98 protein-coding genes and 2 pseudogenes (2 of these 100 cut by a window edge) are annotated in these 114,985 nt (G+C 69.9%); 77 read left to right on the plus strand and 23 right to left on the minus strand.

The window, feature by feature from the left end; genetic code table 11:
- Together ACLQ2O_RS09890 and ACLQ2O_RS09895 are read left to right on the plus strand one after the other, a co-directional pair.
- A protein-coding gene (locus ACLQ2O_RS09890; protein WP_425829546.1) for a response regulator transcription factor crosses the window boundary here: on the plus strand, positions 1–398 show its 3' portion. 301 nt of this gene lie to the left of the window's left edge; the window shows 398 of its 699 coding nt (coding positions 302–699); its start codon lies off the left edge, out of view; it ends in the stop codon at positions 396–398.
- On the plus strand, positions 395–1,558 hold the full coding sequence (locus ACLQ2O_RS09895) for a sensor histidine kinase (protein ID WP_425829548.1): 1,164 nt from the start codon (positions 395–397) through the stop codon (positions 1,556–1,558). The genes ACLQ2O_RS09890 and ACLQ2O_RS09895 overlap by 4 nt, the downstream gene beginning before the upstream one ends.
- Here ACLQ2O_RS09895 and ACLQ2O_RS09900 read toward each other — a convergent pair.
- Complete coding sequence (locus ACLQ2O_RS09900; protein ID WP_425829550.1) at positions 1,548–2,567, minus strand: NAD-dependent epimerase/dehydratase family protein; 1,020 nt, start codon at positions 2,565–2,567, stop codon at positions 1,548–1,550. The two genes, ACLQ2O_RS09895 and ACLQ2O_RS09900, sit on opposite strands and share 11 nt — an antisense overlap.
- Positions 2,564–3,367 (minus strand): S-methyl-5'-thioadenosine phosphorylase, encoded by an 804-nt coding sequence (locus tag ACLQ2O_RS09905; protein ID WP_425829552.1) that lies wholly within the window; start codon positions 3,365–3,367, stop codon positions 2,564–2,566. Before ACLQ2O_RS09905 ends, ACLQ2O_RS09900 begins: the two co-directional genes overlap by 4 nt.
- Positions 3,368–3,443: 76 nt before the next feature.
- Between ACLQ2O_RS09905 and ACLQ2O_RS09910 the strand changes: the two genes are divergently transcribed.
- Both ACLQ2O_RS09910 and ACLQ2O_RS09915 read left to right on the plus strand, forming a co-directional pair.
- Positions 3,444–3,932 (plus strand): hypothetical protein, encoded by a 489-nt coding sequence (locus tag ACLQ2O_RS09910; protein WP_425829554.1) that lies wholly within the window; start codon positions 3,444–3,446, stop codon positions 3,930–3,932.
- A complete protein-coding gene (locus ACLQ2O_RS09915; protein ID WP_425829556.1) occupies positions 3,929–4,894 on the plus strand; it encodes an RNA polymerase subunit sigma-70 in 966 nt (321 codons plus the stop codon). Before ACLQ2O_RS09910 ends, ACLQ2O_RS09915 begins: the two co-directional genes overlap by 4 nt.
- Here ACLQ2O_RS09915 and ACLQ2O_RS09920 read toward each other — a convergent pair.
- Positions 4,876–6,534 (minus strand): bifunctional 3'-5' exonuclease/DNA polymerase, encoded by a 1,659-nt coding sequence (locus tag ACLQ2O_RS09920; protein WP_425829558.1) that lies wholly within the window; start codon positions 6,532–6,534, stop codon positions 4,876–4,878. The genes ACLQ2O_RS09915 and ACLQ2O_RS09920 overlap by 19 nt on opposite strands.
- A 74-nt stretch (positions 6,535–6,608) precedes the next feature.
- Between ACLQ2O_RS09920 and ACLQ2O_RS09925 the strand changes: the two genes are divergently transcribed.
- The gene (locus ACLQ2O_RS09925) at positions 6,609–7,964 is read left to right on the plus strand and encodes a PLP-dependent aminotransferase family protein (RefSeq protein ID WP_425829560.1); all 1,356 of its coding nucleotides are present in this window, start codon (positions 6,609–6,611) and stop codon (positions 7,962–7,964) included.
- A 78-nt stretch (positions 7,965–8,042) separates the two neighbouring features.
- Positions 8,043–8,942 carry a pyridoxal 5'-phosphate synthase lyase subunit PdxS gene (gene pdxS / locus ACLQ2O_RS09930; protein ID WP_425829562.1) on the plus strand — a complete coding sequence of 300 codons (900 nt, stop codon included), beginning with the start codon at positions 8,043–8,045 and terminating at the stop codon, positions 8,940–8,942.
- A 619-nt stretch (positions 8,943–9,561) separates the two neighbouring features.
- Here pdxS and ACLQ2O_RS09935 read toward each other — a convergent pair.
- A complete protein-coding gene (locus ACLQ2O_RS09935; protein WP_425829564.1) occupies positions 9,562–9,723 on the minus strand; it encodes a hypothetical protein in 162 nt (53 codons plus the stop codon).
- Positions 9,724–9,830: 107 nt separating this feature from the next.
- Between ACLQ2O_RS09935 and ACLQ2O_RS09940 the strand changes: the two genes are divergently transcribed.
- Both ACLQ2O_RS09940 and ACLQ2O_RS09945 read left to right on the plus strand, forming a co-directional pair.
- Positions 9,831–10,118: a hypothetical protein gene (locus ACLQ2O_RS09940; protein WP_425829566.1), complete on the plus strand. Its 288-nt coding sequence runs from the start codon at positions 9,831–9,833 to the stop codon at positions 10,116–10,118.
- An 83-nt stretch (positions 10,119–10,201) separates the two neighbouring features.
- A complete protein-coding gene (locus ACLQ2O_RS09945) occupies positions 10,202–10,786 on the plus strand; it encodes a hypothetical protein (RefSeq protein WP_425829568.1) in 585 nt (194 codons plus the stop codon).
- Here the strand turns inward: ACLQ2O_RS09945 and ACLQ2O_RS09950 are convergent.
- Together ACLQ2O_RS09950 and ACLQ2O_RS09955 are read right to left on the minus strand one after the other, a co-directional pair.
- Positions 10,749–11,927, minus strand: coding sequence for a hypothetical protein (locus ACLQ2O_RS09950; RefSeq protein WP_425829570.1), 1,179 nt, complete (start codon positions 11,925–11,927; stop codon positions 10,749–10,751). The two genes, ACLQ2O_RS09945 and ACLQ2O_RS09950, sit on opposite strands and share 38 nt — an antisense overlap.
- Positions 11,924–13,075 carry a helix-turn-helix domain-containing protein gene (locus ACLQ2O_RS09955; RefSeq protein ID WP_425829572.1) on the minus strand — a complete coding sequence of 384 codons (1,152 nt, stop codon included), beginning with the start codon at positions 13,073–13,075 and terminating at the stop codon, positions 11,924–11,926. Before ACLQ2O_RS09955 ends, ACLQ2O_RS09950 begins: the two co-directional genes overlap by 4 nt.
- A 270-nt stretch (positions 13,076–13,345) precedes the next feature.
- On the opposite strand from ACLQ2O_RS09955, the gene ACLQ2O_RS09960 reads away from it, so the two are divergent.
- Positions 13,346–14,554 carry an ATP-binding protein gene (locus ACLQ2O_RS09960; protein WP_425829574.1) on the plus strand — a complete coding sequence of 403 codons (1,209 nt, stop codon included), beginning with the start codon at positions 13,346–13,348 and terminating at the stop codon, positions 14,552–14,554.
- A gap of 125 nt (positions 14,555–14,679) precedes the next feature.
- Here the strand turns inward: ACLQ2O_RS09960 and ACLQ2O_RS09965 are convergent, their stop codons facing one another.
- Positions 14,680–15,321 (minus strand): hypothetical protein, encoded by a 642-nt coding sequence (locus ACLQ2O_RS09965; RefSeq protein ID WP_425829576.1) that lies wholly within the window; start codon positions 15,319–15,321, stop codon positions 14,680–14,682.
- 180 nt (positions 15,322–15,501) lie between these two features.
- Positions 15,502–16,149, minus strand: a complete 648-nt coding sequence (locus tag ACLQ2O_RS09970; protein WP_425829578.1) for a TetR/AcrR family transcriptional regulator — start codon at positions 16,147–16,149, stop codon at positions 15,502–15,504.
- Between the two features lie 172 nt (positions 16,150–16,321).
- On the opposite strand from ACLQ2O_RS09970, the gene ACLQ2O_RS09975 reads away from it, so the two are divergent.
- The 5 genes from ACLQ2O_RS09975 (at position 16,322) to ACLQ2O_RS09995 (ending at position 22,374) form a co-directional block, all read left to right on the plus strand.
- Complete coding sequence (locus ACLQ2O_RS09975) at positions 16,322–17,989, plus strand: CocE/NonD family hydrolase (RefSeq protein WP_425829580.1); 1,668 nt, start codon at positions 16,322–16,324, stop codon at positions 17,987–17,989.
- Positions 17,990–18,026: 37 nt separating this feature from the next.
- Positions 18,027–18,842, plus strand: coding sequence for an MBL fold metallo-hydrolase (locus ACLQ2O_RS09980; RefSeq protein WP_425829582.1), 816 nt, complete (start codon positions 18,027–18,029; stop codon positions 18,840–18,842).
- Positions 18,734–20,413, plus strand: a complete 1,680-nt coding sequence (locus ACLQ2O_RS09985; RefSeq protein ID WP_425829584.1) for a CocE/NonD family hydrolase — start codon at positions 18,734–18,736, stop codon at positions 20,411–20,413. Before ACLQ2O_RS09980 ends, ACLQ2O_RS09985 begins: the two co-directional genes overlap by 109 nt.
- A 76-nt stretch (positions 20,414–20,489) precedes the next feature.
- Positions 20,490–21,386, plus strand: a complete 897-nt coding sequence (locus tag ACLQ2O_RS09990; protein WP_425829586.1) for a polysaccharide deacetylase family protein — start codon at positions 20,490–20,492, stop codon at positions 21,384–21,386.
- Positions 21,387–21,417: 31 nt separating this feature from the next.
- Complete coding sequence (locus ACLQ2O_RS09995; protein WP_425829588.1) at positions 21,418–22,374, plus strand: SDR family NAD(P)-dependent oxidoreductase; 957 nt, start codon at positions 21,418–21,420, stop codon at positions 22,372–22,374.
- A 107-nt stretch (positions 22,375–22,481) separates the two neighbouring features.
- On the opposite strand, the gene ACLQ2O_RS10000 is transcribed toward ACLQ2O_RS09995, so the two are convergent.
- Positions 22,482–23,147 (minus strand): TetR/AcrR family transcriptional regulator, encoded by a 666-nt coding sequence (locus ACLQ2O_RS10000; protein ID WP_425829590.1) that lies wholly within the window; start codon positions 23,145–23,147, stop codon positions 22,482–22,484.
- Positions 23,148–23,247: 100 nt separating this feature from the next.
- Here ACLQ2O_RS10000 and ACLQ2O_RS10005 point away from each other — a divergent pair, with 100 nt between their 5' ends.
- Entirely contained in the window at positions 23,248–23,961 is a 714-nt protein-coding gene (locus tag ACLQ2O_RS10005; protein WP_425829592.1) for an SDR family NAD(P)-dependent oxidoreductase, read from the plus strand.
- 158 nt (positions 23,962–24,119) lie between these two features.
- On the opposite strand, the gene ACLQ2O_RS10010 is transcribed toward ACLQ2O_RS10005, so the two are convergent.
- Together ACLQ2O_RS10010 and ACLQ2O_RS10015 are read right to left on the minus strand one after the other, a co-directional pair.
- A complete protein-coding gene (locus ACLQ2O_RS10010; RefSeq protein ID WP_425829594.1) occupies positions 24,120–25,217 on the minus strand; it encodes a hypothetical protein in 1,098 nt (365 codons plus the stop codon).
- A gap of 30 nt (positions 25,218–25,247) precedes the next feature.
- Positions 25,248–25,889, minus strand: a complete 642-nt coding sequence (locus tag ACLQ2O_RS10015; RefSeq protein ID WP_425829596.1) for a YiiX/YebB-like N1pC/P60 family cysteine hydrolase — start codon at positions 25,887–25,889, stop codon at positions 25,248–25,250.
- A gap of 192 nt (positions 25,890–26,081) precedes the next feature.
- Here ACLQ2O_RS10015 and ACLQ2O_RS10020 point away from each other — a divergent pair, with 192 nt between their 5' ends.
- The 16 genes from ACLQ2O_RS10020 (at position 26,082) to ACLQ2O_RS10095 (ending at position 44,886) form a co-directional block, all read left to right on the plus strand.
- Positions 26,082–28,619: a tetratricopeptide repeat protein gene (locus ACLQ2O_RS10020; protein WP_425829598.1), complete on the plus strand. Its 2,538-nt coding sequence runs from the start codon at positions 26,082–26,084 to the stop codon at positions 28,617–28,619.
- Positions 28,620–28,693: 74 nt separating this feature from the next.
- Complete coding sequence (gene hrpB / locus ACLQ2O_RS10025) at positions 28,694–31,246, plus strand: ATP-dependent helicase HrpB (protein ID WP_425829600.1); 2,553 nt, start codon at positions 28,694–28,696, stop codon at positions 31,244–31,246.
- Positions 31,247–31,266: 20 nt separating this feature from the next.
- Positions 31,267–31,830: a DUF6891 domain-containing protein gene (locus tag ACLQ2O_RS10030; RefSeq protein ID WP_425829602.1), complete on the plus strand. Its 564-nt coding sequence runs from the start codon at positions 31,267–31,269 to the stop codon at positions 31,828–31,830.
- Complete coding sequence (pdxT, locus tag ACLQ2O_RS10035; RefSeq protein ID WP_425829604.1) at positions 31,827–32,414, plus strand: pyridoxal 5'-phosphate synthase glutaminase subunit PdxT; 588 nt, start codon at positions 31,827–31,829, stop codon at positions 32,412–32,414. Before ACLQ2O_RS10030 ends, pdxT begins: the two co-directional genes overlap by 4 nt.
- Before the next feature lie 33 nt (positions 32,415–32,447).
- On the plus strand, positions 32,448–33,209 hold the full coding sequence (locus tag ACLQ2O_RS10040) for a YebC/PmpR family DNA-binding transcriptional regulator (protein ID WP_425829606.1): 762 nt from the start codon (positions 32,448–32,450) through the stop codon (positions 33,207–33,209).
- 41 nt (positions 33,210–33,250) lie between these two features.
- On the plus strand, positions 33,251–33,712 hold the full coding sequence (locus ACLQ2O_RS10045; protein WP_425829608.1) for a hotdog fold domain-containing protein: 462 nt from the start codon (positions 33,251–33,253) through the stop codon (positions 33,710–33,712).
- A gap of 30 nt (positions 33,713–33,742) precedes the next feature.
- Positions 33,743–34,537: a CPBP family intramembrane glutamic endopeptidase gene (locus tag ACLQ2O_RS10050; RefSeq protein ID WP_425829610.1), complete on the plus strand. Its 795-nt coding sequence runs from the start codon at positions 33,743–33,745 to the stop codon at positions 34,535–34,537.
- A 23-nt stretch (positions 34,538–34,560) separates the two neighbouring features.
- Complete coding sequence (locus ACLQ2O_RS10055; protein ID WP_425829612.1) at positions 34,561–35,733, plus strand: GNAT family N-acetyltransferase; 1,173 nt, start codon at positions 34,561–34,563, stop codon at positions 35,731–35,733.
- 91 nt (positions 35,734–35,824) lie between these two features.
- On the plus strand, positions 35,825–36,451 hold the full coding sequence (ruvC, locus tag ACLQ2O_RS10060) for a crossover junction endodeoxyribonuclease RuvC (RefSeq protein ID WP_425829614.1): 627 nt from the start codon (positions 35,825–35,827) through the stop codon (positions 36,449–36,451).
- Positions 36,448–37,047 carry a Holliday junction branch migration protein RuvA gene (gene ruvA, locus ACLQ2O_RS10065; protein WP_425829616.1) on the plus strand — a complete coding sequence of 200 codons (600 nt, stop codon included), beginning with the start codon at positions 36,448–36,450 and terminating at the stop codon, positions 37,045–37,047. Before ruvC ends, ruvA begins: the two co-directional genes overlap by 4 nt.
- Before the next feature lie 3 nt (positions 37,048–37,050).
- The gene (gene ruvB, locus ACLQ2O_RS10070) at positions 37,051–38,106 is read left to right on the plus strand and encodes a Holliday junction branch migration DNA helicase RuvB (protein WP_425829618.1); all 1,056 of its coding nucleotides are present in this window, start codon (positions 37,051–37,053) and stop codon (positions 38,104–38,106) included.
- A 253-nt stretch (positions 38,107–38,359) separates the two neighbouring features.
- Entirely contained in the window at positions 38,360–38,821 is a 462-nt protein-coding gene (gene yajC, locus ACLQ2O_RS10075) for a preprotein translocase subunit YajC (RefSeq protein WP_425829620.1), read from the plus strand.
- 85 nt (positions 38,822–38,906) lie between these two features.
- Positions 38,907–40,658, plus strand: coding sequence for a protein translocase subunit SecD (gene secD, locus ACLQ2O_RS10080; protein WP_425829622.1), 1,752 nt, complete (start codon positions 38,907–38,909; stop codon positions 40,656–40,658).
- Positions 40,658–41,833 carry a protein translocase subunit SecF gene (gene secF / locus ACLQ2O_RS10085; RefSeq protein WP_425829624.1) on the plus strand — a complete coding sequence of 392 codons (1,176 nt, stop codon included), beginning with the start codon at positions 40,658–40,660 and terminating at the stop codon, positions 41,831–41,833. Before secD ends, secF begins: the two co-directional genes overlap by 1 nt.
- Positions 41,834–41,855: 22 nt before the next feature.
- Positions 41,856–42,395: an adenine phosphoribosyltransferase gene (locus tag ACLQ2O_RS10090; protein WP_425829626.1), complete on the plus strand. Its 540-nt coding sequence runs from the start codon at positions 41,856–41,858 to the stop codon at positions 42,393–42,395.
- A gap of 118 nt (positions 42,396–42,513) precedes the next feature.
- Positions 42,514–44,886: a RelA/SpoT family protein gene (locus ACLQ2O_RS10095; RefSeq protein WP_425829628.1), complete on the plus strand. Its 2,373-nt coding sequence runs from the start codon at positions 42,514–42,516 to the stop codon at positions 44,884–44,886.
- Between the two features lie 409 nt (positions 44,887–45,295).
- Here the strand turns inward: ACLQ2O_RS10095 and ACLQ2O_RS10100 are convergent, their stop codons facing one another.
- Both ACLQ2O_RS10100 and ACLQ2O_RS10105 read right to left on the minus strand, forming a co-directional pair.
- On the minus strand, positions 45,296–46,144 hold the full coding sequence (locus ACLQ2O_RS10100; RefSeq protein ID WP_425829630.1) for an endonuclease domain-containing protein: 849 nt from the start codon (positions 46,142–46,144) through the stop codon (positions 45,296–45,298).
- A 52-nt stretch (positions 46,145–46,196) separates the two neighbouring features.
- Positions 46,197–47,423: a DUF349 domain-containing protein gene (locus ACLQ2O_RS10105; RefSeq protein WP_425829632.1), complete on the minus strand. Its 1,227-nt coding sequence runs from the start codon at positions 47,421–47,423 to the stop codon at positions 46,197–46,199.
- Between the two features lie 235 nt (positions 47,424–47,658).
- Between ACLQ2O_RS10105 and ACLQ2O_RS10110 the strand changes: the two genes are divergently transcribed.
- The 5 genes from ACLQ2O_RS10110 to ACLQ2O_RS10130 all read left to right on the plus strand — a co-directional run bounded on the left by ACLQ2O_RS10110 (position 47,659) and on the right by ACLQ2O_RS10130 (position 53,661).
- Positions 47,659–48,339: an MBL fold metallo-hydrolase gene (locus ACLQ2O_RS10110; protein ID WP_425829634.1), complete on the plus strand. Its 681-nt coding sequence runs from the start codon at positions 47,659–47,661 to the stop codon at positions 48,337–48,339.
- Between the two features lie 18 nt (positions 48,340–48,357).
- Positions 48,358–49,692, plus strand: coding sequence for a histidine--tRNA ligase (gene hisS / locus ACLQ2O_RS10115; RefSeq protein ID WP_425829636.1), 1,335 nt, complete (start codon positions 48,358–48,360; stop codon positions 49,690–49,692).
- Positions 49,689–51,485: an aspartate--tRNA ligase gene (aspS, locus tag ACLQ2O_RS10120; RefSeq protein ID WP_425829638.1), complete on the plus strand. Its 1,797-nt coding sequence runs from the start codon at positions 49,689–49,691 to the stop codon at positions 51,483–51,485. Before hisS ends, aspS begins: the two co-directional genes overlap by 4 nt.
- A gap of 111 nt (positions 51,486–51,596) precedes the next feature.
- Positions 51,597–52,544 carry a glycoside hydrolase family 19 protein gene (locus tag ACLQ2O_RS10125; RefSeq protein ID WP_425829640.1) on the plus strand — a complete coding sequence of 316 codons (948 nt, stop codon included), beginning with the start codon at positions 51,597–51,599 and terminating at the stop codon, positions 52,542–52,544.
- A gap of 175 nt (positions 52,545–52,719) precedes the next feature.
- Positions 52,720–53,661: a glycoside hydrolase family 19 protein gene (locus tag ACLQ2O_RS10130; RefSeq protein ID WP_425829642.1), complete on the plus strand. Its 942-nt coding sequence runs from the start codon at positions 52,720–52,722 to the stop codon at positions 53,659–53,661.
- Between the two features lie 5 nt (positions 53,662–53,666).
- On the opposite strand, the gene ACLQ2O_RS10135 is transcribed toward ACLQ2O_RS10130, so the two are convergent.
- Positions 53,667–54,347, minus strand: coding sequence for a class I SAM-dependent methyltransferase (locus tag ACLQ2O_RS10135; protein ID WP_425829644.1), 681 nt, complete (start codon positions 54,345–54,347; stop codon positions 53,667–53,669).
- A gap of 156 nt (positions 54,348–54,503) precedes the next feature.
- On the opposite strand from ACLQ2O_RS10135, the gene ACLQ2O_RS10140 reads away from it, so the two are divergent.
- The 4 genes from ACLQ2O_RS10140 (at position 54,504) to ACLQ2O_RS10155 (ending at position 58,735) form a co-directional block, all read left to right on the plus strand.
- Complete coding sequence (locus ACLQ2O_RS10140) at positions 54,504–55,352, plus strand: hypothetical protein (protein ID WP_425829646.1); 849 nt, start codon at positions 54,504–54,506, stop codon at positions 55,350–55,352.
- A complete protein-coding gene (locus tag ACLQ2O_RS10145; protein ID WP_425829648.1) occupies positions 55,352–56,206 on the plus strand; it encodes a hypothetical protein in 855 nt (284 codons plus the stop codon). Before ACLQ2O_RS10140 ends, ACLQ2O_RS10145 begins: the two co-directional genes overlap by 1 nt.
- Positions 56,203–56,559 (plus strand): GntR family transcriptional regulator, encoded by a 357-nt coding sequence (locus ACLQ2O_RS10150; protein ID WP_425829650.1) that lies wholly within the window; start codon positions 56,203–56,205, stop codon positions 56,557–56,559. The genes ACLQ2O_RS10145 and ACLQ2O_RS10150 overlap by 4 nt, the downstream gene beginning before the upstream one ends.
- Before the next feature lie 130 nt (positions 56,560–56,689).
- Positions 56,690–58,735 (plus strand): GxGYxYP domain-containing protein, encoded by a 2,046-nt coding sequence (locus tag ACLQ2O_RS10155; protein WP_425829652.1) that lies wholly within the window; start codon positions 56,690–56,692, stop codon positions 58,733–58,735.
- Positions 58,736–59,050: 315 nt separating this feature from the next.
- On the opposite strand, the gene ACLQ2O_RS10160 is transcribed toward ACLQ2O_RS10155, so the two are convergent.
- Together ACLQ2O_RS10160 and ACLQ2O_RS10165 are read right to left on the minus strand one after the other, a co-directional pair.
- The gene (locus ACLQ2O_RS10160; RefSeq protein ID WP_425829654.1) at positions 59,051–60,199 is read right to left on the minus strand and encodes an MFS transporter; all 1,149 of its coding nucleotides are present in this window, start codon (positions 60,197–60,199) and stop codon (positions 59,051–59,053) included.
- Between the two features lie 25 nt (positions 60,200–60,224).
- Positions 60,225–60,821, minus strand: a complete 597-nt coding sequence (locus tag ACLQ2O_RS10165) for an AMIN-like domain-containing (lipo)protein (RefSeq protein ID WP_425829656.1) — start codon at positions 60,819–60,821, stop codon at positions 60,225–60,227.
- Between the two features lie 95 nt (positions 60,822–60,916).
- Between ACLQ2O_RS10165 and ACLQ2O_RS10170 the strand changes: the two genes are divergently transcribed.
- Positions 60,917–61,711 carry a GNAT family N-acetyltransferase gene (locus ACLQ2O_RS10170; protein WP_425829657.1) on the plus strand — a complete coding sequence of 265 codons (795 nt, stop codon included), beginning with the start codon at positions 60,917–60,919 and terminating at the stop codon, positions 61,709–61,711.
- Positions 61,712–61,789: 78 nt separating this feature from the next.
- Positions 61,790–64,282 carry an accessory Sec system translocase SecA2 gene (gene secA2 / locus ACLQ2O_RS10175; RefSeq protein WP_425829659.1) on the plus strand — a complete coding sequence of 831 codons (2,493 nt, stop codon included), beginning with the start codon at positions 61,790–61,792 and terminating at the stop codon, positions 64,280–64,282.
- 250 nt (positions 64,283–64,532) lie between these two features.
- Here the strand turns inward: secA2 and ACLQ2O_RS10180 are convergent, their stop codons facing one another.
- Positions 64,533–64,664 carry a hypothetical protein gene (locus ACLQ2O_RS10180; protein WP_425829661.1) on the minus strand — a complete coding sequence of 44 codons (132 nt, stop codon included), beginning with the start codon at positions 64,662–64,664 and terminating at the stop codon, positions 64,533–64,535.
- Positions 64,665–66,894: 2,230 nt separating this feature from the next.
- On the opposite strand from ACLQ2O_RS10180, the gene ACLQ2O_RS10185 reads away from it, so the two are divergent.
- From ACLQ2O_RS10185 to ACLQ2O_RS10240, 12 genes and pseudogenes are all read left to right on the plus strand, one after another.
- Positions 66,895–68,574 (plus strand): replication-associated recombination protein A, encoded by a 1,680-nt coding sequence (locus ACLQ2O_RS10185; RefSeq protein WP_425829663.1) that lies wholly within the window; start codon positions 66,895–66,897, stop codon positions 68,572–68,574.
- Positions 68,575–68,584: 10 nt separating this feature from the next.
- Positions 68,585–68,875, plus strand: a pseudogene (locus ACLQ2O_RS10190) (nuclear transport factor 2 family protein); the annotation flags it as partial.
- Between the two features lie 184 nt (positions 68,876–69,059).
- Positions 69,060–69,479: a DUF948 domain-containing protein gene (locus ACLQ2O_RS10195; protein WP_425829665.1), complete on the plus strand. Its 420-nt coding sequence runs from the start codon at positions 69,060–69,062 to the stop codon at positions 69,477–69,479.
- Positions 69,476–69,724: a DUF6167 family protein gene (locus ACLQ2O_RS10200; RefSeq protein ID WP_425829667.1), complete on the plus strand. Its 249-nt coding sequence runs from the start codon at positions 69,476–69,478 to the stop codon at positions 69,722–69,724. The genes ACLQ2O_RS10195 and ACLQ2O_RS10200 overlap by 4 nt, the downstream gene beginning before the upstream one ends.
- A gap of 5 nt (positions 69,725–69,729) precedes the next feature.
- Positions 69,730–72,399: an alanine--tRNA ligase gene (gene alaS / locus ACLQ2O_RS10205; RefSeq protein WP_425829669.1), complete on the plus strand. Its 2,670-nt coding sequence runs from the start codon at positions 69,730–69,732 to the stop codon at positions 72,397–72,399.
- 43 nt (positions 72,400–72,442) lie between these two features.
- Positions 72,443–72,937, plus strand: coding sequence for a Holliday junction resolvase RuvX (gene ruvX, locus ACLQ2O_RS10210; RefSeq protein WP_425829671.1), 495 nt, complete (start codon positions 72,443–72,445; stop codon positions 72,935–72,937).
- A 22-nt stretch (positions 72,938–72,959) separates the two neighbouring features.
- Entirely contained in the window at positions 72,960–74,150 is a 1,191-nt protein-coding gene (gene mltG, locus ACLQ2O_RS10215; protein WP_425829673.1) for an endolytic transglycosylase MltG, read from the plus strand.
- The gene (locus ACLQ2O_RS10220; protein ID WP_425829675.1) at positions 74,120–74,974 is read left to right on the plus strand and encodes a shikimate dehydrogenase; all 855 of its coding nucleotides are present in this window, start codon (positions 74,120–74,122) and stop codon (positions 74,972–74,974) included. The genes mltG and ACLQ2O_RS10220 overlap by 31 nt, the downstream gene beginning before the upstream one ends.
- Positions 74,961–76,424 carry an FAD-binding protein gene (locus ACLQ2O_RS10225; RefSeq protein ID WP_425829676.1) on the plus strand — a complete coding sequence of 488 codons (1,464 nt, stop codon included), beginning with the start codon at positions 74,961–74,963 and terminating at the stop codon, positions 76,422–76,424. The genes ACLQ2O_RS10220 and ACLQ2O_RS10225 overlap by 14 nt, the downstream gene beginning before the upstream one ends.
- A gap of 15 nt (positions 76,425–76,439) precedes the next feature.
- Entirely contained in the window at positions 76,440–77,459 is a 1,020-nt protein-coding gene (locus ACLQ2O_RS10230; RefSeq protein WP_425829678.1) for a DUF2330 domain-containing protein, read from the plus strand.
- A 54-nt stretch (positions 77,460–77,513) separates the two neighbouring features.
- Positions 77,514–78,212: a prepilin peptidase gene (locus ACLQ2O_RS10235; protein ID WP_425829680.1), complete on the plus strand. Its 699-nt coding sequence runs from the start codon at positions 77,514–77,516 to the stop codon at positions 78,210–78,212.
- Positions 78,213–78,313: 101 nt separating this feature from the next.
- Complete coding sequence (locus ACLQ2O_RS10240; RefSeq protein ID WP_425829682.1) at positions 78,314–79,903, plus strand: FAD-binding oxidoreductase; 1,590 nt, start codon at positions 78,314–78,316, stop codon at positions 79,901–79,903.
- Positions 79,904–80,023: 120 nt separating this feature from the next.
- On the opposite strand, the gene ACLQ2O_RS10245 is transcribed toward ACLQ2O_RS10240, so the two are convergent.
- Together ACLQ2O_RS10245 and ACLQ2O_RS10250 are read right to left on the minus strand one after the other, a co-directional pair.
- Positions 80,024–81,058, minus strand: coding sequence for an ADP-ribosylglycohydrolase family protein (locus ACLQ2O_RS10245; protein WP_425829684.1), 1,035 nt, complete (start codon positions 81,056–81,058; stop codon positions 80,024–80,026).
- Positions 80,962–83,574, minus strand: coding sequence for a DUF4135 domain-containing protein (locus ACLQ2O_RS10250; protein ID WP_425829686.1), 2,613 nt, complete (start codon positions 83,572–83,574; stop codon positions 80,962–80,964). Before ACLQ2O_RS10250 ends, ACLQ2O_RS10245 begins: the two co-directional genes overlap by 97 nt.
- Positions 83,575–83,906: 332 nt before the next feature.
- Between ACLQ2O_RS10250 and ACLQ2O_RS10255 the strand changes: the two genes are divergently transcribed.
- The 5 genes from ACLQ2O_RS10255 (at position 83,907) to ACLQ2O_RS10275 (ending at position 88,616) form a co-directional block, all read left to right on the plus strand.
- Positions 83,907–84,029: a hypothetical protein gene (locus ACLQ2O_RS10255; RefSeq protein WP_425829688.1), complete on the plus strand. Its 123-nt coding sequence runs from the start codon at positions 83,907–83,909 to the stop codon at positions 84,027–84,029.
- A gap of 93 nt (positions 84,030–84,122) precedes the next feature.
- A complete protein-coding gene (gene aroC, locus ACLQ2O_RS10260) occupies positions 84,123–85,328 on the plus strand; it encodes a chorismate synthase (protein WP_425829690.1) in 1,206 nt (401 codons plus the stop codon).
- The gene (locus ACLQ2O_RS10265) at positions 85,325–85,870 is read left to right on the plus strand and encodes a shikimate kinase (protein ID WP_425829692.1); all 546 of its coding nucleotides are present in this window, start codon (positions 85,325–85,327) and stop codon (positions 85,868–85,870) included. Before aroC ends, ACLQ2O_RS10265 begins: the two co-directional genes overlap by 4 nt.
- Positions 85,867–86,961 carry a 3-dehydroquinate synthase gene (gene aroB, locus ACLQ2O_RS10270; RefSeq protein WP_425829694.1) on the plus strand — a complete coding sequence of 365 codons (1,095 nt, stop codon included), beginning with the start codon at positions 85,867–85,869 and terminating at the stop codon, positions 86,959–86,961. The genes ACLQ2O_RS10265 and aroB overlap by 4 nt, the downstream gene beginning before the upstream one ends.
- A gap of 482 nt (positions 86,962–87,443) precedes the next feature.
- A complete protein-coding gene (locus ACLQ2O_RS10275) occupies positions 87,444–88,616 on the plus strand; it encodes a helix-turn-helix transcriptional regulator (RefSeq protein WP_425830935.1) in 1,173 nt (390 codons plus the stop codon).
- 275 nt (positions 88,617–88,891) lie between these two features.
- Here the strand turns inward: ACLQ2O_RS10275 and ACLQ2O_RS10280 are convergent, their stop codons facing one another.
- The gene (locus ACLQ2O_RS10280) at positions 88,892–90,964 is read right to left on the minus strand and encodes a HelD family protein (RefSeq protein WP_425829696.1); all 2,073 of its coding nucleotides are present in this window, start codon (positions 90,962–90,964) and stop codon (positions 88,892–88,894) included.
- A gap of 67 nt (positions 90,965–91,031) precedes the next feature.
- Between ACLQ2O_RS10280 and ACLQ2O_RS10285 the strand changes: the two genes are divergently transcribed.
- From ACLQ2O_RS10285 to ACLQ2O_RS10295, 3 genes are all read left to right on the plus strand, one after another.
- A complete protein-coding gene (locus ACLQ2O_RS10285) occupies positions 91,032–91,616 on the plus strand; it encodes a TetR/AcrR family transcriptional regulator (RefSeq protein WP_425829698.1) in 585 nt (194 codons plus the stop codon).
- 158 nt (positions 91,617–91,774) lie between these two features.
- Positions 91,775–92,215, plus strand: coding sequence for a type II 3-dehydroquinate dehydratase (gene aroQ, locus ACLQ2O_RS10290; protein WP_184795656.1), 441 nt, complete (start codon positions 91,775–91,777; stop codon positions 92,213–92,215).
- A 1,303-nt stretch (positions 92,216–93,518) separates the two neighbouring features.
- Complete coding sequence (locus ACLQ2O_RS10295) at positions 93,519–94,187, plus strand: helix-turn-helix domain-containing protein (protein WP_425829700.1); 669 nt, start codon at positions 93,519–93,521, stop codon at positions 94,185–94,187.
- A 1,127-nt stretch (positions 94,188–95,314) separates the two neighbouring features.
- Here the strand turns inward: ACLQ2O_RS10295 and ACLQ2O_RS10300 are convergent.
- On the minus strand, positions 95,315–98,755 hold the full coding sequence (locus tag ACLQ2O_RS10300) for a BTAD domain-containing putative transcriptional regulator (RefSeq protein ID WP_425829702.1): 3,441 nt from the start codon (positions 98,753–98,755) through the stop codon (positions 95,315–95,317).
- 182 nt (positions 98,756–98,937) lie between these two features.
- Between ACLQ2O_RS10300 and fxlM the strand changes: the two genes are divergently transcribed.
- Together fxlM and ACLQ2O_RS10310 are read left to right on the plus strand one after the other, a co-directional pair.
- Complete coding sequence (fxlM, locus tag ACLQ2O_RS10305; protein WP_425829704.1) at positions 98,938–100,143, plus strand: methyltransferase, FxLD system; 1,206 nt, start codon at positions 98,938–98,940, stop codon at positions 100,141–100,143.
- A 9-nt stretch (positions 100,144–100,152) separates the two neighbouring features.
- Complete coding sequence (locus ACLQ2O_RS10310; RefSeq protein ID WP_425829706.1) at positions 100,153–100,587, plus strand: VOC family protein; 435 nt, start codon at positions 100,153–100,155, stop codon at positions 100,585–100,587.
- 130 nt (positions 100,588–100,717) lie between these two features.
- On the opposite strand, the gene ACLQ2O_RS10315 is transcribed toward ACLQ2O_RS10310, so the two are convergent.
- The gene (locus ACLQ2O_RS10315; RefSeq protein ID WP_425829708.1) at positions 100,718–101,548 is read right to left on the minus strand and encodes a hypothetical protein; all 831 of its coding nucleotides are present in this window, start codon (positions 101,546–101,548) and stop codon (positions 100,718–100,720) included.
- A gap of 139 nt (positions 101,549–101,687) precedes the next feature.
- Here ACLQ2O_RS10315 and efp point away from each other — a divergent pair, with 139 nt between their 5' ends.
- Together efp and nusB are read left to right on the plus strand one after the other, a co-directional pair.
- Positions 101,688–102,251, plus strand: coding sequence for an elongation factor P (gene efp, locus ACLQ2O_RS10320; protein WP_425829710.1), 564 nt, complete (start codon positions 101,688–101,690; stop codon positions 102,249–102,251).
- Between the two features lie 33 nt (positions 102,252–102,284).
- Positions 102,285–102,695: a transcription antitermination factor NusB gene (nusB, locus tag ACLQ2O_RS10325; protein ID WP_425829712.1), complete on the plus strand. Its 411-nt coding sequence runs from the start codon at positions 102,285–102,287 to the stop codon at positions 102,693–102,695.
- Positions 102,696–103,126: 431 nt separating this feature from the next.
- On the opposite strand, the gene ACLQ2O_RS10330 is transcribed toward nusB, so the two are convergent.
- Positions 103,127–103,642 (minus strand): transcriptional regulator BldD, encoded by a 516-nt coding sequence (locus tag ACLQ2O_RS10330; RefSeq protein WP_184795648.1) that lies wholly within the window; start codon positions 103,640–103,642, stop codon positions 103,127–103,129.
- A gap of 216 nt (positions 103,643–103,858) precedes the next feature.
- On the opposite strand from ACLQ2O_RS10330, the pseudogene pyrR reads away from it, so the two are divergent.
- The 11 genes and pseudogenes from pyrR to ACLQ2O_RS10385 all read left to right on the plus strand — a co-directional run.
- Positions 103,859–104,422 (plus strand): annotated as a pseudogene (gene pyrR / locus ACLQ2O_RS10335) (bifunctional pyr operon transcriptional regulator/uracil phosphoribosyltransferase PyrR); the annotation flags it as partial.
- 164 nt (positions 104,423–104,586) lie between these two features.
- Positions 104,587–105,534 (plus strand): aspartate carbamoyltransferase catalytic subunit, encoded by a 948-nt coding sequence (locus tag ACLQ2O_RS10340; protein WP_425829714.1) that lies wholly within the window; start codon positions 104,587–104,589, stop codon positions 105,532–105,534.
- Complete coding sequence (locus tag ACLQ2O_RS10345) at positions 105,531–106,841, plus strand: dihydroorotase (RefSeq protein ID WP_425829716.1); 1,311 nt, start codon at positions 105,531–105,533, stop codon at positions 106,839–106,841. Before ACLQ2O_RS10340 ends, ACLQ2O_RS10345 begins: the two co-directional genes overlap by 4 nt.
- Positions 106,838–107,329 carry a hypothetical protein gene (locus ACLQ2O_RS10350; RefSeq protein ID WP_425829718.1) on the plus strand — a complete coding sequence of 164 codons (492 nt, stop codon included), beginning with the start codon at positions 106,838–106,840 and terminating at the stop codon, positions 107,327–107,329. The genes ACLQ2O_RS10345 and ACLQ2O_RS10350 overlap by 4 nt, the downstream gene beginning before the upstream one ends.
- On the plus strand, positions 107,326–108,444 hold the full coding sequence (gene carA, locus ACLQ2O_RS10355) for a glutamine-hydrolyzing carbamoyl-phosphate synthase small subunit (RefSeq protein WP_425829720.1): 1,119 nt from the start codon (positions 107,326–107,328) through the stop codon (positions 108,442–108,444). Before ACLQ2O_RS10350 ends, carA begins: the two co-directional genes overlap by 4 nt.
- Positions 108,444–111,770 (plus strand): carbamoyl-phosphate synthase large subunit, encoded by a 3,327-nt coding sequence (gene carB, locus ACLQ2O_RS10360; RefSeq protein ID WP_425829722.1) that lies wholly within the window; start codon positions 108,444–108,446, stop codon positions 111,768–111,770. The genes carA and carB overlap by 1 nt, the downstream gene beginning before the upstream one ends.
- Before the next feature lie 4 nt (positions 111,771–111,774).
- Positions 111,775–112,959: a quinone-dependent dihydroorotate dehydrogenase gene (locus ACLQ2O_RS10365; RefSeq protein ID WP_425829723.1), complete on the plus strand. Its 1,185-nt coding sequence runs from the start codon at positions 111,775–111,777 to the stop codon at positions 112,957–112,959.
- 17 nt (positions 112,960–112,976) lie between these two features.
- Entirely contained in the window at positions 112,977–113,813 is an 837-nt protein-coding gene (gene pyrF, locus ACLQ2O_RS10370; protein WP_425829724.1) for an orotidine-5'-phosphate decarboxylase, read from the plus strand.
- Positions 113,813–114,250 carry a hypothetical protein gene (locus ACLQ2O_RS10375; protein ID WP_425829725.1) on the plus strand — a complete coding sequence of 146 codons (438 nt, stop codon included), beginning with the start codon at positions 113,813–113,815 and terminating at the stop codon, positions 114,248–114,250. The genes pyrF and ACLQ2O_RS10375 overlap by 1 nt, the downstream gene beginning before the upstream one ends.
- A gap of 1 nt (position 114,251) precedes the next feature.
- Positions 114,252–114,620 carry a hypothetical protein gene (locus ACLQ2O_RS10380; protein WP_425829726.1) on the plus strand — a complete coding sequence of 123 codons (369 nt, stop codon included), beginning with the start codon at positions 114,252–114,254 and terminating at the stop codon, positions 114,618–114,620.
- A 132-nt stretch (positions 114,621–114,752) separates the two neighbouring features.
- Positions 114,753–114,985, plus strand: the 5' portion of a protein-coding gene (locus tag ACLQ2O_RS10385; protein ID WP_425829728.1) for a hypothetical protein. 139 nt of this gene lie beyond the right edge of the window; only the first 233 of its 372 coding nucleotides appear in the window; the start codon lies at positions 114,753–114,755; its stop codon lies off the right edge, out of view.

The following is a 114,985-nucleotide window of genomic DNA, read 5'->3' on the forward strand; positions in this document are numbered from 1 at the left end:
TGGTCAAGCCGTTCAGCCCGCGTGAGCTGACGCTGCGGGTGCAGGCCATGCTGCGGCGGGAGGAGCGGCTGGCCGGACTCGACCTGACACCGACCAAGCTGCACGCGGGTCCGATCGTCGTCGACACAGCGGCGCGGACGGCGACGTTGGACGGCGCGGAGCTGGCGCTGACGCACCGCGAGTTCGACCTGCTGACGTTCCTGGTCGCGCACCCGGGCAAGGCGTACACCAAGGCCGAGCTGCTACGGCGTGTCTGGGGCTGGGACTTCGGCGACTCGTCGACGGTCACCGTGCACATCCGGCGGCTGCGGGAGAAGATCGAGGCCGACCCGTCCGACCCGAAGCTGGTGCTGACGGTGCCGCGGACCGGCTACCGCTTCGCGGGTGAGGCCCAGTGAACCGCGACCAGTTCACGATCCTCGCGCTGACGGCCCTGTGGACGCTGGTGGTCGGTGCGATCGGCGCGCTGGTGCTCTGGCAGTTCCGGCGCCGCTCGCTGCGGGTCACGATCATCGTGGTCGCCCTGGCGCCGCTGGTGGCAGCGCTGGCGGCGATCGGGCAGAGCGTGCGGGCGATGTTCATCTCCACGCACGACTCGCTGGTGGTGCTGTGGACGCTGGCGTTCTCCGGACTGCTCGGACTGGCGATGTCCGTCGTACTCGCGCACTGGATCAGCACGGGCTCGCGGGACGTCGGGCGTCGCCTGCGCGACCTCGGTACGTCGTACGAGGCAGTGGGCGCGGTGAAGAACGGCAACGTGCCCGCCGAGCTGGCTGACCTCACCGACGAGTTGGAGTCGACCAGGGCACGCCTGGCGGCCTCGCGGGACCGGGAGCGCGCCCTGGAGTCCAGCCGGCGCGAGCTGGTCGCCTTCATGTCGCACGACCTCCGTACGCCGCTGGCCGGGCTGCGCGCGCTGTCGGAGGGGCTGGAGGACGGTGTCATCGAGGACGCGCCGGCCGCGCTGCGGCAGATGCGGACCACGGTGGACCGGATGACCGGGTTGGTGGACGACCTGTTCGAGCTGTCTCGCCTGTCAGCCGCTCCGCCACCGCGGCGCCGGTCCGCGGTGAGTCTGCGCGAGCTGGCCGAGGACGTGGCGGGGGAGACCTGCGAGCACGCACGTGCCAACGGGGTGACGGTCGCGGTGACCGCACCGGCTGACGACGACCGCCTGGCGGTTCACGGCGACGCGGACGAGCTCACCCGCGCGGTGACGAACCTGGTGGGCAACGCGATCCGCCACACGGCTCCTGGCGGCACGGTGAAGGTCGCGGTCGACCGGGAGACCGACGGGCGAGTGCGGCTCGCTGTGACCGACGGCTGCGGCGGGATCCCCACCGACGACCTGGAGCGGGTCTTCGACATCGGCTGGCGCGGCGACGAGCAGCGGACGCCGGCCTCGACGTCCGCCGACAGCAGCGGCGGGGGCCTGGGACTGGCGATCGCCCGCGGTGTGGTCGAGTCGCACGAAGGCACGATCGAGGTCAGCAACGTCCCGGGTGGGTGCGCGTTCAGCATCGATCTGCCGCAGGTGAACGCACCCGTCAACGGCTGACGAGGTCGGCGATCCCTGTCGCGAGGTCGTAGGTCGGCTTCCAGCCGAGGGTGTCGCGCAGACGCTGGGAGCTGGCCGTGATGTGCCGGACGTCGCCGAGCCGGTACTGACCGGTGACGACAGGCTTTGGTCCGTTGAGGGCCGTGGCCAGTTCGGTGGCGAGGTCGGCGATGGTGTGGACCGTTCCACTGCCGACGTTGTACGCCGTGAAGGCGGGCGCGTCCTGCACGGTGGTGGCCGCTGTGGTGACCGCCGTGGCGATGTCGTGGACGTGGATGAAGTCGCGGCGCTGGCCGCCGTCCTCGTACACCCGCGGGGCCTCGCCACGGGCGAGTGCCGAGCGGAAGAGCGACGCCACCCCGGCGTACGGGGTGTTGCGGGGCATGCCGGGGCCGTAGACGTTGTGGAAGCGCAGGGCGGCGACGCGGCCGCCGGTCTCGCGGGCCCACGTGGACGCCAGGTGCTCGCCGTTGAGCTTGGTGGCGGCGTAGGTGTTGCGCGGGTCGGCCGGAGCGGTCTCGTCGACCAGTCCGGGGCGCAGCTGCTCGCCGCAGATCGGGCAGGGCGGCTCGAAGCGTCCGGCGTCCAGGTCCTCGGTACGGCGGGGGCCGGGCGCGACCAGGCCGTGCCGGTCGCACTCGTAGCGGCCTTCGCCGTACACGACCATGGAGCTGGCGTACACGAGGCTCCGCACGTCGCTGTGGGCGAGCTGCTTGAGCAGTACGGCGGTGCCGAGGCTGTTGCTGGAGACGTAGTCGTCGATGTCGTCGAGGTCGACGCCGAGGCCGACCTTGGCGGCCAGGTGGATCACGACGTCGACGCCTCGCAGCGCGTCGGCGACGGCGTCGGGGTCGCGGATGTCGCCGACGGTCAGGTCGATCGCGGGCGGCGTGGTGTGGACGTCGGGGCGGAGCGAGTCGAAGACGACCGGGTGGTGGCCCTCGGCAAGCAGCTGGGTGTGGACGTGCTGCCCGATGAAACCGGCGCCGCCGGTGAGCAGGACTCTCATCGGGCCACCTGGGTTGTCCACAGGTGCTCGGCGGCGGTGCCGTCGAGAGAGTGGTGACAGGTGCAGTCGCCGGTCGGGAGCCGGCCGATCACGTCGGTGAGCAGGGCCTTGAGGCGCTCGATGCTGCGGCCGAACACCGCGAAGACCTCGGCCTGCGTGACGCCTTCGCCGGTCGCGATACCGGCGTCGTGGTCGGTGACGACGGCGACCGAGGTGTAGCACATCGCCAGCTCGCGGGCGATGGATGCTTCGGGGGCGCCGGTCATGCCGACCAGGGACCAGCCCTGGGCGGCGTGCCAGTGGGACTCGGCGCGGGTGGAGAAACGTGGGCCGTTGATGACGACCATGGTGCCTCCATCCACAATTTCATTGCTGGAGGCAAGGACCGTTCGGCGGGTGACCGGGCAGTACGGGTCGGCGGGGGAGGTGTGCACGACCGGGCGCGGCTCTCCGTCGTACACAGTGTGCTCGCGGCCCCAGGTGCGGTCGACGTACTGGTCGGGGACGACGATCGTGCCCGGGGTGAGCTCGGGGCGCAGGGAGCCGACGGCGCACGGGCCGAGCACGGTGCGGACGCCGAGGGAGTGCAGGGCCCACAGGTTCGCGCGGTAGTTGACGCGGTGCGGCGGCAGGCGGTGATCGGCGCCGTGGCGCGGGATGAAAGCGACCTCGCGGCCGTTCACCTCGCCGACCACCGGCGGCTCGCTGGGTGGGCCGAACGGCGTCTCGACCGGGACGGGCCGTGCGTCGGCCAGGAACGAGTAGAAGCCGGAACCACCGATCACACCGATCTCTGCCATGTCTTCGAACCTAGGGGGTCCTCGCCGGGCCCTTGGCCGATTCCCGGGGATTGTCAGCAGGCCGTAAGAATGGGGCGTGGAGTTCACTGGCATCCTGCTGCTGGCCGGCGCGGCCGTGCTGCTGGTGGTGATCGTCTACGGCAGCTGGACGGTCGGCCGGCTCGACCGGCTGCACCACCGGGTTGCCACCGCTCGCGCTCGCCTGGAGACGGAGCTGGCGCGCCGGTCCGCGCTGGTCGCCGAGCTGGCCGGCAGCGGCGTACTGGACGCGGCCTCGTCCCTGCTCCTGCTGGACGCCGCCCACCGGGCCAGGACCGCGCCGGATCAGGAGCGAGAGCAGCGGGAGTCCGCACTGACCCGAGCGATCGCCGCGACCGGCACGGACGAGCAGCCGTGGGCAGGAGAGCTGGCGGCCGCCGTACGGCGCGTGCAGTTGGCCCGGCGGTTCCACAACGACATCGTGGTGTCGACACGCGTCCTGCGGACCCGCCGACTGGTGACGTGGTTCCGGCTGGCCGGGCACGCGCCGATGCCGGGCACGATCGAGTTGGAGGACGGCAGTTGAGCTTCGCCGAGGAGACCGAGCGGTACCGGCACGAGCTACGCGTGCACTGCTACCGCATGCTCGGCTCGTACGACGACGCCGAGGACCTCGTCCAGGAGACCTACCTGCGCGCCTGGCGGGCCCGCGACGACTTCGAGGGCCGGTCGAGTCTGCGCGCCTGGCTCTACCGGATCGCTACCAACGCCTGCCTCGACGACGTACGCCGTGCTGCCCGGGTCCTGCCGTACCAGCTGGAGCCGGAGTCGTTCCCCGCCGAGGCGCTGCCCGCCCGCGACGACCTGCCCTGGCTGCAGCCGTTCCCGGACGTGCTGCTCGACCGGGCCGAGGAGCCGGACGCGCAGGTGATCCGGCGGGAGACGATCGAGCTGGCGTTCCTGACGGCGATCCAGCAGCTGCCGCCGCGGCAGCGGGCGGTGCTGATCTTCCGGGACGTGCTCGGCTGGTCGGCCAAGGAGACCGCGGAGGTGCTCGACCTGTCGGTGGCGGCGGCGAACTCGGCGCTGCAGCGGGCGCGACCGGTGCTGCGCGAGCACCTGCCGGTACGGCGTACCGAGTGGGCTGCTTCGCCGTCCGCTGACGAGCAGGCGTTGGTGGCCAGGTACGTGGCGGCCTTCGAGGCCGGTGACGCTGTTGGCCTGGCCGCGTTGATGCACGAGGACGTGCGGGTCACCATGCCGCCGTACCCGTTCTGGTACTCCGGGCGGAACAAGGCCGAGCAGGTGTTCGCCGCGAACTTCGCGCCGGGTGGGCCGATCAACCGGGGTTCCTGGCGGTTCGTTGCCGTTGGCCTCAATCGGCAGCCGGCCGCCGCGGCCTACCTGCGGGCGGCGGGTGACGACCGGTTCCGGCCGTTCGCGGTGACCGTGTTCCGGGTCGAGGCCGGGTTGGTCGCCGAGATGACCGCGTTCGAGGGCATGGACTTCGCGCTGCTGGGGTTGCCGGCCTACTTGGCGTCGGCGTAGCACTCGACGATCGCCGTACCGAACGGGAAGCGGGTCGGCGTCGTCCCGAAGCAGAGCGTGCCGGCCAGGTCGCCGGCGGTCTGGATCGCGGCGGCGACCTGCTCGGCCTCGTCGGCGGGACAGTGCACGATCACCTCGTCGTGCTGGAAGAAGACCAGCTCGGCCTTGAGCGTCACGATCGACTGCCGCAGCGCGGCCATCATCAGCACCGCCCAGTCGGCCGCACTGCCCTGGACGACGAAGTTGCGGGTGAACCGGCCGCGAGCGCGGGCCCGGCGTCCGTCGACCTGCGGCTCGTCGGCGGGCGGACCCTCCAGCTGCGCGGCGTCGAGCTGGGAGCCGGACGGGGGACAGGTGCGGCCGAGCCACGTGCGGACCAGGCGGCCTTCCTCGCCCGCGCGGGCCGCGTCGTCGACGTACTGGACGGCCTGGGGGAATCGCTTACGGAGGTCAGCGAGGTTCTTCAGGCCGTCGCCGGAGGTCTGCCCGTAGATGGCGCCGAGCACGGCGATCTTGGCCTTGTCACGATTACCTTCGAACGCTTTGTCCGAGACGGCCTTGTAGAGGTCGGCGGCGTCGCCGGCGACCTGCATGAAGGCCCGGTCGCGGGAGATCGCGGCCAGGATGCGTGGTTCGAGCTGGGACGCGTCGGCGACGACCAGCCGCCAGCCGGGGTCGGCGACCACCGCACGGCGGATCACCTTCGGGATCTGCAGGCCGCCACCGCCGTTGGTGATCCAGCGGCCCGACACCGTGCCGCCGGGCACGAAGCCGGGGCGGAAGCGGCCGTCGTGGACCCAGTCGTGCAGCCAGCTCCAGCCGTTGGCGGTGTAGATCCGGTAGAGCTTCTTGTACTCGATCAGCGGCTCGACGGCCGGGTGGTCGATGGTCTGCAGCTCCCACCGCCTGGTCGAGCTGAGCTGGTGACCGGCCTGCTTGAACGCCTTCAGTACGTCGGCCGGCAGGTCGGGCCGCACCCGTCGGCCGAACGCGGCCGACACCTGCTCGGCCAGCTCGGTCAGGCGGCGCGGCTCGCCGCCACCGGCGTACCGCTCGCCGAGGAGCTCGGTCAGCAGGGCGCGGTGGTCCTCGGCGCTCCACGGGAGTCCGGCCCGGTCCATCTCGGTGGCGATGAGCCAGCCGGAGGACTCCGACGCGGTGAGCAGGCGCATGCGGTCCGGGTGCTCGGTGTCGTGATGGCGGCGCAGCTGGTCGGCGTACACCCGCAGGAGCGCTTCGAAGGGGAGCGGCTCGGTCTCGATGTCGAACAGCGAGGACTGCTCGCCGCCTGGTTCGGTGGCGCGCATCGGTGGGTCGGCTGGGACCGGCCGGTTGGTGAGGCGAGCCCAGGCAGCTGCAGCCGAGCGTGGCTCGCCGAGTCGGCCCGCGTGTCCGAGCAGGAGCCCTTCGGCGGTCTCGATGTCGTAGCAGCGCTCAACCCGTACGCCGGCCGCGAGCAGGCGGGGGTAGATCTCAGCCGTCGAGCGCCAGACCCATCTGCTGACCTGAGGGCGGGACGCCACAGCAGTCGCCAGGTCGTTCTCCTGGACGATCTCACCAGCGGGCTGACCGTCCGGGTGAAGGGCGACGAGCAGTGCGCCACCACCTTCGGTCGGAGCAATCGCCCATCTCTCGTCCACACGGAGATCCTCGCACCCGCCACCGACAGTCCGGTCATGCAGTCGCATCAGGCCAGTGGTGTCAGACTGGACTCATGTGGCGGGGGAGTGATCTGGACCCGGCGGACGGGAACCGGACCGAGCAGGTCGAGGCGTTGGTGCTGCGGCGGATCGAGCGGGGCGACCTGTCGATCGGGTCGCGGCTGCCGTCGGAGCGGGTGCTGGCCGAGCGGCTCGGCGTGAGCCGGGTGACGGTGGTCAGGGCGCTCGACCAGTTGCGGGCGGACGGCGTACTGGAGACCAGGCGTGGGTCCGGGACGCACGTGCGGCCGCTGGACCGACTGCTGGACCCGATTGCTCCGGTGTCGACGGTGACGCCGGGGGACCAGCCGGTGCTGGACCTGCGGTTCGCCACCACGGCGGCTCCGCACGACGTGGCCGAGGTGGCCGCGCAGATCGTGGCTGAGGGACTTCCGCAGGCGATGGGCGGGGACGGACCGCCGTCGGGCGGGTCGATGGAGCTCCGTACGGCGCTCGCCGAGCGGCTGACCTCTGAGGGTGTGCCGACCGAGCCGGGGCAGCTGACGCTGACAGTGGGCGCGGCGGCTGGGCTCAACGCGGCGCTGGCCGGGCTGGACCTCGGGCCGGGCGTGGCGATCACCGAGACCCCGACGTACCCGGCTGCCTTCGACCTGCTGCGCAACCACCGGCTCGACGTCGTCGGCTGGCCCGCGGGCGTCTGGGACACCGACCAGCTCGCCCACCTCTGCCGGCGGCACAAGCCGAAGGTCATCTACCTGCAGGCCGACAACCACAACCCGACAGGGCTCAGCCTGCCGGCGGACCGGCGTACGGCGGTGGTGGAGATCGCCCGGCGGTACGGCGCCGCCCTGATCAGTGACGAGACCATGCGACCGCTCTGGCTCGCCAGCGGCAAGCAGGCCGACCCGCTGAGCCGCTACCCGCGCACAGTCAGCGTCGGCTCGCTCAGCAAGACGGTGTGGGGAGGCCTGCGCGTCGGCTGGGTCCGCACCGGTCGTCAGCTGCGCAGGAAGATCAACACCTCGGCGCACCTGAGTGTGACGTCGCCCAGTGCGCTGGACGACCTGCTGGCGTTGGCGATGCTGGACCGGCTCGACCGGGTGATCTCCCGGCGCAAGACCCGGCTCCGGGCCAACCTGGCCGCGTTGGAGACCGGACTGAAGACAGTGCCCGGTGTGGCGTGGGCGACTCCTACCGGTGGTATGACGCTGTGGCTGGAGCTGACCGACGTACGGGCTCGTCGGGTGCTGGAGGCAGCGCGGGAGCAGGGCCTGCTGCTGGGGGCCGGTGACCTGTTCACCCCGGACGGCACCGACCGGAGGCACCTGCGGATCCCGTTCACCGCGCCGCCCGCGACGCTGCGGCTGGTGGTGGCCCGGCTGACCGCCGCGATGGATCGGTCCAGTTGATCCAGGGTGGACTGATCACTGGGGTCGTGGCCGTCCTAGGCTGGCGACGTACCCAGTTCTGACCAGGAGGACCCCGAAGTGACTGAGACCACCGCACCGCAGACCGGCACCGCGAAGGTCAAGCGTGGCATGGCGGAGATGCTCAAGGGCGGCGTGATCATGGACGTCGTCACCGCCGAGCAGGCCAAGATCGCCGAGGACGCCGGCGCCGTCGCGGTGATGGCGCTCGAGCGGGTCCCGGCCGACATCCGCGCCCAGGGTGGCGTGTCCCGGATGAGCGACCCGGACATGATCGACGCGATCGTCAGCGCGGTCTCGATCCCGGTGATGGCCAAGGCCCGGATCGGTCACTTCGTCGAGGCCCAGGTGCTGCAGAGCCTCGGCGTCGACTACATCGACGAGTCCGAGGTGCTCACCCCCGCCGACTACGCCAACCACATCGACAAGTGGAACTTCACCGTCCCGTTCGTCTGCGGCGCGACCAACCTGGGCGAAGCGCTGCGCCGGATCACCGAGGGCGCGGCGATGATCCGCTCCAAGGGCGAGGCCGGCACCGGTGACGTGTCCAACGCGACCACCCACATGCGCCAGATCCGCCAGGAGTTGCGCCGGCTGCAGAACCTTCCCGAGGACGAGCTGTTCGTCGCGGCCAAGGAGCTGCAGGCGCCGTACGAGCTGGTGAAGGAGGTCGCTCAGCTCGGGAAGCTCCCGGTCGTGCTGTTCACCGCCGGCGGCATCGCCACCCCGGCCGACGCCGCGATGATGATGCAGCTCGGCGCCGAGGGCGTCTTCGTCGGCTCCGGCATCTTCAAGTCCGGCAACCCGGCCCAGCGCGCCGAAGCGATCGTCAAGGCCACCACCTTCCACGACGATCCCGACGTCATCGCCAAGGTCTCCCGCGGCCTCGGCGAGGCCATGGTCGGCATCAACGTCGACCAGCTGCCCGTCGCTCATCGCCTCGCCGAGCGTGGTTGGTAGCCGGCCAGCTTTGTTTTGATTTCGCCTCAGATTCCAGCGCAAACCGCTTGTGAGCTGTCGGCCCCGTTGAGGTTGGGAGCTGGTCGACCAAGGCGTCGGCAATTTTGGACCACGGCATGGGCGATTGGCAAAAATCTCACGTTGCGTGAGCCCGGAGCTGAGGCCCGACGCCTCGCAGATCGGGGTTGGCATCGGCTGTCCGTAGGTCAGATTCGGATGTTCGCGGGCCGCGGAGGAACCTCCGCGGCCCGTTCAATCCGTCTGCTTGCCGGCAGCTCCCCGGGTAATGGGGCTCAGCGGTCATCAATGGCCGTAGATGGCTCGCAGTTGGGTGAGTATTGCGGTCAGGGCGTGCTGGGCGACGTCGGCTGGGAGGCAGTGGGTGAAGCCGTGGTCGCTGTCAGGGCAGCGCTGGTGGGTGACGCCGACGCCGGCTGCCGGTAGCTGGTCGGTGAAGAGTTGTTCCTCGTGGGCGAGGCTGTTTCAACCTCCACCCCATCAGCCCAAACCTCGACCACGCCCCTCAACGGCATGGCTGACGACGCGACCAACATCGTCCGACCAGGCCCGCAGCTGTGTCTACGGCGCGTCGCCTGACTCATGCACCGGTCCCGGATGCTCAGCGGTTCTCGATGGCGTTGGGTAGGTTGATCTTCTCGATGATCAGCGCCTGGATCTCGACGATCTCCTCGGACGTCAGCTCTGTCTGGGCAGCGATCTCGACGACGGTCAAGTCGTCGGCGAGTCCACGCAGAACGGACTTCTCCAGCGGGGTGAACAAATGCTGCCAACCCTCCCAGCAGGTGAGCCCGTTTGCTTCTTGATTAATGATTCATGAATCATTAATCTTGTGTTGTGGCGAGGATGACGGAGGTGACGGAGCGGCGGATGTCGGTTCTGCTGTTCGGAAACCGTTACAAGCTGGATCTGCTCGCGGCACTGGCGGAGGCAGGTAAAGGGGGAGTGAGTGTCTCGACTCTGGCAGCGGCGCATAAGGTACCGGCGAGTGTGTACTACGCACCATTGAAGGATTTGCTGGAGGCGGGACTCGCCATCAGGCTTGCACCGGTACCGGGTGAACGACGGCGTTGGTATGTGGCCAGCGAGCACCGGGTATGGCGAACGGTGCGTGTGCTGGCGCGGGAGCTGAATGACATCGAGAGGCGGACCGAATGACCCGGGGGACTCTCATGGAGGCAGTCCGGGCAGCGGCCGCAGGTCGGCCCGCGCGACCGGTCGCTCCCGATCAGCAGTGGGCAGTGGTGGAGCTGTTCGGTGGTGTAGCCGGGGTGGTCTACCGTGAGATTCAGTCTGAGGTACAGCGACGCCTGATCGGCGGGACTGCTGGCGTCGTGCAGTTGGATGTCCTCGACACCCTGATGAATCTGCCGGATGGATTCCCGGTGCAGCTAGCGACTCTGGACGCGGACGAGCTGGCCGTGCTCGCGCAGTTGCCGCCGGGGGTAGTCGAAATCTCTGTCGATCTGGTGCGCAGGGTGTTGACCGCGCCGCTGGCGGTCGACCTCGCAGTGGTGGGTGCCCAGGACTGGCGATCTGGGCTGAAGGCCGCCGGCAGGTTCGCGCCGTACTGTGAGCGTGCGGTGTTATTACGGCAGCTTCCGCAGGATTTGCCCGACGCTGCTGTGAGGGCATCGTTCTACGGCGTCGGGTTGTTTCTGGCTGCATCCGAGGGTTTTGAGATGTTGGTCGAGCCGCGCCCGTACGTGCGTCATCGTCATACTGCGGCGCAATGGCAGTTCGCTGAGAGGGTCTGGCAGCAGGTCAGCGGGCCGGATGGCCGGAGGTCTACACCGTCTGGACCTTCAGGGGCTGTGGCCAGGTAGGCAGATTGGCCCATGCTCCAAGGGTCGCTGATGCGGCGAATGCGCCGTCCTGCTCGATCCGGGCACTGACAATCTCGGCCTCGGCTTCGGCCAGCAAGGACTCGTTGCGCCACCAGATCGCGCGGTCGTCCAGGCTGGCCTGTTGACGCATCTCCGCTGCCCAATCGCTCCACGTGTGGATTCCGTGCAAGTGGGCCGCGGGAGCGTCTGCCTTCTTCAGGAAGGTGTCCAGGCCCCGACTGTCGCATCTGGCGCAGGAAGGCGGGTAGTGGTTGGCGAATCGTTCGGCCAGAGTGCTGCCCTTGTGGAAGCTCTTGAGCTCGCCGTACAGCACGCTGGGGGATTGATCGTTCTTGCTCGACCGTGGTTTCTGACCGAACGGGATGACGTGGCGCAGGCTGCCACCGGTACCGATCGAGGCGGCGAACGCGCCGTGGCTCATGACGTCGAACGCGGTCAGGTCGGTGCGCAGCACCGCGATGTGGCCTGCTTCGGAGACAAGCCGGCGCAGGTTCGTCACTGCGGCCTTGTAACGCTGCATCGGGTCGAACTGCCCGCCGAGGAACACGGCCTTGGCCCCCTCGAAGCGGGACAGGATCGCGAGGAGCGACTCGATGTGGTCGCCGTTGAACCAGGCAACATCCAGCGGAAGGCTGAGGATGGTGTCGGAGCGGCCCAGCGCGCTGACTCCGTTGATCGCGGCTTTGAGTGCATCCGTATCACCGGCGAACAGATAACCGGTCGGAGTGAGTGCGGCTGTCGCCCCAGCATCGAGCTGGCCCTGCAAGACCTCGTCGAAACCCACCGGAAACAGGCCTTCACCGGGGAGTACAAATGGGGCCTCAGGAGTTGCCGCAGCGTCCAGGTAGCCCTCCGGGTCGATCAGGACCGGTTGGCCGAACAAGTATCGGTGCAGCGTGCGGCTGCTCTCGGTGGCTTTCTTCCCAGTCAACACGAGGCCACTGCTGCCAGGCGGAAGCGCACCGGCGATGCTGATACCGGTCGCTCCGGCGGCGTGCACCAGGATCCGGTCGGTCAAAGCCGCGGCTGCGCCGAGAGGAGCGGAAGGCCCTTGCTGGCTGCGGCTGACAACACTGGACGCAGGGTTGGGGCCGGGCAAAGGAGGTGCGTTGTCGGTCATCTTGTAGTCGCCCCCGAGTCGGGATCGGTGTGCGGTTCGGATGTGGCGGCGGCACCTGCCGATCGGCCGGCTGCGAGGTACAAGGCCTCGAACTCGGCTGGTCGGAGTAGTGCCATTGTGGACAGGTCGTCCATCGATCGGCCAGATAGGCGGTGTGCCGCGATCATTCTTGGCACCGTCGACGGCGTCTCGGATGTCAACGGCTCGGGTTCCCGGATGCGGTAACCGAGGCTGGAGAGCTCGACCGCCAACGTGCGGTATTGCCAGTCGGTGACTGCGCCGAGCGTCTTGGCGCGCCGCAGCAGAGCCCACATCGAGACCTGCCAACGCCGCTTTAATTCCAGAAGCGCTGGGATGTCGAGTGGCCGCTGAAGCTCAGGATGGATGTCGCGTCGTGGCATGAGCAGTTCCGCCGCGAATTGATCCGCCTGCTGCTCTTGCTGCGGATGTGGGACCGGGTGCATCACCATGTGTCCCAATTCGTGGGCGACTGTGAACCGCTGCCGCTCTGCCGGCGTACCTGTGTTCAGCAGCACGAGGGCAGCCTCACCGTCGGGGCGCGCGCTGACGGCGTCAACCGGCACCGTTTCGGCTCCGGAGTCCAGTGGTACCGCGGGCACGAGGTCGTGGCTTGTGACCCAGGCGCCTGCAGTCTCCAGTAACTCCACAACAGAGGTCAGTGGGCCTGGTGCAACACCCCAACGGGCCCGGATCGCTCTGGCCGCGTCTTGAGGCGATTCCAGGTCAGTCACCGGGATCTGCGGAATGGCGTCAGGTGCCAGGTGGTGATCGCCCGCTAGCCCTCGTATCTGCAGGCGGGTCAGGTTCAGAACCGCCAGAATTCGACGGAGTTCGGCTGCCGAGACCGACTGCTTCTTCCGGTGGTGCACCAGCCCTACGCCAGCGCCGATCTCATGGTCGGGCACGCGCAGTAGTGCCGCCGGATACCCCAGCGCGTCGGCGTAGGCGTCCAGGCGCTCGCCAGTGACGGCCAGCCGGCCGGCCTCGGCCTTGCTGATGTAGCCCTGGCTCACCGGACCGCCAGAAGTAGGCGGTTCCATCTTTCGGGCCAGCTCGCCCTGCGTGAGCCCACGAGACTCTCGCGCCAGGACAAGCATCCTGGCAATAGCCGGATCGTCGACGGTCACGAGCACCCCTTCCTCGAACGATTCCTCCGAACAGTACCACGAAATATTCCTAAGATGATTCGAGCGGCACCTCCGGAGTCAGTGCGGCGGTGGATGTCGTCCGGGCACCGTGCGACATCGGAGATCTGATGGCAGAACGACCAAGATCAAGGCGGCAAAACAGCCAGCGCTACCGCGGCAGAACTACGGTCTATGTGGGATGCTTTCCCCGTGAGTACCCGAGGAAGGTCCGTGAGTAGTGCGTTCGTGCCGCGGCGGGCCGCTGGGCCCGTGGCGGATGCGCTCGCTGACACGCGTGTTGTCCTGGTGAACGGCGCGCGACAGAGCGGCAAGAGCACACTCGTGCGTCGGATCGGGAAGGGACACGGCGCCGACTGGTACACGCTCGATGACGCTGACACCCAAGAGTTCGCCGCACAGGACTCGCGGAGCTTCGTTCGGCTTGCCGAGCGGATGATCATCGACGAGGTACAGCGTGTTCCGGGGCTTCTTCTCGCGATCAAGGCGCTGGTTGACGAGGAGCCGGATCCCGGGCGGTTCTTGCTCACCGGATCGTCGCGCCTGCTGGCGATGCGGGACCTGCCCGACACGCTCGTTGGCCGGATGGAGACGATTGAGCTCTGGCCGCTGTCGCAGGGTGAGATCGACGGTGCGCCGGACGGGTTCGTGGACGCCGCGTTCGAGCTCGGTCCTGCGTTGCGTCATGAATCGACAGTGGATCGCAACGGCTACATCGAGCGGCTCGTCCGGGGCGGGTTTCCGGATGCGGTCGGCCGGGCGCCCGGTCGGCGAGAGCGGTACTTCGACTCGTATGTCGCCGACACGATCAACCGGGACGTCATGCAGTTGTGGGACATCGAGCGTGGTCGGGAGATGCACTCGCTGGTCCGGCTACTGGCGGCACGATCCGGCCAGATCGTGGTCCCCGCGTCCTTGGCCAATGGTCTGGAGGTGTCGGCGCAGACCGTGCGCCGCTACCTCGCACTGCTCGAAGAAGTCTTCCTGATCAAGCAGATCCCAGCCTGGACCCGGAACCTCAACACGCGCAGCATTGCGAAGTCGAAGCTTGCCTTCGTTGACTCCGGCGTCGCGGCGGCCATGCTCGACCAGGATGTCTCTCGGCTACGTAAGCCTGGAAGCCCGTTGGGCGGCCTCCTCGAAGGGTTCGTGGCGGTGGAGATCGCGCGCCAGCTCACGTGGTCCCGCACCAGGGCCGAGCTCTTCCACTACCGGACACGGGACCAGGTCGAGGTCGACATCGTCCTGGAGAACCGCCGTGGCGAGGTGATCGCGATTGAGGTGAAGTCGTCGGCGACGCCGTCGACCGAAGACTTCCGCGGCATCCGGCACCTCCATGAACGGGTCGGCGACGACCTCGTCGCGGGGTACGTCCTCCATGCCGGCCCGCACACTCTGCCGTTCGGTGACAAGTACCTCGCAGTTCCCATCAGCGCACTCTGGGAGACGCCGCCCGCCTGAGGCTCATGCAGCGCCCGCAACGAGATTCCAGCAGGGCGCCTGAACCACCCTTGTCCGTATATACGTACTGCGCACGTAGCTGCGGCCGACCGGCGAAATGACCTCGGCGAGATGAAATGTGTGGATCATCGGGCCTGCTTCATCTTGTAGTGCAGACGCATCATCCAGGTGCGCCGGATCCGCAGCTCGTGGTCGGTGCGGAGCACCCCGTAGGGGGCGCAGTACAGGCGGAAGGTCTCGTGGAGCGGGACGCGCGCCGCGAAGTCCCGTCCGTCGTCGTGCACAACGACGTACGCGCCGTCCTGCCCGAATCGTCCTGGGGGCGACTCCAGGACGAGTCCGCCCCCGTCACTGATGACCGGGCGCAGGAAGACCTGGACGTTCCCGGACTCGAGCGGGAACGCGACATGGACGCTCGGCTGCGCCGCGCCGGGGAGACGCCGCGCCGAGTAGCAGCCGCTGAACACGTAGCGGCCCGACGGCCGGAGAGTCCGCAGCCACGCGGCCCCCACCTGCTCGCCGTCCCGGTCGCGGATCACGCGGATGCGGCTGTCCATCCCGTACGCGACGTCAAGCGGGCGCATCGGGAGAGACAGCTGCTCCACCCGGCGGCCGAACAAGCGCGCGATCAGCTCACCTGCCGGCCAGAGCAGCGGTGACCATCCGGTCCACATCTCTATGTGCCAGGCGGCAGTGTGCTCATAGAAGTCGCGGATCCGTGGATCCAGTCGGGAGGCGTCGAACCCGGGGCCGTCGAGAATGGTCATCGCAGGGAGCAGACCGGGTGCTGAGCCCGCTGAAGGATGTGTGGTCGCGGCATCCTCGTCGACGGTGCCGCCGTGGTGCGTAGCCTCGGCGCGGGGGGAGCTCCGCGGCACGTTCAATCTGCCTGCTTACTGTCGCGGTTCGAGGAGGTCGGCGAGTGGCCGAACCAGTTGACGAGCGGATTAGCCAGAGTGCAAGGCCGCACGCGCGTTGGCGGGGCTGAGGGGTTCGACGGGAAGTGGGGAGGCGGCCGTAGCGCGCAGTCCGTCCAGCATGAAGGCAAGGCCGCGACGCCAGATCTCCGGGGCGCCATCGGCTGCAGCGCGTGCATGCGCTGTGCTGGCGGTGAACAGCAGGATGAAGTCCTCGGGCGTGAAGTCGGCGCGCAACTCCCCGACGGCCTGCGCGGCGCGGGCGTAGCCATTGCCTCGTTCGATCGCCGCCTCGCAGACGGCGCTGAGTCTGGGGGTGTCGGCGATACGCCGGGTGACCGCGTCGCTGAGTGCCAGGTCACCGGCGATCATTTCGCTGATCTTCTCGACGTAGTCGACGAACCGGGCCCAGGGGTCTGGTTGGGACTCGGCGTGAGCGAGCACTCGGTCGAGTTTGGCGGCGGCGAGGTCGGGGACGACAGCGTCGATGAGGGCCTCGCGGCTGCCGAAGCGGTGGTAGAGGGTGCCGCGGCTGACGCCGGCCCGGTGGGCGATCTCGTCCAGCGGGCAGGAGAGGCCTCGTTCGGCGAAGAGTTCGATGGCCGCGGCGGTCAGCTTCTCGACGCTTTTCTGTGCGTCCTTGCGGAGCTTGGGCCGGGTGGCTTCCGTGGCGGGCATGCGGTTCTCCGATCGAGCTCGATTCCAGCTCGCGAAGCCTCATTCCGCGAACGTGACGCAGCAGTCACTTTATCGGATCGGTCAAGTTGACACTGCTGCCAAGTTCGGTGTTATCGTCGAGTTGTAATTTGACGGTGGCGTCAATATGCAGTCGATCGAGCGGGAGAGATGCATGGTAAGCACTGATCGGACCGATACCGCCGGCCGGACCACTGCCGAGAGCTTGGCACCGACCCTCCCGGATCTGGGGTTACCGCCGGCGCGCAACCAGTTCAAGGTCGACCACGCCCTGCGGGTGCCGACCCGCGACGGTGAGACCTTGCTGACCGATCACTACATGCCCGAGACCGACTCGCCACGGGGGACCATCCTGGTGCGCTCGCCGTACGGACGCGGCGCCCCTTTCGCGCCGCTGCTCGCCGAACCGTACGCCGAGCGTGGTTACCACGTGCTGCTGCAGAGTGTCCGTGGCATGCACGGTTCCTCCGGGCCTTTCGAGCCGATGATCCACGAGGCTGCCGACGCGCACGACACCCTGACCTGGATCCGTGAGCAGGGCTGGTTCGACGGGCGGTTGGGGACCCTCGGCGCCTCCTATCTCGGCTTCGTCCAGTACGGCCTGATGATGGACGCGCCGCCGGAGCTCAAGGCTTCCGTCGTGATGATGGCCCCGCACAACTTTGCCGAGATGCTGCACGGCCACGGGACATTCGCGCTGCAGATGGCTCTCGGCTGGAGTGACGTGATGAGCGCCCAACTGGCCGGCCTCGCGGCGCCGGAAATGCAGGCGCACCTGGAGGATGCCGGGGAGCGACTGGAGTCTGCCTTCACCTCTCTACCGCTGGCCGAGGCCGCCGAAGAGGCCTTGGCCGGAAGGGTTTCCTGGTACCGGGAGTGGGCGCTGCATCCCGATACCAACGACGCGTTCTGGGACGGCTACGACTTTTCGAAGGCTCTCGGTCGTACCCGGGGCGCGGTGCTGCTGGCCGGTGGGTGGCGTGACCTCTTCCTCGGGCAGATGGCCGAGCAGTATGCCGAGCTTCACCGCCGCGGCATCGACGTCGCGCTGACGATCGGTGACTGGGAGCACTCGGCGCCGATCGCGGACGCGGCGGCGACGATGCACCAGCAGGCCCTGGCCTGGTTCGACGAGCACCTGGCGGGGGTTTCTCCGGCCAGACAGCAGGATCCCGTCCGGGTCGAACTCGTCGGGGCCGGCCGGTGGCTGGAGTTTCCGGAGTGGCCGCCGCCGGCCACGGATCGCGCCTGGCACCTGACAGCCGACGGCTTGCTCCGCGAGGTACCGCACAGTGCTGCGGTTCCCCGGGTGAGTTTCGTGTACGACCCGGAGAACCCGACGCCGACGGTCGGTGGACCGTTGCTCGCGGGAGGCGGCCGGCTCGACAACCGTGAGCTCGAGAGCCGCAGCGATGTGGTGACCTTCAGCTCCGGCGAACTCCAGGCTGACCTCGATGTGATCGGCGTGATCAAGGTCGAGCTGGGTGTACAGGTCGACAACCCGTATGCCGACGTCTTCGTGCGGATCTGCGACGTCGGCCCGGACGGCCGTTCCCTCAACGTGACGGACGCGTTGATCCGTCTGAACGCTGCACTACCCGTCGGTCAGTTGCAGCGGCTGTCCGTTGACCTCCTTCCGTGCGCGTACCGGTTCGCCGCCGGACATCAGCTGCGGCTGCAGATCTCCGGCGGAGCGCATCCACGGTTCGCCCGCAATCTCGGCGTCCCCGGGGTGCAGAACTCGGCAACGGAGACGAGGCCGTCGCACCATGCCGTCGTTGTCGAGGGCTCCCGCATCACCCTCCCGATCTTTTCCCACTGAGCCGACCGCCCCGGCGATACCTCACCAAGGAGAAGCTGTGCAGATCGGCACCGTCAAGGTCTTTCCACTGCTCGACGGGATCACCGAGTTCCCGCCCGCGCTCCTCTATCCGGAGGTCAGCCCCAGCATTCTGGCCGGCAGTCCAGGATTTCTGAACGCGGCCGGAAACATCGAGCTGCCCAACGGCGGGTTCCTGGTCCGAGGACCCGCCGGCGAAGTAGTTCTCTTCGACCTGGGCAACGGCCCTGACGTCACGCTGCCGAAGGTTCCCGGGTTCGCGCTGACCAATCTGCTCGACGGGCAGTTGCTCGCGAACCTGGACGCGTACGGCGTCAGCCCCGCTGACGTGACCGACGTCGTCTTCACCCACCTGCACGCAGATCACGTCGGCTGGGCGTCGCGCGACGAGCGCCCCACCTTTCCGGCCGCCAGGCACCACATCCACGCCCGCGACTGGAAACTGTTCGTCGACGGCGACGCGGACCCGTCGGTGCGTGCAATCGTCGCGCCACTGGTCGGGCTGGTCGATCTCTGGGACGCACCCGAGATCCGGCTCTATCCGTGGCTCCGGCTCATCCACGCCCCTGGCCACACCCCGGGCAGTGCGATCGGTTTGATCGAGTCCGAACGAGAAAGTGCGATGCTCGTCGGGGACGTGTTCCACAGCCTCGTCGAGGTGGAGCAACCGGCACTGCCCGGAGGCGCGGACACCGATGCGAACGCGGCGGCGAAGCAGCGCGAGCAGTGGGCGGCGCGCATCGAAGCCGGTCACGCCATCACCTTCTGCCCGCATTTTCCCGACCTCGCGCCGGTCACGATCGTCGCCGGCAAAGCAGTTCCGGTGCCGGCATGAAGACCGACCTGGGATTGCCTGCGGAACGGAACGCGTACCACGTCGAAGCCGGAGTCCGGGTACCCACCCGGGACGGGGAAACGCTGCTGAGCGACCACTACGTGCCCGACACCGGTGAGCCGCGAGGCACGATCCTGATTCGCTCGTCCTACGGCCGAAGTGCGCCGTACTCCTCGCTGCTGGCCGAGCCGTACGCCGCCAGGGGCTATCACGTGCTGATGCAGAGTGTGCGCGGCACCGTCGGCTCGACCGGCACGTTCGAACCGATGGTCAACGAGAGTGCCGACGCCCTCGACACCCTCGAATGGCTGCGGGCACAGGACTGGTTCGATGGCAGGCTGGGCACGATCGGGGCGTCGTACCTGGGCTTCACGCAGTACGGGCTGATGCTGCACGCACCGGACGAGCTCAAGGCATCCGTGGTGATGATGGCTCCACATCACTTCGGCGAGGCAATCTACGCGCGCGGCATGTTCGCGCTGGAGACCTTCCTCGGCTGGAGCAACTCAGCAGGCCTGCTCGCTTCTGGGCTGGCCGGTGCCGAGATGGTCGAACTGGCGATGAGCATCCAGGACAAGCTGACCGGCGTGATGACCGGGCTGCCCATGACGGAGGCGGCGGAGTCCCTCATCGGCGGTCTTGCGCCGTGGTACCGGGAGTGGCTGCTGCATCCCGACCTGAGCGACGAGTTCTGGTCGGGGTACGACTTCACGGCCGCGCTGTACCGTACGCAGGCCTCGGTGCTGCTCATCGGCGGCTGGTCGGACATGTTCCTCGACCAGATGGCCACGCAGTACGCCGTTCTGCACGGCCGCGGACTCGACGTGGCGATGACGCTCGGCGACTGGAAACACACCGATACCTTGTCGGTCGGTGCGCCCGAGATTCACCAGCAGGCCTTGGCATGGTTCGACCAGCATGTCGCCGGCGCCGAGCCGAGCAGACGGACCAAGCCGGTACGGGTGCAGCTCGTCGGGCCAGGAGAGTGGGTCGACCTGGATGAGTGGCCGCCGAGGACCACCGAGATCATGTTTGCCCTCGGCACCGATCTGATCGGTGAGCGGACCACCTTCGGCTACCACCCGGACGACCCCACGCCGTCCTTCGGTGGCCGGGCGATGACAGCGACCGGGCACGTCGACAACGCCGAACTGGAGGCCCGTCCGGACGTCCTCACTTTCACCTCCGCCCCGCTGGACACCCAGGTCGACGTGATCGGCACCCCGACGGTCGAACTGGTGCTGGCGGTCGACAATCCGTACTCCGACGTGTTCGTCCGAATCTGTGACGTCGACCGGTCCGGCGTCTCGGTCAATGTCACCGATGTGATCCGCAGGCTCGACGCGTCAGTGCCCGCGGGTAACCCGCAACGGCTCCAGCTGAGTCTGGATCCCTGCGCCTACCGGATCGAGGCGGGTCACCGGGTGCGGTTGCAGGTCTCCGGCGCTGCGCATCCGCGGCACGCGCGCAACCTCGGCGTGGCCGGTAGGCAGACCACCTCGACCGAACTGATGCCCTCGGTCCACAGCATCACCCTCGAGGGATCGAAAGTGATCCTGCCGGTCTATTGAGCTGCCGGTTGGATGTCGGCCGACCGGCCAACTGGCCGGCGACCTGGGAGTGCCGAACGCGAACGGGAGCGGGAGAATGATCGAGGACGAGCAGTTCTGGCCGAATGGTGCACGGCTGGCGGTGACGGTGTCGATGCAGTTCGAGGCCGGCGGCCAGCCCTTGAGTGGAGCGGGCGGCCCGATCACCGAGCCGATCCTGGACGGCTTCCCTGACCTCGGTCAGAACTCGTTCTACGAGTACGGCGCCCGCGAGGGCGTGCCGCGGATCCTCGACCTGCTCGACAAGCACGGCGTCAGGATGACCTCGTTCATGATCGGCGACGCCGTCCGCCGGCATCCGGAACTGGCAGCCGAGATCGTCCGGCGTGGGCACGAGGCGGGCGCGCACGGACGTCGCTGGGAGCGGCAGTACCAGTTGCCGCGCCCACAGGAGACCGAGTGGATCGCCGACAGCGTGCGGGCGATCGAGGAGGTCACCGGCACCCGTCCCACGGGCTACAACAACTACTGGATCCGGCCCGGGGTCTACACCCTGGAGATCCTGCAGGAGCTCGGGTTCAGCTATCACATCGACGACCTGTCCGCGGACGAACCGTTCCTGCAGAAGATCAACGGGGTGCCGTTCGCGACGGTTCCGTACTCGGTCCATCTCAACGACATCGCCAGCTTCGACTTTCCCGGCTTCTCGCCCGCGGACTACGAGCAGCAACTGGTGGACGAGTTCGAACAGCTCTACGAGGAGGGCGCCGCCCGCCGCCGGATGATGGTGATCGGTCTGCACGAGCGATTGTCCGGCCACGCATCCCGGGTCAGGGTGCTCGACCGGATCCTCACCCGGTTGCGGGAGCGCGACGATGTCTGGTGGGCCCGGAAAGATGAGATCGCGCAATGGACCCTGGAACACCCGGCTACCGCGACCTGGGTCGACCGTGAACCCGCTCCGATCAGCGGACTTCCCGGCCGCAGCCGATGATCCTGCCCGACACCGATCCCGAGGAGCAGCAATGAGCAGTACCAGAGTGGTGACACCGTTCGGTGCTCAGTCGACTGCCGGTGAGGTCATCGAGGGGATCGATCTCACCGGCAAGCGGGCCGTGGTCACGGGTGGAGGCTCAGGAATCGGTCTGCAGACCGCCCGTACCCTGGCGGGGGCGAACGCCGAGGTCACGTTGGCGGTTCGCAACATCGAGGCGGGTGCCCGCGCGGCCGACGACATCATCGCCACCACCGGGAACCAGCGGGTCCTGGTCGCGCCGCTCGATCTGGCCGACCTGGCCTCCGTCCGCGACTTCGTGGCTGCCTGGCAGGACCCCTTGGACATCCTGGTCAACAACGCCGGCATCATGGCCACCCCCGAGCAGCGCACGCCCGAGGGGTGGGAGTTCCAGTTCGCCACCAACCACCTCGGTCACTTTGCGCTCGCCGTCGGGCTCCATGACGTGCTGGCCGCGGCCGGTACCGGCCGGGTGGTCGTGGTGAGTTCGGTCGGCCATGTCAACGGCTCGGTGGACTTCGACGACATCAACTTCGACCACCGTCCCTACGATCCGTGGTTGGCGTACGGGCAGTCCAAGACCGCCAACGTGCTGTTCGCCGTCGAAGGCAGCAAGCGCTGGGCCGCGGAGGGGATCACAGTCAATGCTCTGAACCCCGGTCGCATCCCCGACACCAACCTCAGCCGGCACATCGGCGACGTCTCGAACGCGCCCGCTTCGTTCGAGCCGAACAGCACGGCAGTGTCCTGGAAGACGATCGCGCAAGGCGCCGCGACCTCGGTACTGCTGGCGACCTCACCGCTACTGGAAGGCATTGGGGGACGCTATTTCGAGGATTGCAACGAAGCCGAACCCCACCAACCCGGCGTGCGGCGCGGTGTCGCCGACTATGCGGTCGACCCCGGCAACGCGACCCGCTTGTGGCAGGTCTCACTGGCCGCAATCGCCGCTCCGTCCAGCCGGTAGTCGCAGGGTGCTACGTCGAACTCGCGACGAATACCGGACCCTGTCGAAGGGCCGTCTGCAGCTGGTTCCAGACCTTCACGACCAGTTGACAGCCGGGCCCAGCGCCTTCAGACGCGCGAGGGGCTCGCACCGCGGTGCATCGCGGCGAGAGCCTGCTCCGGGCTGAGCGGACCGACCGGGAGAGGGTGCGCGGCGGCGGCGCGCAGACCGTCAAGGGTGAAGGCGAGGCCGCGGCGCCAAGCCTCTGGCGCGGTGTGCTCGGTGGTTCGGGCCAGGGCGGCGCTTGCCGAGAAGAGCAGGAGGAAGTCCTCCGGAGCGAAGTCGGGACGAAGGACGCCAACGTCGTGAGCGGCCCGGACGTACTCGCGGCCACGGTCGAAGGATTCTTCGCAGACGGCGCTGAGCCGGGGCGTATCGGCGTACCGGCGGGTGACTGCGTCGCTGAGTGCAGGGTCGCCGGCCATCAGCGCGCTGATCTTCTCGACGTAGCGGGCGAAGCGATCCCAAGGGTCGGTGCCGGCCTCGGCGTGCTGGATGGCGGCTTCGAGTTGGTCCGCGGCCAACTGGGGGACCACGGCATCGATCAGGGCCTCGCGAGTGCCGAAGCGGCTGTAGAGGGTGCCGTGGCTGACGCCGGCCCGGCGGGCGATCTCGTCGAGCGGGCAGTCCAGGCCGCGCTCGGAGAAGAGTTCGATCGCTGCCGCGGTGAGCTTCTCGACGTTGCGCTGGGCGTCCTTGCGCAGCTTCGGCTTCGCCGGTTCGTCCGTGGACATGTCTCGCCTCCAGATTAACTTGACACATGCGTCAATATATCTGTTACCCTCGAAGGAAACGTGACGCATGTGTCAAGATACTAGCTTCCAGGAGTTGAGCATGACCAAGACCATCGCGATCTTCGGCGCCGGTTCGGGCCTCGGCGCGGCCACCGCCCGCCGCTTTGGCCGTGAGGGGTACGCCGTCGCCCTTGTCGCGCGGCGACGGGAGCCTCTCGAGGTGCTGGCCGCAGCGCTGGCCGCGGAGCAGGTCGAGGCGGCGGTCTTCACCGCTGATCTGGCCGATCCATCCGGAGTTTCGGCGCTGATCGATTCGATCGTCGAGCGTTTCGGACGGCTCGACGTCGTCGAGTACGCGCCGATCGGTGCCGAGGTCCCGTTCGTGCCGGCCGCCGAACTTACCGCGGACCGGCTGCGCGGCCTGGTCGACCTCTATCTCAGTACGCCGGTCGAGATCGCGCGGGCGGTACTGCCGGAAATGATCCGGCGGGGTGAGGGCGGCTTCCTTCTCGGGCAGGGCTTGTCGGCGGTAATCCCCAGCCCCGGCATGAGTGGTGCCGGCCCGGTGATGGCAGCGGCTCGCAACTGGATCCACTCTCTGAACGGCGAGCTCGCGGATCAGGGCGTCTACGCGGGCACGCTGACTGTCGCCGCCTGGATCGACGGCAGCGCCGGACATCGGGCTGCCTCGGCAGGGGACCCGACCTTGGGTGGCAACCCTGTGGTCGACCCGGCTGACCTCGCCGACCAGTACTGGGACCTGCTCACGCGGCGCGACCGCGTCGAGCAGATCTTCCCGCCGTTGCCTTCTTGATGCTTGCCGATGCGCGAGCGCACTCGTTTGGACCACGGCATCAACGTGGACGAGATCCCCCAGCCCCACCGGCTGGCCGAGCGCGGCTGGTAGCAGCCCAGCCCCACCGCTTCGCTCGACCGCGGCGGTGGGGCTCAAGGCAGAGGGGCGGCGACGGCTCAGCCGGGGGTGACGATCGTGCTGGGGTAGAAGTGGCCGGGCCGGTCGGGTTTGGCGATGTCGAGCTCGGCGCGGAGCTTCAGGTCCGGCAGGGCGGCGATCCGGAAGCTGGCACTGTCCTTGCTGCCTTGGGTGCCGAGCACGTAGAGCGAGCTGTCCGTGATCGCGATACTGCTGATGCCGATCCCCAGATCGAACCGTTTGACCTTTCCGGTGGCCGGATCGTAACGCGATATCCAGCGGTACTCGGTGAGTTCGCGAAACGCGGGGCCCGGGTAGGTGTGCCCGACCCAGATGTAGCCGCCGGCGTCCGCGACCAGAAAGGGTGCCGGTGCGCCGAGATCGACGCTCGACTGCTCGAGGCTCGCCAGGTCGACGATGCCGAGCCGCGTGCCTTCACGCGCTTTGCTGATGGTCTCGGGGTAGTAGAGCTTCTCGCCCTTGACCACTGCTTGAGTGATGGTTCCCTGTGAACCGCGGAGCACGACCCGGGCCTCCTCACGGAGGGTGGTGGCGTCGAGCACCAGAAGCTGAGTGGGCGGGTTCGGATCCGCGTAGCCGGCGCCGAAGGCGTACAACCTGTTGCCGTGGGCAAGGAGCTTGCCGAGCACCAGGCCCTTCAGGTGCGACTCGGCGGTCACCTTTCCGTCCGCGGCACGACGTCGCAGGACCGCTCCCGCGTCGGCGAAGGCATCGGTGGTGAAGGTGACGCCGTCGTCGGCGGCGACTCCCAGCACGAGCTGCTCGGGCACCTGGCGGCCGGTCATCGTGCAGTCGGCAGCGGAGAAGGTGACCAGGTGAGTCCGGTCGCGCAGCTGGTCACCGTTCGAAACCATGATCAGATCATCGCCCGACCGATCCTCGAGGCTGCCGGGTACCGGGAGGAATCCCAGGTACGGAACCGTACGGCGATCGGCGGGTCTGTCGCCGGCGACGTACGCGAGCTCGCTGCTGTCTCCGTTCTCGGTGGACCACAGCACCCCGGCCTGCCAGCCCCGCGGGCAGTGCTGACCGGCCGGGGCCGACCTGGACGGACTGTGACATGACGACGCCAGTGCCACGACGGCGATCACGGCGGCGATCTTCGAGATCTTCATGGTCAGAACTCCGTCCAGGTCCCGGGGCTGCTACTTCTGCCGGTAGATCAGACCCACCTTGGGGTTCTTCACGGCGAGCTCCATCGGGTGCACCGGGTTACCGACGGGGGTCTTGTACCTGTCGGTGTTCAGGTTGATTCCGAAATTGTCCTTGAACGCCGCGTAGATCAGCTGCGAGCAGTAGAACTTCTTGCGCGTGTTGATATCGAGATAGTTGTAGTTGTACGGCTTGTGACGCTGCTTGGCCGCCCAGTCGGCGGCTTTCGCGTTCTGCTTGCTGCTGGTCGCCTGCACGATCGTTCCGTAGACCTGCTTCTTGGACTGGTACCAGTTGTTCGGGCCCAGCTTCACGCCTTCGGCCACGGACTCCACGACGGTGTTGTCGGTGAGCACGATCGCCGAGTGGCCCAGTGGCAGTCCCTTGTAGGGATCAGGAGTCACCAGGATGGCTCCCTTGTTGCGGGGATAGAGACTCGGCACCTTTCCGCTGGCGGCAGCGGCGTTCGGACCGGCGACCAGGGGAGCCGAGTCCGCCGCGTCGATCAGTTCCTGGGTGGTGCGGACATCCGCCGCGCTCGGTCCGGGAGCCGCGGTGGTCTGTGCGAACGCGGTCGTGGGCAGGGAGACTGCGAGGGTGGCTGTCGCAGCGACGGACAACATCATCCACTTCATGGTCAGGTCCTTTCGGCCACTTGCTCGGTGGCCCGGCTCTTACCGGGCGTAGGGCCATCGTTGGCCGGGTGCCGACGGCAACGGCCGCTTCCGATCGTTTTCGATCACAGGACCGGTGACACTGAGTCGCGATACCGTCACTCACGGGGGTGATCCATGCCGAACAGGTCAGCACCGAGCCAGGGCGCGCCGGTGAGTGCTGCCGGTCTGCGGACGTACGACGAGCTCGCGGCGGGACTCCGGGCCCTGCGCGTCTGGTCGGGACTGTCCTTCCGGGACCTGCACCGGCGCGTCGTCGCGGCCCGGCGCGAACGTGGAGTTCCGGAGCTACCGGTGTACAACACCGTCTATCGCTGTCTGCAGCCCGGCCGGACCAGGATCGACATCGAGCTGATCGCCGACATCGTCCGCGCCTTCGGCGCTGCCGACCACGAGGCCGAATGGCGCCAGGCGTGCGCTGTCGCTTCCGGCGAGATCCTCGAGTCCGGCGTCGTGTCGGTCCAGGACACGCTGCCGGCCGGCACCACAGTGTTCATCGGACGCGGCGACGAGCTCAGGCTGCTGCTCACCAGGCCCGATCCGGCCGCGGCGACCCTCATCGCGGTCGAGGGGATGGCTGGTGTCGGGAAGACCTGCCTCGTGACCCACGCTGCTCATCTGCTGACCGGTGAGCACGGCCATGAGGCATGTCTGTGGGTTGATCTTCGGGGCTACGACCCGCAGCTCCCGCCCGCCGACCCCACCGCTGTTCTCGACGGACTTCTCCGTCGGCTGGGCGTACCCGGGCAGGAGATCAGCCGTCTCGGTCTCGAGGCCCGCAGGGAGCGGTTCCGGCAGGCACTGACCGCAACGACCGCGCTGATCGTGCTGGACAACGCGGCCTCCGAGGAACAGGTCCGGCCGCTCCTGGCCGAAACGCCCGGCAGCATCACCCTGGTCACGAGCCGCCGCCACCTCACCGGCCTGCCCGCGGATCACCGGATCGAGCTCGGTGTCCTCACGGCGGCCGAGTCCGTCGAACTTCTTCTCGGCGACGCCGGCAGCCGGCCGGACGATCGGTCCGGTGCCGGTCCGACGGTGCGAGACGACTCCCGGGCCTCGGAGCAGATCGTCGAGTTGCTCGGTCATCTGCCGCTGGCCGTTGCTCTGATCGCGAGCCGGATCCGATCGACGCCCGACTGGACCCTGGACGACCAGCTGACGCGTCTGGTCGAGCGCCAGGAAGGGCTTGCCGTCGAAGATGGCATCGAGTTGGCACTTGCCTCCTCCTACGACCGGCTCAGCTCCGGCCGGCAACGGCTGCTGCGGCTGATCGCCCTGCATCCGGGGCAGGATCTCGACGCGTACGCCGCTGCCGCGCTCGGTGGGGTCGAGCTGCCCGAGGCCGAGCGCGGCCTCGACGATCTTGCGGCGCACCACCTGGTCCAGCGCAGCTCCGCGGGGCGGATCACGCTCCACGACCTGATCAGGCTCTTCGCTCGGGATCGGTCCCGCAACGACGATCCCCCGCGCCAACGCCAGGAGGCGATGACACGCCTGCTCGACCACTGCCGTTACACCGCGGCTCGCGCTGCCGACCTGCTTTCGCCCCATCGGGGTGATTACGACGATCAGCTCATCGGTCCCGGCACGCCAAGCCCGCCGCTGCCGGACCGGGACGCGGCGGCGTACTGGCTGGAGACCGAGCGAACCAACCTGATCGGGCTTGCGCTGCATGCCGCCGGCAACGGCCAGGCGTCGTACACGGGGGATCTGTCCTGGATCCTGCTTCGCTTCCTGGACGTCGGCGCGTACTGCGACGATGCCGAGTTGCTGCACGGCACGGCCGTAGCTCTGCTCGACGGCCGGGCTGCCGCGAATGCTCGCTGGGGGCTCGGCATCGTGCATCGTTGGCACGGACATCTGGAGCTGGCGCAACGGGAGTACCTCACCGCGCTCGAGATCGCTCAGCAGCACAACGACCAGGCCCTGCTCAGCCGGGTTCGCCTGGCGCTCGGCGTCGTGAGTGGACAGATGGGCAGGTACGAAGATGCCGCCGGGCACTTCAGGCAGGCGCTCAGCGCCAGTGAGGCATCCGGACAGCGGAGTCGGTGCGGCATCGCGCACAACAACCTCGGCGCCATCTGTCTGAACTGGGGCCGGATCGACGAGGCGATCGGGCATCTCCGGACGGCGCTGGTCATTGCCCGCGAGATGTCCGACCGGCCCACCGAGGCCAGGGTGCTCGGCCATCTAGGGATAGCTGCCACCGGAGCGCGTCGTTGTGCCGAGGCTCTGGACTACCACGCGCAGATGCTCGATCTGGCTCGCCAGGAGGGCAATCCGGCTCTCGAAGGGTTCGGACTCAACAATCGCGGCGATACCCTCCGCGCCCTCGGCAGGCTGAGTGAGGCTGCTGACATGCACCGGCAGGCACTGGCACTGGCCGAAGAGGTCTCCCTCGTGGTCGGGATTCTGGAGGCGCGTAACTCACTGGGAGAGACGTTGCTGGCGCTTGGCCAGGCTGACGCCGCGCGCGCTGAGCATCAGACTGTCCTGTCTCTGGTCGAGTCCTGCAGAAATCGGCCCGAGGAGGGCCGTGCTCACGATGGCCTTGCGCAGGCGCTGATCGCGCTCGGCGCGGACGCGGAAGCCCAACAGCACCTGCGGCGGGCACTGAACCTGCTCACCGAGGTCGGATCCCCACGGGCTGATCAGATAGCTGCTCAGCTCGAGGTCGTCCGATCCTAGCCAGATCTCACCCCTCGGTCGGCCCTGACGAGGGGGTGAAGGGTTCTGTGGTGGTGGTCGGCTAGCGTCGGGGCGTGTTGCTGCCTGACTTGTCGGTGCCGGGGGCGGATCTGCCTGTTCGGGCGGTGCTGCCTGCCGCGGTTGATGCGGTGCGTTCGCGTGGGACGGCGGTGCTGGTCGCGCCGCCTGGGTCGGGGAAGACTTCGTTGTTGCCGTTGGCGCTGGGTGATGCGCTGGGGGGCACGATCATCGTTGCCGAGCCGCGGCGGATGGCTACGCGGGCGGCGGCGGCTCGGTTGGCGATGTTGGTGGGCGAGCCGCTGGGGCAGCGGGTTGGTTATGCGATGCGGGGTGAACGCAGTGGAGGTCGAGGGCTGCGGGTCGAGGTGGTGACGACCGGGCTGCTTGTACGGCGTTTGCAGCAGAACCCGGAGTTACCGGGGGTCGCCGCGATCGTGATCGACGAGTGTCACGAGCGGCATCTCGATGCGGATCTGCTGCTGGCGTTCTGCGTCGATGTCCGGGCGAATCTGCGGGAGGACCTGGCGATCGTCGCGACCTCGGCCACGGCGGACACGGTCCGGTTGAGTCGCGCTTTGGGTGCTGAGGTTCCGGCGCCGGTGATCACGGCGTCTGCCGCGCTGTACGACGTGGCGGTCGAGTGGGCGCCGCCGCCGGTGTATGTGCCGCTGCTTCCGGGTGGGCGGGTCGATCCTCGGCTGCTGGATCACGTGGCGGGCGTCGTACGGCGGGCTCTGGTGGAGAACGAAGGGGACATTCTCGTTTTCGTTCCGGGGGAGGGTGAGATCAACGGGGTGACTCGGCGGCTGGCCGGTGAGAACGTGCTGCCGTTGTTCGGGCGCCAGTCCAGGGCTGAGCAGGATCGTGCGTTGGCGCCGGGTGCTGCTCGCCGGATCGTGGTGACGACGTCGGTTGCGGAGAGTTCGTTGACGGTGCCCGGGGTCAGGGTGGTGGTCGACTCGGGGCTTGCGCGGGAGCCGCGGACCGATCAGTCGCGTGGGCTCGGGGCATTGGTCACCTGTCGGGTGTCGAAGTCGTCGGCTGATCAGCGGGCGGGCCGCGCGGGGCGAGAGGGGCCTGGGCGGGTCTATCGGTGCTGGTCGGCCACCGACCACGCGCATCTCGACGACCACCCGGCGCCGGAGATCGCGATCGCCGATCTGGCCGCATTCGCCCTCGACCTTGCGGCGTGGGGTGCGCCTGCGGGCGACGGTCTGACGTTGCTCGAGGCGCCGCCGGCGGTGGCGATGGACGCGGCCACCGAGCTGTTGCGCCGCCTCGATGCCATCGACGACAACGGCCGGATCACCGAGCGGGGACGGCGGATGGCGGCGATCGGCGCGCATCCGCGGTTGGCTCGTGCGTTGCTGGACGGTACGCCGCGGGTCGGCGCCGACCGGGCGCACGAGATCGTCGCGATGCTCTCCGACGACTCCGGCCGCGACTTCGGCGACGACCTCCCGGCCCGCTGGCGAGCCCTCCGCCGCGGTGAAGACCGCGGAGCCACGGCCCGCTGGAGAGAAGAGACAAAGCGCTTGGGTCGAGGCGCGCCGCCAGGCGCCCAGGCGCGAGGCGGGGGAGCGCGGCCGGCGGTTGGTGCGTCGGCTGGGTCCGGGACGCGCGGCGTACCGGATGATCTTGCGGCCGGGATCGTGGTGGGGCTGGCGTATCCGGATCGGATCGCGCGGGTCCGTGGTGCGGACTCGGCGACGTACCAGATGTCTGGTGGTACCGGCGCTGCGCTCGATCCGCAGTCACCCTTGCGGAACACGACCTGGCTGGCGATCGCGGTGGCTGATCGGGCGCCCGGTCGCGCTGACGCCAGGATTCGCTCCGCGGCGCCGATCGACGAGCAGACGGCACGCGACATCGCCGGCGACCTCGTCGCGACCACCGACCAGATCCGGTGGGACGACGGACGGATCGTGACTCGTCGCGTCGAGGCGCTCGGTGCGATCGTGCTCAACGACGTCCCGCTGGCCAAGCCCGACCGGCTGCTCGTCCAAGCGGCTGTTCGCGACGGGATCCGGCGCAGCGGTCTGTCCGTACTGCGTTGGTCGGAGGCCGCACTCGCCCTGCGGGAGCGGCTCGCGTTCTGCCACGCCCATCTCGGAGCCCCCTGGCCCGCGGTCGACGACGAGGCACTGCTGGCCAACCTCGACGACTGGCTGGGCACCGAGCTCGCCTCGGTGCGACGGTCGGGCGATCTGACCCGCATCGACGTCGCCTCTGCGCTCCGGCGACTGCTGCCCTGGCCCGCGGCGACCCGGTTCGGCGAACTCGCACCTGAGCGGCTCAAGGTCCCCTCGGGCTCCGAAGTACGACTCGCGTACGACGGCGTCGAGCCGCCGGTCCTCGCGGTGAAGCTGCAGGAGGTGTTCGGCTGGACAGCCACTCCAGCCGTCGCGGACGGCCGCGTCCCGGTCGTCCTGCACCTGCTGTCGCCCGCCCGCCGTCCGGTCGCGATCACGAGCGACCTCGCCTCGTTCTGGAAGCAGGGCTACCCCCAGGTCCGAGCCGACCTACGAGCCCGCTACCCCCGCCATCCGTGGCCCGATGATCCACTCACCGCGATCCCGACCAAGCGCGTGAAACCGCGCCAGTGAACGGAGCTAACCTGAACACCATGGACGTACTTTCTGCGGCGGGCGAGCGGACCGCTCGCGAGCTGCGCGGGCTGGCCCGCGTGCTGGTCCGGTCCGGCTACGCGGACCGCGCCGCGGTGACCGCTGCTCTGACCGAGGCCGTCCAGGAGGACGCGCCCGCGGCGGACGCGGCGGTCGTCGTACCGGAGCTGATCGCCGAGGCAGCGGCTGACCTGAAGGCCGAGGCCGAGAGCTGGCCGGCGGAGACCGGCCCCGACCGGCTGGACGCCGTGCTGGGTGAGCTGGAGGCGCTCGGGATCGTCGTGGTGCGCTACTGCGCGGACCACCACGATGCGCGCAGGGCGTTGAAGGCGGCGAACGCTCCCAAGGGGCTGGTGTTCTTCACCGACACCGACGTGTGGCACGCGGTCGACTTCGGGATGCTCGAGCTGAAGGTCTGGCACCCGGACACCGCGAACGTCGCGCCGGGCGAGCCGTTGCTGGACGACGTACTGGCGCTGCTGGCCGAGCGGGACCTCCCGGCGACCTTCGACGAGGGGCGTATCGAGGTCACCGTCGACTGGCGGCGGCGGGTCGAGCTGTGATCGGCGTCTTCGCGCTGCAGGGCAACGTGCGCGAGCACCTGGCGATGCTGGCCCAGGTCGGCGAGGAGGCCGTGCCCGTACGGCGGCCGTCCGAGCTCGACGCGGTCGACGCGCTGGTGCTGCCGGGCGGCGAGTCGACGACGATGGACAAGCTGGCCCGCTCCTTCGGGCTGTTCGAGCCGCTGCAGAAGCGGATCGCGGACGGCATGCCGGTGTTCGGGACGTGCGCCGGGATGATCATGCTGGCCGACCGGATCACCGGCGGGATCGAGGGGCAGGAGACGCTCGGCGGGCTGGACGTGACCGTGCAGCGGAACGCGTTCGGGCGGCAGGTGGACTCGTTCGAGGCCGATCTGGACTTCGCCGCCTTCGGTACGCCGTACCACGCGGTGTTCATCCGGGCACCCTGGGTCGAACGCGTCGGACACGACGTGGAAGTGCTGTCCACCGTGAGCTCCGGACCGGCCGCGGGTAGGATCGTGGCGGTTCGCCACGATCGGCTGCTGGCCACCTCGTTCCACCCCGAGATGACGGGTGACGCCCGGCTGCACGGCTACTTCGCCGATCTGGTGCGCGACCTCTAGTCATTGGCAGGCGGTAGAAGGGTTGGGTTCGCGATGTCAGGCCACTCCAAATGGGCCACCACCAAGCACAAGAAAGCGGTCATCGACTCGAGGCGCGCCAAGCTCTTCGCGAAGCTGATCAAGAACATCGAGGTGGCCGCCCGGACCGGCGGCGGTGACCTGGCCGGGAACCCGACCCTGTACGACGCGGTGCAGAAGGCGAAGAAGTCGTCCGTCCCGAACGACAACATCGACCGCGCGGTCAAGCGCGGCTCCGGCGCCGAGGCCGGTGGCGCGGACTGGCAGTCGATCACGTACGAGGGGTACGGCCCGAACGGTGTCGCGATGCTGATCGAGTGCCTGACCGACAACCGCAACCGCGCCGCGGCCGACGTCCGGACCGCGATGACCCGCAACGGCGGCTCGCTGGCCGACCCGAACTCGGTCGCCTACCTGTTCAACCGCAAGGGCGTCATCGTGGTGAACAAGGAGCAGGACGGCAAGACCTACTCCGAGGACGACGTGATGGAGGCCGTGCTCGAGGCCGGCGCCGACGAGGTGAACGACCTCGGTGAGGCGTTCGAGGTGATCAGCGAGGCGACCGACCTGGTGAAGGTCCGCACCGCGCTGCAGGACGCCGGGATCGACTACGAGTCGGCCGACGCGTCGTTCGTCCCGTCGATGACGGTCGAGCTGGACGCCGACGGCGCGAACAAGATCTTCCGGCTGATCGACGCGCTCGAGGACAGCGACGACGTCCAGAACGTGTTCGCCAACTTCGATGTGTCGGACGACGTGATGGCCGAGGTCGGCTGACCTCTCTGGAGGTTTAGTTAACTCACGGGTAACCTCGGGTCATGGCGACTCAGGTGCTGGCGATGTGGGAGCGGTTGCGGACCGTCCCGGGCGGTCCGCGACTCTTCTCCTTCGCCTTCAGCCGGCGGGCGCCGTACTTCGGGTCGATCCGCCCGCGCTTCGTGCAGGTCAGCCCGAACTTCGCGGCGCTGACGCTGCCCAAGCGCCGTGCCGTCCAGAACCACATCGGCACCGTGCACGCGATCGCCGTCTGCAACGGCCTCGAGGCCGCGATGGGCGCACTCGCAGAGGCGACCGTCCCGGCCGGCAAGCGCTGGCTCCCGAAAGGCATGGATGTCGCCTACCTGGCCAAGTCCACCTCCGACCTGACCTGTACGGCGGAAACCGACCCGGCCGCCTGGACCGCGGGGCCCGACGTACCGGTCCGGGTCACAGCGACGCGTGATGACGGCACGGTCGTGGTCGAGGGCACCATCAACCTCTGGGTCACCGACAAGAAGTAGGTGAGCCGCCGCGCTGGAACAATCAGCTCGATGAGGCGATGGGTGCTGGCCGGGGGAGTCCTTGTCTACGTGGCGGCCGTGGCCATTTTGGTTGCCACAGGCAACACTGAGGTCCACTACAGCGCCGACGGCGGCGAGACCCGGCCGATGTGGTTCCGCTGGCTCCCGGCCGCCGTCGGCATCCTGCTGATCCGGTTGACGCCGCCGCAGCTCGATCGGGCGCCCGGGGGACGATCGGACCGGCGTCAGGCCTGGATCCTGGTCGGTCTGGCGCTCGCGTTCGCCGTACTGTTGAAGCTGTTCGGGCTCTTCGAGGTGTGGAAGGTCCTGCTGCTGCTCCTGGCGCCGCTGGCCGTCTTCCGGTGGCTTGGGGGCAGGCCCACGGAGCGCTGGCCTGCTACGGCTCGCTGGGCCCCGGCCCTGCCGGTCGCTGCTTGGCTCCTGCTCACGTACGTCGGTCCGCTGGCGCAGGAGAGCGCCCGGCCGGACCTGGCGGTGCTGGATCTGGTGATGGCGATGGTGGCGGTCTTCCTGATCAACAGTGTGCTGGAGGAGGTCTTCTACCGGCGCTGGCTCCAGACCCGGTGGGAGCAGCAGCTCGGGCCCTGGCCGGCCATCGTGATCGCCTCGCTGCTGTGGGCGTGCTGGCACGTCGGCATCCAGGGGACCGGAGAGCTCGGGGTGGACCTGGCGGGGGCTGTGGTCAACCAGGGCGTGCTCGGGCTGTTCCTGGGCTACCTGTGGAGCAGGTATCGCCGCATGTGGCCGCTGTTCACCGTGCACGGTGCGGTGAACGCGATGGGGATATTGCTGTCGCTCGTCTGAGGGGCACGTCGTAGGGTCTGGGCGTGACTGATGCGCTGCGATTCGTCGACATCACCGAGGACCAGCTGGACGCCGTACTGCGGGTACGGGCTCGTTCGTTCGGGCCGTTGCCCGCGGGGTCGCGGGAGGAGTGGCGCAAGGACGCCGTCGAGTTCCTCCAGGACGGCCGGTACGTCGGGGTGACCGACGGCGACGAGGTGGTCGCCGCGGCGCGGATCTGGGACTTCCGCCAGTGGTGGGGCGGGCGGCAGGTGCCGATGGCCGGGATCGCCGGTGTCGTGGTGTCGCCGGAGTACCGGGGCCGTGGCGTCGGCAGCCTGCTGATGCGCGGGGTGCTGCAGCGGAGCGCCGACCGGGGCTTCCCGCTCACCGCGCTCTACCCGGCGACCACGGTGATCTACCGCAAGCTCGGCTACGAGTTCGGCGGCGGCCGGTACCGGTTCTCCTTCCAGGCGGCGGATCTGCGCTCGCTGGGCGGTCGTGGCGTCGAGCTGCGCCGGGCCGGTCCTGCTGACGCGGCGCGATTCCTGGAGCTGGTCGGCCAGGCGCATGAGAGCGGCCGGGCCAGCGGCGTGCTGGGCTGGCCGGAGTCAAAGGTGGCCGAGTGGCTGGTCGACGACGAGGACATCTTCGCCTACCTCGCCGACGACGGCTTCGTCGTCTACAACTGGGACGGCAACAACCTGCGGGTCGACGAGCTCATCGCCCACTCCGAGACGACCGCACGGGCCCTGTGGGCGACAGTGGGGTCCGGCTCCTCGACGGCTCGGTTGGTGCACGCCTACGTCTCGCCGAACGACCCGGTGCACCTGCTGGCGCAGCTGGAGGCGGACAAGGAGGCCCACGTCCAGCGCTGGATGCTGCGGCTGCTCGACGCCCCGGCTGCGATCGCTGCCCGGGGGTTCGCGCCGGGTGTGGTGGCCGAGGTTGACCTGCAGCTCGACGACGCCGAGGTGCCGGCCCACTCGGGCCGCTGGCGCCTGTCCGTTGCTGACGGCTCCGGCAAGCTCACGCCGTCCTCGGGGACCGGCGACGTGCTGCGGCTCGGCTCGCGTGGGCTGTCCGCCCTGTACGCCGGTACGCCGCTGGCCACGCTGCGCGGCTCGGGGCTGGCTTCCGGCGGGTCGGTCGCGGCTGACGGCCTGCTCGACACGGCGTTCGGCGGTGCTCCGGCGTACATGCTCGACTTCTTCTGACCCCCGTTGTCCACAGACGCGCGGCGAGTCGATTTCCTGGCGGCCAGACTCCCCGCATAGTGTTTGTCGAACAAACGTTCGGAGGTGGTCCATGCGCGTGCTCGGCGTCGACCCGGGGTTGACCCGGTGCGGTCTCGGCGTGGTCGAGGGTGCGCCCGGACGGCCGCCGACGCTGGTCGCCGTCGGGGTGATCCGGACGCCGACCGACCTGGACGTCGCGCGCCGGCTGGTCCAGATCGAGGCCGGCATAGAGCAGTGGATCGACGAGCACTCGCCGGACGCCGTGGCCGTGGAGCGGGTCTTCGCGCAGCACAACGTACGGACCGTGATGGGTACCGCGCAGGCGTCCGGGATCGCGATGGTGGTGGCCGCGCGGCGCGGGCTGCCGGTCGCGCTGCACACGCCGAGCGAGGTGAAGGCGGCGGTGACCGGCTCGGGCCGGGCCGACAAGGATCAGGTGACCACGATGGTCACCCGCATCCTGCAGCTCCCCGAGCGCCCGACGCCCGCCGACGCCGCCGACGCCCTGGCTCTCGCGATCTGCCACGTCTGGCGCGGTGGCGTGACAAACCGTCTGCAGGGCGCGGCGAAGTCTCAGCTGGAGGCTCGCGCGCAGGCGCAGTCGAAGGTTCAACTGGCAAAAGTGCAAGCGGCGCTGGCACAGGCGACCGCGGCCCGGGAGGCACAGCTCCGGGCGGTTCGAGGAGGTAGACGATGATCGCGTTCGTACGGGGACCGGTGGCTGCGATCGGCGTGGACAGTGCGGTGATCGAGGTCGGTGGGATCGGCCTGCAGGTGTACTGCCACCCGGGGACGCTGGCCGGGCTGCGGCCCGGGCAGGAGGCCCGGGTGTCGACCTCGATGGTGGTGCGCGAGGACTCGCTGACGCTGTACGGGTTCGCGGACGACGACGAGAAGAGCCTGTTCGAGCTGCTGCAGACCGCGTCCGGGGTCGGGCCGAAGCTGGCGCAGGCGGCGCTCGCCGTACTGAGTCCTGATCAGCTGCGGCAGGCCGTCGCCACCGAGGACCTGGCGGTGCTGGTGAAGGTGCCGGGGATCGGGAAGAAAGGTGCGCAGCGGATCGTGCTGGAGCTGAAGGACAAGATCGGTGCGCCGTCCAGGACGGTGTCCGGGCGTCCGCTGCAGACCGGCGAGGCGTGGAAGGACCAGGTGCAGGCCGGCCTGGTCGGGCTGGGCTGGTCGGCGCGCGATGCCGAGGACGCGGTGATCGCCGTGTCGCCGCTGGCCGACGAGGGTGAACCGTCCGTCCCCAACCTCCTGCGCGCCGCGCTGCGCGTGCTGTCGAAGGCGTAGCAGATGGAGGACAACGTCAGGCCGCTGGTGTCCGCGGACGTCGTGGACCTCGAGGAACGCAAGATCGAGTCCGCGCTGCGCCCGCGCACGCTGGCCGAGTTCGGTGGGCAGCGCCGGGTCAGCGAGCAGCTCGAGCTGGTGCTGCACGCGGCTCGCGGCCGCAACCGCGCGCCCGACCACGTGCTGCTGTCCGGTCCGCCCGGGCTGGGCAAGACCACGCTGGCGATGATCATCGCGGCCGAGCTGTCGGCGCCGCTGCGGATCACCAGCGGTCCGGCGATCCAGCACGCCGGCGACTTGGCGGCGATCCTGTCCGGCCTGAGCGAGGGCGAGGTGCTGTTCCTCGACGAGATCCACCGGATGTCGCGGCCGGCCGAAGAGCTGCTGTACATGGCGATGGAGGACTTCCGGGTCGACGTGATCGTCGGAAAGGGGCCTGGGGCAACGGCTATTCCGCTGGAGATCCCGCCGTTCACGCTGGTCGGCGCGACCACGCGGGCGGGTCTGCTGCCGGGGCCGCTGCGGGACCGGTTCGGGTTCACCGGTCACCTGGAGTTCTACGAGTCGGCCGAGCTGGAGAAGATCGTCAACCGGTCCGCCGCGCTGCTCGACGTCGACATCACGCCGGAGGCCGCCACCGAGATCGCGTCGCGGTCGCGTGGCACACCCCGGATCGCGAACCGGCTGCTCCGCCGGGTGCGCGACTACGCCGAGGTCCGGGCCGACGGCATCGTCACGATCGCGCTGTCGAAGGCCGCGCTCGACCTGTACGAGGTCGACAAGATGGGCCTGGACCGGCTCGACCGCGGCGTGCTCGACGCGCTCTGCCGCCGCTTCGGCGGGGGACCGGTCGGTCTGTCCACGCTCGCGGTCGCGGTCGGCGAGGAACGCGAAACGGTCGAGGAGGTCGCCGAACCGTTCCTGGTCCGCTCCGGGTACCTGGCCCGCACGCCCCGCGGTCGCGTCGCCACTCCCGCCGCCTGGCGTCACCTGGGCCTCAGCGTCCCCAAGAACGCCACCTTCGCCGACACGCTGTTCGAGACCGAGGACGAGCAGTAGCGCTTCGGGAACTGCGGAGCACGTCGTACACGTTGAAGAACCAAGCCGTGCGGCCAGTGCGGTGGATCAGGTACGCCGCGCCACCGGAGCGGCGTACGGTGGCGAGTAACGCAAACGTGACCCGGTGTCATGCGGCACTTGTTGCCGCCCAGGGTTAGACTCCCCGGTGGCCTGACCTCGGGCCGTCCCGTGACGACCTGCGCGCGCAGAGCGTGCTCGGGCCCCCACAATCGACGAAGGATTCTGAGTCCCGATGGAACTGCTCGCCGTACCGATGGCCTCCTCCGGGGGCTCGGGCTTCACGCTCCTGCTCCCGCTGATCCTGATCGTGGGAATGATCTGGTTCATGAGCCGCACCCAGCGCAAGCAGCGGCAGAAGCAGGCTGACACTGTCGCCGCCCTGACCCCGGGGACCAAGGTCGTCACCACCAGCGGCATGGTCGGTGTCGTCGAGGAGGTCGACGACGAGTACGTCACCCTCGAGGTCTCCGACGGCATCCTCGTGCAGTTCCTCAAGGCCGCGGTCGGCCGGGTGCTCCCCGACGACACCGCGGACGACGAGCTGACCGCCGACGCGGCCGCCGACGAGCCGGCCGAGGCCCCGGTGGAGCGGGTCACGGACGAGACGCCGGAGCGCGACACCGTCGACGTACCGGAGACGGGCGACACCAAGGCGCAGGACAAGAAGCTGCCGCCGACGCACACCGAGAACTGAACTTCCCCGTCCTATCGGCGTGTTGCGCGCCCCGGCGTCACCCTGACACCCCGGCGCGCCCAGAAGCGCAAAGGTTGAATCTGACGTGGCATCAACGACGACATCCCGCCCAGGGCGGCTCCTGATCGTTCTGGGGGTCATCCTGGTCCTGCTGTTCGGGATCATGGGGCTGACCAAGCACTGGGAGCCCAAGCTCGGCCTGGACCTGCGCGGTGGCACCACCATCACGCTCACCGCGAAGTCCCTGGCAGGCGGCGGATCGATCACCGCCGAGCAGCTGGCCGAGGCGAAGAACATCATCTCGCAGCGGGTCAACGGAGCGGGTGTCGGCGAGGCCGAAATCACCACTGCCGGTGGCAGCCACATCAACGTGGCTGTCCCCGGCGCCAACCAGGACAGTCTGGTCAAGCAGGTCGGCCAGACCGCCCTGCTGTACTTCAGGGTCGTGTACGACGCGCAGCAGGCGGCCCCGCCGCCCCCCGCGCCGACGACCACCCCGACCGGCAAGCCGACGACGACGCCGAAGCCGAGCACCACGCCGAAGCCGTCGACCACGCTGAAGCCGAGCACCACCCCGTCGCCGAACGGCCGCGCCTGGAGCAGCGTGCTCGGCCAGGCCGCCACCCCGACCCCGACCGCGCCGGCGAGCACTCCGCCGGCGACGCCCCCCGCGACCCCGCCGGCCACGCCGCCGGTCGCCGCCGGTGACCCGCTCGCCTGGCAGCCCGACGCGGCCACCACGGCGGCCTTCGGGACCTTCAAGTGCCCCGACGGCAAGGCGAACGCGAAGCCCGAGGACAACCCGGAAAAGCCGCTGTTCTCCTGCGACAAGGCCGGCACCAGCAAGTACCTGCTCGGCCCCGCGATCCTCAAGGGCACCGACCTGTCCGACGCCAGCGCGGGCATCCCGCAGGGCGGCTTCCAGTGGCAGGTCAACCTGAACTTCAACAGCGAGGGTGGCGACAAGTTCCTCAAGGCCACCACCGCGATCGCCCAGCGCGGCCAGGGCCAGAACCTGTTCGCGATCGTGCTGGACGGCGAGACCATCTCGACGCCGAGCGTCGACCAGCCGATCCCCGGCGGTCAGGCGCAGATCAGCGGCAGCTTCACCGAGACCGAGGCGCGTGACCTGGCCAACGTCCTGAAGTACGGCGCGCTGCCGGTCTCGTTCGACGTCTCCTCGGTCGAGACCATCTCGCCGCAGCTCGGTGGCGACCAGCTGTCGGCCGGGATCACGGCGGGCCTGATCGGTCTCGCGCTGGTGATCATCTTCTCGTTCCTGTACTACCGCGGCCTCGGCCTGGTTGTGGTCGCCTCGCTGGCCGCCGCGGCGGCGCTGACGTACGCGTCCGTCGTACTGCTCGGCCAGGCGATCGGGTTCACGCTGACGCTCGCCGGCATCGCGGGTCTGATCGTGGCGATCGGTATCACCGCGGACTCGTTCGTCATCTACTTCGAACGACTGCGCGACGAGGTCCGTGAGGGCCGCAGCCTGCGCTCCTCGGTGGAGACCGGCTGGGCCCGGGCCAAGCACACGATCATCGCGGCCGACTCGATCTCGCTGCTGGCTGCCGTCGTGCTGTACATCCTGGCCGTCGGCGGCGTGAAGGGCTTCGCGTTCACGCTCGGCCTGACCACGCTGATCGACCTGCTGGTGGTCTTCATCTTCACCAAGCCGCTGGTCACCCTGCTGGCCCGGACCGACTTCTTCGGCCACGGCCACAAGCTGTCCGGCCTCGACCCCGAGCACCTCGGGGTGGAGCGCCTGCCCGGCCAGATGAAACCGGCCGCCCGTCCGGCCAAGTCGACGCGTAAGCCCGTGGGAGGGGAGGTCTGATGTCGAAGCTCGGAAACATCGGTGCGAAGCTGCACCGCGGTGAGGTCTCCTACGACTTCATCGGCAAGCGCAAGGTGTGGTTCACCGTCTCGCTGATCCTGGTCGCGGTCTCCGTGATCGGCCTGGCCGTCCGCGGTCTGGCGCTCGGCATCGAGTTCAAGGGCGGTACGGAGTACCAGACCTCGGTCGCGGTCACCGACAGCACGATCGACGACTTCGGCAACGCGGTGAAGGCGACCAACGCCCAGGACCTCGGCGACCCGGTCGTCACCACGGTCGGCAGCGACAAGGTCCGGATCCAGACCCGCCCGCTGAGCCAGGACGACATCACCAAGGTCCGCACCGCGATCGCCCAGCAGGCCGGCGTCCAGCCGAACCAGGTCAGTACGTCGCAGATCGGCGCCTCCTGGGGTGACCAGATCGCGAACAAGGCCGTGCTCGCGCTGATCGTGTTCCTGGTCCTGGTCTTCCTGGTGATCTGGATCTACTTCCGCGAGTCCAAAGCCTCGATGGCGGCGATCATCGCGCTGCTGCACGACGTCCTGATCACGGTCGGCGTCTACGCGCTGATCGGGTTCGACGTCACGCCGGCCACCGTCATCGGCGTCCTGACGATCCTCGGGTACTCGCTGTACGACACCGTCGTGGTCTTCGACAAGATCCGGGAGAACACCCGCGGTATCACCGGGTCGAACCGCTTCACCTACAGCGACGCGACCAACCTGGCCGTCAACCAGACCGTCGTCCGGTCGATCAACACCACGCTGATCGCGCTGATGCCGGTCGGGTCGATCCTCGTGGTCGGCACGGTCGTGCTCGGCACCGGCCCGCTGAAGGACCTGTCGCTGGCCCTGTTCGTCGGTATCGCGGTCGGCGCGTACTCCTCGGTCTTCATCGCCCCGGCGCTGCTGGCCACCTTCAAGGAGCGCGAGCCGGGCATGCAGGCGCTGCGCCGCCGGGTGCTCGCCAAGCGCGCCCAGCAGAGCGGCTCGGCCGCTGTCACCGGTGAGCCGGCGGCCGCGCTGGTCGGTGGCGGCGGCACGGCGACCGTCGTACGGCCTCAGGACCGGCCCAAGGCCGGTACGCCGGTGGCGTCGAGCCGCCCGGTGAAGTCGACCGGCTCGGCCGGGCGGCCGCAGCCGAGCCGTAAGCCGCGCTCCAAGCGCGGCAAGTGATCATCTCGACGAAGGGTTGCTGATGCGTTCGCTGGAAGAGGTCCTCACGGACGGCATCCGCGACATCCAGGACTACCCGCAGCCGGGGGTGGTGTTCAAGGACATCACCCCCCTGCTGGCCGACCACACCGGGTTCACCCAGGTGGTGGAGGCGCTGGCGGCGTTCGGCAAGGACGACGACGGCGACGTGGTGGTCGACAAGGTGGTCGGGATCGAGGCCCGCGGCTTCATCCTGGCCGCGCCGGTCGCGCTCGCGCTGGGCGCCGGGTTCGTCCCGGTCCGTAAGCAGGGCAAGCTGCCGGCCGCGACGTTCGCGGAGTCGTACGCGCTGGAGTACGGCGAGGCGACGATCGAGGTGCACCAGGACGCGTTCGCGCCCGGCGACCGGGTGCTGGTGATCGACGACGTACTGGCCACGGGCGGGACGGTCGAGGCGTGCCTGCGGCTGATCCGCCGCTGCGGCGCAGAGGTGGTCGGCACCGCCGTACTGATCGAGCTGTCGTTCCTGCCCGGCCGCAAGCGGCTGGCGGACGAGCGGGTGGACGCCCTCGTCACTGTGTGAAACCGGCCGGATCGTCAAATCGGCGTGTTGTCCACAGGCCGTGTCCACCTCGCTGGCCGTGACCCCCTAGACTGGTGGTCTGTCGGCGGAGGGACACGACGTGGGCGAAGACCCGGCGATGACGTCAGCGGTACCGGATGTGGTGCCGCACGAGCCTCAGCGCGCGCCCACACCGGTGCGCCCGGTCAGCTCGTCGCCGCCGCCTGCCGCCCAACCGCCGAGGATCGCGCCCGCCCGGGTGCGCGCCCGGCTCGCCCGCCTGGGCGGCACCCGCCACCCGAACCGGGCGCCGATGCTGGAGCCGCTGTTCCGGGTCGTCCGTGCGACGCACCCCAAGGCCGACCTGGCGATGATCGAGCGGGCCTACCGGACCGCCGAGAAGCACCACACCGGCCAGCTGCGCAAGAGCGGTGACGCGTACATCACGCACCCGCTCGCGGTCGCCACGATCCTGGCCGAGCTGGGTATGACCGCGCCGACGCTGTGCGCCGCGCTGCTGCACGACACCGTCGAGGACACCGACTACACGATCGCCGAGCTGACCAAGGACTTCAGCGAAGAGATCGCGATGCTGGTCGACGGCGTGACCAAGCTCGACAAGGTCAAGTACGGCGAGTCCGCGCAGGCCGAGACGATCCGCAAGATGGTCGTCGCGATGGCCAAGGACATCCGGGTGCTGGTGATCAAGCTCGCCGACCGGCTGCACAACATGCGCACGCTCGGCTTCCTGCGCCAGGAGAAGCAGGAGCGGATCGCCCGCGAGACCCTCGAGATCTACGCCCCGCTGGCCCACCGGCTCGGTATGAACACGATCAAGTGGGAGCTCGAGGACCTGTCGTTCTCGACCCTGCACCCGAAGGTGTACGACGAGATCGTCCGGCTGGTCGCCGAGCGCGCGCCGTCCCGCGACGAGTACCTGGCCTCGGTGATCGACCAGGTGCACGAGGACCTGCGCGCCGCGAAGGTGAAGGCCACCGTCACCGGCCGGCCCAAGCACTACTACTCGATCTACCAGAAGATGATCGTCCGCGGCCGCGAGTTCGGCGACATCTACGACCTGGTCGGCATCCGCGTGCTGGTCGAGTCGGTCCGGGACTGCTACGCCGCGCTCGGCGTACTGCATGCGCGATGGAATCCGGTCCCCGGCCGGTTCAAGGACTACATCGCGATGCCGAAGTTCAACATGTACCAGTCGCTGCACACCACCGTGATCGGCCCGCAGGGTAAGCCGGTGGAGCTGCAGATCCGGTCCTTCTCGATGCACCGGCGCGCGGAGTACGGCATCGCCGCGCACTGGAAGTACAAGGAGGACCCGAACGCACCGGCTCCGGAGGTGGGCGCCCCGCCGACCACCGAGATCGGCGCGCCGAACGACATGCCCTGGGTCCGGCAGCTGGTCGACTGGCAGCGGGAGACCTCCGACCCGTCGGAGTTCCTCGACTCGCTGCGCTTCGAGATCAACAACTCCGAGGTCTACGTCTTCACCCCGCGCGGCGACGTGATGTCGCTGCCGACGGGCTCGTCGCCGGTCGACTTCGCCTACGCGATCCACACCGAGGTCGGGCACCGCTGCATCGGCGCCCGGGTGAACGGCCGGCTCGTCCCGCTGGAGAGCACGCTCGAGAACGGCGACGTCGTCGAGGTCTTCACCTCCAAGGCGCAGGGCGCCGGTCCGTCGCGCGACTGGCTCGGCTTCGTCAAGAGCCCCCGCGCGCGGAACAAGATCAAGCACTGGTTCAGCAAGGAACGCCGCGACGAGGCGATCGAGCACGGCAAGGACGCGATCGCCAAGCAGCTCCGCAAGGAGGGCCTGCCGCTGCAGCGCCTGCTGTCGCACGAGACACTCACCGCCGTCGCCAACTCCCTGCGGTACCCGGACGTCACCGGCCTGTACGCCGCGGTCGGCGAGAGCCACGTCAGCGCCCAGGCCGTCGTCCGGCGATTGATCGAGACGTACGGCGGGGAAGAGGGCGCCGCCGAGGACCTGGCCGAGGGCCTGCGCCTCCCGCAGACCCGCGAGCGCCGCAAGCGCGCCGCACGCGGCGACGCCGGTGTCATCGTCAAGGGCGCGACCGACGTACTGTCCAAGCTCGCCCGGTGCTGCACGCCGGTACCAGGTGACGAGATCATCGGCTGGGTCACCCGAGGAGCCGGCGTCTCGGTCCACCGGGCCGACTGCGCCAACGTCGCGGACCTGCAGACCCAGCCCGAACGCATCGTCGAGGTCGAGTGGGCCCCCACCGCCCAGTCGGTCTTCCTGGTAGCCATCCAGGTCGAGGCCCTCGACCGGGCCCGCCTGCTGTCGGACATCACACGAGTCCTCTCGGACTACCACGTGAACATCCTCTCGGCAGCCCTGACGACGACCCGCGACCGCATCGCCAAGTCCCGCTTCACGTTCGAGATGGGCGACCCGACCCACCTGGGCCACGTCCTGAAGGCAGTCCGCTCGGTAGAAGGCGTCTTCGACGTCTACCGCGTCACGCAGTAGCTCCGGCTGCAGCTCCCACGCGCCGGCCGTGCGTGCGGCTGGGTGTGGCCGGGGCTGTGGCGATCTGGCTCCCCCGGGGTGCAAGGCGTGAGGCCCGGGTCGTCGGCCGACACTGTCGCGCTCGACCTTCGGCCGGCTCCGTCCTAGCGGGGCTTCGGCAAGCCCCGTTCCGCTGTCACAGCCGGCGCGGGGCGAAGCGGCCACAGCCCGCGCCGACCAGCGTGCCGCGTCCGAACGCCTGCGCCTGCATCCGTGCGCCGCCTCCGCAGAGTCCGCCCGCCAACGGGCCCATAGGGCGCTCAATGGACCGCCGGCCTCCGCCCAGGCCCTAGTCGTCACCACCCGTCCCGTCCGGTATAAGCCCCTGAGCCACAGCCCTGCGTACGTCGTACTGGCAGGCGAGTGAAAGCTACCAGCGGCGGGGAAGCCTGGGTTGTTGGCTCAGGTAGCTGCCGACGGCTAGTTCCAGGGCTGGGTAGCTGCCCCAGAGGTCGGGGCGGCGGACGGAGATGATGTGCCAGCCCAGGGCGGCCAACTCGTTCTGGCGGCGTTCGTCGCGGGCTTGCTGGCGGGGGCGGGAGTGCCAGCGGTCGCTGTCGTACTCGAGGCCGAGGCGGCGGCCGTCTTCGAGGGCAGCGGGGAAAGCCAGGTCGAGGCGGTACTTGCCGGCGTGGACCTGCAGGGTGGGTCGGGGGAAGCCCGCGTCCAGGAGTCTCAGGCGGAGCCAGGACTCGCCGGGGGACTCGGCCCTGGGGTCGGCGTAGCCGAGCATCAGGCGGGCCTGCCAGGCGCGGGGGTGGTCGGAGTGAGATGCCAGCTCGCGGAGGGCGTCGAGGGTGGTCGTGCCAGAGCGGAGGAAGGCGTCGACGGCCGAGAGGGCGAAAGGGCGCGAGAGATTCAGGGCCAGGGCCAGCGCGGTGGAGGCGGGGGAGCTGACCTTGAGGCCGGCGATTTCGACGGTGTCGGTTGGTTCGCTGGTCCAGTGGAGGCCGGGGTCCTCGGATTCGCCGAGGGCGGTGGTGTTGATGCCGTGGATCCAGGCGGCGGTTCGGCCGGAGGCGGTGGTGTCGGGTGGGAGGAAGAGGGCGACGGCCGCGGCGCGGAGCTCGGGGGAGTCGGGGACGCAGGCGTCGACGTACGCGCCTTTGAGGACACGGCGGATGTCGCCGGAGCTCTGCAGCCACTTGAGCTTGCGGCCGACCTGGCGGCCTGTGAAGGGCAGGCCGCAGAAATACAGCGGGGCGTCGTACGGGAGCATCACCGAAGGATGACTGAAAGCACCCCGTGGGTGCTTTCAGTCATCCACAGGGTCAGCTGAAGTCCGAGAGGGCGATTTCGGCCTGCGTGAGCCACTCGCGGCGGGCTGCGATGGCTTCTCGGGCTTCCTTGGCCTTGCGGGCGTTGCCCTGGGCGTCGTGCTTGGCGGCCTGCTTCTCCAGGTCGGTGATGAGGGACTGGAGCTGGTTGACCGTGGCCTCGGCGCGGGCTCGGGCCTCGGGGTTGCTGTTGTTCCAGACCTCGTCCTCGGCGGACTTGACGGCTTGTTCGACGGCGCGCAGGCGGCCGTCGATCGGGCGCATCGAGTCGCGGGGGACCTTGCCGATCTCGTCCCAGCGGTCGAGCAGGCCGCGGAGCTGGTCGCGGGCGGTCTTGGCGTCGGTGACCGGGAGGATCGCCTCGATCTCGACCAGGAGCGCTTCCTTGGCCTGCAGGTTCGCCTGCTGCTCGACGTTCTCCTCGGCCTGTACGGCGTCACGCGCACCGAAGAACGTGTCCTGGGCGCTGCGGAAGCGGGCCCACAGCTTGTCGTCGACCTCGCGCGGGGCGGGGCCGGCGGCCTTCCACTGGCGCATCAGGTCGCGGAAGCGGCCCGACGTCGGGCCCCAGTCGGTCGACGAGGCGATCGTCTCGGCCTCGGCGGCCAGCCGCTCCTTGACCGTGGCGGCCTCGTCGCGCTTGGAGGACAGCTCGGCGAAGTGCTGCTTGCGGTGCCGTGTGTACGTCGTACGCGCCGACGAGAACCGGTGCCACAGCTCGTCGTCGCTGGACTTGTCCAGCCGCGGCAGCGCCTTCCACTCGTCGAGCAGCTCGCGCAGCCGGGTGACGCCGTGGCGCCAGTCGGTGCCGGCGGCGATCGACTCGGCCTCGGTGGCGATCTTGGTCTTGGCCTCGCGGGCCTGTTCGACCTTCGCCGCGCGTTCGGCCTTCTTCTTCTCGCGCTGCTGGGCGACCAGCGGGGTGAGCGCCTCGAGCCGGGTCAGCAGGCCGTCCAGGTCACCGACCGCCTGGGCGTCGGTGATCGAGCTGGTCACCTTCTTCACCGCGGCGCGGGCGTCGTCGGGCGACACCGTCCCGGCCTGCACCCGCTTCTCCAGCAGGTCCACCTCGAACGCCAGCGCGTCGTACCGCCGGGTGTAGAAGGCCAGGGCCTCCTCCGGGTTCGCGTCGGGCCACTGGCCGACCGTCCGCTCGCCGTCCTTGGTCCGGACGTACACCGTTCCGTCGTCTGCTACCCGGCCCCAGCTTTCCTCGGCCACAACTCGCCCCTTCCGGCGGTATGCACTGCGCTCGTACCCATTCTGGTCGGCCCTTGGTTCATCCAGGTGAACAGGGCTGCCCTGGGCGCGTCGGGACCTTGTCCCGACAGCTATCACTGAACAATCACAAACTCCCCGCCTCCGCGCAACGGTGTTGCGTCACAATCCGGTGCGAGATCGGGGTCGGACGACCGGTAACCTTGGATGGTCCCGCACCCGTTCAGGAAGGTCAGTCGTGCTCATCGCCGGGTTCCCCGCGGGTTCGTGGGGTACGAACTGCTACGTGGTCGCCACCGGCCAGGGCGCTGAGTGCATCGTGATCGACCCCGGTCAGGACGCCGCTCCAGGCGTCGACCAGGTGGTCCGGGAGAACAAGCTCAAGCCGGTCGCCGTACTGCTCACGCACGGTCACATCGACCACATGTTCTCGGTGCTCCCGGTCTGCGGCGCGTACGACAGCACCGCCTGGATCCACGCCGACGACCGGCACCTGCTCGCGGACCCGATGGCCGGCATCAGCGCGGAGAGCGCCCGGATGCTGCTCGGCGGCGACCACAAGTTCGCCGAGCCGGACGACGTCGCGGAGCTGAAGGACGGCCAGGCGCTCGAGCTGGCCGGGATGCGGTTCACCGTCGACCACACGCCGGGGCACACCCGCGGCTCGGTCACCTTCACCACGCCGTACGACGGCCCGGAGGACGTTCCCGCGGTCCTGTTCTCCGGTGACGTGCTGTTCGCCGGGTCGATCGGACGGACGGACCTGCCCGGCGGCGACCATCCGACGATGCTGCATACGTTGGCCACCAAGATCCTGCCGATGCGCGACGAGATCGTCGTCCTGCCGGGTCATGGTGGCCAGACCACCATCGGCCGGGAGAAGGCGACCAACCCCTACCTGCAGGACCTGGAGACATAGAGCAATGGCAAAGGCCAAATGAGCAAGATCAGTCCGATCAGTGGGTTCCCCGAATTCCTCCCGTCGGACCGGATCGTCGAGCTGCAGTTCCTCGACTCGATCCGGGAGACGTTCGAGCTGCACGGTTTCGCCTCGCTCGAGACCCGCGCGGTCGAGCCGGTCGAGCGGCTGTCGAACCAGGGCGAGGACGCGGACAAGGAGATCTACGGCGTACGGCGGCTGGCGGCCGGCCCGGACGACGACGGCGCGGGCCTCGGGCTGCACTTCGACCTGACGGTCCCGTTCGCCCGCTACGTGCTGGAGCACGCCGGCAAGCTCGCGTTCCCGTTCCGCCGGTACCAGATCCAGAAGGTGTGGCGCGGTGAGCGCCCGCAGGAGGGCCGGTACCGCGAGTTCACGCAGGCCGACATCGACGTGGTCGACAGCGGTGAGCTGCCGAACCACTACGAGGTCGAGCTGCCGCTGGTGATCGCCGACGCGCTGCGCCGGCTGCCGGTGCCGGAGTTCGTGGTCAAGGTCAACAACCGCAAGATCCCCGAGGGGTTCTACCGCGGGCTCGGCCTGGACGACGTGACCACCGTGCTGCGGATCGTCGACAAGATCGACAAGATCGGCCCGGACAAGGTCGTCGAACGGCTGATCGAGGCCGGGGCGAGCGACAAGCAGGCCAGGCTGGCCGTCCAGCTGGCCGACATCTCCAGCACCGACACGTCGTTCGTGGAGCAGGTGCGGGCGCTCGGCGTCGAGCACGAGATCCTCGACGAGGGCCTGGAGCAGCTCAGCCAGGTGATGGCCGCCGCGGCCGAGCACGCGCCCGGCCTGCTGATGGCCGACCTGCGGATCGCCCGCGGCCTGGACTACTACACCGGTGCGGTCTACGAGATCTACCTGGTCGGCCAGGAGTCGTTCGGCTCGGTCGGCGGCGGTGGCCGGTACGACGCGCTCGCGTCCGACGGCAAGACGACGTACCCGGGTGTCGGCATCTCGATCGGTGTCTCCCGGCTGGTGCACCGGCTGGTCAGCCAGGGCCTGCTCAAGGGCAGCCGCAGTACGCCGACCGCCGTGCTCATCGCGCTGACCGCCGAGGAGGACCGCGCCGAGGCGATGCGGACCGCGGCCCAGCTCCGCGCCCGCGGCATCCCGGTCGAGGTCGCGCCCGCCGCGGCCAAGTTCGGCAAGCAGATCAAGTTCGCGGACCGTCGCGGCATCCCGTTCGTCTGGTTCAGCACCGAGAACGGGTCCGAGGTGAAGGACATCCGCAGCGGCGACCAGGTCCCGGCCGACCCGGCCACCTGGACGCCGCCGCAGCGCGACGTACGACCAAGCATCGAAACCCCACAGGAGAACTCGTGATCCGTACCCATTCCGCCGGCTCGCTCCGAGCCGAGCACACCGGGCAGACCGTCACCCTGGCGGGCTGGGTGGCGCGGCGGCGCGATCACGGCGGCGTGGCGTTCATCGACCTGCGCGACTCCAGCGGCACCGTCCAGGTCGTCATCCGCGACGAGGCCGCCGCGAGCGGGCTGCGCTCGGAGTACTGCCTGAAGATCGTCGGCACCGTCGCGGCGCGCCCCGAGGGCAACGCGAACGCCGACCTGCCGACCGGTGAGATCGAGATCATCACCGAGGAGATCGAGGTCCTCAGCGAGGCCGCGCCGCTGCCGTTCCCGGTCGAGGAGCACCACGCGACGCCGGTGAACGAGGAGGTCCGGCTCAAGTACCGGTACCTCGACCTGCGGCGGCAGGGCCCCGGTGCCGCGCTTCGCCTGCGCAGCAAGGTGAACAAGGCCGCCCGCGACGTCCTCGCCAAGCACGACTTCGTCGAGATCGAGACCCCGACGCTGACCAAGTCGACGCCGGAAGGCGCCCGCGACTTCCTGGTCCCGGCGCGCCTGCAGCCGGGCTCCTGGTACGCGCTGCCCCAGTCGCCGCAGCTGTTCAAGCAGCTGCTGATGGTGGCCGGGATGGAGCGGTACTACCAGATCGCCCGCTGCTACCGCGACGAGGACTTCCGCGCCGACCGGCAGCCGGAGTTCACCCAGCTCGACGTCGAGATGAGCTTCGTCGACCAGGACGACATCATCGCGCTGTCCGAGGAGATCCTGGTCGAGCTGTGGAAGCTCGCCGGGCACGAGGTACAGACTCCGATCCAGCGGATGACGTACGCCGAGGCGATGGCCCGGTTCGGGTCCGACAAGCCCGACCTGCGAATGGGCCTCGAGCTGGTCGAGTGCACCGACTACTTCAAGGACACCCCGTTCCGGGTCTTCCAGGCGCCGTACGTCGGCGCCGTCGTGATGCCCGGCGGCGCCGACCAGCCGCGCAAGCAGCTGGACGCGTGGCAGGACTGGGCCAAGCAGCGTGGCGCGCGCGGTCTCGCGTACGTGCTGCTGGGCCAGGACGGCGAGCTGGGCGGCCCGGTCGCCAAGAACCTGTCGGACCAGGAGCGCGCGGGCATCGCCGACCACGTCGGGGCGAAGCCGGGCGACTGCATCTTCTTCGCGGCTGGTCCGGTCAAGACCTCGCGGGCGCTGCTCGGTGCGGCACGGCTGGAGATCGGCCGCCGCGGTGGGCTGATCGACGAGTCGGCCTGGTCGTTCGTGTGGGTCGTCGACGCGCCGCTGTTCGAGCCGGCCGACGACGCGACCGCCGCCGGTGACGTCGCGGTCGGGTCGGGCGCCTGGACCGCCGTGCACCACGCGTTCACCTCGCCGAAGCCGGACGCGCTGGCGACGTTCGACACCGACCCGGGCTCGGCGCTGGCCTACGCCTACGACATCGTCTGCAACGGCAACGAGATCGGCGGCGGGTCGATCCGTATCCACCGCGAGGACGTGCAGAAGCGCGTGTTCACGGTGATGGGCCTGACCGACGAGGAGGCGACCGAGAAGTTCGGCTTCCTGCTCGACGCGTTCAAGTTCGGCGCCCCGCCGCACGGCGGCATCGCGTTCGGCTGGGACCGGATCACCGCGCTGCTGGCCGGCGCGGACTCGATCCGGGACGTGATCGCGTTCCCGAAGTCCGGCGGCGGCTACGACCCGCTGACCGCGGCGCCGGCGCCGATCACGCCGGAGCAGCGCAAGGAGGCCGGCGTCGACGCCAAGCCGGAGGACAAGTCCGAGGCCAAGGCGGACGCGAAGGCCTAGTTGTCCACTTGAGCAACGTGCTCTGCGTAGTGGGAAAGTGACAACGCCGTGGGAATCTCCTGACAGATTCCCACGGCGCTCCCGTCCCTCCTCCCGCCCCAGGAGCACGTCATGCTCAAGCGAACGCTGTCCGCTGCTGTCGCGCTGGCCGGCCTGACGGCCGGACTGGTCGCCACCCCGGCCCACGCCGTCGGCTTCCGGACCACCGCGACCAACCTCAACATCCGGTCCGACGCCTTCCTCTCGTCCGCGGTCGTGAAGGTGCTGGCCGGCCCGGCGAACGTCGACGTCGACTGCCAGAAGGCCGGCGACACCGTCACGGTGGCCGGCCGGCCCACCACCAAGTGGTGGGCGCACCTGCCCGCCCACAACGGCTACGCGACCGTCGCGTACCTCGACACTCCCGGCGACAAGCTGCCCGGCGTACCGGAGTGCATCGTCGATCCCAACCCGCCGACCGGTGACGTGACGCTGGCCGACGTGCAGGCGATGTTCGGTACCCGGATCGCCAACCCGACGCTGGTCAACACCGGGCTGCCGTCGCTCAACCAGGCGATGCGGGACGCGAACATCAACACCCCGCGGCGCAAGGCGGCGTTCCTCGCGACGCTGGTGCACGAGTCGCGGCTGGAGTACAACATCCGCGAGATCGGCGACACCCGCCCGTACGGCGGCCGCGGGTACATCCAGCTGACCGGCGACTTCAACTACCGCCCGGCCGGGACGTACTTCGGCATCGACCTGATCGGCAACCCCGAGCTTGCCCGGTCGCTGCAGTGGTCGGCGCCGATCGCGCGCTGGTACTGGACCGTCGCGCGCAACATCAACCCGATGGCCGACGCGCTCAACATGGGCAAGGTCAACGCCGCGATCGGCTACCCGGCCGGTGCGGAGGACCAGCGCCGGTGCGACTCGTTCAAGAACGCGTTGCGCTACCTGAGCGGATCGGTGCCGTCCGGAGTGATCTGCACCCGGTCGAAGGCGTACGCCGGCGACACCAGCAAGCTGACGCGGGCGCAGTTCGACGCCCTCGGGCAGGTGCCGGGCACGGTCGGCTGATCGTCGTACGACGTGAGCGGTGCCGTGGCAGTTACCTGTCACGGCACCGTGTCACGGGCATGGAAAGGCTTGAGTGTCAGCCAGCGCCGGTGGAAAGTGACTATGTCGCCTCGTGGGGTAGACAACTTTTCACGACGCGACGCTCCGTCCGCCCTTCCCGCCCCGGGAGCACGTCATGCGCAGATTCCGTCAACTCCTCACCGCCGTCCTGGCGCTGACCGGCCTGACCGTCGCCGGCCTCGTCACCGCCGTCCCCGCCCACGCCGCCGTCTTCCAGACCTACGGCACCGGCGTCAACGTCCGGGCTGACGCCTTCACCTCGTCGCCCGTCGTCCGCACGCTGCCCGGCCCCACCTCGATCGACGTCGACTGCCAGAAGCAGGGCGACCTCGTCACCGTCAGCGGCGGCTCCAGCCGCTGGTGGGCGCACGTGCCCGCGCTCGGCGGGTACGTCACGGTCGCGTACGTCTCGATCCCCGAGGACAAGCTGCCCGGTGTCGCCGAGTGCGGCGGCAACCCGAACCCGCCGGCCGGTGACGTCACGCTGGCCGATGTCCAGGCGATGTTCGGCAGCCGGATCGCCAACCCGTCGCTGGTCCAGACCGGGCTGCCGTCGCTGAACCAGGCGATGCGCGACGCGCAGATCAACACGCCGTACCGGAAGGCCGCCTTCCTGGCGACGCTCGTGCACGAGTCGCGGCTGGAGTACAACATCCGCGAGATCGGCGACACCCGCCCGTACGGCGGCCGCGGCTACATCCAGCTGACCGGCGACTTCAACTACCGGCCCGCCGGCGCGTGGCTCGGTGTCGACCTGATCGGCAACCCCGAGCTGGCGCGGGACCTCCGGTACAGCGCGCAGATCGCCCGCTGGTACTGGACCGTCGCCCGCAACATCAACCCGTACGCCGACGCGCTGCAGATGGGCCGGGTCAACGCGGCGATCGGCTACCCGGCCGGCGCCGAGGACGGCCGCCGCTGCGCCACCTTCCAGGCGGCGATCGCCTACCTCACCGGCCAGCCGGCGCCCGCCGTCAACTGCAGCCGCACCGGCAAGCTCGCCGAGGACACCACGCGGCTGACCCGGTCGCAGTTCGAGGCGATCGCGAACCAGTAGACCTTCTACAGAAGGTGAGTCGTGAGCCAGGTGTGGTCCGGGGTGAGGTAGCCGACCTTCCCCAGACCCGCCTCGGCGAGCAGGGTCTCCAACTCGTCGTCGGTGAAGTTCTGCACGACCACGCGTTGGCTCCACGTGCGGGCGGCGACGGTGTGCGTCATCGTCGCCGCGTCGATGTCACCCGGCAGGTGCTCGACCTCGTGGATCTCCAGCCGGTGGTCCTCGCGGTCCATCACGAGCGGCTCGGCGAAGGACGCCCGGTCGTGGCGTTGGAGGATGACGACTCCGCCGGGCCGCACGTGATGCGTGCACGTCTCGAGCAGGCGGCGTCGTACGGGCTCGTCGGGGGCGTTGATCAGGAACGACATCATCAGTACGACGTCGAAGCGGCGGTCGAGCCGGAGGTCCTCGATCGAGCTGCGAACGGTCTCCGAGGTCAGGTGCGCGAGCATCTCGGGCGATTCGTCGACGGCGACCACGTGGTGGCCGCGGGCGAGCAGTGGCCGCGTGATGCGCCCGGTGCCGCAGCCGAGCTCGAGGATGTCGGCCCGCGGCGGGAGGACGGAGGCGATGACCTCGTCTTCCCCGTGCGCGCCCGTGTCGACGTACAGCTCGACCGGACTGCCGTCGGGCGTGATCGCACCCGGCCCGCTGCCGCCTTGCCCGGAACTGCCTCGAATCTCCATACCTGCCAGCATTCCCGATCCAGCTCAGTGGCGAGAGACTTTCGGCAACCGCCGAATGTCCGCCGCGCTTGACTCCGCCAGTTTGTATCAATACATTTGATACAACAACTCGGAGGGAGTGTGGCGACGATGGATCTGCTCTGGATAGTGGCGACCATGACCTTCGGCCTGGTGCTGCTGCTGATCTTCCACAAGAAGGCGGCGAAGGCCGAGGTCGACCGGCTGGTGAACCGTGGCGGGCTGCCGCCGGTGCCGGAGCTCGTCAGCTCGGCGCTGCGGTGGCACGAACGCCGGCAGCTGATCACGATCGGCGGCACGCTGGCCGGCGTTCTCGCCGGCGGTGCGGTCATCGTGATCGCGGACCAGGTGGTCGACATCGATCTGGTCGCCAGTGACGGGCTCGACGTCCGGCTGCTGACCTGGATGCTCGCGGCCGCCGCGGCCGTGGGCGGCGGGGCGACGCTGCTGCACAGCTACCGTTCCGTCCTCGCGGCGCGCGCCGGTGGACCGCGGACCGCCGCGCTGAGGCCGCGGCAGCTGAGTGACTACCTGAGCCCCATCGAGATCGCGATCCACCGGGGCGCGGTGCTGCTGCCGCTGGCCGCGGTCGGGCTCGGCGTGGTGGTGCTCGCCGGAAGTGATCACCCCGCGAGCGGGTGGATCCTGATCGCGAGCGGGCTGATCGCCGTGCCGCTGTGGGTGGTGGGCCTGTGGTTGCAGCAGTTGGCGTTGCGGGTCAACCAGGCCTCCGGGGGAGAGGTCGAGCTGCGGTGGCAGGAAGCGCTGCGCGCCGCGACCCTGCGCGATCTCGGGTCGGCAGTGGTCACCGTCAGCTGGCTGCTCGGTGCGTCGGTCCCGATGTCGTTCCAGTGGCCGAGTGACATCCCCGGCTTCGTGGAGCCGGCCACGACCGGGCTGTTCCTGGTGGCGATCGCCGCGCTGTGCGTGATCTGGACCATCGCGGCGAGCCGTCGGGGCCTGCAAAGAGTTCAGCGGGTGGCCTGATGGGAACCGCGCTTGGTGTCTTCGGTGTGGCGTTGGTGGCCGGGCTGGTCGCGGTGGTGTGGGTGTGGCGTGACCGCAAGGCGATCGGGCTCAAGGCGGCGTACCGGTTGGTCGAGGCCGGCCTGCCGAACGATCGCGACCTGGTCGCGGTCGCGGCGACGCGGTTCGAGCAGCGCCAACTGGTCTCGACGATCGGCGGCGCGATCGGCGGCGCGCTCGGGCTGGGTGTCGTCATGTACGTCGGGGCCGCGCTGCCCGGCCTGATCTGGTCCGCCTTGATCAGCACCTTCGGGGTCGGTTTCGCGATCTGCTGGATGCACTTCAAGACCGTCGGCGACGCGCGCAAGGCCGGTCCGCGGACGGCGTCGCTGCGGCCGCGTCGGCTGACGGACTTCCTGGTCTGGCCCGAGGTCGTCGTCCAGTACGGCGCTCTGGTGCTGCCGCTGGCCGCGGTGTGGCTGGGCGTGATGGTGGCGGCGGGCGACGACCGTCCGAGCCGGGGATGGGCGCTGCTGGGCGCGGCGGCCGTCGCCTTGGCGATCTACGTGACCGCGCTGGCTCTGCAGGCGCGGGTGCTCAGGCTCAGCCAGGCCGCTACGGGTGAGCCGGAGCTGCGCTGGGAGGAGGCGATGCGAGCGGCTACGCTGCGAGAGCTGAGTGAGGTCATGACGTGGTCGTGCTGGTTCCTGGGGGCGGGAGCGGCCATCTCGTTCGAGTACCCCCGATCGGTGCCCTCCTTCGTCGAGCCGATCATGCTGGCCCTGTTCGCGGTCGGGGTCGTGGTGATGGGAGTCGCGCAGGTGTCCGGTTCGACCAAGTGGGGGCTGCGGCGTTCGCAGCGTGCGTTCGGATGATCATCACGGTGGACCCGGCCGCTTCCAGGCCGCCGTACGAGCAGGTGAAGCAGCAGGTCGAGCAGTTGATCCGCCGCGGTGAGCTGGCGCAGGGGACGCGGTTGCCGACCGTGCGGCAGCTGGCGGGGGATCTGGGGCTGGCGGTGAACACGGTGGCCCGGGCGTACAAGGAGCTCGAGGCCGAGCGGCTGATCGAGACCCGCGGGCGCAACGGCACCTTCGTGCTCGCCTCGCGCAGTCAGGTGGACGACGAGGAAACCCGCGCGGCGGCGACGGTCTTCGCCCGCGCCGCCCGGCGGGCGGGGCTCAGCCTGGCCGAGGCGACCAGCATCCTCGACCGGGCGTGGCCGTAGTACCGCTCGAGAACGGAAACGATTCCAGATTGCTCGGCGACAACGTTGTCCGAGCCCTTCACAGGGGCTGACCGCCGTTGTTAGTCTCCCCGGCATTTGACAGCGATGTCATCGACAGGGAGTGGTCACGATGGTCTCGAGACGAACGTTCCTGGCGGGCAGCGGCGCCGTGGCGGCCGGTGGACTGGGCTGGTTCCAGACCGGTTCGGCCGCGGCGGCCGGCCAGGCTTCCGGGCAGGTCGGCAGCGGTCTGGTGAGCGCTGCCGGCAACTCCGGAGGCCGCCGCCTGCTGCCGGCCTTCGCGCGCCCCAAGCACCTGCACTACGGCGATGTCACCAAGCTGAGCGGCGGCGACCAGACCCTGCTCACCACGCTCCAGGGCGTGGTCAACCGGGACCGCCCGGAGCTCTACTTCTTCTTCTCCACGATGGACAACGACGGGGTCGACGCCCGCTGGCTGCGCGACCTCGGCGTACCGACGACCCGGTACGCCGATCCGCTGGACCTGGTCGCGAAGTACAAGCGCCGGGTCCGCGGCGCGATCCTGCACGACCCCGAGGTGCCCGACTCGCTCAACGTCGCGACCACGCTGGCCGGTCTGGAGAACGCCGTCGTCGCCGACGCGGCCCAGGCCAAGGCGCACGGGCTCCGCGTCGTGAAGGACCTGCGCGGGATGTTCGACGACGACCGGCTGAAGACCTATCAGTGGCAGCTCACGAACCTCTTCCCGCGCTGCTCGCACCAGCTGCTCGCCGGTCTGCCGCCGACCATGGTCGTGCAGTCGGAAGGCCTGACCTGGCACGAGATCGCTCGCGAGACCCGCCAGATCCGCGACGAGTCCAACCGCGGCACGTTCACGCTCGACGTCTCGCCCGCGCTCGGCCAGGACACCGTGTACGTGCGGTTCCAGGACTCCTTCGGCGACGACGGCTGGGGTCCCTCGGTGCTGTCGCTCACGGCGAAGGCGAACGGGACGACGCTGACCACCTTCAAGCCCGGCACGCCCGAGGAGGCGCCGTACCTGTTCGACGGCCTGAACTCCTCGGTCGGTGCCTCAGGCAACCGTTTCGCCGACGGCGGCGGCTACTTCGTCTACCAGTTCACCCCACCGGCCGGTACGACGAGCCTGACCGTCACGGTCGAGATGTGGAACCAGTACCTGGTCACCGCGACCGACACCGCGCCGACCAGGATCGAGCCGTTCCCGTACTTCCGCGACTACGTCGTCGCGACGAAGTCCCTGGTCAGCTGGCTCCCGCCGAACGGTCCGACCGGCGACCTGCTGCGCGAGCACTTCGCCAAGGTCGGCCCGACCACGCCGTACGCCGGCTGGTTCGCGAACGACGTCGCGGGGGAGTGGAGCGGGGTCGACCTGGCCGCGCAGGGCGGGTCCGAGGTGCTGCCCGCCGACTTCTACATGAACGGCACGGTGCACTCCGGCGTCGTGGCGCCGATCTCGGACAAGGTCAAGAAGTTCACGCCGGTCAAGCCGAAGAACAAGATCTACGTGACGCTGACCTTCGGCGAGGGCGACAACGTGCAGTACTGCCAGCGGCACATGCGCGACCTCTGGGACGACCCGCGCCGCGGCGACGCGCCGGCGAACTGGACCGTCAGCCCGCTCCTGGCCGACATCGGTCCGGGCATCCTGAGCCACTACCAGCGCACCGCGACCAAGAACGACCTGCTGGTCTGCGGCCCGTCCGGCGCCGGCTACACCTACCCCGGTGCCTGGCCCGCCGACCAGATGGAGGCCTACCTCAAGCTTTCCGGGACCTACGTACGCCGTACCGGCATGGACCTGGTCTACGCCTACAACCACCGTGTCGACGACGAGTGGGTGCCGTTCTCGGAGGAGATCGGTCGCGCGTACGCCGAGCACACCCAGATCCGCGGCATCATCCAGTCCTGGGAGAAGGGCGACCTGCTCGTCCGCCGGGGAGGCCTGCCGGTGATCGGCAACTTCTCCCCGCCCGGCAAGGCCGCCGAGTACAAGGCGGCCCTCGACGAGCACACCAAGGCCTGGACCGGCGACGCTCCACTCTTCATCGCCGGTGGCGTGAACGCCTGGTCGTGGACCCCGTCGGACGTCGCGGAGCTCGCCGAGCTGCTCACCGCGCCGTACGAGCTGGTCCTGGGCAACGTGTTCTTCGACGTGCTGAACAAGGTCCTCTGACCCGAGACGCCGCGGGACTTGGTACCGAGCGACAGGACGTCACCCCTCGCAGAGCCTCCACGACGTGCGCCGCACGCTGCCGGCCCGCCCATTCGCACCGACACCTCCTGTCGCTCGGTACCGCTCCACACCCTCACGCCCCACACCCGGTCCCACTCCATCGCAGTTCGACTCTGTACACAGCCGCGGCGGCGCGACCTTGAGCACCGCTCAGCCATCCAAAGCCTGAAATGTTGGCTGGCCCGTGCTCAAAGTCGCGAACGGTTGGGCCGGTGCCGGTGCCGGAGCTGGGGCCGGAGCGATGGCGGGGAGGGGTTAGGGCTCGGTCCGGGGCAGCACCGCGGAGATCGCCACCAGTACGGCGGACAGCGCCAGCGGGAGGAACATCGCCTGCTGGATGCCGACCCGCTCGACCAGCTGGCCGATGATCGCCGGGCCGACCAGGAAGGCGGCGTACCCGAAGGTGACGACGATCGCGAGCATCCGGCCGCCGCCGACGTGCCCGGCGACGGCGTACACCTGCGGGGCGACGAGTCCAACTCCAAGACCGACCAGCGCCCAGCCGACCAGCAGCAGCGGCAGCGGGTCGGTGAACACCGTGACGAGGTAGCCGGCCACGGCCGTCACGCCGCCGACCCGTACGACGGCGCGCCGGCCGAACCGGGCCACGAACTGGTCGCCGAGCAGCCGGACGACGACCATGAACCCGCTGACCGCGACCAGGCCGAGGGCGCCGGTCGACGGATCGATCCTTGCCACGTCGGTGACGTGCACGGACGACCAGTCCACCGCGGTGCCCTCGGCCAGGCCGAAGCAGAACGCCATCAGGCCGAGCGCCCAGGCCAGGCGAGGGATCGCGATCCGGACGCCGTTCGCCTTGTGCTCGATCCGGCGACCGTTGGGTGCGATCCGGTAGGCGACCGCGATGCCGATCAACCCCAGCACGGCCAGCGTGCCGAGCGCGGGGCCGACGTTGCCGCCGCCGTCCCGGTCGAACAGGCGGCCCACCAGGACGACCGTGCCGGCCGCGATCAGGTTGCCCAGACTCCAGAACGCGTGGAAGCGGCTCATGATCGGCTTCGGCCGGGACTGCTCGACCTCGACGCCGAGCGAGTTCATCGCGACGTCCATCGCGCCGTTGCCGAGGCCGGCCAGCACCATCCCGACGATTGCCCACGGCAACGAGTCGGTGAGCGCCAGGGTGCCGACCCCGGCGGTGAGCAGGCACAGCGTCACCAGGACGACCGGCCGGGCGCCGATCCGGTCCGCGAGGCGGCCGCCGATCTGCATCGAGGCGACTGCGGACAGGGCCAGGCAGAACAGCAGCAGCGACAACCCGGACGCGCTAACGCCGAGCCGGTCACGCATGGCGGGCAGGGTGCCGCCGACCCCGCCGATCAGCGCGCCGTTGACGCCGAACAGCAGGAAGACGGCGCCGGCCGCCGTACGGGAACCCATGTGCATGGGTCCATTCGATCACGGCAAGCGATTACCAGCGGTGGGCGACGTCCACGACGAGACGGTGGGTGCTGCCCGGGCCGGTCAGCAGATGGGTCTGGAACGGCAGCCGGGCCCGGACGCCGAGCGCCAGAGTCGTCCGGCCTTCGAAACTGCCGCCCCAGGCCACCTGGCGGAAGGTGTCGTAACCGCTGACGTTCGACACCTCGCGGAGGCTCTTCAACGGGTACGTCGGGCGGCCGGCGTCGTCGTACGCGGGGGCCTCGACGTCGACCCGGAGCGTCGCGCCGCCGCGGGCCGGGATCGGGTCGCCGGAGCCCTCCTGCTGCACGACGTTCACGTACCGGACCTGGTACGCCGTGGCCGGTCCGGCCAGGTCGATCACCAGGCGGTCGAAGCAAGCGTGCCGGCCGGTCCGGACGTTCTCGACGGTCGCCGGCCGCAGCGTCTTGGTTGCCTCAGGCAATGAGCCCCAGCCCTTGGCGCAGTCCGCGGACGGCCGGGCGGTGCTGGTGTCGGGGGCAGCCGCGGTGGCGGCTCCCGCCGGGAGGGCGGCGACGGCGAACGCCGCGAGGCCGGTCCCGATCGTGGTGCGGACAGGGTGTCGAACGCTGCTGAACATGGTCATGGTCGTTCTCCCTTCCGATGCTCTTTCTGGTGCCCACTTGGTAGACGTTTTAATAGAGGTGACGGTTGACACCGCGGCGAGGAAGATGGGCCTCGATGATGAATTCCGCTGAGCTCCTCGACGTCTTCCACCGCCGCATCCGCCTCCCGGACGCCGACACGATCCCGGGCTGGAAGGTCGAGCACGACGGCCTCGTGCACCGCTCGTACGCCGAAGGGCCCGGTGGCGGCGGCTTCGTCGAGACCCCGCGCGGCCTCGGCGACGACCCGGACGCGGTGATCGCCCGCGAGCTGGCGTTCTTCCGCGAGCGTGGCCTGGCGTTCGAGTGGAAGACCTACGCGTACGACGAACCGGCCGACCTCGGCGAGCGCCTGCTCCGGCACGGGTTCGTCGCCGAGGGGCCGGAGACGCTGATCCTCGGGGACGTCGAGACGATCCTGCAACGGCCGCTGACGCTGCCGTCGAAGATCGTGATCCGTGACGTCGACGACGCGGTCGACTTCCATCGGATCGCCGTACTGACCGACAGTCTGTGGAACAACGGGCTGGAGCGGATCGAGGAGCAGTTGGCGGGGGAGGCGCGGATGTTCCCCGACCGGCTGGTGGTGAGCGTGGTGGAGAACGCGCTGGACCCTGGCCCGGTGCTGACGTCGGGGTGGATCCGGTTCCACCCCGGGACCGGCTTCGCGAGCCTGTGGGGCGGCGGGACGCTGCCCGAGTGGCGGCGGCGCGGGCTGTACTCGGCGATGCTCGTGCACCGGGCCCGGATCGCGCGGGAGCGCGGGTACGAGTACCTGCGGGTCGACGCGTCGCCGGACTCGAGCCCGATCCTGCAGAAGCTCGGGCTGCACGCGGTCACCACGACCACGCCGTACACATGGACTCCGTGACCGGCTGGGCCGTCCTCGCGCGGTAACACGCGGGTCGCCGTACGGAACGACCGGGTCACGTTGTACGTTGCGGAGATCATGGCTCTGAAACTCACCTCGCGCTTCCGCCGGCTCCTGCAGCGCCCCGGCTCGATCGACCTCGGCCCGTACGAGAAGCTGACCGTCGCGGTGAACGAGGCGGGCGAGTCGTCCACCGCGCTCACCGACGAGGAGCTGACCGAGGTCGTCGCCGAGATGCGGACCGAGGGCGGCCTCGACGAGGACGGCCTGATCGAGTTCCTGGCGCTGGCCCGCGAGGCCGGTGAGCGCGCGATCGGCGAGCGGGCCTTCGACGGCCAGATCGTCGGCGCGCTGGCGCTGCTGCAGGGCCGCGTGGTCGAGATGGCCACCGGTGAGGGCAAGACCCTGGCCGGCGCGTTCGCCGCCGCCGGGTACGCGATCGGTGGCCGCAAAGTCCACGTGCTCGCGGTCAACGACTACCTGGCCGAGCGCGACGCGGAGTGGATGGAGCCGCTGTACAAGCTGCTCGGCGTCACGGTGAGCCACGTCGGGCAGGCCTCGTCGCCGGAGGAGCGCCGGGCGGCGTACCAGGCGGAGGTCTGCTACGCGCCGGTGAGCGAGGTCGGGTTCGACGTCCTGCGGGACCGGCTGGCCGGTGACGTCGCCGACCGGGTGTCCGCGGAGCCGGACGTGGCGCTGGTCGACGAGGCCGACTCCGTGCTGATCGACGAGGCCCGGGTGCCGCTGGTGCTGGCCGGTGCGACGCGGTCCGAGGAGCTCGACGACGACGTCGTCCAGCTGGTCCGGACGCTGCGCGCGGGCGTCGACTACGAGGTCGACGGCGACGGTCGGTCGGTCGCGCTGACCGACAAGGGCACCGACAACGTCGAGGAGTTCCTCGGCGGGATCGACCTGTACGACGACGCGAACCTCGACAAGATGACCCAGGTCAACGTCGCGCTGCACGCCGAGGTGCTGCTGCGCAAGGACGTCGACTACCTGGTCCGCGACGGCAAGGTCAACCTGATCAACAACAGCCGCGGCCGGATCGCCAAGCTGCAGCGCTGGCCCGACGGGCTGCAGGCCGCGGTCGAGGCCAAGGAGGCCGTCCCGGTCAGCGAGAGCGGTGAGGTGCTCGACAGCATCACCGTCCAGGCGCTGATCAAGCGGTACCCGAAGCTGTGCGGCATGACCGGTACGGCGGTCGTCGTCGGCGAGCAGCTGCAGGAGTTCTACGCCGTCGAGGTCGCGGTCGTCCCGCCGAACAAGCCGAACATCCGGGTCGACGACACCGACCGGCTCTACCTGACCGTCGAGCAGAAGAACAAGGCGCTGGTCGCGCACGTCAAGGAGATCCACGAGACCGGGCGGCCGATCCTGATCGGGACGCACAGCGTCGAGGAGTCCGAGCAGCTCAGCGACCAGCTCGAGGCGGCCGAGGTTCCGCACGTCGTACTGAACGCGAAGAACGACGCCGAGGAAGCGTCGATCGTGGCCGAGGCGGGGGTGCCGGAGACGGTGACCGTGTCGACGCAGATGGCCGGGCGCGGTACTGATATCCGGCTGGGTGGCCGGGACGGGTCGAACGGGCGTGAGCGGGCCGCCGAGCTGGGCGGTCTGTACGTCGTCGGCACGGGTCTGCACGCGTCGCGGCGGTTGGACGACCAGCTGCGCGGTCGCGCCGGGCGGCAGGGTGACCCGGGTGGGTCGCTGTTCTTCGCGAGTCTGGCCGACGAGCTGGTCACGCGGTACTCGATCACCTCCGGGCTGCGGCCGTCGCCGGACAAGGACGGGCGGCTGACCGACCGGAAGGCCGTTGGCACGCTCGATCACGCGCAGCGCGTTGCTGATGGTGCGAACGCGGAGCTCCTTCGGACGACCTGGTCGTACAGCCGGCTGACCGAGCAGCAGCGGGCGATCGTGCTGGACACACGGGAGAAGATCCTGGTCTCCGATCTCGCGGCGGAGAAGCTCGCTGCGTCGTCGAAGGAGCGGTACGACGAACTGGTCGAGGCGCACGACGAGTCCGTCGTCAAGGATGCTGCCCGCCGGATCGCCCTCCACCACCTCGACCGTCGCTGGACCGACCACGTCGCGTACCTCGCGGACCTGCGCGAAGGCATTCACCTGCGCTCGCTGGCCGGCGGCATCGTGCACCTCAAGCCGATCGACGAGTTCAACAAGTCGGCGATCGCGTCGTTCGACACGCTGATCGACGACGCCTGGAAGGACGCCGCCGAAACCCTGGAGACCGCCGAGATCGGCTCCACTGGTCTCGACGAGGAAGCCTCCGGCGTCCCACGCCCGACCGCGACCTGGACGTACCTCGTCAACGACAACCCCTTCGGAACGGAAGCCGACCGAATCCTCGGCCGCCTCCGCAACGCCATCAAGGGCGACGAACTGGTGACCGTCGAAGACGACACCCCGGTCGAGCTCGCCGAAGAAGACCTCCCCGAGGAACTCCGAGACCTCGACGAGGACGACCTCGCCGACGACCTCCCGGAGGAACTCCGCGAAGCGGACGAGGACGAGGACGAGGACGAGGACGAGGGCGAGAAGAAGAAGTAGCTGGGCATGCTCGCTCGCAACCTGCCCCCCGCGCTGCGCGCGGGGGGCAGGTTGCGTTGGGGAGCAGGTGCGTCGGGGTCGGCACCGGTGGCGCCGGCCCGCTGAGAACCCGACCACCACCCGCACGCGGGGACCGTCATCTGCCCGCTGCCCGCTGCCCGCTGCCCGCTGCCCGCTGCCCGCTGCCCTGCGGCCTGCCGCTCGCCGTCCGCTGCTCACAGCCCGCCGCTTGCCGTCCGCTGCTCACCGCTCACCGCTCACAGCTCGCCGCCTGCCGCAGTACGCCGACCTCCAGCGGCTGTCCGCAGACCATCGTCCACCGCGTGCCGAGCACCACCCGGCCGCGCGCGGTACGCCGTACGCCTGACCTCCACCCGGCCATCCGCCGAGCACCGCCCGCCGCAGGCCGACCTTCACCCGGCGCTCCGCCGAGCACCGCGCTTCCACACGCCGCAGCACGCCGTACCGACCTCCACCGGGCCGTACACCGAGCACAGCGCCCCCGCTCGCCGTAGGCCGAGCGTCACCCGGCTGCCCGCCGACCATCGCCCGCCGTGCGCCGAGCACCACCCGGCCTTCCGCCGAGCAGCGCGCTTCCGCCCGCCGCCCACCACTCGCCCGCCGACCACTACCTGCCATCCGCCGGGCACTACCCGCCCGCCGCCGTAGGCCTGACCTCCACTCGGCCATCTGCCGAGCGTCGCGCTTCCGCCCGCCGACCACCGACCATCGCCCGCCGGGCACTACCCGGCCGCCGCCGTAGGCCTGACCTCCACCCGGCCATCTGCCGAGCGTCGCGCTTCCGCCCGCCGACCACTACCTGCCATCCGCCGGGCACCACCCGGCCGCCGCCGTAGGCCTGACCTCCACCCGGCCATCTGCCGGGCGCCGCGCTTCCCGCCCGCCGACCACTACCTGACATCCGCCGGGCACCACCCGGCCGCCGCCGTAGGCCTGACCTCCACCCGGCCATGCGCCGAGCGCCGCGCTTCCGCTCGCCGCCGGCCGAGCACTGCCAGGCTGCCCGCCGACCATCGCCCGCCGGGCACCGAGCACCACCCGGCCTTCCGCCGAGCAGCGCGCTTCCGCCCGCCGCAGGCCGACCACCACCCGCCATCCGCCGGGCACTACCCGGCCGCCGCCGTCCGCCTGACCTCCACCCGGCCATCTGCCGAGCGCCGGGCTTCCGCCCGCCGACCACCACCACCCGCCATCCGCCGGGCACTACCCGGCCGCCGCCGTACGCCTGACCTCCACCCGGCCATGCGCCGAGCACTGCGCTTCCGCCCGCCGTCGGCCGAGCACCGCCCGGCTGCCCGCCGACCATCGCCCCGCCGGGCACTACCCGGCCGCAGCCGTACGCCTGACCTCCACTCGGCCATGCGCCGAGCACTGCGCTTCCGCCCGCCGTCGGCCGAGCACCGCCCGGCTGCCCGCCGGGCACCACCCGGCCGCCGCCGTACGCCTGACTCCACCCGGCCGGCCGCCATCCAGCTCGCGCGCCAGACCTCGGCGCGGCTCCCCCGCTTTCCGGCCGGAGCGGCCTCGCCACCGGAGTCTGGTCGGCCGCATCTGCAGGGCCCGCGCCACAGACGTCCTCCGGCGATTGCCGGACGACTGCTTCCTTGTTGGATGACTGACGCGCTGTACCGAGTCAGTCATCCAACAAGGAAACAGCGGGCCGATGAGGTGGAGGGGCAGGCGGCAAGAGGGAGCGTGGGGCGCAGGGAGGCAGCCCGGCGGGGATGCGGCGACGGCTGCTCGTTGGATGTTGGGGGGGTGGGGTGTGAACAGGAGGCCGGGACCACGCGACAGACCTCGCCCGCCGAATGCCGAAGCCGCCGGCGAATGCCGACGCCGTTCCCCGTTCGCGCGCCGCAGGCCGCGGCGCGGTGACAACCCCCTCGCCTGCCGGCCTGAGCGGCCCTGGCCGTCGAGGGTTCGACGCCGTCGTCGCGCGGTTGCTCGCGGTCTGTTCTGCCGCATCGGCAAGGCGCGCACCGCGGACCTCCCCGGCGATTTCCGGACGACTGCTTCCTTGTTCGATGACTGACGCCGTACAACGCGTCAGTCATCGAACAACGAGCCAGTCGGCCGATGAGGTGGGTCAGGGGGAGGGGCAGCAGAGCAAGTGGGCAGGGGAGAGGCCGCAGAGCAAGTGCGCGGGGGAGGGGCAGCAGAGCAGGTGGGCGGGGGAGGAGCAGCAGGTGGGCAGGGGAGGAGCAGCAGGTGGGCAGGGGAGGAGCAGCAAGGTGGGCGGCTGGGCGGATGCGGCGGAGCCGGCTGGTTGTTGTGGGCGTCTAGGTGGGGGTGTGAACAAGACCCCGGGACCGCGGACAGGCTATTGCTTGTCCAAGGTCCCGTTGAGGTGTTCGCGGTCCCGGTTCGTGTCCAGGATCCGCCGTCGGGTGTTCGAGGTCGCCGGGGTTTGGTGCGCGGGATCCGCCGTTGGAGGGTCCGACGTCGCTGGGTCTCGGGTCTGGGATCTGCAGCTGGTGCGGGGCGTGATCTGCGGTTGGTGCGGGGGCGCCGGTTGGTGAGTGCCGGAGCCCGGCCGGGGTGCACGGCGCCCGGTACGGCGGGGTGTCGGTGGGCGTGGGTAGGCTCAGCGGGTGACCGAAGGCTTGTTCGATCTTCCTGGTGCTCCTGCTCCCGCGCGTGGGGGTGGGAGTCTGGCGGACGCCGATCACACGTCGGCGCCGTTGGCGGTGCGGATGCGGCCTCGGAGTCTGGACGAGCTGGTCGGGCAGCAGCATCTGCTGGCGCCTGGGTCGCCGTTGCGGCGGCTGGTCGAAGGGGACCAGCCGATGTCGCTGCTGCTGTGGGGACCGCCGGGGACGGGGAAGACCACGATCGCGGCCGTCGTCTCGCACCAGACGAACCGAAAGTTCGTCGAGCTGTCCGCGGTGACCGCGGGGGTGAAGGACGTACGGCAGGTGATCGATGCCGCACGGCGGGAGTTGTCCCGGCCGGGCGGGTCGGTCGAGACCGTACTGTTCATCGACGAGGTGCACCGGTTCACGAAGGCTCAGCAGGACGCGTTGCTGCCCGGCGTCGAGAACCGCTGGGTGACGCTGGTCGCGGCCACGACGGAGAACCCGTTCTTCTCGGTGATCTCACCGCTGCTGTCGCGCTCGTTGCTGCTGACGCTCGAGTCGCTGACCGACGACGACATCGCCGTACTGCTCGATCGCGCGTTGATCGACGAGCGGGGACTGAACGGCGAGTTCGAACTGGCGCCCGACGCGAAGGACCACCTGCTGCGGATGGCCGGCGGTGATGCCCGGCGCGCGCTGACGTACCTGGAGGCTGCTGCGGGAGGGGCCAAGGCGAAGGCTGCCACGGAGCAGCCGGCCGCCGTCAGAGGAGCCATGGCCAAGGCTGCCGCTGAGCAGCCGGCCGCTGACGAGGACGCCTCCGCCGACGAGACCCCTGACACCACCACCGGTGACGACACGGCTGAGGGCAAGACCGCCGAAAGCGAGACCGCCGAAAGCGACACCGCCGACGGCAAGACCGCCGACGGCGAGACCGCCAAGGGCGACACCGCGGACGACGAGGCCGCCCAGAGCGAGATCGCTGATGGCAAGACCGCCGACGGCAAGACCGCCGAGAGCGAGATCGCTGACGGCGAGACCGGTGAGGCTCGTCGGCGGATCCTGATCGATCTCAAGACCCTGGAGACCGCTGTCGACCGGGCGGCGGTGCGGTACGACCGGGCGGGGGATCAGCACTACGACGTCACCTCGGCCATGATCAAGTCGATCCGGGGTTCCGACGTCGACGCGGCGATGCACTACCTGGCGCGGATGGTCGAGGCCGGCGAGGACCCGCGGTTCATCGCCCGCCGGCTGGTGATCTCGGCGAGCGAGGACATCGGGATGGGCGACCCGACCGCGCTCGGTGTCGCGATCGCGGCGGCCGAGGCGGTGCAGCTGATCGGCATGCCCGAGGCCCGGATCAACCTCGCGCAGGCCGTCGTCGCGCTCGCCCTCGCGCCGAAGTCGAACGCGGTGATCACGGCGATCGACGCGGCGATCGCCGACGTGAAGGCGGGCAAGGTCGGCCCGGTTCCGCCGCACCTGCGCGACGCCCACTACGCCGGCGCGAAGAAGATCGGCCACGGCTCGTCGTACAAGTACTCGCACAACGACCCGCGCGGCGTCGTGCCGCAGCAGTACGCCCCGGACGTCGTCGACCAGGTCGACTACTACCAACCCACCCGCCGCGGCGGAGAGATCGCGTACGCCGACCGCGTAGCCGCCATCCGCAAGATCCTCCGGGACCGCTAGTGAGCAGCACGTCGAGGCCTTCAACCAGGCCGTGACCACCGGCGACTGGGCGACCTTCTCCGACCGCTTCGCCGGCGACGCGACGATGACCTTCACCAACGTCCCCGCCGGTCCGTTCAACGGCCGCGAAGCGATCGCCGAGGGGTACCGCGCGAACCCGCCGACCGAGACCATGCGCCTGCTGGACAACGCGGACGGCGGCACCGCCCGCTTCGCCTGGGCTTCCGGGGCGACCGGCACGATGGAGTTCGCCTGGGACTCCGGGGGAAAGGTCCAGCAGCTCACCGTGACGTTCGACTGAACGACAACTGGACGTGACCACAGGAGCAACCGATTGACAGCCGTCGGTTGTCCACAGCCGGCGTTCGGCCGAGTTGGTGGGGGACTGTGATCTGGGGGATGGTGTCCTGAGGCGGAGTGCGCCAGAGCCGCGCGATAAGGTCGGGCGGTCCACGTGGTCGCAACGGGAAGGTGGATCGTTTCCAATGAGCGTCGGTGAAGTCGCGGGCCTGATAGCGGCCTGTGCACTGCTCATCCTGGTGGGCCTGCTGGCCTATCCGATCCTGAAGCTGGGCAAGGTGCTGGACGAGACCCGGCTGATGGTCAAGGGTGTCTCGGACTCCAGCATCCCGTTGCTCGGCGAGGTCACCGAGACCGTCGCGACGACCAACGCGCAGCTGGCCAAGGTCGACACCATCACCGACAACGCGACGACCGTGACCACCAACGCCGCGGCGCTCGCGTCGTTGTTCGCGGCGACCGCGGGTGGTCCGCTGGTGAAGGCGGCCGCGTTCACGTACGGCGTGCGCAAGGCGCTGGGCGACACCCAGCGCCGCGACGTCGCCCGCCGGGTGAAGGACGACATGAAGTCCGAGCGCAAGGCCCGTAAGCGGGGTGACCTGTGATCAAGCGGATCCTGTGGTTCGTGATCGGCACCGCCGTCGGCGTCTACGCCGTCACCCGGTTGAAGAAGCGGGCCCAGGTGCTCGCGCCGGAGAGCCTGCAGGCCTCGGCGGACAAGATGGCCAGCGCGATCCGGCACTTCGGCGACGAGGTCCGGGCCGGCATGGCCGAGCGGGAGACCGAGCTGCGCGACGCGCTCGGGATCGACACGGCAGAAAACCAGACACAGCGTGAGGGCGACCGGTAACACCCATGGAAACCAGTGAGATCAGGCGGCGGTTCCTGCAGTACTTCGAGGACCGCGGTCACACCGTCGTGCCGAGCGCACCGTTGCCGTCCCCGGACCCGAACCTGCTGTTCAACGTGGCCGGGATGGCCCAGTTCGTGCCGTACTTCGTCGGTCAGCAGACGCCGCCGTACGCGCGCGCGACCAGCGTCCAGAAGTGTGTCCGGACCCTCGACATCGAGGAGGTCGGCAAGACCACCCGGCACGGCACGTTCTTCCAGATGAACGGCAACTTCTCCTTCGGCGACTACTTCAAGGAAGAAGCCGTCCAGTTCGCCTGGGAGCTGGTCACCAAGCCGCAGAGCGAGGGTGGCTACGGCTTCGACGAGTCGGTCCTGTACGCCTCGGTGTACTACGAGGACGACGAGGCCATCGACATCTGGAAGCGGGTCGCCGGGCTGCCCGACGACCGGATCGTCCGGCTCGGCATGAAGGACAACTTCTGGTCGATGGGCATCCCGGGTCCGTGCGGCCCGTGCTCGGAGATCCTGATCGACCGCGGCCCGCAGTTCGGCGCCGACCGGGACTGGGAGGCGGGCGACCGCTACCTGGAGTTCTGGAACCTGGTCTTCATGCAGAACATCCGCGGCGAGGGCGGCGGCAAGGACGGCTACCCGATCCTCGGTGAGCTGCCGAAGAAGAACATCGACACCGGCCTCGGCCTGGAGCGGGTCGCGTACCTGCTGCAGGGCGTCGACAACATGTACGAGATCGACGAGATCTTCCCGGTGATCGAGAAGGCCTCGGAGCTGAGCGGCCGCAAGTACGGCTCCGAGCAGGTCGACGACGTCCGCTTCCGCGTGGTCGCCGACCACGTCCGCAGCGCGCTGATGCTGATCGGCGACGGCGTCACCCCAGGCAACGAGCAGGGCGGCTACGTGCTGCGCCGCCTGCTGCGCCGCGCGATCCGTTCGATGCGCCTGCTGGGCTACGAGGACCCGAGCCTGGTCGAGCTGCTCCCGGTCAGCCTGCAGCAGATGAAGAAATCCTACCCCGAGCTGGAGGCCGACTTCGGCCGGATCAGCCAGGTCGCGTACGCCGAGGAGGAGGCGTTCCGCCGGACCCTCACGGCCGGTACGACGATCTTCGACCTCGCGGTCCGCGACACCAAGGCCGGCGGCGCGCACCAGCTCGAGGGCGCGAAGGCGTTCCAGCTGCACGACACCTACGGCTTCCCGATCGACCTGACCGTCGAGATGGCTTCCGAGCAGGGCCTGAACGTCGACACCGAGGGCTTCCGCTCGCTGATGAAGGAGCAGCGCGAGCGGGCCAAGGCCGACGCGCGCGCGAAGAAGGCCGGCCACGCCGACACCTCGGGCTACCGGGAACTGCGCGAGTCCGGCGCGACCGAGTTCACCGGGTACACCGAGCTGGCGACCGACTCGCGGGTCCGCGGGCTGCTGCGCGACGGCGTCGTCGCGAACTCCGCCGAGCAGGGCGAGACCGTCGAGGTCGTGCTCGAGAAGACCCCGTTCTACGCCGAGTCCGGTGGCCAGATCGCCGACGCGGGCGTGATCGTCGCCGACGGCGTGAAGCTGAAGGTGCTCGACGTCCAGCGGCCGGTGAAGGGCCTGATCGTGCACCGCGTCGAGGTGCTCGAGGGTGCGCTTCAGCCGGGGACGGACGTGCACGCGCAGGTCGACCACGACTGGCGGATCCAGGCCTGCCAGGCGCACTCGGGCACGCACGTCGTGCACGCCGCGCTGCGGCAGGTGCTCGGCCCGAACGCGCTGCAGAGCGGTTCGTACAACAAGCCCGGCTACCTGCGGCTCGACTTCGCGTGGTCGTCGGCGCTGGACCAGGCCACCCGGTCGGAGATCGAGGAGGTCGCGAACCTCGCCGTACGGCAGGACCTCGCGGTGTCCGCGCAGTACATGACGCTGCCGGAGGCCCGTGAGTGGGGCGCGCTGGCACTGTTCGGCGAGACGTACGACGAGCAGGTGCGCGTCGTCGAGATCGGCGGCCCGTGGTCGCGCGAGCTCTGCGGTGGCACGCACGTGAAGCACTCGTCGCAGGTCGGTGCGCTGACCGTGACGAGCGAGTCGTCGGTCGGTGCGGGTGTGCGCCGGATCGAGGCGTTCGTCGGCATGGAAGCACTGCATTACCTCGGCCGCGAGCGGTCGCTGGTCCGGCTGCTCAGCGAGAACCTGAAGACCCGTCCCGAGGAGCTCCCGGCCAAGGTCGCCGACCTGGCCGAGCGGCTGCGGGCGGCCGAGAAGGAGCTGGAGAAGGTCCGCGCCGGACAGGTGCTGGCCGCGGCCGGTGACCTGGCGAAGAACCCGAAGGACGTCTTCGGTGTCGCGTTCGTCGGAGCCCGTACGCCGGACGGCGTCGGCGGTGGCGACCTGCGCAAGCTGGCGCTGGACGTCCGCGGCCGGATGCCCGTCGACAAGCCGGCCGTGATCGCGCTGGTCGGCGTGAACGACGGGAAGCCGGCCGTCGTGGTCGCGCTGAACGACGTCGCCCGCGAGTGGCGGCTCAAGGCCGGTGACCTGGTCCGGGTCGCCGCCGAGCAGGTCGGTGGCCGCGGTGGCGGCAAGGACGACGTCGCCCAGGGCGGCGGGACCGACCCGTCCGGTGCCGACAAGGCACTGTCCGCGGTCGAGCACGCCGTCGGCCAGCTCGTCACGGGCTGACCAGCGTGAACAGATCCGCCTGCCCCCTGGCTGAGGCACACTGATGCGCCGAGGGGTGCGGATCGCGCTCGACATCGGGGACGCCAGGATCGGCGTCGCCACGTCCGACCCGCACGGGATCCTGGCCACCCCGGTGGAGACCGTACGGCGTGGGAAGGGTGACCTTGACCGGATCGTTACGCTCGTGCACGATCTGGAGGCCTTCGAGGTCGTCGTCGGGCTGCCTCGTTCGTTGAACGGGGGTGAAGGGCCGGCGGCGGTCAAGATTCGCCAGACCACCGAGCTGCTCCGCCAGAAACTGGTGGCCGGTCAGGACAACCCGAGTGGGACGGACGGAGTGGAACAGGTGCGGACGACGACGGTACGGATGGTGGACGAGCGGTTCACCACGGTCACCGCCGAGCGGATGCTGCGGGAACGGGGAAAGAAGGGCGCCAAGCGGCGCGCGGTGGTCGACCAGGCCGCGGCGGTCGTGATTCTGCAACACGCGCTCGACTTCGAGCGGGAGACCGGCAACCCACCCGGGAGGCCCCTGTGAACGGAACAGCGGTGGTCGAAGGATGAGCAGGACGTACGGCGAAGTGGATGAAGGCGACGACCTCGACGTCGATCTGGGCCTGCGCCCGGAGAGCCGCACCGAGCGGCGCGCCAACCGCAAGAAGCAGCGGGCCCGCCGTGGCTTCGGCTGCTTCGCGGGCATCGTCTCGCTGCTGGTCGTCGCCGGGCTGATCGGCGGCATCATGTTCGGCTTCGGCAAGGGCCGCGACTACGTGGAAGGCCTGTTCGCCGCGCCCGACTACGAGGGTGAGGGCAGCGGCTCGATCCAGGTCGAGGTGACCAAGGGCCAGAGCGCGCAGGCGATCGCGGACACGCTCGAGAAGAAGGACGTGGTGAAGTCGGCCCGCGCCTTCGAGCGGGCCGCCCGCGAGGACCCGCGCAGCACGCAGATCCAGGCCGCGACGTTCACGCTGCGCAAGAAGATGTCCGCCAAGTCCGCGCTGGCGCTGATGCTCGACCCGGCCAAGTCGATCCGGGTCACCCGGGTCGGGGTGAACTCCGGCTGGACCAAGGAGCAGGTCGCGCAGAAGCTGCAGGAGAACAAGCAGGTCAAGCTCCCGCCGGGCTCGGTCGCGGCCGCGCTGAGCAAGCCGTGGTCGCTCGGGCTGCCGTCGTACGCGGGCAACAACCCGGAGGGCTTCCTCTACCCGGGCACGTACGACGTCCCGAAGAACGCGACGGCGTACACGATCCTGAAGCTGATGACCGCGCAGTTCGCGAAGACGCAGGCCGAGCTGAAGCTGCCGCAGGTCGCGCAGCGCAAGAAGCTCGACCCGTACCAGGCCGTGATCGTGGCCAGCATCGTCGCCGCGGAGACCAACCGGTCCGAGGACTACGGCAAGGTCGCCCGGGTGATCTACAACCGCCTGGCGCGCGACATGCGGCTGCAGATGGACTCGACCGTGCACTACGTGACGGGCCGCAACGGTGGGGTGTTCACCAGCGACGAGGAGCGCGACTTCGACTCGCCGTACAACACCTACAAGAACCGCGGACTGCCGCCGACGCCGATCAACTCGCCCGGCAAGGACACCCTGCGGGCGGCGCTGAACGCGACACCGGGACCGTGGCTGTACTTCACGCTGGTCAACCTCGACACCGGCGAGACCGCGTTCGCGACCACCGACACGGAGCACCAGGCGAACGTGGCCAAGCTGCAGGCATGGTGCCAAGCGCACAAGGGCCGCTGTTGAGCACTCGCTGTGCTGTGTTGGGTTCGCCTATCGCGCACTCCTTGTCACCCGCGATGCATCGGGCGGCGTATGCCGAGCTCGGGCTGGACTGGCGGTACGACGCGTTCGAGGTTGGTGAGGACGAGCTGCGCGGGTTCCTGGCCACGCTGGGTGATGACGTGCGCGGGCTGTCACTGACGATGCCGTTGAAGCGGGTCGCGCTGGATCTGGTGGACACCGTCGACCCGGTCGCCGAGCTGATCGGCGCGGCGAACACGATGCTGTTCGAGCCGGACGGGTCGCGCTCGGCGCACAACACCGACGTGCCCGGACTCATCGAGGCGTTCGCCGAGCGGGGGATCACCGCGGCCGACAGCGCCGTCGTACTGGGTGGTGGTGCGACCGCGGCGTCCACCCTGGCGGCGCTGCGGGGGTTGAGGGTCAGCGAGGTCACGCTCGTCGTCCGCGACGTCGCGCGGGCCGAGCGGCTGCTCGATCTCGCGGCGGCGCTCGAGCTGAAGACCTCGGTCACCGACTTCCAGCAGGTCGAGCAGATCGGCGGGTTCGACCTGTGCGTCTCGACGCTGCCGGGCGGTGCTGTCGACCCGTGGGCCGAGCACTTCGCCCAGGTCGCGCCCGTGGTCTTCGACGTCGCGTACCACCCGTGGCCGACGCAGCTGGCGCTGGTGGCGCACCGGATCGGTACAGAGCTGTTGAACGGCCTTGATTTGCTCGTGCATCAAGCTAGCCTCCAGGTGGAGATGATGACCGGAAGGTCGCCGGCGCCGCTGGCGGCCATGAGAGCCGCCGCACGTGAGGAGCTCGACGAACGTGAGCCGCAGTGAGCGTCAGCTGGACCGCCGAACCGTCCTGAAGGCCGGGGGCCTGCTCGCAGCGGCAACGGCGGCCGGCGTCGGCGCTGCTCCACCTGCGAGTGCCGGTGCCGCCGCTCCGGATTGGGCGGCGCTGGATCGTGCGGTCGCCGGTACGGTCTTCCGGCCCGGCGTGACCGGTTACACCGCGTCTCACCAGCTGTTCAACCCGCGCTTCGACTCGGTGCAGCCGGCCGCTGTCGTGCGGGCCGGCAGCGTTGAGGACGTCCGCCAGGCGATTCTTTTCGCGAAGAAGAACAACCTGGTCTGCGTCCCGAAGGGTGGCGGCCACTCCTACGTCGGTGCCTCCGCGGTCACCAACGGGATGATGATCGACCTCGGCCCCCTCCGCGGGCTCACCTATGCGAGCAACGCGGTCCAGATCGGCGCCGGGGCACGCCTGTACGACGTTCACGCCTACCTCGACAAGTACGCCCGCTCGTTGCCGACGGGGACCTGTCCGACGGTCGGGATCGCGGGGCTCACCCTCGGCGGCGGACTCGGCATCCACACCCGGACCTACGGGCCGACCAGTGACCGGGTGCTGTCGATGCAGGTGGTCACCGCCGACGGCATGGTCCGTACGGCGAGCCCGACGCAGAACGCGGACCTGTACTGGGCGCTGCGCGGCGGAGGCGGCGGCAACCTCGGCATCGTCACGTCGTTCCGGCTGGCGACGATCGGGGCGGGCAAGCTCGGGTTCTTCCGGCTGACCTGGCCGGAGTCGCAGGCCGCCGCCGTCCTGAAGGGCTGGCAGCGGTTTGCCAAGGAAGCACCGTCGACCTCCTGGGCGAACCTGCACATCACCGGAACCAGTAGCGGTGGCCTGTCGATCCACGTGGTCGGCGTGTCCACGACCGGATCGGCGACGGCCGCGGCGGCGCAACTGGAGTGGATGATCGGCGCCAAAGGCGCGACCCGCTCGATCTCGGTGAAGACGCACCTGGAGGCGGTGAAGTACCTCGGCGGCGGGACGACGAGCCCGCGGGAGGGCTGGCTGGCCGGGTCCGACGTCCTGCGCGGGCCGATGGACGCGACCACGATCAGTGGGGTGCTCGGCGCGGTGAAGACCGCAGCCAAGGCGGGCGTTGCGGCGTCGGCGATCATCGATCCGCTCGGTGGCCAGGCGGCCAAGGAACCGCCGGGTGGTTCGGCCTGGCCGTGGCGGTCGGCGCTCGGCGTCATCCAGTGGTACTCCGGCCTGCCGTCGCCTCCGACGACCGCTCAGTTGCGCGCGGCCCAGGCGTTCGTCACCAACGGGCACCACGCGGTGACCAAGTTCTCGGCCGGCGGCTACATCAACTACCTCGAGGCCGGCCGCTCCAACGCGTCGTACTACGGCGGCAGCCTGGCGCGGCTGCACGCGATCAAGCAGAAGTACGACCCGACGAACTTCTTCCACGCGCCGTACACCTTTGCCTGAGTAAGGTTCCCCGCCATGAAGACATGGCGTGTGGTGGCGGGGATCCTGGCGGTCGGTCTCCTGCTCGGTGGGATCACCCCGGCGTGGGCCTGCGCCTGCGGCGGGTACCTGGCCGACGCCGAGTCGCGGGCGCGCGCCAACGGTGAGCACGCGCTGGTCAGCTTCGACGGCACGACCGAGGAGATCGTGCTGTCGATGGCGATCCAGGGCTCGTCGAAGAAGGCCGCCTGGATCATGCCGGTGCCGGCCGCGGCGCAGGTGACGCTGGGGGAGTCGTCGACGTTCGAGGACCTGGACCGGATCACCCGGCCGAAGGTCGTCGAGCGGACGACGTACTGGCCGTTCAAGGACCTCGGGATCTTCGACGGCCGGAGCGGTGACAGTGCGGGGGCGGCGCCCGGCGCCGGGGTCGACGTGCGCGAGCAGATGGTGCTCGGGCCGTTCCAGGTCGTGCGGCTCGGCGGATCGAGCGCCGCCGACGTGACGGAGTGGCTGCGGACCAACGGGTACGCCGTACCGGAGACGCTCGGCGACAACCTCACGCCGTACCTGGTGGAGAAGTGGGAGATCGTTGCGGTCAAGCTGGCGCCGCGGCAGGCCGACGGGTCGCTGGACGGGGAGACACCGCCGCTGAAGCTGTCGTTCGCGTCGAAGCGCATCGTGTACCCGATGCGGCTGAGCAAGGGCGCGACGACGAGCCAGGCGGTCACCGTGTACGTCGCGGCGCCGTACCGGGTGGACGCCAAGACCGTGCCGGACGCGTCGCTCACACCGGAGCTCCTGTACGCCGGGCGGGTGGACAATGGCCGGCTCGAGGCGCCGGCGAACTACCTCACCGCCTACTCGTCCTACTTCGCGCAGCCGGGCCGGATCACGAGCGACTACGAGTTCACCACGGCGGCGACCGACGACGCCTTCCAGCGGACGACGTACGTGACGCACAACGAGAGTTTGTGGAGCACGCTCGGCGTGATCGTGCTCGGCCTGCTCCTGCTGGGCGGCGGTGCGGCGGTCGTTGCCCGCCGCACCCGCTGACTTCGTCCACAGGGTCACCCGGCGGGCGGTCCTGATCGTCTAGGCTGCGGCATCGTGCCTGACGTGATCGCCGGAGTCCTCGCCGCGGTGATCTGTGCCGTGGCGGCGTACGTGCTCGGTCCTTGGCTGCTGCGCCGGATCCCCGAGCCGATCCTCGACGAGGGCCAGACCAAGCTCCCGTACGCCGAGCTCGCGACGCCGCGGGCGGCCGTGTGGTGTGCCGCGCTCGCCGGAGTCGCGGGCGGGTTGGTCGGCTGGCGGATCGGGTTCTCGGCCGGTCTGGTCGCGTGGATCGCGCTGGCGGTCCCGGGGGCGGTGCTGGGGTACGTGGACGCGCGGACGAGATACCTGCCGTCCGCGATCATCTGGCCGACGTACGGCGTGGTGTCGGTGGTGCTGGTCGTCGCGGCGGCGGCGACGGGGGAGTGGGGGTCGCTGCGGCGGGCCGCGATCGCGGGGCTGATCGGCTTCGGCGTGTTCTACCTGCTGTGGTTCGTGTTTCCGCGCGGCGTCGGGTTCGGTGACGTGCGGTTGTCGGGGCTGCTCGCGGTCGCGCTGGGCTGGCTCGGGTGGGGCGAATTCGTCAGCGGTCTGTACGGCGGGTTCTTCCTCGGCGCGGTGCTCGGGATCGTGCTGACGGTCGCGAAGGTCTTCAAGCGCAAGGAAATGTTCCCTTTCGGGCCGTTCATGCTGGCCGGCGCGGTGGCCGGCGTCCTGGCGGGTGGACCGCTGGAACGCCTGTACCTGGGGTGAAGAACGCCTGATGGTTGACCTCCAGGATCCACCGTCCGGTTGATGCCGGCTCCTGGCGGCGACGGCTACGGTCGAAGACTCCACCGACCAAGGAGTCCGTTGTGCCGAACCTCAGTCGTCGTGGGCTGCTCGCAGGCAGCGCCGCCCTGATTGCCGTTCCCGCCACCACCTCGACCGCTGCCGCCGCGGGGATCCGCGGCCCGAGCGGCGAGAAGATCCTTCCCGGCGACGTCCGCTTCGCCGACCTCACCCAGCGCGGCACCAACCGCCGCTTCGTCGCCGCTCCCGACTACGCGCGGGTCGTGCGTTCGCCGCAGGACGCCCTCGACGCCGTTCAGGAGGCGGTCCGCGCGAACCAGCGGATCGCGATCCGCGGCGGCGGCCACTGCTTCGAGGACTTCGTCGACCACAGCGACGTCGAGGTGCTGATCGACCTCTCGCAGTACGACGAAGTCACCTTCGACGAGCGCCGGCGCGCGTTCTCGGTCGGCGCGGGCGCGACGCTCGAGACCCTTTACAAGGCGCTGTTCTACGGCTGGGGCGTGACCGTGCCGGGCGGCGGCTGCCTCGGCGTCGGCGTCGGCGGTCACTTCAGCGGCGGCGGGTACGGCCCGCTCTCGCGCCGGTACGGCTCGGTCGTCGACCACCTGTACGGCGTGGAGGTGGTCGTCGTGGACGCCCGGCGCCGGGCCCGGCTCGTGCTGGCGACCAGGGACAACGAGCACCGCGACCTGTGGTGGGCGCACACCGGCGGCGGTGGCGGCAACTTCGGCGTCGTCACCCGGTACCTGCTCCGGACCGCCGGCGCCCAGGGCTCGGACCCCGAGAAACTGTTGCCCAAGGCCCCCAAATCATTGCTGTCGACCGTCACGCTCTACGACTGGAACACGCTCACGAAGGCCGGCTTCCTGCGCACGCTGCGGAACTTTCTCGACTTCTACGAGCGCCACAACGCGCCGGGCTCGCCGTACGCGACGCTGTACAGCCCGCTGATCCTGGCCCACAAGTCGGCCGGCGGCTTCCTGCTGTCGTCGCAGATCGACGCCGGAGTGCCGAACGCCGCTCAGTTGCTGAAGGACTTCAACGCCGCGATCGTCGAGGGCGTCTCACCGGCACCGCAGCTGACCGACCAGGGGGAGGGGCCGTTCCTGCAGCGGACGATCCAGCGGTCGATCCCGGAGGACGTCGCGCCGCGCCGTACCAAGTACAAGGCCGGCTACCTGCGCAAGGGGTACACCGACGCGCAGCTGGACACGATCTACCGGCACCTGACCGATCCGTCGTACCACGGGCCGGAATCCACGATGCTGTTCGTTCCGTACGGCGGTCAGGTGAACACGGTGCCGTCGGACGCGACCGCGACCGCCCAGCGCGACGTGATGATGAAGATGGTGATGGCGGCGATGTGGGACGACCCGGCGCAGGACGCCCAGCACCTGGAGTGGACGCGGTCGACGTACCGGGACATCTACCGCGAGACCGGCGGTGTGCCGGTGCCGAACGCCGTGAACGCGGGATCGTACATCAACTACCCCGACGGCGATCTGGCCGACCCGGCGCAGAACACGTCGGGGGTGCCGTGGCACGCGCTGTACTACCTCGGCAACTACCCGCGACTGCAGCAGATCAAGAAGACCTGGGACCCGGGCAACGTGTTCCGGCACCGGCTTTCCATCGAACCCGCCGAGTGAGAAGCTGTTCCGGCCCATCGCACGGACGGGTCCGCCGGCCGTCGTACGGGCCGGCCCATTGACCGGCCGGGGCGCCGGGCCTGATCCTCGGGGGACGGGCCGGGCGCCTCGGCTGCTGCTTCACCAACCGGGGTAGCGACTCCTCCAAGCGGTCTCCGGGCCGTAGTCGCCGTGCAGGTGGTCGCGGCGGGTGTACTCGAGCACGAGATCGTCCGCCAGTTGCAGGATCACGCCCCGGCCCTCGACGGCGAACACCAGCTCGGCCGGGAGCGCGGTCTCGCCGTGCAGCGCGCCGAGGATGTTGCCGCAGATCGCGCCGGTCGAGTCGCTGTCGCCGGAGTGCGTGACCGAGAGCGCGAGTGCGTCGAGGAACTGCTCCGGCTCGGGACGCGCGAGCGCGGCGTACACGCCGATTGCCAGTGCCTCCTCGGCGATCCACCCACCACCGAGCAGTTCGACTGTCGCCGGCCCTGGCGCCGGCGCGGGGCCCGCCGCCAGCTCACGCGCTTTGATCAACGCCTGGCTGGTCTCCTCGTGCGCTTCCTTTCCCACAAGGAGTTCCAGCGTCGTGTCCAACGCCGCATCGAGACCGGCCCCCTGAACGATCTCGTGGATCAGCAACGCCAGCGCCCCACTCGCCAGCTTGCCCGTCGGATGCCCGTGCGTGTACCCGGCAGACTCGGCAGCGGCATCGAACACCCACTCCCCGTTCCCCGCGTACGGCAGCAACCCGAACGGCGCCGACCGCATCACCCCGCCACACCCCTTGGAGTCGTTGCTCGCCTGCGCCCCGAACGGCTTGATCTCGTCGCCGCCCTTGCGCGCCTCGGTGAGCGCGGTCAAGCAGGTGTTGCCCGGCGCCCGTCGTACGTACAACCACTGCTCACCCTGCAACCATCCGTCGCGCTTCCCGCTCGGGCCCGGCAGGAGCTGCGTGTCCAGCCACCGGTCGAACGCGTGCTGCGTGACGGCCACGGTCAGTCCGAGCCCACGATCGGTCCGTACGCCGGCCCGGATCAGCCCTTCGACCGCGAACAGCGTCATCTGGGTGTCGTCGGTCACTGTTCCCGGCGGCCAGTTGTTGCCGCCAGCAACAAATGTCCGGACGCCGTCCGGATGCTCGGCGACGATGCTCCGCCCGTCCTGGAACTCCACCGGCCCACCCAGCGCGTCCCCGATCGCGCCACCGAGCAGACACCCGCGAACCCGGGCCCTGTACGCCTCTTCCACCTGCCGTTCGACCATGTGAGCGACTGTAGTTGCCGCCGTAGCTCAGTGGGGGACGGGCTCGAACCCACCCGCGGCCCAGCGACGGCGCGAGACCTCCTCCACCCGCACGTCGAGCGACTGCTCCTGGCAGCCGCGAAGTGCTTGTGCGAGGGCCTCCGGCAGCTGCGCCTCCAAGGTCTGCTGCGGTGCTGTGACCCGCGCCGGGGCCGTGATCTCTCCGGCGAGCAGGTCGAGCCGCGCCCCCGAGCTGACCAGCAGCCGAGGATCCAGATCTCCGAGCAGGTCCTCCAGCTCGTACTCGATCTTGTGCTCGTCCCGCGGTACGCCGAAACCTCCGAGGTGGCGAATCTGCGCCGCAGTCGCGCGGCATAGTCGTCGAGCGGCTCCAGCCCGAGCGCCGCGCGGCGTCGGTCGACAGTGGCGGGCTCGTCGAGCGGGCACGGCACGAGCTGCCCGTCGACGGCGTGGAACTTGGTGCCGTAGACCTGTGGCCGATCTTCGGTGATGCAGAGCGCATCGGTCAGGTAGGCGACGTGGCGACCCGGTACGTCGACCGCCGCGGTCAGCAGGTCCAGGCAGGTGCGCTGGAACTCGGCGTGGCCCTCCAAGTGCTGCATGAGTCGGCAGGCGGCCTCGGCGGCTTCTTCACCGACCAGCAACGGGCCGGGCCAGCCGTGCTCGTCGATGACCTGCTGGAGCCAGGCGCACGCGGTGGAGGTCAGCTTGGTGAGTCGCTCGGCGATCGTGTCGTCGGTGAAGCTGGTATCGGCCCACTGCGATCGCCAGCTCGCATCGACGCGGTCGAGCTTCAGCAGACGCTCCCGGATCGCCGCCACCTGGTCGAGCGCTGCCAGCTGCAGCGTCACCTTCTGGCCGGTCCAGCGGTAGCAGATCCATCGGTTGGCCCACTCGAAGGCCACTGCACCGTTGTTGGCGTCCCGCACGGCGACACGGGTCTCGTCCTCCAGCAGGAGCCCCGCGGTCGCGATCGGGGCGACCGCGTCGCGCAGGGCGACGCCGAGGCGCGACAGCGTGAGTCCCTTGACCCAGTCCGCCGGTGGTGGGCTCGGCTGGTCCGTCTGCACCGCGCCTTGGTCGTTCAGGTAGTGGAGGTGCCCGTCAGCCCGGAAGTAGTACGGGACGTCCTGCCTCGCTAGCTGCTCACACTCACTCGCGCTGACGTCCTGGGGGAACGGTGTGCCGTCGAGCAGCCAATCGTCGAGCATGTCGCTGTAGCGGTCGGTCGAGCGCAGCAGGACCCGAGCAGTCGCCGGGCGGTCGAGTACGACGTGCAGCTTCGGCACGTTGCCGCACATCAGCGTCCAGGCGTCGAACATCCCGCGCAGGAAGCGCGTGAGGTGGGCGCCGTAGCCGACGCCGCCTGCCGTGTCGGCGACGACCGTCCTGGTCTCCTGCCTGGCCCACGAGCTGGTCCGCCGCCAGGCCTGCGGGCCCTCGACCCCTTCGACCAGGCAGATGGTCGGTCCATCGGCTGCGCAGAGGCGCGGCTCGGTCTCCAGCCCGACGTGGTGATGCTGGGCGCCGTCCCCGGCGACCAGTCCGGTTTCCGACAGGCGTCGTACGTCGACGAAGGCCAGCTCCAGGTCGATCGGGTACATCAGTGGGTCGGCGCCGCCGGCGTACAGGTTGCCTTCGCTGAGGTCGGTGACGCCGAAGGCGAAGCAGGCGGCCGCCAGCGAGCCGGCCCGGTGCCAGAACGGCTCGGGCTCGGTCAGCACCGTCCCGGCGAGCCCTTCGCGGATCTCACCCCACTGGGAGGGGCGCTCGATCCACTCGTGCCACGAGTAGCCGTTGCGGGGGAGGAGGTCCATCACCGGGAGCCGGATCTTGTCCGACAGACCGTTGAGCAGGGCGAACGCCGACGCTTCGCGCGCGAGGAACAGGCGGTCGACGTCGGCCGGGCGCGGCTTGTAGGCGACCGTGTGCCCGGGGAAGTCGACGCGCAGCACCCGGCGGCGGCCGTTGTGGGTCTCGCCGTCGTGCGCGGTCAGGCCGGTCACCGGCAGCCGGGCGTCGAACCAGAGCAGCTCGGCGTCGCGCTCCAGGCGGTGCAAGAATTCCCGCAGGAATACCAGGAAGTCGTCCGTCGCGCGCCCGGCGTGAAATCTTGATGCCGTGCTTGACAGGCAGGCGAGAAATGCCGGACCGATCACCGGTCCGAACAATGCACCGTTCATCGGGTGCAGAATTCCGGGGCCGAGCTGGTGCGGGAATTCTCGTCGCAGGTTATCGCAACCGGTGGTCAGGTTGGCAACCATTTCGAGGAGACTCGAAAAGCCTGCCCGATCGAGCAGGCCCGCGACCAGGCCGGCATCCGCCGGGCCACCGAGGTGCCGCTCGACCCGGACCAGGCCGTCCGGCCCGGTCGTCACCACCGGTGGGAGCAGTCCGGCCGCCGTACGGGCGCGCACCGCGGACATCAGTGCGTCCCGGGCCGCTCGCACGGCGGCCGGATCGGTCACCGGATCAGAAGTCGCAGTAGACCCGGACGCAGGTGCCGGCGGCACCCTCCGCGCCGGTGGCGGGCAGCTCCGACTCCAGGTCGCCGATCACCAGGTCGAGCTCGTGGGCGTTGTCCATGAATCCTCCTCGGTCATTCTTTCCAGAAATCCTCTGACACCGCACCGACGTTCGGCAAGCACCGAAAGTTTCCGGTTGGCAGCAAGCGGTCATTGTCTGGATTCGGGCGCGGAGTTCTGACTACCCTTCGAAATCCTGTCATCCCTATCCGGCGATCCCGAAGGAGTCAGACATGGACAGCATTCACACCGACGAGGCCCGCGAGCTCGACCTGGTGCTCGGCGACCTGGAGACCGAACTGCCGGCCGCCGAGGCCAAGGCCGGCACCTGCCGCGGCGGGATCTACTGCATCTGATCCCAGCGTCCGGACCGGGATCCCGCATCCCGGTCCGGGCCTTCGGGTGAGACTGGCGACGGGCCGTCACCGGGCGCGTGGGAGAATCGCCGCATGCTGCGCTGGCTCACCGCCGGCGAGTCGCACGGACAAGCGCTCGTCGCCGTACTCGAAGGTCTTCCCGCAGGCGTTCAGGTCACCACGGATCACGTGGCCGACGCCCTGGCTCGTCGTCGGCTCGGCTACGGCCGAGGCGCCCGGATGAAGTTCGAGCGGGACGAGGTGACCTTCCTCGGCGGATTCCGGCACGGGTTGTCCCTCGGCAGCCCGATCGCCATCCAGGTCGGCAACACCGAGTGGCCGAAGTGGGAGCAGGTGATGGCTGCCGACCCGGTCGACCCGGAGACGCTGGCCGACCTGGCCCGCAACGCGCCGCTGACCCGGCCGCGGCCCGGGCACGCGGACCTGGCCGGGATGCAGAAGTACGGGTTCGACGAGGCACGGCCGGTGCTGGAGCGGGCGAGCGCGCGGGAGACCGCGGCGCGGGTCGCGCTCGGCGAGGTCGCCGCGCGGTTCCTGCAGCAGGCGTACGGCGTGACGATCGTCAGCCACGTGGTCGAGCTCGGGACCGTCAAGGCGCCGTACGGAGTGCTGCCGTCGTACGAGGATGTCGCGAAGCTGGACGCCGACCCCGTGCGCTGCCTCGACGCGGACGCGAGCAAGGCGATGGTCGCCGAGATCGACGCCGCGCAGAAGGCCGGCGACACGCTCGGCGGCGTGGTCGAGGTCGTCGTCGACGGCCTGCCACCGGGGCTCGGCAGCTACGTGCACTGGGACCGGCGGCTCGACTCGAAGCTGGCCGGCGCGCTGATGGGGATCCAGGCGATCAAGGGGGTCGAGCTCGGCGACGGGTTCGAGCTGGCCCGGACGCCGGGATCGCAGGCGCACGACGAGATCGTCGCCGAGGACGGCACGATCCGGCGGACGAGCGGTCGCTCGGGCGGGACCGAGGGCGGCATGAGCACCGGGGAGACGCTGCGCGTGCGCGCCGCGATGAAGCCGATCGCGACCGTGCCGCGCGCGCTGCGGACCATCGACACCGCGACCGGCGAGGCCACGGCGGCTCATCACCAACGCTCGGACGTGTGTGCGGTGCCGGCGGCGGGGATCGTCGCGGAGGCGATGGTCGCGCTGGTGCTGGCGGACGTGTCGGTGGAGAAGTTCGGCGGGGACTCGGTGGTGGAGACCGCGCGTAATCACCGGTCGTACTTGGACGGACTGCCCGGAACGATCCAGCCGCGGGCTTGGGGTGCGGAGTGAGCGACTCGGCCGCTGGATCGGCTGCGCCGGTCGACGCCGCGGCCGGGCCGATTGTCGTGCTGGTCGGCCCGCCCGGCTCGGGCAAATCGACGGTGGCGGAGTTGCTCGCCGCCAAGCTCGGCGCTGTGCACCGCGACACCGACACCGACGTGGAAACCGGCACCGGGAAGCCGATCTCGGACATCTTCGTGGACTCCGGGGAGCCGGTGTTCCGGGAGCTGGAGCGTGCGGCGATCGTCGCCGCTCTGGAGGCTGACGGCGTCGTCCTGTCGCTCGGCGGCGGCGCGATCCTCGACGCCGACACCCGCGCGGACCTGGCCGGCCACACCGTCGTCTTCCTCGACGTCTCGGTCGGCGAGGCCGCCAAACGCGTTGGCCTGGGCGTCGCTCGGCCATTGCTGCTCGGCAACGTCCGGACCCAGCTGAAGAACCTGATGGACGCCCGCCGCCCGCTGTACGCCGAGGTCGCCAAGCACACGGTGACCACCGACAGCCGGTCCCCGGAAGACATCGCGAACGAGATCGTGGAGCACCTCGGATGACCACCCAGACGATCACGGTGGCAGCGGCAACGCCGTACGACGTTGTCATCGGCAACAACCTGCTCGGCGAGCTGCCCGGGCTGCTCGGCGACGGCGTGCGGCGGGTCGCGGTGATCCACCCGCGCGCGCTGCGGACCAGCGGGGACGCGATCCGCGACGACTTGGTCGCGGCCGGGTACACCGCGCACGCGATCGAGATCCCGGACGCCGAGGAGGCCAAGTCCGCCGAGGTGCTGTCGTACTGCTGGACGGTGCTCGGGCAGGCCGGGTTCACCCGCTCGGACGCGGTGGTGTCGATCGGCGGCGGAACGACGACCGACCTCGCCGGGTTCGTCGCGGCGACCTGGTTGCGCGGGGTGAAGGTCGTGCACATCCCGACCACGCTGCTCGGCATGGTCGACGCGGCCGTCGGCGGCAAGACCGGGATCAACACGGCCGAGGGCAAGAACCTGGTCGGCGCGTTCTGGGAGCCGGCCGGTGTGCTGTGCGACCTGGCCGCGCTCGAGACGCTGCCGCGTCATGATTACGTGAGCGGGCTGGCCGAGGTCGTGAAGTGCGGCTTCATCGCCGACCCGGTGATCCTCGACCTGGTCGAGAAGGATCCCGCGGGCGCCGTCGGCCCGGCGTACGAGCACACCGAGGAACTGATCGCCCGCGCGATCCAGGTCAAGGCCGACACCGTCGGCGCCGACCTGCGCGAGCGGACGACGACCGCCGGGGGAGCGATCGGGCGCGAGGCGCTCAACTACGGTCACACACTCGGCCACGCGATCGAGCGCACCGAACGGTACAAGTGGCGCCACGGCGCCGCGATCAGCATCGGCATGGTCTTCGTCGCCGAGCTGGCGCGCGCCGCCGGCCGCCTCGATGAAGCGACCGCCGACCGCCACCGCGACGTCTTGCAGGCCCTCGGCCTGCCGGTCACGTACCGGCCGGACGCGTGGCCGCACCTGCAGGACGCGATGAAGCTCGACAAGAAGACGAGAGCGGACCGGCTCCGCTTCGTCATCCTCGACGCGCTCGCCAAGCCGACGATCCTGGAAGCCCCCGACCCGAGCCTGCTCGTCGCCGCGTACGCCGAGGTCAGCTAGCCGTACGCCGCCCGCCGCCCGCCGCCCGCCGCCCGCCGGCGGTGGTGGGGCCGCCGCTTCCGATCTGATGCGCGAATGAGAGGCAAAGCGACAGCCCCTGACCCGTCCAAGGTCAGGGGCTGTCCTGTGTCCGGGGCCAGCGCGTGCAAGGGAATGGCTCCCGGAGTTGGAAGACGGGACGGGCGCGGATGCGCATACTCAGCACGCACGCCCCGCCGGTCTACTCGTCCAGCCATTCAGCCGCGGCAGAGTCGCGGTGGTAGCCGTTGTGATGACCGAGAACACAGCCGCGGCCTGTCATCGGATTCTTGCCGTCGCAGGCGCAACCGGATTCGTCCGGTTGCCCTGCCCACTCCAGACCGCCTGTGGCTCCTCGCCCCGTGTCTGTCTGCATGTCCTCATCCTCAGCCGTGCCCCAATCGCAGGGAGGTGCCAAACTGGGGGCCAAAGGTCGGATCTGGAGGCAGAACTTGATCGGGCAGTTGATCGCTCAGCTACGCGCGGAGCGAGGACTCAGCCAGGCCCAACTAGCTGAGACGCTCGCCAGAGTGTCCGGCAACCCTGCCGTGACCCGTAACGAGATCTCCCGTTGGGAGCAGGGCAAGCGCCGGCCGCGTAGGTACTGGCTCCAGTGGATCGCTCTGGCTTTCGGGATGTCCCTCGCCGACCTCGACGACCTGGTCAAGCTCGCCTCACCTGTCTCTGACGAGGACGAGGCAGAGGCCCTGGAACTGCGGGCCCGGGTCGCAGCGTCCGACGTCGGCGCGATCACGCTGCTGCGGCTGGAGGGCGCTGTAGACGATCTGGCGACGGCCTACCCGACCACGGCCCCGGATCTCCTCCTGCCGCGCGTCAAACGGCACTTGAGCTACATCGGAAAGCTTCTCGACGCACGCATGACCCTCGACGAACACCGGCGCCTGCTCACGACGGGCGCATGGCTGTCCCTGCTCGCTGCTACGTGCTCGTTCGACCTGGACCAGCGGAAGGCTTCAGCCGCCCGGCTGAAGACCGCCGCGTCTCTGGCCGAGCACGGCGAACATCCGGAACTGTCGGGGTGGTGCCTCGAAACTGAGGCCTGGCAGGCAGTCACTGACGGCGACTACCGCAAGGCCGTGAAGCTCAGCCAGGCAGCTCAGGCCGTCGCTCCTCAAGGGTCGTCGGCGTTCATCCAAGCCACCGCTCAGGAAGGGCGCGCACAGGCCCGCCTGGGGCACAGCAGGGAGACACTGAAGGTCGTGTCCAGGGTCGAGCAATTGGTGTCTCCGCTGAAGGTCCCTGACCGCCCTGAGCATCACTACCGCTACGACCCGAGCAAGAGCAGCGCGTACATCGCGACGACGCTGTCATGGCTCGGAGATCCAGAGGCTGAGCCGCTGCTACGGCAGCTTCTGAGGGAACTTGAGTCACCTTCATACGGGGTCCCACGACTCCGCCGGGCGGCGTCTGCACGGCTCGACCTGTCCCTAGCTCTCCTAGCCGCTGGCAAGCCTGACGAAGCCACTGGCGAGACCCTGGAGGCGATCAACTCGGGTCGCCTGGTGCCGTCCAACTTCTGGCGGGCCAAGGAAGTCATCAAGGCTGTGGACGCAGGCGGTGTGCCTGAGGCCAGAGACCTACGGGACGCATACGAGGCGCTCCAGTCCTCAGCCTGAGCCACTGGATACACGGACCTGTAGTGGAACCAGTTCTTCAGCCGCCGACCAGGACGTCGTACGCCGGACGCGAAGTTGTACACGGCATCCGCGTGCCGCTGGAACAAGGCGGTCAGCGCACCCTCGTCGCCCTCGCGCAGCTCGGCCCAGATCTCCTGGTCGGTCCCCAGCTCGGCCGAAACCGCCCCGGCTCTTCGCCGCATCCACCGCACCTCCAACGCCGCCGTTTGTGTGCTCATACCGGGGAAGAGTCCGGCACCCGGCGGGCGGTTCGCCTACCGCAGCGCCTCCGGCAGCGGCCGGCGGTGCAGTACCTCGAGCCGGGAGACCGCCCTGGTCAGCACAACATAGAGTCGGTTCAACCCGCGTTCCTCACCGTCGACGATGTCCGCCGGCTCGACGACGACCACGTGATCGAACTCCAGTCCCTTCGCCAGCCCCGCCGGTACGACGGTCACTCGCTCGTCCTGCACCTGCAGCGACGCCTCGATGCCCGCCGCGCTCTCGTCGGCGACGATCACCCCGATCGAGCCCTCCTCCTTCAACGCCATCCGTACGGCGTCCGAGCAACTCCTCCCCAGGTCCGTCACCTTCTCGACGCTCAACCACCCGTCGCTGCGGAACGACCTCGTCGGTGGCACGCCGACATCCAGTGCCTCCAGCAACTTGTTCGCCAGCGCGACGACCGCGGCCGGGACTCGGTATCCGGTCGTCAGCGTGACGATCTCCGCCTCCGGCTTTCCCAGGTGCCCGAGCTGCTCCGGCCAGCTCAGGGCCGCCCACGGTGTTGTCCCTTGCTCGAGATCGCCCAGCACGGTCAGCGAGCCGTGCTCGCTGCGCCGGGCGATCGCCCGGCACTGCATCGGCGACAGATCCTGTGCCTCGTCGACGATCACCTGTCCGTAGCCCGGCACCCGGTTCACCAGTGCGCTCAACTCGTCGAGCAGCACCGCATCCGCGGCCGTCCAGCGCGCGGACTTCGCCTTCCGCCGCCGCGGCCAGCGGATCGCGGTCAGCTCTTCTGCTGTGAACGCGTCGTCCGCCGGCTCACTCAGAAACTGCGCCAGCACCTCGTCGGCTTTTGCGGTCGGCCACACCGCATCCACCGCCGGCGTCACCGCGCGAGCCATCCGCCGCTGCCAGACCCGGTTGCAGTTCTGGCCCCGCGCTTCGGCCTGCCGCTGGAGCGCGGCGATCACGCGTGAGAACACCCGCTCCCGACCCAGGCCGTACGACGTCGCCTCGCTCCGGGCCTCCTCGACCATCTGGGCGAACTCGTGCTGATCGACCCGCCAGCGGTAGGAGCTGTCGGCAACGACGACCGCCTCTCCCGGCGTTGAGATTCGCCCGTAGAGCGCTCTCTTCAGTGCTCCCGCCATCCGTGCGTCGTGCTTCACCGCGGCGGCCTCCGGGCCGTCCGTGGAATCGATGCCCACGGCAAGCAATTCCCCGATCGTGGTCTGCTCGACATCGCCTTCACCCAGCGTCGGCAGCACCGCCGAGATGTACTCCAGGAACGTCGCGTTCGGGCCGAGCACCAGCACTCCGCCACGCTTCAACCTGGCCCGGTGCGCGTAGAGGAGGTACGCCGCCCGATGCAGCCCGACGGCCGTCTTCCCGGTCCCCGGCGCCCCCTGCACACAGACCGACTCCTCCAACCCGGCCCGCACCAACCGATCCTGCTCCGGCTGAATCGTCGCCACGATGTCCCGCATCGGGCCGACGCGGGGGCGCTCGATCTCAGCCCGAAGGATGCCTCCGACCCTGTCGTTCCTCGCAGCGTCGGTCCCCGCCTCGGCGTCGCGCCCGGGCCCCGCTCCGGCGTCGGCCGCGCTCCGGGCCCCGCTCCCGCTCCGGGGCCCGCGCGCCGCGTTCTCGCCGGGATCGCGCTCTCCGGCGTACCGGCTTCTGGCGAGCGGCTCGTCCTCGATGCTCGTCAGCTTTTCGCCGGCCCAGCCGAAGCGACGCCGTACGGCGACACCGCGCGGATCCTCGGCCGTCGCCTGGTAGAAGCTCGTCGCGACCGGCGCGCGCCAGTCGATCACGAGCGGCGGCCGGCCGATCGCGTCCGAGACGTGCCGTCGGCCGAGGTAGTACCGCTGCCCGCGATGCTCCTGCGCCTCGTCGTCGTCGCGATACCCGATCAGCCCGAAGAACGGCGGCCCACCCGCCTCGTCCGCCAACTGACGCGCGAGGCTCTTCAGGTAGTACCCGAGCCGCTCGGCCGTGTAGCGGTCTCCCCAGGTGTCCTCGCCGACCACGACGTTGTCCCGCGCGCCCGAGATCATCGCCAGGAGAGCGTCGCGGCAGCGCTCGGCGTACCGGCGTTCCTCCTCCAGCCCTCGCACTCGTCACCCCAAAAGATTAACCCGGTTAATGTTTTGCCCAGGTTAACACCCACGCTAGAGTCGAGCCGTGACCGGACTGCGTGAGCGCAAGAAGCAGCAGACCCACGACGCCTTGTCCCAGGTGGCGATCGACCTGTTCCTGGCCCGAGGCTTCGACCAGGTGTCGGTCGCCGACATCGCCGCCGCCGCGAACGTCTCCAAGCCGACCCTGTTCAAGTACTTCGCCACCAAGCAGGACCTGGTCCTCCACCGCTTCGCCGACCACGCCCACGAGGCCGCCCGCGTCGTCACCGCCTCCGCGCTGTCAGCCCCCGAGGCGCTGCTCGCGCACTTCCTCGACGGCCTCGACCGCCGCGACCCGGTCACCGGCCTCAACGACCACCCCGGCGTCATCGCCTACTACCGCCTGGTCTTTGGTACGCCGTCGCTGGCGACCCACCTGCACCAGTTCGTCGTCGCCGACCAGGCAGCCCTGACCGAGGCGCTCGGCGCTGACCTCGACGCGGAGCTGCAGGCGGCGTACCTCGTCTCCACCCAGCAGATCCTCGCCCACCGCAACTGGCACTCCCTCGCCAACGGCCAGCCCGCCGACGCGCGCCACCCTCTCGCGGTCGCCGAGGCCACCCAGGCCTTCACTGCGTTGAACCGCTAGCTCGCCCAGGCGTTCGCCGTCGCCAAAGGCACCCAGGCTTTCACCGCGTTTCACCGCTACGCCGCCCAGGCGTTGGCGGACGCCGAAGCCCGGGCTTCTACCGCGTCGAACCGCCAGGCCGTCCGGGCGTTCGCCGTACCGGGCACTAGGGTTGCCCCGTGACCGCGCGCAAGGTGCTAGTACTCAACGGACCCAACCTCGGCCGCCTCGGTTCCCGGGAGCCCGACGTCTACGGCGCGACGACGTACGCCGACCTCGTCGCCGACTGCGAGAAGACCGGCGCCGACCTGGGCCTGACCGTCGAGGTCCGCCAGACCGACGACGAGTCCGAGCTCGTCGGCTGGCTCCACGAGGCCGCCGACCACAAGTACCCGGTGGTGCTCAACCCAGCGGCCTTCACCCACTACTCGTACGCCCTCCGCGACGCCTGCGCCCAGCGCACCGCCCCGCTGATCGAGATCCACATCAGCAACCCGGCGGCCCGCGAGGAGTTCCGCCACACCAGCGTCGTAGCCGCGGTAGCCACCGGCACCATCGCCGGCTTCGGCCTCAACTCCTACCGCCTGGCCCTCCGCGCCCTCACTACCCTCACCGACTAGCCACAACCGCCCGCCCCGCCGACCGACTGGATGCCTTGCCCCACGCACTCAATCGGCCCCGCCGAGCATCGGCCGCCCATGAGGTGCCTCGCTCCCGTGCACCCAGCACAGCCCGATGGTCCGCCGACGCCCACCCGGGTGCTTGCCCCACGCATCCAGTCGGCTCCCGCCGACCGACGGCCGCCCACCGCGCGCTTTGCCCCACGCACCCGGTACAGCCGATGGTTTGCCGACGCCCACCACTGACTAACCGCCGCAGACAAGCACGGCCAAGGCGCGCGTAAGCATGGCGACGGCGACGACTGTGGCCTTGATCAGTAGTGGCGGTCGGCCGACGCCCACCACCGTTTAACAGTCCCACAGATCGACTCAAGGCATGTGCGGGCGCAGCCGCGGCGGCGGCCTTGGACGGTGGTGGGCGTCGGCCATCCGACAAGGCACTCCGGCCTTCCGCGCCCCGCCTCCGGCGCCGCCCTCCAGCCCGACCCGAATCTGGGCCACCCGTCCCGGCCCCGACATCGTCTCGGCATCGGCCCTGCCCATGCGGGGCCCCAGCCCCGACTGTCGTTTCGGCATCGGACTGGCCCTGGGCATCGTTGACTGATGCCGTTTTGGACGACTGCTTCCTATTGTCACGACTGACGCGGTACATCGTGTCAGTCGTCCAACAACGAGCCAGTCGGCACGGAGTGTCGTCGAGCGGATCGCGCACGACGCGGCGTACCGGGTCGCGACACCAAGCGGGTCCACCGGCCGGTGCCGGGAGCGCGTTGGCGATCGGAGTGCAAGGGATCTGCTGCGCGTCGACAGCCTCCTGGTCGTGCCGCCGGCCGTGGCCGCGTCCTGCACGCCTTCCGCGGCGGATTGACCTGCGGCCGTCGCACCGGCGGGCTCGACCGGGCGTGCCGGCGGGCCCCACCGGGGCGTCCGGCAGACCCAGCGGCGTTCCGCGGGGGTTGCACCGCCTGGCGGATTGCCCGATGGGTTGACCTCGGGGGCAGGGTGGTGGGGCAGACCTGGGGGTCGGGAGGGCATGAAACCGGTGTGAGACGCCGGTGAAACGGGGAGCGGGCAGGGTGGGTTTTGGGTCGGGGTTCCGGGGGAACGGCGCAAGCCGCCGGCCGTGGCAGTCGAACCTTGCGGAGGTCCTTCGGGGGACCACAAGGCACGACCGCGGCGGCCGGCGGTGAGCGTCGGAGTTGCCTGAAAGGGCAGCGCGTTCGGGATCACGACGGAATCGACGAGCTTGGGGGTTCCCGTGACTGCGGATGCGATCCGTTCCGTTCAACACTCTGGGGGAGTGATGCCTGTGAAACAGCGCCGGATACCCGTCTGGGTGAAGGCAGCAGATCCGCTCTCCCAGTTCGGCCTGGTGCACGCGCTCAGGCCTCGCCCGGAGATCGCTCTCCTGAGCGACGCCGACCTGCCGGGGATCCAGCAGCCGAACGATCAGCGCCCCGCCCCGCCAGTGGTCGCGCTGATCGCCGTCGACTCGCTCGACCCGGTCGCGGTTCAGGTGCTCCGGTCGGCGACGCAGCGCGGTTGCCGTCGTACGGTGCTGATCAGCAGCACGATCGACGACGACGCGTTGATGACCGCGGTCGAGCTGGGCGTCTCCGGCGTACTGCGGCGCGCCGAGGCCACCGCCGACCGGATCGTCCACCTGCTGCAGACCGCCGCCGCGGGTGACGGCAGCCTGCCGCCGGACCTGCTCGGCCGGCTCCTCGGCCAGGTCTCCCGCATGCAGCGGCACGTCCTGGCGCCGCGCGGTCTGTCCCGTACGGGGCTGTCCGAGCGCGAGACGCAGGTCCTGCGACTCGTTGCCGACGGCAAGGACACGCAGGAGATCGCGCGCGAGCTGTCGTACTCGGAACGCACGGTGAAGAACGTCCTCCACGACGTCACCAGCCGCCTGCAGCTCCGCAACCGTTCCCACGCCGTCGCGTACGCCCTGCGCGAAGGCCTGATCTGACCCGCGGCCGCCGGCCACTACCGGCGGCCGCGCCACCATCTCCACCCGGCGCTGGAGGGTGACGCCGGGAGGAGCAACTCCGGACGACGCGGACTGCGCCGTCCTCAGTACGCCGACCGCCCGGCGGGCAGGGCCACCGGGCGGTCGGGCGGACGTGGCCACCGGGCGGTCGGGGGATGGGCAGTTCGCCGACCGGGCGCTGGGGATGCCGGGCGAGGGCACTCCGCCGACCGTTGACCGACGTGGGGTCGCCCGTCGGGCGTCGGGCGGGAATTGGCGGGCCGCTGGCCAGGCGCCGGGGACGCCGAGCGGGGGAACTCCGCCGCCCGTTGGCCGGCGTGGGTCGCCGCCGGTTAGGCGCAGGCGACGCCGGGTGGGGATGAACACCTGGATCACCCAGCGGCTGGCGATCGACTGAAAGCCCGCGTCACCGAGCCGGAGACCCGTCTGGGCTCTGGCAAAAGTCGGATGGCACCGCCTGTACGCGCTGCCCACCGATCACCAGGCCGGGTTGTCGCGGCCAGCTGGCGCCGGGGAGGCCGGACTGCTGGTGTGTCGGCCGGCCTTCGCTGGAGCCGGGCCGCCGGGTGATGCTTGGTCCGGGCCGGGCCGGGCGAGGCGAGGCGAGGCGGGGCGAGGCGGGGCGGGGCGAGGCGGGGCGAGGTGCTGGCGTGCACGGGCGGGCGGTTGGGGGGTATTGCCGAGAGGCCGGTGTCTGGCGGGTGTGAGCGGCGGCGCGCGGGCGGCGGCGGTGCCGTGCGGGGTGCGGGGCGTGCGGGGGTAGGTGGCTGGCCGGCGCCTGGGCAAGGCCGGACTGCTGGTGTGCCGGCCGGCCGCTGGAACGGGCCGGCGGTGACGGCCCGGGCCGGGCGGGGCGCTGGATGCTCGCGCGGACGGTGACTGGCGGGTTGGGTAGTCGGGGGTGTTGCCGAGGCATCGGTGTCTGGCTGGTGTGAGCGGCGGCGGCACGGGGCCGGCGGTGTCGTGCGAGGTGCGGGCGTGCGGGGGCAGGTGGGCTGGCCGGCCGTTGTGGGTGATCACCCGGCTGTGACTGAGGGGCCCCGAGTCCGGTGGGCGTGAAGGATCGGTCGTGCTGTGCGATGTGGGCTGGTTGCCGTCGTACGGGGTCAGGTGAGGTAGCGGTCGGCGAGGGTGTTGAGGGGGAGGTCTCGGGCGGTGTCGGCGATGTGGGGTGCCTTGCGGCCCAGGGCGGCGTACGCGGTGGCGCGGGCGGAGGCCAGGTCGTCTAGTTCATCGGGGACCTGGACGGGGAGGCCTAGTTTGTCTCGGTGGGTGTCGGTGGCGGTGAGGAGCTGGAGGGCCTCCTCGGGGCGGCCTTGGGCTACGGCCAGGCAGGCGATGGACTCCAGGGCGCCGCACATGCCCATCGAGAAGGCGCTTTGTCGGGCTCGGCGGAGGCTTTCGATCGCCCAGGTGCGGGCGAGTTCGTGCTGGCCGGTTTGGCGGGCGACGATGGCGAGGTTCTCCATCGCGATGGCGACGCCGCCGAAGTCCTCGATCTCCTGCCAGTGGTCGCGGGCGGCTTCGAACAGGGCGGTTGCCTGCGGGGCGTGGCGGAGGTTGCGGTGGGCCAGGCCCATGTAGTTGAGGGCTGAGGCGCGGGCTCGGCGGGTGACGCGGTCGTCGGCTCGGCAGCGTTGCTCGACCTCCTCCGCGTGGGCGAGCGTCGCGACCATGTCGCCTTGAGCGAGGCAGGTTCGGGTGAGGGACATCAGGCCGATGGTGACGCGTTCCTCGTCGCCGAGGGCTCGGAACGCTGCCAGGGAGCGCTCTCCGATGGATCTCGCCTCGGGGATCAGGCCTCGGTTGCGGGTCAGGCTCGCGAGCGTGCTCAGCCCGGCGGCGTACTCCTCGGAGTCCGGCGGGAGCTCGGCCAGGGAACGTTCGAGCCATTGCGAGGCTTCGAGCATGAGGCCGCGTCCTGGCCAGTACCACCAGAGAGGGGAGACGAGGGCGCTGACCTTCTCGGCTTGGGTGCCTTCGCCGAGGCACCAGTCGACGGCGGCGAGCAGGTTGGCTTCCTCGGCGCCGACGCCGGTGTTGTTCCGGGCGCCCATGCCCTCGAACTGCCGGACGAAGAAGCCGTACCACTCGACGTGCCGGCCGCGCAGCGCTTCCTCCTCACCGGCTTCCCGCAGGCGCTCGAACGCGTAGTCGCGGACGGTCTCCAGCAACCGGAACCGAATTCCCTCGGCTCCACCTTCCACCGTCAGCACACACCGCTCGACGAGCTCGGCCAGGATCTCGGCGATGTCCGTCGGTGCCAGTACGTCGGGGAGCCCGGTCGCCGACGGCGTGCGAGCATCGGCGCTGCCCGCATCCGGGGACGCGGAAGCGGCCGCCGGAGAATCGGCCCGGGGGTCGGCCTGGGCACCGGCGGTGATGTTGCCGAATGGGGCGGCGGGGGCGGTGGCGCTCGCCGGTGAGATGCTCGCGGGCTGCTGCGCGGGCTGCTGCGCGGGCTGCTCCGCGGGCTTGGCGGGGGCGGAGGTCGAGGCGGAGGTGGCGCGCTCGGCGGGGGCGGAGGTCGAGGCGGAGGTGGCGCGCTCGGCGGGGGCGGCGGGCTCGGAGACGGCGCGCTCGGCGAGGGCGGATGGGATTGCGGATGTCCCCGGGGAGAAGGGCGACGGGGTCGCCGGTCGGCTTCCCGTGAAGGCGGACGGAGGTGTCAGCCCCGGCTGGTCGGCGATCACCGCGTGCGCGGCCTCGGCGGTGAAGCCGCCCGCGAAGACTGCCAGTCGTCTGAGGGCTACCCGTTCGGGTGTCTCCAGGAGTTCGTGGCTCCAGTCGAGGGCGGCTCGGAGGCTGGTGTGGCGGATGCCGGCGTCTCTTGGGCCGCGGACGAGGAGGCGGAGGCGGTTGTCGATGCGCTCGGCGAGCTGGGCGACCGACAGGGTGCGGGTGAGACCGGCGGCGAGCTCGATCGCCAGGGGGAGGCGGTCGACGGCGGCGCAGATCGCGTCGACCTCGGGGCCGGGGTCGGTGGCGCTTCGGTCGCAGAAGAGTTCGGCGGCCGCGGCGGCGTCGAGCGGGCCGACGCGGCGTTCTTCCTCGGCGGAGATGCGCAGCAGCCGCTGGGACGTGACGATGATCGACGTCGCCTCACCGAACTTCAGCAAGGCTTCGACCAGCGCGGCCGTGTTCTCCACCAGGTGCTCGGCGTTGTCCAGCACGAGAAGCCCGCCGGCCAGCTCGTCGGCACATCGCGCCAGCGGATCCTCGGAGCTGCCGTCGACTCCCAGGATCGCTGCCAGTACGGCGACCAGGCTGTCGCTTGTTCCCAGCGGGCCCAGGTCGACCCATCCGACGCGGCGACCTCGGGCGCTCTCGCGCCAGGCGACCTCCCGGGCGAGGCGGGTCTTGCCGACGCCGGCGCCGCCGGTCAGCGTCACCACCCCGGCGTACGGGCTCTCGCCGCTGACCTGCGCCAGCAGATCGGCGTACTCGAGGTCGCGCCCGACGAACGCCTTATGGGCCTGGGGCAACGAAACGGTGATCGGCGGCTGCTGCGCGAAACGGGGCGTCAGGGCGCTGCCGCTGCGGAGCTGGTTCTCGAGGGCGACGGTTTCGGGGGAGGGGTCGATGCCGAGCTCGTCGGCGAGGCGTTCGTGCAGGTCGGAGAGCCGGGAGAGCGCTCCCTGCAGATCTCCCGCCCGTACGGCGGCAGTCGCGGCCAGGCGGACCGGCCGTTCGTGCAGCGGGTGCTTGCCGATCAGCTGCTCGAGCTCTTCGTCGATGCCGGTGGCACCGACTTCCAGCCCGCTCTCGACGCGGTCGAGGCGGAGCTCGACCCAGAGGGACTCCAGGCGCTGGCGTTCGGCGACGACGAACGGAAGGTCGGGGAGGCCTTCGAGCGGGTCGCCGCGCCAGCAGTCGAGGGCCGCGGCGGCCGCGGTGTGTACGTCGGGCCAGCGGCTTGTACGTCGGGCGGTCTCGAGCTCGGCGACTCGGCGTTCGACCTCGGCCAGGTCGGCGGCGATCGCGTCGAGGCGGAATCCGGCGGCTGTTCTTTCGAGGGTCGCGCTCTCTTCGCCGAGCGCGCCGCGCAGGCGGGAGGCGAGGACGCGCAAACGAGCGGACGGGCGGGAGAGTTCTTCGTCGCCCCAGAGATCGCGGACGAGGATCTCGTCGGAGACAGCTTCACCGCGGGCCAAGGCCAGGCGGACGGCGAGGGCTCGCACCAGAGGCTGTCGTACGGCGATGCCGGCGGAGTCAGGAGTGCTCGCGGCAGGAGCGGTGTCCTGGGCGGTGGGGCCGGCTTGGTGGTCGGCGGGATCGGGGGCCGCAGACGGGGGAACGACCGAGTCGGAGGCGGGCGCCGAGCCTTGGGCGGTGGGGCCGGCTTGGTTATTGGCGGGATCGGCGGCGGCAAGCGGGGAAACGACCGAGCCGGAGGGAGGCGTCGAGTCCTCGGCGGTCGTGCCGGCTTGGTGGTCGGCGAGATCGGCGGCGGCGAACGGCGGAACGGAGGTCGGCTTCGGGATGATCTCGACCGTGCCGAGCACCCGGACCTCGAGTCGGTGATTACCTCGGTGCACTGTGCTCACCACCTTGCCGAACCGCCATCTGGAGATCCTCCCACGCCGGGCGCGGCGCGGTCAGGGCTGCTCGCGTCATCTTCGTCACGGGCCGCGGCGCGCCGGTTGCCACCCGTGAGGGAGCGCGATCAGCGGGCCGGTGCTACTAGGGTGGACTGTTCGAGGGCACTCCCCGGACCGGTGCGGTGGGCATGATGGATGCTGTAGGCAACGACTCTGAGTACGCGGGAGCGTTGCGCGCCGGCCTGGTCGCGATCCTGACGGAGCAGGGAGCGCTCTCCACCGATCCCGTCGCCGCCGCGTTCGGGCAGGTTCCGCGGCACGTCTTCGTACCGGACGTGTCCGTCGAGACCGCGTACGCCGACGACGTCGTGCTGATGAAGCAGAACGCGGCCGGCGTCGCGATCAGTTCGGTCTCGCAGCCGTCGATCGTCGCGCTGATGCTGGAGCAGGCGGGCGTGGAACCCGGCCACCGCGTCCTGGAGATCGGCTCCGGCGGCTACAACGCGGCGCTGCTGTGGGAACTGGCCAAGCCCGGCGGCGAGGTCACCACGATCGACATCGACCCGGACGTGACCGAGCGGGCGAGCGCGACGTTGACGACCGCCGGGTACGACGCGGTGGAGGTCGTCCGGACCGACGGGATCGCAGCCTGGCCGCCCAACGCGCCGTACGACCGGATCGTCGTGACGGTGACGGCGGGCGACATCGCCCCGGCCTGGCTGGAGCAGCTGGCGCCGGGCGGGCGGATCGTCGTACCGCTGCGGGTCCGCGGCCAGACGCGGTCGCTGGCGCTCGACCTCCAGACCGACGGCTCTTTGCGGAGCCGAAGCAGCGTGATCTGCGGGTTCGTCTCGATGCAGGGCGTGGGCGCCGGGCACGAGCACGTGGTGCCGGTCGCGGGGGAGGACGTCGTCCTGCGGATGGACGCGGACCAGACCATCGATCCACCGACGCTGGACGGTCGCGCGTTCGTCCGCTGGACGCGGGTCCTGCTCGATCGCGAGGAGCCGTTCTGCCAGCTCGACCTGTGGCTCGCGTCGGTCTTCGAGGAGTACTGCGTGATGTCGGCCAGCTCCACCGCGGTGAAGAAGCGGCTCGTACGGCCGACGCTGCGCTGGGGCGGCGCGGCCGTCGTGCGCGACGGGACGCTCGCCTACCTCACCTCCCAGCCCGGCCCGGCCCGCAACCTGCTCGAGATCGGTGTCCGCGCGCACGGCCCGGCCGCCGTCCCGCTCGCGGAGGCGGTCGCCGAGCAGATCAGGGTCTGGGACGCCGTACGGCGAGGCAACCCCGACCCGGTCTTCCTTGTCCACCCAGCTGGTACGACGGATCTCCCGCCCGGCCAGCACTTCCGGACCAAAAACTGCGTCGTCACACCGATCTGGACGCCTTAGGCTGGGCCGATGGCATCGGTCAAGGAGTTCCAGGTCACCTTCGACTGCGCGGATCCCGAGCGCGTGGCGCGCTTCTGGTGCGAGATCCTCGGGTACGTCGTACCGCCGCCCCCGGAAGGGTTCGCCAGCTGGGACGAGTTCAACAGCTCGCTGCCGCCGGACGCGCAGGGCTCGGCCTTCGCCTGCGTCGATCCGACCGGCGAGGGCCCGCGGCTGTTCTTCCAGCGGGTCCCCGAGGGCAAGGTCGTCAAGAACCGCGTGCACCTCTGCGTCCGGGTCGGCACCGGGCTCGTGGGGGACGAGCGCCTCGCCACGCTCCAGGCGGAGAGCGAGCGGCTCGGCGCGCTCGGCGCGGTGGTCGAGCGCGTGATGAAGGCGGACGGCATCAACGAGTCCTGCATCGTGATGCAGGACATCGAGGGCAACGAGTTCTGCCTCGACTGAGAGCAGCGGCCTCGCAACGTCCGAAGAACCGGCGAGCGTCCGAAGAACCGTGCTCTATAGCCTCGGGTTCTTCGGACGTTAGCGGGTTCTTCGGACGCTACGAGGTTCGGGCGCTCCGGGCTCTGAGTGCCTACGAGCGGTCGCGTCCCTGCTCGGGGCCCGACAGCCCGCGCTCGCGGACGGTCTTCCACAGCTCGTCGATGTCGGAGCGGTCGTCGGCCTCCGGCTTGTCGACCCACCCGCTGGCCCAGCGCTCCGCGTCGTCGTGGTTGGCGTCGAACAGCGAGTCGGCGAACGCCGCTGAGCCGACGTACCGGGTCTCCTGGTCCGGAGCGCCGTCGGAGGTCGACGAACCAGCGGCCTCACGGTCGCGACCGTCCCCACCGTTGCCGCCGCCGTTGCCACCGGCCGGCGCGACCAGCGCCCGCGCCCGCTTCTGGGCGTCGATGATGCCGAGGTCCTGCTCGTCGCAGAGCAGCCGGACGGCGCCGACCTCGTTCCCGGCCTGCATCATCTCGCGGACCCGGTGGTCCAGGTCGCGCTGCGACGGCTTGGCGTGAACGGCGCGCTGGGCCTGACCCTGCGGCGGGTACCACGGCGCCGGCGGCTGGAACTGCCCCGGCAGGGCGAGCGGCTGGGAGAACGGCTGGGCCTGTGTCGGAGCCCCGGCGTACGGCGTCGGTCCGTGGTACTGGCTGTTGTGCAGGCCGGCCATCTGCGCCGAGCTCTGGACGGTCGAGCCGGCGTAGCCCGGGCTGCCGTGGCCGTCGGCGGGCTGCGTGAACTGGCCCTGGGGCGGCGGCTGCTGGAAGCCCTGCTGGGCCTGCATCTTCTCGATCATTCGCTGCATGCGGGGAGTGAGGGTGCCGGCCCTCGCACTCTCGTTGCCCTGTGCCTTGAGCCGCCGGCTGACGACCATGATCACGATGACCACGATCACCGGAATGAAGAACTCGACCATCGGGCGACCCTCTCTCGGCGGTGCTGACGTACCTGCCGTCTCCAGCGTAGGCCCCACCGGGTCAGGACGAATCGGCCGATCGGCATCCCGACCGCTACAATCCGGTGTACCGCTGATCGATTTCGAAGGGTTCCCACGCGTGGCATCGACGAACGACCTCAAGAACGGCATGGTGCTCAACCTGGATGGGCAGCTGTGGTCCGTCGTCTGGTTCCAGCACCACAAGCCCGGTAAGGGCGGTGCCGTGATGCGGACCAAGCTGAAGAACGTGCTGTCCGGCAAGGTGGTCGACAAGACCTTCAACGCCGACGTCAAGGTCGAGGTGGCCAACGTCGACAAGCGCGACATGACGTACCTGTACAACGACGGCGCGGCGTACGTCTTCATGGACAAGCAGACCTACGAGCAGCTGTCGATCCAGCCGGAGACGGTCGGCGACGCCTCGCACTTCCTGCTGGAGAACCAGGACGCCATCGTCGCGGTGCACAACGAGCTCCCGCTGTACGTCGAGCTGCCGGCCTCGGTCGAGCTCACCGTGGAGTACACCGAGCCCGGCCTGCAGGGCGACCGCTCCACCGGTGGCACCAAGCCGGCGAAGCTCGAGACCGGGTACACGATCAACGTCCCGCTGTTCCTGACCACCGGCGAGAAGGTCAAGGTGGACACCCGGACCGGGGACTACCTCGGCCGCGTCACGTCCTGACCGCCCGTCATCGGCTGGAGCTGACAACCGAACATGTCTGCCCGTAGCAAGGCCCGCAAGCGCGCGCTCGACGTGCTGTACGAGTCGGAGGTGCGCGGCCTGCCGGTCGGCGGCACGCTGTCCGACCGCGTGGCCGACAACGACCCGCCGGTGAACGAGTTCACCGTGGCGCTGGTCGAGGGGGTCGCGGAGCACATCGGTGCGATCGACGACCTGCTCGGGACGCACTCGGTCGGCTGGACGCTGGACCGGATGCCGGCCGTCGACCGCAACATCCTGCGGATCGGCGTGTACGAGTTGCTCTTCGACGAGCAGGTGCCGGACGTGGTGGCGGTCAGCGAGGCGGTGTCGCTCGCGCGGGACCTGTCGACCGACGAGTCGCCCGCGTTCGTGAACGGGCTGCTGGCGCGACTGCTGCAGCTGAAGCCGACGTTGGGCGTCTGAGCGCCTGAACGCCGTCGCCGCCTGAGACGTCTCAGGTGGCACGTACTGGTGAGCTGAGCCCGGTACCGCCTCGGTGCGGTGCCGGGCCGACTCGGCGTCCCCGTGTGCGGCGCGGGGGGAACGGCCCCGGCCTGATCGAGCCGCGAACGGTGCCGGCTCGTGCTGCCTGTGTGCAGCTCTTCCTCACTGATTCCTGCGTTCAACATCGACCCGTACGTCGCGCGCGGATTCAGGGTCTGCGCTTGGCGTGCGACAAAGGTGGTTCCCCGGCCGTGGAGCGCCGAGGACTTGCGGGTCAGCTGGGCGAGCGACGGGCGCGTCCAGCTGCTGACAGCAGATCGTTCAGGTGGCCCACCACAGTGAAGTGGGGCGGGCAGGCGGCCGTGGGCAAGCTGCTACGAGCCCCGACCGTCATGGTCACGCCGTACTGCTCAGGCTCCGGCGGCCTCGGACGCGTCGTCGACGTCGCCCTTCGCCTCCGGGTTCAGCACGCCCCACGAGATGAAGCGCTCGGTGAGTGTGGTCGGCGACTCGTCGTAGATCACGGCGAGCGTTCGCATGTCGTCCTGCCGGATCGACAGGACCTTTCCGTTGTAGTCCCCACGCTGAGCCTGGATCGTGGCCGCGTACCGCGTGAGCGGACCGGCCTCGCTCGCGTCGAGGTGCTGCAGAGCCTCCAGGTCGAGCTTCAACCTGGGCGGAGCGGCTGCCGCGGCGGCCGCGCTGGCTGATCCAGGAAGCAGCTCACGGATCGGCACGCCGTAGAAATCGGCGAGCTCCGCGAGCTTCTGGACCGTGACGGCCCGATCGCCACGCTCGTACGAGCCGACGACGACCGCCTTCCAGCGACCCTTGGACTTCTCTTCCACGCCGTGCAGCGACAGTCCTTGCTGCTGGCGGATGGCGCGTAGCTTGCCACCCAGTGTCTTCGCGTATTCGCTAGGCACGCTGGTTCTTCCCTCCGACTTGTGGTCATTTCGTGGTGAAAACCAACGGCCCCTAGGTATGGACCGTTGGCCAAACCCCCCACGGTTACACAGAGTAACAATATTCCGGGCCGGAGGCCAGCGTCAAGACGGCGTGTCACTTCCGATAGCATGTCAAGTGGTCCGAACGTCCTTTAAAGACCCGTCCGGTGAGGCGGGAAAGGAGGAACGGTTGCGATGAACCCTGCCCCGACTACGCACGAGTCGTCCGACTCGCACGCAGCGCCGCGCACAGTTCTTGATGCATCCGACATTTCCCGGGCACTGACCCGGATCGCGCACGAGATCCTCGAGCGCAACCGGGGTGCCGACCCGGTCGTTCTGCTCGGCATCCCCACCCGTGGTGTGGGCCTGGCGGCCCGGATCCGCGACCGCATCGCCGCGGTCGAAGGGCGCAGCGTGCCCACGGGGTCACTCGACGTGACGATGTACCGCGACGACATCGGTCTGAAGCCGGCCCGCGCGCTGGAGCACACCGACATCCCGCCGGGCGGGATCGACGGCAAGGTCGTCGTCCTGGTCGACGACGTGCTGTTCTCCGGCCGGACGATCCGCGCCGCGCTGGACGCGATCGGCGACATCGGCCGGCCCAAGGCGGTCCAGCTCGCGGTCCTGGTCGACCGGGGCCACCGCGAGCTCCCGATCCGCGCCGACTACGTAGGCAAGAACCTGCCGACCTCCCTTGTGGAACGCGTCACAGTCCACCTGTCGGAGTACGACGAGGCAGACGCCGTGGTCATCGCCGACAAGCCGGCGCCCGACCGCCGCCCCGCCGGTACAGGTCCGACCGCCTCCGGCGGCCGGTCTGCAGGGGGAGAGGGGCAGGGCACCGCCCCCGCCTCCGCCGGTTCGGGTCCGACCGCCTCCGGCGAGCAGAGCACGACTGACCAGGAGGTGCAGGCGCGGTGAGGCATTTGCTGAGTGCGGGCGATCTGTCGCGGGACGAAGCGCACCTGATTCTGGACACCGCTGAGGAGATGCGTTCTCTGGCGGACCGGCCGATCAAGAAGCTGCCCGCGCTGCGCGGGCGCACGGTGGTGAACCTGTTCTTCGAGGACTCCACCCGGACCCGGATCTCGTTCGAGGCGGCCGCCAAGCGGCTGTCGGCCGACGTGATCAACTTCTCCGCCAAGGGTTCGAGCGTGAGCAAGGGCGAGAGCCTGAAGGACACCGCGCTGACCCTGCAGGCGATGGGCGCCGACGGTGTCGTCTGCCGGCACGGGTCGTCCGGCGCGCCGCACCTGCTGGCGACCTCCGGCTGGCTGAACGGCTCGGTCGTGAACGCCGGCGACGGCACCCACGAGCACCCGACGCAGGCCCTGCTCGACGCGTTCACGATGCGCCGCCACCTCGGCTCGCTGGAAGGGCGCCGGATCACGATCGTCGGCGACGTCCTGCACTCCCGGGTCGCCCGCTCGAACGTGCTGCTGCTGTCCACCCTCGGCGCCGACGTCACCGTGGTCGCGCCGCCGACGCTGCTGCCGGTCGACATGACCAGGTGGCCCTGCACGACGTCGTACGACCTGGACGCGACGCTGCCGAAGAGCGACGCGGTGATGATGCTGCGGGTCCAGCGGGAGCGGATGGGCGACGCGTTCTTCCCGAGCGCCCGCGAGTACACCCGGCGCTACGGGCTCGACGTGCACCGGATGGCGCAGCTGCCCGACGAGGCGATCGTGCTGCACCCCGGCCCGATGAACCGTGGCATGGAGATCAGCGCCGAGGTCGCCGACTCGACCCGCTCGGTGATCGTCGAGCAGGTCACCAACGGCGTGGCGATCCGCATGGCCGTGCTCTATCTGCTGCTGTCAGGAACGAACGAAACAACGACCACCGAGGAGCCCACCGCATGACCCCGTACCTGATCACCGGAGCCAAGGTCGTCGGCGGTGAGGTGGCGGACATCCTCCTCGACAACGGCGAGATCGTGGCCATTGGCAACGACCTGCCGACGCCCGAGGGCGCCGAGCGCATCGACGCGACAGGCCTGATCGCGCTCCCCGGTCTGGTCGACCTGCACACCCACCTGCGCGAGCCCGGCCGCGAGGACGCCGAGACCGTGCTCACCGGCACCCGCGCCGCCGCCCTCGGCGGGTACACCGCGGTGTTCGCGATGGCCAACACCGACCCGGTCGCCGACACCGCCGGTGTGGTCGAGCAGGTCTGGCGCCTGGGTCGCGAGGCCGGGTACGCCGACGTCTTCCCGATCGGCGCCGTCACGGTCGGTCGCGCGGGCACGCAGCTCGCCGAGCTGGGCGCGATGGCCGACTCGGCCGCGCGCGTCCGGGTGTTCTCCGACGACGGAGACTGCGTGTGGGACGCCGCGCTGATGCGCCGCGCGCTGGAGTACGTGAAGGCCTTCGGCGGCACGATCGCGCAGCACGCGCAGGAGCCGCGGCTGACCCAGGGCGCGCAGATGAACGAGGGCGCCCTGTCCGGCGTCCTGGGGCTGACCGGCTGGCCGAGCGTGGCCGAGGAGTCGATCATCGCCCGCGACATCCTGCTGAACGCGCACGTCGGGTCGAAGCTGCACATCTGCCACCTGTCCACCAAGGGCTCGGTCGAGATCGTCCGGGCCGCGAAGAAGCGTGGGCTGGAGGTGACGGCGGAGGTCACGCCGCACCACCTGCTGCTCACCGAGGACCTGGCCGCGTCGTACAACCCGGTCTACAAGGTGAACCCGCCGCTGCGCACCAAGGCCGACGTCGAGGCGGTCCGTGAGGGCCTGGCCGACGGCACGATCGACATCGTCGCCACCGACCACGCGCCGCACCCGGTCGAGGACAAGGACTGCGAGTGGAGCGCGGCGTCGCCCGGTATGATCGGGCTGGAGACCGCGCTCTCCGTCGTGCAGCACTCGATGGTCGACACCAACCTGCTGTCCTGGGCCGACCTCGCCGACCGGATGAGCTACCGCCCGGCCGCGATCGGTCAGATCAGCGACCACGGTCAGCGGCTGGAGGCGGGCGCCGCGGCGAACGTCACGCTGTACGACCCGGCCGCGCAGCGGACCGTCGTACCGAGTGAGACCGCGTCGCTGTCGCGGAACACGCCGTTCGAGGGGATGACCCTGCCGGGGCGGGTGGTCGCGACCTTCCTGCGCGGGACGCCGACCGTGCTGGACGGACTGACCGCACTGGAAGGAAAGGCGGCCAAGTGAAGACCGTCCTGGGCATCGCCGGCACCGTGCTGGTGATCGCCGTCGCGTACTACGGCATGCTGCGCGGCTGGCGGAACCGCAAGGCCCGCCAGGCCGACCTCGCGCCGCTGCCGGGCGTACCGGCCGACGACAGGACCGAGGGCATCGAAGGCGTGTACGTCGCCACGACGACCGCGGGCGACTGGATGGACCGGATCGCCGTGCACGAGCTCGGGGTCCGCAGCAACTCGGACCTGGCCGTGTCACCGGCCGGCCTGATCTTCCACCGCCAGGGCGCGGCGGACGTGTTCATCCCGGTCGGCCACCTGACCGGCGTACGGACCGACAAGGGCATCGCCGGGAAGGTCACCGCCGACCGCTCCGGGCTGCTCGTCGTCACGTGGCAGCACGACGGCCGGGACCTGGACACCGGGTTCCGCCCCCGGCACAAGGCCGACACCGCCGCCCTGACCGCATCCATCACCACCCTGATCGGAGCCGAGAAATGAGCCAGAACGCACTGCTGGTCCTCGAGGACGGCCGCGCGTTCGCGGGGACGTCGTACGGAGCGACCGGTGAGACCTTCGGCGAGGCCGTCTTCACCACCGGGATGACCGGCTACCAGGAGACGCTGACCGACCCGTCGTACCACCGCCAGATCGTCACCCAGACCGCGCCGCACATCGGCAACACCGGCGTCAACGACGAGGACGACGAGTCGCAGCGGATCTGGGTCGCCGGGTACGTCGTGCGCGACCCCGCCCGCGTCTCGTCCAACTGGCGCGCCACCCGCTCGCTCGACGAGCAGCTGAAGGCGCAGGGCATCGTCGGCATCTCCGGCATCGACACCCGGGCGCTGACCCGCCACCTGCGCGAGCGCGGCGCGATGCGCGCCGGGATCTCGACCGAGATCCTCGATCCGCAGCAGCTGCTGGCCAAGGTGCTCGAGCAGCCGGCGATGGCCGGCTCGGACCTGGCCTCGGAGGTCACCACCTTCGAGCCGTACGTCATACCCGCTGAGGGCGACAAGCGCTTCACCGTGGTCGCGCTCGACCTGGGCATCAAGTCGATGACGCCGAAGCGGATGGCCGAGCGCGGCATCGAGGTGCACGTGATGCCGGCCACCACGTCGCTGGAGGAGGTGCTGGCGGTGAACCCGGACGGCATCTTCATGAGCAACGGGCCGGGCGACCCGGAGACCACCGAGCACCCGACCACGCTGCTCAAGGAGCTGCTGCAGCGGGGCAAGCCGTACTTCGGGATCTGCTTCGGCAACCAGGTCTTCGGCCGGGCGCTCGGGCTGGGCACGTTCAAGCTCAAGTACGGGCACCGCGGCATCAACCAGCCGGTGCTCGACAAGGCGACCGGCAAGGTCGAGATCACCTCACAGAACCACGGCTTCGCCGTTGATGCGCCGGTCGACGAAAAGGTCGAGACGCCGTACGGCACCGCTGAAGTGAGTCACGTGTCGCTCAACGACAACGTCGTCGAGGGACTCAAGCTGACGGGGAAGGACGGGAAGCCGCTGGCCTTCTCGGTCCAGTACCACCCGGAAGCAGCCGCGGGGCCTCATGACTCCGCCTACCTGTTCGACCGCTTCGTAGAATTGATGGAGAGCCGCTGATGCCCCGCCGTACAGATATCGACTCGGTGCTGGTGATCGGCTCCGGCCCGATCGTGATCGGCCAGGCCTGCGAGTTCGACTACTCCGGCACCCAGGCCTGCCGGGTGCTCAAGGAGGAGGGCTTCCGGGTCGTCCTGGTCAACTCCAACCCGGCCACGATCATGACGGACCCGGAGTTCGCCGACGCGACGTACGTCGAGCCGATCACCCCGGAGTTCGTCGAGAAGGTGATCGAGAAGGAGCGCCCGAACGTCCTGCTCGCCACCCTTGGCGGCCAGACCGCGCTGAACGCGGCGATCGCCCTGCACGAGAACGGCGTGCTCGAGAAGTACGGCGTCGAGCTGATCGGCGCCTCCGTCGACGCCATCCAGCGCGGTGAGAACCGGCAGTCGTTCAAGGGCATCGTCGAGAAGCTCGGGGCCGAGACGGCCCGCTCGGTGATCTGCCACACGATGGACGACGTGCTCGGCGCGGCCGGCCAGCTCGGCTACCCGCTGGTCGTCCGGCCGTCGTTCACGATGGGCGGCGTCGGCTCCGGCATGGCGTACGACGAGTCCGGCCTGCGCCGCATCGCCGGTGCCGGCCTGACCGCCAGCCCGACGACCGAGGTCCTGATCGAGGAGTCGATCGTGGGCTGGAAGGAGTACGAGCTGGAGGTGATGCGCGACAAGGCCGACAACGTCGTGATCATCTGCTCGATCGAGAACGTCGACCCGATGGGCGTGCACACCGGCGACTCGGTCACCGTCGCCCCGGCGATGACGCTGACGGATCGCGAGTACCAGACCATGCGGGACCTCGCGATCGGCATCATCCGCGAGGTCGGCGTCGACACCGGCGGCTGCAACATCCAGTTCGCGGTGAACCCGGCCGACGGCCGGCTGATCGTGATCGAGATGAATCCGCGGGTGTCGCGCTCGTCGGCGCTGGCCTCGAAGGCGACCGGCTTCCCGATCGCCAAGATCGCCGCCAAGGTCGCGATCGGTTACACCCTCGACGAGATCCCGAACGACATCACCCAGCAGACGCCGGCCAGCTTCGAGCCGACGCTGGACTACGTCGTGGTGAAGGTGCCGCGGTTCGCGTTCGAGAAGTTCCCGGCCGCCGACGCGACGCTGACCACGCACATGAAGAGCGTCGGCGAGGCGATGGCGATCGGCCGCAACTACACCGAGGCGCTGCAGAAGGCGCTGCGTTCGCTGGAGAAGCCGGAGGCCCGGTTCTCCTGGGCGGGATCGCCGGCGACCGAGCTGGAGCCGCTGATCGAGGCGATCCGGACGCCGCACGACGGCCGGCTGCGCACGATCATGGACGCGATCCGGGCCGGCGCCACGCCGGAACAGATCTTCGACGCCACCAAGATCGACCCGTGGTTCGTCGACCAGCTGTACCTGATCCACGAGACCGCCCTGCAGGTCGCGGCCGCGCCCCGGCTCACCCCGGACGTGCTGAAGCTGGCCAAGCGGCACGGCTTCTCGGACCTGCAGCTCGGCGAGATCCGCGACCTCTCCGAGGACGTCGTCCGCGGGGTCCGGCAGGCGCTGGGGATCCGGCCGGTCTACAAGACCGTCGACACCTGCGCGGCCGAGTTCGCCGCGACGACGCCGTACCACTACTCGTCGTACGACGAGGAGACCGAGGTCGCGCCGCGCACCGAGCCCGCCGTCCTGATCCTGGGCTCCGGCCCGAACCGGATCGGCCAGGGCATCGAGTTCGACTACTCCTGCGTGCACGCGTCGATGGCGCTGCGCGAGGCCGGCTACTGCACCGTGATGGTGAACTGCAACCCCGAGACGGTCTCCACCGACTACGACACCTCGGACCGGCTCTACTTCGAGCCGCTCACCGCCGAGGACGTGCTGGAGATCGTGTACGCCGAGATGCAGGCCGGCCCGGTCGCCGGGGTGATCGTGCAGCTCGGTGGCCAGACGCCGCTCGGCCTGGCCCAGCGGCTCGCGGACGCCGGCGTACCGATCGTCGGTACGTCGCCCGCCGCGATCCACCTGGCCGAGGAGCGCGGCGCGTTCGGCAAGGTGCTCGCGGCCGCCGGCCTGCCGGCCCCGAAGCACGGTACGGCGATGTCGGCCGCCGAGGCGCAGACCATCGCCGAGGAGATCGGCTTCCCGGTGCTCGTGCGGCCGTCGTACGTGCTGGGTGGTCGCGGGATGGAGATCGTCTACAGCGAGGCGGAGCTCACCGCGGCGCTCGGGCGGCTGAGCGGGGGACTGGGCTCCTGGGAGCACCCGGTGCTGATCGACCGGTTCCTCGACGACGCGGTCGAGATCGACGTCGACGGGTTGTTCGACGGCGAGGAGCTGTTCCTCGGCGGCGTGATGGAGCACATCGAGGAGGCCGGCGTGCACTCCGGCGACTCGTCCTGCGCGCTGCCGCCGATCACGCTCGGCAACGCCGACATCGAGAAGATCCGGGAGTCCACCGAGGCGATCGCGCGGGGCGTCGGCGTACGAGGTCTGCTCAACGTCCAGTACGCCCTGGCCGGGGACGTGCTCTACGTCCTGGAGGCCAACCCGCGCGCCTCACGGACCGTGCCGTTCGTGTCGAAGGCGACCGCGACCCCGCTGGCCAAGGCGGCCGCGCGGGTGATGCTCGGCGCGACGATCGCGGACCTGCGGGCCGAGGGCATGCTGCCGGCGACCGGTGACGGGGGCACGCTGCCGCCGTCGACGCCGATCGCGGTCAAGGAAGCGGTGATGCCGTTCAACCGGTTCCGGACCATCGACGGCGGGTCGGTCGACACGCTGCTCGGGCCGGAGATGCGGTCGACCGGCGAGGTGATGGGCATCGACGACACCTTCGGTACGGCGTTCGCCAAGTCCCAGGCCGGGGCCTCGCAGCCGCTGCCGGGCGAGGGCAAGGTCTTCGTGTCGGTCGCCAACCGCGACAAGCGGCACATGATCTTCCCGGTCAAGCGGCTGGCCGACCTGGGCTTCCAGATCTACGCGACCGAGGGGACGGCCGACGTCCTGCGGCGCAACGGCGTCGAGGCGGTCACGGTCCGCAAGAGCTCGCAGGGGCCCGGGCCGAACGGTGAGCCGACGATCGTGCAGATGGTCCAGGACGGCGAGCTGAACCTGATCGTCAACACGCCGATCGGAATCACCCAGGGCGGGTCGCCGCGGATCGACGGGTACGAGATCCGCAGCGCGGCGGTCGCGCGGAACATCCCGTGCATCACCACCGTGCAGGGGCTGGCGGCCGCCGTACAGGGCATCGAGGCGCAGCGGTCCGGCGACATCGGCGTACGGTCGCTGCAGGACTGGGTACCGCGGATCCGGGGTGCGGCCGCTGCTCCTGCCGGGAGCTGAGCGCGTGTACCGCAAACTGATCCGCCCGGTGCTGTACCGGCTGGGCCGTGGCGACGCCGAGGTGGCGCACGAGCAGACGCTGCACGGGTTGCGACGGCTGGCTCGGGTGCCCGGTGCGGTGCCGGTGCTGGCGTCGACGTACGGCGCGCTGCCGGCCGGTGTGGACCGGACCGTGTTCGGGGTGCGGTTCCCGAGCGCGGTCGGGCTCGCGGCCGGGATGGACAAGAACGGGATCGCGCTGCCCGCGTGGCGCGCGCTCGGGTTCGGGTTCGTCGAGGTCGGCACGGTGACGGCGCAGCCGCAGCCGGGCAACGAGAAGCCGCGGCTGTTCCGGCTGGTCGACAGCGAGGCCGTGATCAACCGGATGGGGTTCAACAACCTCGGCTCGGCGGCGCTGGCCGAGCGGCTGGCGGCGTACGGCGATCTCGGGTATCCGCTCGGCATCTCGATCGGGAAGTCGAAGGTGACGCCGCTGGCGGACGCGGTCGAGGACTACGTGACCTCGCTGCGGCGGCTGTACCGGTACGGCGACTACTTCGCGGTGAACGTCAGCTCGCCGAACACGCCCGGTCTGCGCGAGCTGCAGGACGCCGGGCACCTGCGCGAGCTGCTCACGGCGCTGCACGTCGAGGCGGGATCGCTCGCTGCGGGCGGCTCCGGTTCCGCGGGCGCTTCCGGCTCCGCGGTACGCGAGGCCGGCGAAGCTGCCCGGTCCTCGTCGGCCGGCGAAGCCGTGCCGGGCGCGGTGGGCCCTCACCCCAAACCCATCCTGGTGAAGATCGCTCCTGATCTGACCGAGGCGGCGATCGACGAGCTGCTCGGCGTCTGCACCGACGTCGGCGTCGCCGGGATCATCGCCACCAACACGACGATCGGCCGGCCGGGGCTCGCTCCGGCCGACCAGGCGCTGGCCGCCGAAGCGGGCGGGCTCTCGGGCCGGCCGTTGACCGAGATCTCGGCCAAGACCGTCGCCCACATCCATGCCGAGACTCAGGGAGCGCTGCCGATCATCGGAGTCGGCGGCGTGCTCGACCCGGACGACGCGACCCGGCTCCTCGACGCCGGGGCTAGCCTGGTGCAGCTCTACACCGGTCTGATCTACCGCGGCCCCGGGCTGGTCCGAGCGACCAACCGGCGCCTGGCCGCGGCCTCCGACTCCCACCCCGCGACGGCGGGTGACCCTTCATGAGAGAGCGTGATCTTGCGATGAGCAACCAGCCCTTCGGGACGCGCCTGCGCGCGGTGATGGACGAGCGCGGGCCGCTCTGTGTGGGCATCGACCCGCACGCCCACCTCCTGGACGCGTGGGACCTGCCGGACACCGCGGAGGGCCTGGCGTCGTTCACGTACGGCGTGGTCGACGCGCTGGCCGACCGGGTCGGCGTGTTCAAGCCGCAGTCGGCGTTCTTCGAGCGCTTCGGCTCGGCCGGCATCTCCGTGCTCGAGCAGGCCACCCTGCGGCTGCGCGAGGCCGGCGCGCTGGTGATCATCGACGCCAAGCGCGGCGACATCGGGACGACGATGGCCGGGTACGCCGCGGCGTACCTGGCGGAGAAGGCGCCGCTGGCGTGCGACGCGCTGACCGTCAGCCCGTACCTCGGCTTCGGCTCGCTGCAGCCGGCCATCGACGAGGCGCGGGAGGCCGGTGCGGGGCTGTTCGTGCTGGCGCTCACGTCGAACCCGGAGGGCCCGCAGTTCCAGTCCGCGCGGACCGCTGACGGGTCGAGCGTGGCGGGCGCCGTACTGGACGGTCTGCGGTCGTTGAACGCCGATGCCGAGGACCTCGGGTCGTTCGGTGCCGTGGTCGGGGCGACGATCGCCAAGACCTCGGAGAACCTCGACATCCGCGGGCCGCTGCTGGCGCCTGGTCTCGGGGCTCAGGGGGCGACCGCTGAGAGCCTGGCGGAGGTCTTCGGGCCGGCAGTGCGCAACGTCGTACCGTCGAGCTCCCGGGAGATCCTGGGAGCCGGTCCGGACGCTGTGTCGCTGCAGGACGCCGCCGCACGCGCCAACGACGCCTACCGCACCGTCCTGGGCTACTGATGGCCGCCTCGGGCCGGACCCGGAAGGTCGCGGCCGGTGTGGCGCTGGTGGTCGCCGTCGCGATGGGCGTGACGGCACTGATCGGGCCGGTCGCGGGCTCGCCGAGCAGCAAGGACACGTACTGCAACGGTCTGCAGGCGTACGTCGGCCAGCTCAACACGTTCCAGGACCCGACCGACACCGCGCAGCTCGACAAGCTGATCTCCGACGGCACCAACCTGTCCAAGTCGGCCCCGGACGGGCTGACCGACGAGTGGGGCCTGCTGGTCAAGTACCTGGAGCAGATCCGCTCGACGGGCGGCGACCAGGCCAAGCTGCAGGAGCTCAACGCGACCATCGACCCGGCGACCGGGCAGGCGCTCCAGACGATCGCGGCCGACGGGCAGCAGAACTGCGCGGCCTCGGGCTCGGGCTCGGGTTCGGCGGAGGACGCCTGACATGCGCAGGATGACGGCCCTCGCGGCGGTGGTGACGATGAGCGTCGGCGTACTGACGGCGTGCTCGGGCGGCAACTACTGCAGCGAGCTGCAGAACTACGCCGAGGCGATCAAGCATCTCGACATCAAGGACTCCGCGGCGGTGGACAAGCTGCAGAGCGAGGCGAAGAAGCTGTCGAAGTCGTCGCCGGACGACCTGAAGGACGACTGGAAGGTCGTGCTCGACTACGCGGACCAGGCCAAGGACGCCGCCGGCGACCAGGCCAAGCTCGAGGAACTGGCCAAGGCCGGCGGCACGAAGATCGCCGCCGCCTCGGAAGCGATCGCCAAGCAGGCCATGGACACGTGCAAGGTGACCATCGACGGTTGATCGCTGTCAGCTATCACTTCGCACCCGCTGGTACGGCGTACCGGCGGGTGAAAAGTATCTGTTCCCGATGGTTTGGTCACGGCCGGTAACGTCGTCGCCAACACCGCTCCCGACCCCCTGAGGACTCGAACGATGCGCACCGCAGTGATGACCGCGACGATGGTCGCCGTGGCCGCCGGCCTGACCGCCTGCACCGAGGAACAGGCCTACTGCGTCGACCTGGCCGGGTACGCCGCCTCCGCGGCCTCGGTCGACCCGACCAACGTGGCCGACTACCCGAAGATCCTGGACGACGCCCGGAAGCTGCGCGAGAGCGCGCCCGCCGACGTCAAGGACGACTGGGCAGCGGTGATCGCGTTCGCCGA

Source organism: Kribbella sp. DT2, from assembly GCF_049844575.1.
In the GTDB taxonomy this organism is placed as follows: Bacteria; Actinomycetota; Actinomycetes; order Propionibacteriales; family Kribbellaceae; genus Kribbella.

Bases quoted from the DNA above. Each gene is read 5' to 3' on its own strand.
- ACLQ2O_RS09900 (WP_425829550.1), bottom strand. From the start codon at position 2,567: ATGAGAGTCCTGCTCACCGGCGGCGCCGGTTTCATCGGGCAGCACGTC.
- ACLQ2O_RS09905 (WP_425829552.1), bottom strand. From the start codon at position 3,367: ATGGCAGAGATCGGTGTGATCGGTGGTTCCGGCTTCTACTCGTTCCTG.
- ACLQ2O_RS09925 (WP_425829560.1), top strand. From the start codon at position 6,609: ATGTGGCGGGGGAGTGATCTGGACCCGGCGGACGGGAACCGGACCGAG.
- ACLQ2O_RS09940 (WP_425829566.1), top strand. From the start codon at position 9,831: ATGTCGGTTCTGCTGTTCGGAAACCGTTACAAGCTGGATCTGCTCGCG.
- ACLQ2O_RS09950 (WP_425829570.1), bottom strand. From the start codon at position 11,927: ATGACCGACAACGCACCTCCTTTGCCCGGCCCCAACCCTGCGTCCAGT.
- ACLQ2O_RS09965 (WP_425829576.1), bottom strand. From the start codon at position 15,321: ATGACCATTCTCGACGGCCCCGGGTTCGACGCCTCCCGACTGGATCCA.
- ACLQ2O_RS09970 (WP_425829578.1), bottom strand. From the start codon at position 16,149: ATGCCCGCCACGGAAGCCACCCGGCCCAAGCTCCGCAAGGACGCACAG.
- ACLQ2O_RS09975 (WP_425829580.1), top strand. From the start codon at position 16,322: ATGGTAAGCACTGATCGGACCGATACCGCCGGCCGGACCACTGCCGAG.
- ACLQ2O_RS09990 (WP_425829586.1), top strand. From the start codon at position 20,490: ATGATCGAGGACGAGCAGTTCTGGCCGAATGGTGCACGGCTGGCGGTG.
- ACLQ2O_RS09995 (WP_425829588.1), top strand. From the start codon at position 21,418: ATGAGCAGTACCAGAGTGGTGACACCGTTCGGTGCTCAGTCGACTGCC.
- ACLQ2O_RS10000 (WP_425829590.1), bottom strand. From the start codon at position 23,147: ATGTCCACGGACGAACCGGCGAAGCCGAAGCTGCGCAAGGACGCCCAG.
- ACLQ2O_RS10005 (WP_425829592.1), top strand. From the start codon at position 23,248: ATGACCAAGACCATCGCGATCTTCGGCGCCGGTTCGGGCCTCGGCGCG.
- ACLQ2O_RS10010 (WP_425829594.1), bottom strand. From the start codon at position 25,217: ATGAAGATCTCGAAGATCGCCGCCGTGATCGCCGTCGTGGCACTGGCG.
- ACLQ2O_RS10015 (WP_425829596.1), bottom strand. From the start codon at position 25,889: ATGAAGTGGATGATGTTGTCCGTCGCTGCGACAGCCACCCTCGCAGTC.
- ACLQ2O_RS10030 (WP_425829602.1), top strand. From the start codon at position 31,267: ATGGACGTACTTTCTGCGGCGGGCGAGCGGACCGCTCGCGAGCTGCGC.
- ACLQ2O_RS10040 (WP_425829606.1), top strand. From the start codon at position 32,448: ATGTCAGGCCACTCCAAATGGGCCACCACCAAGCACAAGAAAGCGGTC.
- ACLQ2O_RS10045 (WP_425829608.1), top strand. From the start codon at position 33,251: ATGGCGACTCAGGTGCTGGCGATGTGGGAGCGGTTGCGGACCGTCCCG.
- ACLQ2O_RS10050 (WP_425829610.1), top strand. From the start codon at position 33,743: ATGAGGCGATGGGTGCTGGCCGGGGGAGTCCTTGTCTACGTGGCGGCC.
- ruvC (WP_425829614.1), top strand. From the start codon at position 35,825: ATGCGCGTGCTCGGCGTCGACCCGGGGTTGACCCGGTGCGGTCTCGGC.
- ruvA (WP_425829616.1), top strand. From the start codon at position 36,448: ATGATCGCGTTCGTACGGGGACCGGTGGCTGCGATCGGCGTGGACAGT.
- ruvB (WP_425829618.1), top strand. From the start codon at position 37,051: ATGGAGGACAACGTCAGGCCGCTGGTGTCCGCGGACGTCGTGGACCTC.
- yajC (WP_425829620.1), top strand. From the start codon at position 38,360: ATGGAACTGCTCGCCGTACCGATGGCCTCCTCCGGGGGCTCGGGCTTC.
- secF (WP_425829624.1), top strand. From the start codon at position 40,658: ATGTCGAAGCTCGGAAACATCGGTGCGAAGCTGCACCGCGGTGAGGTC.
- ACLQ2O_RS10090 (WP_425829626.1), top strand. From the start codon at position 41,856: ATGCGTTCGCTGGAAGAGGTCCTCACGGACGGCATCCGCGACATCCAG.
- ACLQ2O_RS10095 (WP_425829628.1), top strand. From the start codon at position 42,514: ATGACGTCAGCGGTACCGGATGTGGTGCCGCACGAGCCTCAGCGCGCG.
- ACLQ2O_RS10100 (WP_425829630.1), bottom strand. From the start codon at position 46,144: ATGCTCCCGTACGACGCCCCGCTGTATTTCTGCGGCCTGCCCTTCACA.
- hisS (WP_425829636.1), top strand. From the start codon at position 48,358: ATGAGCAAGATCAGTCCGATCAGTGGGTTCCCCGAATTCCTCCCGTCG.
- ACLQ2O_RS10125 (WP_425829640.1), top strand. From the start codon at position 51,597: ATGCTCAAGCGAACGCTGTCCGCTGCTGTCGCGCTGGCCGGCCTGACG.
- ACLQ2O_RS10130 (WP_425829642.1), top strand. From the start codon at position 52,720: ATGCGCAGATTCCGTCAACTCCTCACCGCCGTCCTGGCGCTGACCGGC.
- ACLQ2O_RS10135 (WP_425829644.1), bottom strand. From the start codon at position 54,347: ATGGAGATTCGAGGCAGTTCCGGGCAAGGCGGCAGCGGGCCGGGTGCG.
- ACLQ2O_RS10140 (WP_425829646.1), top strand. From the start codon at position 54,504: ATGACCTTCGGCCTGGTGCTGCTGCTGATCTTCCACAAGAAGGCGGCG.
- ACLQ2O_RS10145 (WP_425829648.1), top strand. From the start codon at position 55,352: ATGGGAACCGCGCTTGGTGTCTTCGGTGTGGCGTTGGTGGCCGGGCTG.
- ACLQ2O_RS10150 (WP_425829650.1), top strand. From the start codon at position 56,203: ATGATCATCACGGTGGACCCGGCCGCTTCCAGGCCGCCGTACGAGCAG.
- ACLQ2O_RS10155 (WP_425829652.1), top strand. From the start codon at position 56,690: ATGGTCTCGAGACGAACGTTCCTGGCGGGCAGCGGCGCCGTGGCGGCC.
- ACLQ2O_RS10160 (WP_425829654.1), bottom strand. From the start codon at position 60,199: ATGCACATGGGTTCCCGTACGGCGGCCGGCGCCGTCTTCCTGCTGTTC.
- ACLQ2O_RS10165 (WP_425829656.1), bottom strand. From the start codon at position 60,821: ATGACCATGTTCAGCAGCGTTCGACACCCTGTCCGCACCACGATCGGG.
- ACLQ2O_RS10170 (WP_425829657.1), top strand. From the start codon at position 60,917: ATGATGAATTCCGCTGAGCTCCTCGACGTCTTCCACCGCCGCATCCGC.
- secA2 (WP_425829659.1), top strand. From the start codon at position 61,790: ATGGCTCTGAAACTCACCTCGCGCTTCCGCCGGCTCCTGCAGCGCCCC.
- ACLQ2O_RS10180 (WP_425829661.1), bottom strand. From the start codon at position 64,664: ATGGCCGGGTGGAGGTCAGGCGTACGGCGTACCGCGCGCGGCCGGGTG.
- ACLQ2O_RS10195 (WP_425829665.1), top strand. From the start codon at position 69,060: ATGAGCGTCGGTGAAGTCGCGGGCCTGATAGCGGCCTGTGCACTGCTC.
- alaS (WP_425829669.1), top strand. From the start codon at position 69,730: ATGGAAACCAGTGAGATCAGGCGGCGGTTCCTGCAGTACTTCGAGGAC.
- ruvX (WP_425829671.1), top strand. From the start codon at position 72,443: ATGCGCCGAGGGGTGCGGATCGCGCTCGACATCGGGGACGCCAGGATC.
- mltG (WP_425829673.1), top strand. From the start codon at position 72,960: ATGAGCAGGACGTACGGCGAAGTGGATGAAGGCGACGACCTCGACGTC.
- ACLQ2O_RS10220 (WP_425829675.1), top strand. From the start codon at position 74,120: ATGGTGCCAAGCGCACAAGGGCCGCTGTTGAGCACTCGCTGTGCTGTG.
- ACLQ2O_RS10230 (WP_425829678.1), top strand. From the start codon at position 76,440: ATGAAGACATGGCGTGTGGTGGCGGGGATCCTGGCGGTCGGTCTCCTG.
- ACLQ2O_RS10250 (WP_425829686.1), bottom strand. From the start codon at position 83,574: ATGTCCGCGGTGCGCGCCCGTACGGCGGCCGGACTGCTCCCACCGGTG.
- ACLQ2O_RS10255 (WP_425829688.1), top strand. From the start codon at position 83,907: ATGGACAGCATTCACACCGACGAGGCCCGCGAGCTCGACCTGGTGCTC.
- aroC (WP_425829690.1), top strand. From the start codon at position 84,123: ATGCTGCGCTGGCTCACCGCCGGCGAGTCGCACGGACAAGCGCTCGTC.
- aroB (WP_425829694.1), top strand. From the start codon at position 85,867: ATGACCACCCAGACGATCACGGTGGCAGCGGCAACGCCGTACGACGTT.
- ACLQ2O_RS10295 (WP_425829700.1), top strand. From the start codon at position 93,519: ATGCCTGTGAAACAGCGCCGGATACCCGTCTGGGTGAAGGCAGCAGAT.
- fxlM (WP_425829704.1), top strand. From the start codon at position 98,938: ATGATGGATGCTGTAGGCAACGACTCTGAGTACGCGGGAGCGTTGCGC.
- ACLQ2O_RS10310 (WP_425829706.1), top strand. From the start codon at position 100,153: ATGGCATCGGTCAAGGAGTTCCAGGTCACCTTCGACTGCGCGGATCCC.
- ACLQ2O_RS10315 (WP_425829708.1), bottom strand. From the start codon at position 101,548: ATGGTCGAGTTCTTCATTCCGGTGATCGTGGTCATCGTGATCATGGTC.
- nusB (WP_425829712.1), top strand. From the start codon at position 102,285: ATGTCTGCCCGTAGCAAGGCCCGCAAGCGCGCGCTCGACGTGCTGTAC.
- ACLQ2O_RS10345 (WP_425829716.1), top strand. From the start codon at position 105,531: ATGACCCCGTACCTGATCACCGGAGCCAAGGTCGTCGGCGGTGAGGTG.
- carA (WP_425829720.1), top strand. From the start codon at position 107,326: ATGAGCCAGAACGCACTGCTGGTCCTCGAGGACGGCCGCGCGTTCGCG.
- carB (WP_425829722.1), top strand. From the start codon at position 108,444: ATGCCCCGCCGTACAGATATCGACTCGGTGCTGGTGATCGGCTCCGGC.
- pyrF (WP_425829724.1), top strand. From the start codon at position 112,977: ATGAGCAACCAGCCCTTCGGGACGCGCCTGCGCGCGGTGATGGACGAG.
- ACLQ2O_RS10375 (WP_425829725.1), top strand. From the start codon at position 113,813: ATGGCCGCCTCGGGCCGGACCCGGAAGGTCGCGGCCGGTGTGGCGCTG.
- ACLQ2O_RS10380 (WP_425829726.1), top strand. From the start codon at position 114,252: ATGCGCAGGATGACGGCCCTCGCGGCGGTGGTGACGATGAGCGTCGGC.